General features: G+C 36.2%; 117 protein-coding genes. 40 read left to right on the top strand and 77 right to left on the bottom strand.

The features are described from left to right. Positions 1 to 40: 40 nt before the first annotated feature. The 3 genes from CIK00_RS03290 to CIK00_RS03280 form a co-directional block, all read right to left on the bottom strand. Positions 41 to 1363, bottom strand: a complete 1323-nt coding sequence (locus CIK00_RS03290; RefSeq protein ID WP_101767509.1) for a type II toxin-antitoxin system HipA family toxin — start codon at positions 1361 to 1363, stop codon at positions 41 to 43. Next, positions 1357 to 1701, bottom strand: a complete 345-nt coding sequence (locus CIK00_RS03285; protein WP_101767508.1) for a helix-turn-helix transcriptional regulator — start codon at positions 1699 to 1701, stop codon at positions 1357 to 1359. The genes CIK00_RS03290 and CIK00_RS03285 overlap by 7 nt, the downstream gene beginning before the upstream one ends. 296 nt (positions 1702 to 1997) lie before the next feature. Continuing rightward, positions 1998 to 3953 carry a DUF6035 family protein gene (locus CIK00_RS03280; protein WP_101767507.1) on the bottom strand — a complete coding sequence of 652 codons (1956 nt, stop codon included), beginning with the start codon at positions 3951 to 3953 and terminating at the stop codon, positions 1998 to 2000. Positions 3954 to 4929: 976 nt separating this feature from the next. Between CIK00_RS03280 and CIK00_RS03270 the strand changes: the two genes are divergently transcribed. Next, the gene (locus CIK00_RS03270) at positions 4930 to 5307 is read left to right on the top strand and encodes a hypothetical protein (RefSeq protein ID WP_101767505.1); all 378 of its coding nucleotides are present in this window, start codon (positions 4930 to 4932) and stop codon (positions 5305 to 5307) included. Between the two features lie 766 nt (positions 5308 to 6073). On the opposite strand, the gene CIK00_RS03260 is transcribed toward CIK00_RS03270, so the two are convergent. The 14 genes from CIK00_RS03260 to CIK00_RS03195 all read right to left on the bottom strand — a co-directional run bounded on the left by CIK00_RS03260 (position 6074) and on the right by CIK00_RS03195 (position 21018). Continuing rightward, entirely contained in the window at positions 6074 to 6961 is an 888-nt protein-coding gene (locus CIK00_RS03260; RefSeq protein WP_144043141.1) for a hypothetical protein, read from the bottom strand. A 1027-nt stretch (positions 6962 to 7988) separates the two neighbouring features. After that, a complete protein-coding gene (locus tag CIK00_RS03255) occupies positions 7989 to 8183 on the bottom strand; it encodes a hypothetical protein (RefSeq protein ID WP_144043140.1) in 195 nt (64 codons plus the stop codon). Positions 8184 to 8761: 578 nt separating this feature from the next. Then, a complete protein-coding gene (locus CIK00_RS03250) occupies positions 8762 to 9448 on the bottom strand; it encodes a hypothetical protein (RefSeq protein ID WP_144043139.1) in 687 nt (228 codons plus the stop codon). Positions 9449 to 10539: 1091 nt separating this feature from the next. Continuing rightward, entirely contained in the window at positions 10540 to 11337 is a 798-nt protein-coding gene (locus tag CIK00_RS03245; RefSeq protein ID WP_101767500.1) for a hypothetical protein, read from the bottom strand. Positions 11338 to 11411: 74 nt separating this feature from the next. Beyond that, a complete protein-coding gene (locus CIK00_RS03240; RefSeq protein WP_232579197.1) occupies positions 11412 to 13994 on the bottom strand; it encodes a TraC family protein in 2583 nt (860 codons plus the stop codon). 34 nt (positions 13995 to 14028) lie between these two features. Further along, positions 14029 to 14694, bottom strand: coding sequence for a TraV family lipoprotein (locus CIK00_RS03235; protein ID WP_101767498.1), 666 nt, complete (start codon positions 14692 to 14694; stop codon positions 14029 to 14031). A gap of 1 nt (position 14695) precedes the next feature. After that, positions 14696 to 15541, bottom strand: a complete 846-nt coding sequence (locus CIK00_RS03230) for a thioredoxin domain-containing protein (protein ID WP_101767497.1) — start codon at positions 15539 to 15541, stop codon at positions 14696 to 14698. A 137-nt stretch (positions 15542 to 15678) separates the two neighbouring features. Beyond that, positions 15679 to 16122 (bottom strand): hypothetical protein, encoded by a 444-nt coding sequence (locus CIK00_RS03225; protein ID WP_101767496.1) that lies wholly within the window; start codon positions 16120 to 16122, stop codon positions 15679 to 15681. Positions 16123 to 16200: 78 nt separating this feature from the next. Further along, positions 16201 to 16626: a hypothetical protein gene (locus tag CIK00_RS03220; protein ID WP_101767495.1), complete on the bottom strand. Its 426-nt coding sequence runs from the start codon at positions 16624 to 16626 to the stop codon at positions 16201 to 16203. A gap of 1 nt (position 16627) precedes the next feature. Then, a complete protein-coding gene (locus tag CIK00_RS03215; protein ID WP_101767494.1) occupies positions 16628 to 18043 on the bottom strand; it encodes a TraB/VirB10 family protein in 1416 nt (471 codons plus the stop codon). A 1-nt stretch (position 18044) separates the two neighbouring features. Next, complete coding sequence (locus CIK00_RS03210; protein WP_101767493.1) at positions 18045 to 19508, bottom strand: type-F conjugative transfer system secretin TraK; 1464 nt, start codon at positions 19506 to 19508, stop codon at positions 18045 to 18047. Beyond that, entirely contained in the window at positions 19508 to 20200 is a 693-nt protein-coding gene (locus CIK00_RS03205) for a TraE/TraK family type IV conjugative transfer system protein (protein ID WP_101767492.1), read from the bottom strand. Before CIK00_RS03205 ends, CIK00_RS03210 begins: the two co-directional genes overlap by 1 nt. Before the next feature lie 4 nt (positions 20201 to 20204). Further along, positions 20205 to 20501 carry a type IV conjugative transfer system protein TraL gene (traL, locus tag CIK00_RS03200; protein WP_101767491.1) on the bottom strand — a complete coding sequence of 99 codons (297 nt, stop codon included), beginning with the start codon at positions 20499 to 20501 and terminating at the stop codon, positions 20205 to 20207. 106 nt (positions 20502 to 20607) lie between these two features. Continuing rightward, entirely contained in the window at positions 20608 to 21018 is a 411-nt protein-coding gene (locus CIK00_RS03195) for a hypothetical protein (RefSeq protein ID WP_101767490.1), read from the bottom strand. A gap of 279 nt (positions 21019 to 21297) precedes the next feature. On the opposite strand from CIK00_RS03195, the gene CIK00_RS03190 reads away from it, so the two are divergent. From CIK00_RS03190 to tnpA, 3 genes are read left to right on the top strand one after another with little or no spacing between them, the layout of a single operon-like run. Then, on the top strand, positions 21298 to 21660 hold the full coding sequence (locus tag CIK00_RS03190; protein WP_101767489.1) for a hypothetical protein: 363 nt from the start codon (positions 21298 to 21300) through the stop codon (positions 21658 to 21660). A 17-nt stretch (positions 21661 to 21677) separates the two neighbouring features. After that, positions 21678 to 21857, top strand: coding sequence for a hypothetical protein (locus CIK00_RS03185; RefSeq protein ID WP_101767488.1), 180 nt, complete (start codon positions 21678 to 21680; stop codon positions 21855 to 21857). Beyond that, on the top strand, positions 21854 to 22282 hold the full coding sequence (tnpA, locus tag CIK00_RS03180) for an IS200/IS605 family transposase (RefSeq protein WP_101767487.1): 429 nt from the start codon (positions 21854 to 21856) through the stop codon (positions 22280 to 22282). The genes CIK00_RS03185 and tnpA overlap by 4 nt, the downstream gene beginning before the upstream one ends. Positions 22283 to 22377: 95 nt before the next feature. Here the strand turns inward: tnpA and CIK00_RS03175 are convergent, their stop codons facing one another. Genes CIK00_RS03175 through mobI form a run of 5 tightly spaced genes read right to left on the bottom strand, consistent with a single transcriptional unit; the run spans position 22378 to position 29013 of the window. Beyond that, positions 22378 to 23013, bottom strand: coding sequence for a DUF4400 domain-containing protein (locus tag CIK00_RS03175; RefSeq protein ID WP_101767486.1), 636 nt, complete (start codon positions 23011 to 23013; stop codon positions 22378 to 22380). A gap of 5 nt (positions 23014 to 23018) precedes the next feature. Then, positions 23019 to 24893 (bottom strand): conjugative transfer system coupling protein TraD, encoded by a 1875-nt coding sequence (traD, locus tag CIK00_RS03170; protein WP_101767485.1) that lies wholly within the window; start codon positions 24891 to 24893, stop codon positions 23019 to 23021. Next, the gene (mobH, locus tag CIK00_RS03165) at positions 24886 to 27789 is read right to left on the bottom strand and encodes a MobH family relaxase (protein ID WP_101767484.1); all 2904 of its coding nucleotides are present in this window, start codon (positions 27787 to 27789) and stop codon (positions 24886 to 24888) included. The genes traD and mobH overlap by 8 nt, the downstream gene beginning before the upstream one ends. Positions 27790 to 27793: 4 nt before the next feature. Continuing rightward, on the bottom strand, positions 27794 to 28489 hold the full coding sequence (locus CIK00_RS03160; protein ID WP_101767483.1) for a hypothetical protein: 696 nt from the start codon (positions 28487 to 28489) through the stop codon (positions 27794 to 27796). Continuing rightward, the gene (gene mobI / locus CIK00_RS03155; RefSeq protein WP_101767482.1) at positions 28486 to 29013 is read right to left on the bottom strand and encodes a conjugative transfer protein MobI(A/C); all 528 of its coding nucleotides are present in this window, start codon (positions 29011 to 29013) and stop codon (positions 28486 to 28488) included. Before mobI ends, CIK00_RS03160 begins: the two co-directional genes overlap by 4 nt. A gap of 346 nt (positions 29014 to 29359) precedes the next feature. Here mobI and CIK00_RS03150 point away from each other — a divergent pair, with 346 nt between their 5' ends. The 6 genes from CIK00_RS03150 to CIK00_RS03125 all read left to right on the top strand — a co-directional run bounded on the left by CIK00_RS03150 (position 29360) and on the right by CIK00_RS03125 (position 38717). Next, complete coding sequence (locus tag CIK00_RS03150) at positions 29360 to 29629, top strand: hypothetical protein (protein WP_144043138.1); 270 nt, start codon at positions 29360 to 29362, stop codon at positions 29627 to 29629. Beyond that, positions 29629 to 30159, top strand: coding sequence for a hypothetical protein (locus CIK00_RS03145; RefSeq protein WP_101767480.1), 531 nt, complete (start codon positions 29629 to 29631; stop codon positions 30157 to 30159). The genes CIK00_RS03150 and CIK00_RS03145 overlap by 1 nt, the downstream gene beginning before the upstream one ends. An 89-nt stretch (positions 30160 to 30248) precedes the next feature. After that, complete coding sequence (traF, locus tag CIK00_RS03140; protein WP_101767479.1) at positions 30249 to 31280, top strand: conjugal transfer protein TraF; 1032 nt, start codon at positions 30249 to 30251, stop codon at positions 31278 to 31280. After that, entirely contained in the window at positions 31277 to 32716 is a 1440-nt protein-coding gene (locus CIK00_RS03135; RefSeq protein WP_101767478.1) for a conjugal transfer protein TraH, read from the top strand. The genes traF and CIK00_RS03135 overlap by 4 nt, the downstream gene beginning before the upstream one ends. Before the next feature lie 2 nt (positions 32717 to 32718). Continuing rightward, positions 32719 to 37269, top strand: a complete 4551-nt coding sequence (locus CIK00_RS03130; RefSeq protein WP_101767477.1) for a conjugal transfer protein TraG N-terminal domain-containing protein — start codon at positions 32719 to 32721, stop codon at positions 37267 to 37269. Between the two features lie 161 nt (positions 37270 to 37430). Beyond that, entirely contained in the window at positions 37431 to 38717 is a 1287-nt protein-coding gene (locus CIK00_RS03125) for a hypothetical protein (protein ID WP_101767476.1), read from the top strand. Positions 38718 to 39067: 350 nt separating this feature from the next. Here CIK00_RS03125 and CIK00_RS03120 read toward each other — a convergent pair whose 3' ends face one another. Both CIK00_RS03120 and CIK00_RS03115 read right to left on the bottom strand, forming a co-directional pair. Further along, on the bottom strand, positions 39068 to 39694 hold the full coding sequence (locus tag CIK00_RS03120; protein WP_101767475.1) for a hypothetical protein: 627 nt from the start codon (positions 39692 to 39694) through the stop codon (positions 39068 to 39070). 29 nt (positions 39695 to 39723) lie between these two features. Further along, entirely contained in the window at positions 39724 to 40644 is a 921-nt protein-coding gene (locus CIK00_RS03115; RefSeq protein ID WP_167388499.1) for a DNA replication terminus site-binding protein, read from the bottom strand. 341 nt (positions 40645 to 40985) lie between these two features. Here CIK00_RS03115 and CIK00_RS03110 point away from each other — a divergent pair, with 341 nt between their 5' ends. Further along, positions 40986 to 41579, top strand: coding sequence for an OmpA family protein (locus CIK00_RS03110; RefSeq protein WP_101767473.1), 594 nt, complete (start codon positions 40986 to 40988; stop codon positions 41577 to 41579). 67 nt (positions 41580 to 41646) lie between these two features. Here CIK00_RS03110 and CIK00_RS03105 read toward each other — a convergent pair whose 3' ends face one another. Continuing rightward, complete coding sequence (locus CIK00_RS03105; RefSeq protein WP_101767472.1) at positions 41647 to 41994, bottom strand: hypothetical protein; 348 nt, start codon at positions 41992 to 41994, stop codon at positions 41647 to 41649. Between the two features lie 652 nt (positions 41995 to 42646). Here CIK00_RS03105 and CIK00_RS03095 point away from each other — a divergent pair. The 3 genes from CIK00_RS03095 (at position 42647) to CIK00_RS03085 (ending at position 43904) form a co-directional block, all read left to right on the top strand. After that, the gene (locus CIK00_RS03095) at positions 42647 to 43048 is read left to right on the top strand and encodes a hypothetical protein (protein ID WP_144043137.1); all 402 of its coding nucleotides are present in this window, start codon (positions 42647 to 42649) and stop codon (positions 43046 to 43048) included. A gap of 211 nt (positions 43049 to 43259) precedes the next feature. Beyond that, entirely contained in the window at positions 43260 to 43466 is a 207-nt protein-coding gene (locus CIK00_RS03090) for a hypothetical protein (RefSeq protein ID WP_101767469.1), read from the top strand. Between the two features lie 12 nt (positions 43467 to 43478). Further along, complete coding sequence (locus tag CIK00_RS03085; RefSeq protein ID WP_101767468.1) at positions 43479 to 43904, top strand: hypothetical protein; 426 nt, start codon at positions 43479 to 43481, stop codon at positions 43902 to 43904. On the opposite strand, the gene CIK00_RS03080 is transcribed toward CIK00_RS03085, so the two are convergent. Beyond that, positions 43872 to 44192: a hypothetical protein gene (locus tag CIK00_RS03080; RefSeq protein ID WP_101767467.1), complete on the bottom strand. Its 321-nt coding sequence runs from the start codon at positions 44190 to 44192 to the stop codon at positions 43872 to 43874. The genes CIK00_RS03085 and CIK00_RS03080 overlap by 33 nt on opposite strands. A 216-nt stretch (positions 44193 to 44408) precedes the next feature. Between CIK00_RS03080 and CIK00_RS03075 the strand changes: the two genes are divergently transcribed. Together CIK00_RS03075 and CIK00_RS03070 are read left to right on the top strand one after the other, a co-directional pair. After that, positions 44409 to 44897, top strand: a complete 489-nt coding sequence (locus CIK00_RS03075) for a hypothetical protein (protein WP_101767466.1) — start codon at positions 44409 to 44411, stop codon at positions 44895 to 44897. Positions 44898 to 44908: 11 nt separating this feature from the next. Continuing rightward, on the top strand, positions 44909 to 45460 hold the full coding sequence (locus tag CIK00_RS03070) for a hypothetical protein (protein WP_101767465.1): 552 nt from the start codon (positions 44909 to 44911) through the stop codon (positions 45458 to 45460). A 6-nt stretch (positions 45461 to 45466) separates the two neighbouring features. Here CIK00_RS03070 and CIK00_RS03065 read toward each other — a convergent pair whose 3' ends face one another. Then, a complete protein-coding gene (locus CIK00_RS03065; protein ID WP_101767464.1) occupies positions 45467 to 45835 on the bottom strand; it encodes a hypothetical protein in 369 nt (122 codons plus the stop codon). Positions 45836 to 46005: 170 nt separating this feature from the next. Here CIK00_RS03065 and CIK00_RS03060 point away from each other — a divergent pair, with 170 nt between their 5' ends. Continuing rightward, the gene (locus CIK00_RS03060; protein ID WP_101767463.1) at positions 46006 to 47313 is read left to right on the top strand and encodes an EAL domain-containing protein; all 1308 of its coding nucleotides are present in this window, start codon (positions 46006 to 46008) and stop codon (positions 47311 to 47313) included. Between the two features lie 139 nt (positions 47314 to 47452). Here the strand turns inward: CIK00_RS03060 and CIK00_RS03055 are convergent, their stop codons facing one another. The 6 genes from CIK00_RS03055 to CIK00_RS03030 form a co-directional block, all read right to left on the bottom strand. Further along, positions 47453 to 48601, bottom strand: coding sequence for a hypothetical protein (locus tag CIK00_RS03055; RefSeq protein ID WP_101767462.1), 1149 nt, complete (start codon positions 48599 to 48601; stop codon positions 47453 to 47455). Beyond that, complete coding sequence (locus CIK00_RS03050; protein ID WP_101767461.1) at positions 48601 to 49731, bottom strand: hypothetical protein; 1131 nt, start codon at positions 49729 to 49731, stop codon at positions 48601 to 48603. Before CIK00_RS03050 ends, CIK00_RS03055 begins: the two co-directional genes overlap by 1 nt. 151 nt (positions 49732 to 49882) lie before the next feature. Next, complete coding sequence (locus tag CIK00_RS03045) at positions 49883 to 50764, bottom strand: hypothetical protein (protein WP_101767460.1); 882 nt, start codon at positions 50762 to 50764, stop codon at positions 49883 to 49885. A 126-nt stretch (positions 50765 to 50890) separates the two neighbouring features. Continuing rightward, a complete protein-coding gene (locus CIK00_RS03040; RefSeq protein WP_101767459.1) occupies positions 50891 to 51643 on the bottom strand; it encodes a hypothetical protein in 753 nt (250 codons plus the stop codon). Between the two features lie 552 nt (positions 51644 to 52195). Then, entirely contained in the window at positions 52196 to 52588 is a 393-nt protein-coding gene (locus CIK00_RS03035) for a hypothetical protein (RefSeq protein ID WP_101767458.1), read from the bottom strand. A 143-nt stretch (positions 52589 to 52731) separates the two neighbouring features. Beyond that, entirely contained in the window at positions 52732 to 53262 is a 531-nt protein-coding gene (locus CIK00_RS03030; RefSeq protein WP_167388498.1) for a hypothetical protein, read from the bottom strand. A 1830-nt stretch (positions 53263 to 55092) separates the two neighbouring features. Here CIK00_RS03030 and CIK00_RS03025 point away from each other — a divergent pair. Continuing rightward, entirely contained in the window at positions 55093 to 56673 is a 1581-nt protein-coding gene (locus CIK00_RS03025) for a hypothetical protein (RefSeq protein ID WP_101767456.1), read from the top strand. A 298-nt stretch (positions 56674 to 56971) separates the two neighbouring features. On the opposite strand, the gene CIK00_RS03020 is transcribed toward CIK00_RS03025, so the two are convergent. The 6 genes from CIK00_RS03020 to CIK00_RS02995 all read right to left on the bottom strand — a co-directional run bounded on the left by CIK00_RS03020 (position 56972) and on the right by CIK00_RS02995 (position 62322). Then, positions 56972 to 57226 (bottom strand): hypothetical protein, encoded by a 255-nt coding sequence (locus tag CIK00_RS03020; RefSeq protein WP_101767455.1) that lies wholly within the window; start codon positions 57224 to 57226, stop codon positions 56972 to 56974. 233 nt (positions 57227 to 57459) lie between these two features. Continuing rightward, entirely contained in the window at positions 57460 to 57705 is a 246-nt protein-coding gene (locus CIK00_RS03015) for a hypothetical protein (protein ID WP_101767454.1), read from the bottom strand. 105 nt (positions 57706 to 57810) lie between these two features. Next, a complete protein-coding gene (locus tag CIK00_RS03010; protein WP_101767453.1) occupies positions 57811 to 58269 on the bottom strand; it encodes a hypothetical protein in 459 nt (152 codons plus the stop codon). A 181-nt stretch (positions 58270 to 58450) separates the two neighbouring features. Further along, positions 58451 to 58969, bottom strand: coding sequence for a hypothetical protein (locus CIK00_RS03005; protein ID WP_101767452.1), 519 nt, complete (start codon positions 58967 to 58969; stop codon positions 58451 to 58453). 44 nt (positions 58970 to 59013) lie between these two features. Next, positions 59014 to 59448, bottom strand: coding sequence for a hypothetical protein (locus CIK00_RS03000; RefSeq protein ID WP_101767451.1), 435 nt, complete (start codon positions 59446 to 59448; stop codon positions 59014 to 59016). Positions 59449 to 59796: 348 nt separating this feature from the next. Continuing rightward, a complete protein-coding gene (locus CIK00_RS02995) occupies positions 59797 to 62322 on the bottom strand; it encodes a competence protein CoiA family protein (RefSeq protein ID WP_101767450.1) in 2526 nt (841 codons plus the stop codon). A 473-nt stretch (positions 62323 to 62795) separates the two neighbouring features. On the opposite strand from CIK00_RS02995, the gene CIK00_RS02990 reads away from it, so the two are divergent. The 3 genes from CIK00_RS02990 to CIK00_RS02975 all read left to right on the top strand — a co-directional run bounded on the left by CIK00_RS02990 (position 62796) and on the right by CIK00_RS02975 (position 65494). Then, positions 62796 to 63233, top strand: a complete 438-nt coding sequence (locus CIK00_RS02990) for a hypothetical protein (protein ID WP_144043135.1) — start codon at positions 62796 to 62798, stop codon at positions 63231 to 63233. 96 nt (positions 63234 to 63329) lie between these two features. After that, a complete protein-coding gene (locus CIK00_RS02985; RefSeq protein ID WP_101767448.1) occupies positions 63330 to 63809 on the top strand; it encodes a hypothetical protein in 480 nt (159 codons plus the stop codon). Positions 63810 to 64315: 506 nt separating this feature from the next. After that, complete coding sequence (locus CIK00_RS02975; protein WP_101767446.1) at positions 64316 to 65494, top strand: tyrosine-type recombinase/integrase; 1179 nt, start codon at positions 64316 to 64318, stop codon at positions 65492 to 65494. 79 nt (positions 65495 to 65573) lie between these two features. On the opposite strand, the gene CIK00_RS02970 is transcribed toward CIK00_RS02975, so the two are convergent. Beyond that, entirely contained in the window at positions 65574 to 65768 is a 195-nt protein-coding gene (locus CIK00_RS02970; RefSeq protein ID WP_101767445.1) for a hypothetical protein, read from the bottom strand. A gap of 291 nt (positions 65769 to 66059) precedes the next feature. Here CIK00_RS02970 and CIK00_RS02965 point away from each other — a divergent pair, with 291 nt between their 5' ends. Continuing rightward, positions 66060 to 66884, top strand: a complete 825-nt coding sequence (locus CIK00_RS02965; protein WP_101767444.1) for a hypothetical protein — start codon at positions 66060 to 66062, stop codon at positions 66882 to 66884. Between the two features lie 79 nt (positions 66885 to 66963). Here the strand turns inward: CIK00_RS02965 and CIK00_RS02960 are convergent, their stop codons facing one another. Together CIK00_RS02960 and CIK00_RS02955 are read right to left on the bottom strand one after the other, a co-directional pair. Then, a complete protein-coding gene (locus CIK00_RS02960) occupies positions 66964 to 67389 on the bottom strand; it encodes a hypothetical protein (protein ID WP_101767443.1) in 426 nt (141 codons plus the stop codon). Between the two features lie 106 nt (positions 67390 to 67495). Further along, positions 67496 to 68416, bottom strand: coding sequence for a hypothetical protein (locus tag CIK00_RS02955; protein ID WP_101767442.1), 921 nt, complete (start codon positions 68414 to 68416; stop codon positions 67496 to 67498). A gap of 331 nt (positions 68417 to 68747) precedes the next feature. On the opposite strand from CIK00_RS02955, the gene CIK00_RS02950 reads away from it, so the two are divergent. Beyond that, on the top strand, positions 68748 to 69215 hold the full coding sequence (locus tag CIK00_RS02950; RefSeq protein ID WP_101767441.1) for a hypothetical protein: 468 nt from the start codon (positions 68748 to 68750) through the stop codon (positions 69213 to 69215). Here the strand turns inward: CIK00_RS02950 and CIK00_RS02945 are convergent. From CIK00_RS02945 to CIK00_RS02930, 4 genes are all read right to left on the bottom strand, one after another. Continuing rightward, positions 69212 to 70492 (bottom strand): tyrosine-type recombinase/integrase, encoded by a 1281-nt coding sequence (locus CIK00_RS02945; protein WP_101767628.1) that lies wholly within the window; start codon positions 70490 to 70492, stop codon positions 69212 to 69214. The genes CIK00_RS02950 and CIK00_RS02945 overlap by 4 nt on opposite strands. Positions 70493 to 70527: 35 nt before the next feature. Then, positions 70528 to 71364 carry a DNA adenine methylase gene (locus CIK00_RS02940; protein ID WP_101767440.1) on the bottom strand — a complete coding sequence of 279 codons (837 nt, stop codon included), beginning with the start codon at positions 71362 to 71364 and terminating at the stop codon, positions 70528 to 70530. A gap of 112 nt (positions 71365 to 71476) precedes the next feature. Continuing rightward, complete coding sequence (locus tag CIK00_RS02935) at positions 71477 to 72466, bottom strand: LytTR family DNA-binding domain-containing protein (RefSeq protein ID WP_101767439.1); 990 nt, start codon at positions 72464 to 72466, stop codon at positions 71477 to 71479. After that, a complete protein-coding gene (locus CIK00_RS02930) occupies positions 72456 to 73577 on the bottom strand; it encodes a hypothetical protein (protein WP_101767438.1) in 1122 nt (373 codons plus the stop codon). The genes CIK00_RS02935 and CIK00_RS02930 overlap by 11 nt, the downstream gene beginning before the upstream one ends. 327 nt (positions 73578 to 73904) lie before the next feature. On the opposite strand from CIK00_RS02930, the gene CIK00_RS02925 reads away from it, so the two are divergent. Next, the gene (locus tag CIK00_RS02925; RefSeq protein ID WP_144043134.1) at positions 73905 to 74384 is read left to right on the top strand and encodes a hypothetical protein; all 480 of its coding nucleotides are present in this window, start codon (positions 73905 to 73907) and stop codon (positions 74382 to 74384) included. 107 nt (positions 74385 to 74491) lie between these two features. Beyond that, a complete protein-coding gene (locus CIK00_RS02920; RefSeq protein WP_101767436.1) occupies positions 74492 to 75499 on the top strand; it encodes a RecA family protein in 1008 nt (335 codons plus the stop codon). A 107-nt stretch (positions 75500 to 75606) separates the two neighbouring features. Here CIK00_RS02920 and CIK00_RS02915 read toward each other — a convergent pair whose 3' ends face one another. Then, entirely contained in the window at positions 75607 to 76119 is a 513-nt protein-coding gene (locus CIK00_RS02915) for a hypothetical protein (RefSeq protein ID WP_144043133.1), read from the bottom strand. Between the two features lie 301 nt (positions 76120 to 76420). Here CIK00_RS02915 and CIK00_RS02910 point away from each other — a divergent pair, with 301 nt between their 5' ends. Continuing rightward, on the top strand, positions 76421 to 76930 hold the full coding sequence (locus CIK00_RS02910) for a hypothetical protein (RefSeq protein WP_101767434.1): 510 nt from the start codon (positions 76421 to 76423) through the stop codon (positions 76928 to 76930). A 454-nt stretch (positions 76931 to 77384) separates the two neighbouring features. On the opposite strand, the gene CIK00_RS02900 is transcribed toward CIK00_RS02910, so the two are convergent. Together CIK00_RS02900 and CIK00_RS02895 are read right to left on the bottom strand one after the other, a co-directional pair. Then, positions 77385 to 77822 carry a hypothetical protein gene (locus tag CIK00_RS02900; protein ID WP_101767432.1) on the bottom strand — a complete coding sequence of 146 codons (438 nt, stop codon included), beginning with the start codon at positions 77820 to 77822 and terminating at the stop codon, positions 77385 to 77387. A 78-nt stretch (positions 77823 to 77900) separates the two neighbouring features. Further along, a complete protein-coding gene (locus CIK00_RS02895) occupies positions 77901 to 78299 on the bottom strand; it encodes a Ter macrodomain-binding protein MatP (protein ID WP_101767431.1) in 399 nt (132 codons plus the stop codon). A 138-nt stretch (positions 78300 to 78437) separates the two neighbouring features. On the opposite strand from CIK00_RS02895, the gene CIK00_RS02890 reads away from it, so the two are divergent. Further along, a complete protein-coding gene (locus CIK00_RS02890; RefSeq protein ID WP_101767430.1) occupies positions 78438 to 79400 on the top strand; it encodes a hypothetical protein in 963 nt (320 codons plus the stop codon). A gap of 114 nt (positions 79401 to 79514) precedes the next feature. Here CIK00_RS02890 and CIK00_RS02885 read toward each other — a convergent pair whose 3' ends face one another. From CIK00_RS02885 to CIK00_RS02870, 4 genes are all read right to left on the bottom strand, one after another. Further along, positions 79515 to 81119 carry a hypothetical protein gene (locus CIK00_RS02885; RefSeq protein WP_101767429.1) on the bottom strand — a complete coding sequence of 535 codons (1605 nt, stop codon included), beginning with the start codon at positions 81117 to 81119 and terminating at the stop codon, positions 79515 to 79517. After that, positions 81116 to 81652, bottom strand: coding sequence for a hypothetical protein (locus CIK00_RS02880; protein ID WP_101767428.1), 537 nt, complete (start codon positions 81650 to 81652; stop codon positions 81116 to 81118). The genes CIK00_RS02885 and CIK00_RS02880 overlap by 4 nt, the downstream gene beginning before the upstream one ends. 128 nt (positions 81653 to 81780) lie before the next feature. After that, on the bottom strand, positions 81781 to 83817 hold the full coding sequence (gene dinG, locus CIK00_RS02875; protein ID WP_101767427.1) for an ATP-dependent DNA helicase DinG: 2037 nt from the start codon (positions 83815 to 83817) through the stop codon (positions 81781 to 81783). 378 nt (positions 83818 to 84195) lie between these two features. Further along, a complete protein-coding gene (locus CIK00_RS02870; protein ID WP_101767426.1) occupies positions 84196 to 84588 on the bottom strand; it encodes a hypothetical protein in 393 nt (130 codons plus the stop codon). Between the two features lie 129 nt (positions 84589 to 84717). Here CIK00_RS02870 and CIK00_RS02865 point away from each other — a divergent pair, with 129 nt between their 5' ends. Then, positions 84718 to 85092, top strand: coding sequence for a hypothetical protein (locus CIK00_RS02865; protein WP_101767425.1), 375 nt, complete (start codon positions 84718 to 84720; stop codon positions 85090 to 85092). Positions 85093 to 85156: 64 nt separating this feature from the next. Here the strand turns inward: CIK00_RS02865 and CIK00_RS02860 are convergent, their stop codons facing one another. The 4 genes from CIK00_RS02860 to CIK00_RS02840 form a co-directional block, all read right to left on the bottom strand. After that, on the bottom strand, positions 85157 to 85588 hold the full coding sequence (locus tag CIK00_RS02860; RefSeq protein WP_144043132.1) for a hypothetical protein: 432 nt from the start codon (positions 85586 to 85588) through the stop codon (positions 85157 to 85159). 718 nt (positions 85589 to 86306) lie between these two features. Next, complete coding sequence (locus tag CIK00_RS02850) at positions 86307 to 87725, bottom strand: hypothetical protein (protein ID WP_101767422.1); 1419 nt, start codon at positions 87723 to 87725, stop codon at positions 86307 to 86309. Continuing rightward, complete coding sequence (locus CIK00_RS02845) at positions 87712 to 88023, bottom strand: hypothetical protein (RefSeq protein ID WP_101767421.1); 312 nt, start codon at positions 88021 to 88023, stop codon at positions 87712 to 87714. Before CIK00_RS02845 ends, CIK00_RS02850 begins: the two co-directional genes overlap by 14 nt. A 63-nt stretch (positions 88024 to 88086) precedes the next feature. Continuing rightward, positions 88087 to 88617, bottom strand: coding sequence for a hypothetical protein (locus tag CIK00_RS02840; RefSeq protein WP_101767420.1), 531 nt, complete (start codon positions 88615 to 88617; stop codon positions 88087 to 88089). A 128-nt stretch (positions 88618 to 88745) separates the two neighbouring features. Here CIK00_RS02840 and CIK00_RS02835 point away from each other — a divergent pair, with 128 nt between their 5' ends. Continuing rightward, positions 88746 to 90221 (top strand): DUF945 family protein, encoded by a 1476-nt coding sequence (locus tag CIK00_RS02835; RefSeq protein WP_101767419.1) that lies wholly within the window; start codon positions 88746 to 88748, stop codon positions 90219 to 90221. 52 nt (positions 90222 to 90273) lie between these two features. Here the strand turns inward: CIK00_RS02835 and CIK00_RS02830 are convergent, their stop codons facing one another. Further along, positions 90274 to 90996, bottom strand: coding sequence for a hypothetical protein (locus CIK00_RS02830; protein ID WP_101767418.1), 723 nt, complete (start codon positions 90994 to 90996; stop codon positions 90274 to 90276). A gap of 63 nt (positions 90997 to 91059) precedes the next feature. Here CIK00_RS02830 and CIK00_RS02825 point away from each other — a divergent pair, with 63 nt between their 5' ends. From CIK00_RS02825 to CIK00_RS02805, 5 genes are all read left to right on the top strand, one after another. Further along, positions 91060 to 91455, top strand: a complete 396-nt coding sequence (locus CIK00_RS02825) for a hypothetical protein (RefSeq protein WP_101767417.1) — start codon at positions 91060 to 91062, stop codon at positions 91453 to 91455. Beyond that, positions 91455 to 91937: a lytic transglycosylase domain-containing protein gene (locus tag CIK00_RS02820; protein ID WP_101767416.1), complete on the top strand. Its 483-nt coding sequence runs from the start codon at positions 91455 to 91457 to the stop codon at positions 91935 to 91937. The genes CIK00_RS02825 and CIK00_RS02820 overlap by 1 nt, the downstream gene beginning before the upstream one ends. Beyond that, positions 91934 to 92266, top strand: a complete 333-nt coding sequence (locus CIK00_RS02815; protein WP_101767415.1) for a hypothetical protein — start codon at positions 91934 to 91936, stop codon at positions 92264 to 92266. The genes CIK00_RS02820 and CIK00_RS02815 overlap by 4 nt, the downstream gene beginning before the upstream one ends. A 118-nt stretch (positions 92267 to 92384) precedes the next feature. Then, the gene (locus CIK00_RS02810; RefSeq protein ID WP_101767414.1) at positions 92385 to 92684 is read left to right on the top strand and encodes an H-NS family histone-like protein; all 300 of its coding nucleotides are present in this window, start codon (positions 92385 to 92387) and stop codon (positions 92682 to 92684) included. Between the two features lie 77 nt (positions 92685 to 92761). Further along, a complete protein-coding gene (locus CIK00_RS02805; protein ID WP_101767413.1) occupies positions 92762 to 93559 on the top strand; it encodes a hypothetical protein in 798 nt (265 codons plus the stop codon). 95 nt (positions 93560 to 93654) lie between these two features. Here CIK00_RS02805 and CIK00_RS02800 read toward each other — a convergent pair whose 3' ends face one another. From CIK00_RS02800 to CIK00_RS02775, 6 genes are all read right to left on the bottom strand, one after another. Then, entirely contained in the window at positions 93655 to 94269 is a 615-nt protein-coding gene (locus CIK00_RS02800; RefSeq protein ID WP_167388497.1) for an Lcl C-terminal domain-containing protein, read from the bottom strand. After that, complete coding sequence (locus CIK00_RS02795) at positions 94262 to 96157, bottom strand: Lcl domain-containing protein (RefSeq protein WP_101767411.1); 1896 nt, start codon at positions 96155 to 96157, stop codon at positions 94262 to 94264. Before CIK00_RS02795 ends, CIK00_RS02800 begins: the two co-directional genes overlap by 8 nt. Positions 96158 to 96464: 307 nt before the next feature. Further along, positions 96465 to 96743: an HU family DNA-binding protein gene (locus tag CIK00_RS02790; RefSeq protein WP_101767410.1), complete on the bottom strand. Its 279-nt coding sequence runs from the start codon at positions 96741 to 96743 to the stop codon at positions 96465 to 96467. Continuing rightward, positions 96740 to 97297, bottom strand: coding sequence for a hypothetical protein (locus CIK00_RS02785; RefSeq protein ID WP_101767409.1), 558 nt, complete (start codon positions 97295 to 97297; stop codon positions 96740 to 96742). Before CIK00_RS02785 ends, CIK00_RS02790 begins: the two co-directional genes overlap by 4 nt. Further along, on the bottom strand, positions 97297 to 97830 hold the full coding sequence (locus tag CIK00_RS02780; protein WP_101767408.1) for a metal-dependent hydrolase: 534 nt from the start codon (positions 97828 to 97830) through the stop codon (positions 97297 to 97299). Before CIK00_RS02780 ends, CIK00_RS02785 begins: the two co-directional genes overlap by 1 nt. A 51-nt stretch (positions 97831 to 97881) precedes the next feature. Next, positions 97882 to 98535, bottom strand: a complete 654-nt coding sequence (locus CIK00_RS02775) for a hypothetical protein (protein WP_101767407.1) — start codon at positions 98533 to 98535, stop codon at positions 97882 to 97884. Positions 98536 to 99047: 512 nt separating this feature from the next. On the opposite strand from CIK00_RS02775, the gene CIK00_RS02770 reads away from it, so the two are divergent. The 6 genes from CIK00_RS02770 (at position 99048) to CIK00_RS02745 (ending at position 103775) form a co-directional block, all read left to right on the top strand. After that, positions 99048 to 99827 (top strand): recombinase RecT, encoded by a 780-nt coding sequence (locus CIK00_RS02770; protein ID WP_101767406.1) that lies wholly within the window; start codon positions 99048 to 99050, stop codon positions 99825 to 99827. 21 nt (positions 99828 to 99848) lie between these two features. Continuing rightward, positions 99849 to 100937, top strand: coding sequence for a recombinase RecT (locus CIK00_RS02765; protein WP_101767405.1), 1089 nt, complete (start codon positions 99849 to 99851; stop codon positions 100935 to 100937). An 87-nt stretch (positions 100938 to 101024) separates the two neighbouring features. Continuing rightward, positions 101025 to 102005, top strand: coding sequence for a recombinase RecT (locus CIK00_RS02760; RefSeq protein WP_101767404.1), 981 nt, complete (start codon positions 101025 to 101027; stop codon positions 102003 to 102005). A 77-nt stretch (positions 102006 to 102082) separates the two neighbouring features. After that, positions 102083 to 102379 carry a hypothetical protein gene (locus tag CIK00_RS02755; RefSeq protein WP_101767403.1) on the top strand — a complete coding sequence of 99 codons (297 nt, stop codon included), beginning with the start codon at positions 102083 to 102085 and terminating at the stop codon, positions 102377 to 102379. A 72-nt stretch (positions 102380 to 102451) separates the two neighbouring features. Next, positions 102452 to 103021, top strand: coding sequence for a hypothetical protein (locus tag CIK00_RS02750; RefSeq protein ID WP_101767402.1), 570 nt, complete (start codon positions 102452 to 102454; stop codon positions 103019 to 103021). A gap of 70 nt (positions 103022 to 103091) precedes the next feature. Beyond that, entirely contained in the window at positions 103092 to 103775 is a 684-nt protein-coding gene (locus CIK00_RS02745) for a DUF2913 family protein (protein ID WP_101767401.1), read from the top strand. Between the two features lie 113 nt (positions 103776 to 103888). On the opposite strand, the gene CIK00_RS02740 is transcribed toward CIK00_RS02745, so the two are convergent. From CIK00_RS02740 to CIK00_RS02680, 13 genes are all read right to left on the bottom strand, one after another. Continuing rightward, positions 103889 to 104764: a hypothetical protein gene (locus CIK00_RS02740; RefSeq protein ID WP_101767400.1), complete on the bottom strand. Its 876-nt coding sequence runs from the start codon at positions 104762 to 104764 to the stop codon at positions 103889 to 103891. Positions 104765 to 104858: 94 nt separating this feature from the next. Continuing rightward, on the bottom strand, positions 104859 to 105728 hold the full coding sequence (locus CIK00_RS02735; RefSeq protein ID WP_101767399.1) for a hypothetical protein: 870 nt from the start codon (positions 105726 to 105728) through the stop codon (positions 104859 to 104861). Positions 105729 to 105938: 210 nt separating this feature from the next. Then, complete coding sequence (locus CIK00_RS02730; RefSeq protein ID WP_101767398.1) at positions 105939 to 106448, bottom strand: hypothetical protein; 510 nt, start codon at positions 106446 to 106448, stop codon at positions 105939 to 105941. Positions 106449 to 106553: 105 nt separating this feature from the next. Beyond that, positions 106554 to 107450: a hypothetical protein gene (locus tag CIK00_RS02725; RefSeq protein WP_101767397.1), complete on the bottom strand. Its 897-nt coding sequence runs from the start codon at positions 107448 to 107450 to the stop codon at positions 106554 to 106556. Between the two features lie 92 nt (positions 107451 to 107542). Continuing rightward, on the bottom strand, positions 107543 to 108505 hold the full coding sequence (locus CIK00_RS02720) for a hypothetical protein (RefSeq protein WP_101767396.1): 963 nt from the start codon (positions 108503 to 108505) through the stop codon (positions 107543 to 107545). 90 nt (positions 108506 to 108595) lie between these two features. Beyond that, the gene (locus CIK00_RS02715; protein WP_101767395.1) at positions 108596 to 109555 is read right to left on the bottom strand and encodes a hypothetical protein; all 960 of its coding nucleotides are present in this window, start codon (positions 109553 to 109555) and stop codon (positions 108596 to 108598) included. 101 nt (positions 109556 to 109656) lie between these two features. Next, entirely contained in the window at positions 109657 to 110208 is a 552-nt protein-coding gene (locus CIK00_RS02710) for a hypothetical protein (protein WP_101767394.1), read from the bottom strand. Between the two features lie 104 nt (positions 110209 to 110312). Then, positions 110313 to 110921 (bottom strand): hypothetical protein, encoded by a 609-nt coding sequence (locus CIK00_RS02705; protein ID WP_144043130.1) that lies wholly within the window; start codon positions 110919 to 110921, stop codon positions 110313 to 110315. An 82-nt stretch (positions 110922 to 111003) separates the two neighbouring features. Next, positions 111004 to 111447, bottom strand: a complete 444-nt coding sequence (locus CIK00_RS02700) for a hypothetical protein (RefSeq protein ID WP_101767392.1) — start codon at positions 111445 to 111447, stop codon at positions 111004 to 111006. Between the two features lie 90 nt (positions 111448 to 111537). Continuing rightward, positions 111538 to 111804, bottom strand: a complete 267-nt coding sequence (locus CIK00_RS02695; RefSeq protein WP_101767391.1) for a hypothetical protein — start codon at positions 111802 to 111804, stop codon at positions 111538 to 111540. 478 nt (positions 111805 to 112282) lie between these two features. After that, a complete protein-coding gene (locus CIK00_RS02690; RefSeq protein WP_101767390.1) occupies positions 112283 to 113446 on the bottom strand; it encodes a DUF7146 domain-containing protein in 1164 nt (387 codons plus the stop codon). Between the two features lie 155 nt (positions 113447 to 113601). Then, entirely contained in the window at positions 113602 to 113865 is a 264-nt protein-coding gene (locus tag CIK00_RS02685) for a hypothetical protein (protein WP_101767389.1), read from the bottom strand. Positions 113866 to 113985: 120 nt separating this feature from the next. Continuing rightward, positions 113986 to 115343 (bottom strand): vWA domain-containing protein (locus CIK00_RS02680; protein ID WP_144043129.1); only part of this gene is annotated, 1358 nt, incomplete at its 5' end.

Here is a 115343-nt window from a genome sequence, read left to right as displayed (position 1 = left end):
GGGAAAGGTAGGGGAGTAAACCCCTACCATTTTGATGTCTTTATATTTTCAGTCTGAGGTTTTTCTCTACCTCATTAATAAGGCTTAATGGTACTGCTTGATCTAACGCTAACTCTCTCCATCGAGAAACATGTTCAATTGTCTCATCAATCGTATTATCAATCATTTGCGTTGTAAATCTTGGACTAAGGCGAGACAAATGATGAAAGTCATTTCGAGTAAAATTGTCCCGTTTATTATTCAAGCTCATCCAGTGATTAGCTATCCAACGACTATCTGGTTTGTAAGAATATGCGATGTCATATGCTGGAGCTAATGACCAACGACCATCATCATTCATCATAAAAGAAAAATTTTTCGAGTGATCATCGTGATTTCGAGCAATAACATTAAATACCATTCGCTTAAATAATTGTTCGGCATCTACCGCTGTGAGTTTTAATTGACGGGCAACACTAAATAATTCCTCGTAAGAATATTCCCCTGCCTTTTTGTAGCTAACATGCGCAATAGCATTGAGAGTCTGTGTATGTATGCGTTTATTGGCATTTCGATCAAAACGCTTTGTCAAGAAATGACGGCGGTTACCTTCATTTAGTAATCGCGTTGGCATCATATCGATCCCACAAAGCTCATGAGCAAGTAAGTAATATGTATATTCCATTGCTCCATAACCCAGGGGATCACCAAACGTCTCTTTATTTGTATTATGCTCGCTGACCCCGTCAAATTTCATCAGATAATGAGAAAATCCTGCTGGGGCCTCAACTTGTCCCGAGCGCACTTGTCGAAAGTCTTCGCTAAAAGCGAGTACGGCTTTTGGTCTAGCCCCACCAGCACTCATCCCAACCGACATTAGCGCGAGCATTCCATCTTTATCTTCAGCACCACTTTGATTTAACGCTAAATCAAAATCTTCACGTTCACTTAAAATATCCTGAGCAACAGCGACGAGTGAACTAATCTGAATCTCTTTTGACTGATCAAATCCGTTTGTGTGGCTTGGTGGTGAGTAAGTCAAGGCACCCATTCCACGCAGCCCCGTATACTGGAGTCTTTCTAATGGTGTTATGCTCGTCGGGGCTCTACCGTTACGCGCTACCCAAGCATTAAGCACACTATTACCGAAATCATCTGGCAATGAGTCAGCAAGAAGCCCTGAAAGTCCTTTAAACGTCGCAGGATCTATATTGGGGAATGTGTAAATCTTTTTCGACAAGGGCATCATCAAGGGCGCTAGTTCGATGCCTGAATCAATAAAACGTTTATCATATTCAAATGCACTTTGTTTTGAGTCAGTATCATAGCTCGCCGCCCCAATCATCTTGCTATTATAGCTTACGTCAATATATTGTTTTACCATCCCAAATCATCCTCTTGTTGAGTAGCGTTATCGCCAATTGTTCTTGAACTTGATGCCCTAACTCGTTCTTTCCCTTTCAACTTTGATAGTTGAATTGGAGATATTGGGGTAGGTGGCAGAAAAGAATCTATATAATCAGTCGCATCAAGAGCTAACATCAGGGCCATAAATGTTTCCATAGTGGCTTTACCTGCTTCAGCTCTCGCTATCCTTTGACGTGTAACTCCAGCGATCATGGCTATATCGTCTTGAGATTTATTGCAATTCAATCGGTATTGCTTAATGCGGTCACCCATTAATTCGGCTAATGCCGATGGTGTCATATGAGAGTAATTCATGCTACGCCTTAATGTTCTATTACCTTAACATTATAATCAATATTTGATGGTAATGTTATATTTTTAAAACATTAATTATAATTAGTCACATGAGGCGGGTTGGGATGCTTAACGTTTCATTATTATAACCGTATCAATACTATATGCTAACTAAGTTGTAATTCTGTAACATTAATTATGAATATTAACGTAATGCACTCAAGACATGGTTGAGTCATGGCTTATAGTAAAATTGCTGTGTGTTGTATTGGTAAATCGTAACGTACTTACAATTTTATGGTTTTTAATAATCACGCCTACAGCAACTTGCAGATGTTTTTTAAGCGAATCAACTTATTACTAACATCGTCTCTGATTTCATCGTTAAACAGATCATGAGCAACCATAAAGTTAAACGTGTCACTTAATCTACGCAATTCAACTCGATAACGCTTTTGATTCTCTTTTGATTGAGTCGATAGTTCCGTTACTCGCCGTGATAGACACTCACTGAATTGTTGAAGTAATGCACTTACAGCAAGTTCAACTTCCCCTGTACATTCCGACGTGGTTCTGTATTGAATAACTGACTCTAATTCGCAGATATATTTTTCGTGGAATATGGTTCCCCACACACACATGCTCAAAGTTGGGTACCAAGCACGTATCTCACTGTCTTTTTTTAGTAAGTTTGAGCTAAAACCTTGTTTCCGAGTAGTTCGTTTTATCTGCCGTGACTGACGCGTAAGTTCTTCGACTCGTCTCTTTTGTTCGATAGGGTAGTTAACGTATTTTAATATTTCAGCATTCACTCTCTTTACTGAGCCATCTAATGATTTACGAGTACGATGACTCAGCTTCACATCCAATAAATCTGCCTTTATTTGCTTATTGAGCTGGCGAACATTTCTTCGTAACTCCTTAACAGCAATAGATTGGTCAGATGACCAATTATCAGTAGTTGATATACACCATAAACCCCGTAGCTTTATATGGATATCTGTAAGTGCATTACGATAACTTCGTAACAGGGATGATATGGCATGACGTCGTTCTCTATTTACAACTTTTGGTTCGTACCGATTAACGTAATTAGTGATTTGTTTATAACAGTCGTCACCACGCTTAGATGCTATGCCATTTAGACTCGGCATTAATTCGTATTCCGCAATAACACCTTTCATTACGGATAGTAGTTGTAACGAAGTAAACCTTACGTCGGTATATTTATGTGTGAGTTGGGCGCCATAATGGACAGCCCGTAGACGCTTGGCTAACCACGAACGGTAACCTGCAATGTTAGTACCGGTATTAACTCCAATAGGGAGACGTTCCCTGGGGCATAGTGATAAGTTATTTATTCGCATTTGTCGTTCGTGCATTACAACACCAACATTGCTATTGACTTGCTTTGTGATCACAGGGTAATTCACTGTAAGCCATACGGTATTCTTCAATTCACTTTTGAGTAGGTCCGACTCTCCAAAACTAAAAAAATTATTAGATGGTCGCTGGTGGTTTGTTTGTAACTCATAAGCTCCACTATTTGAACCATAAAGGATATATGACGCAATATTTTGGGAGCCTTTTATACTGTCATCACAATCAGGGAATAGCCAAATTAAATTGATACCGCATTCACGAAAAAATTGCTCCCTTTGCATTACAGCTACCGGTGTTAACCACGACCGATATAATTCAATAACAAATTCATGGCCATCATGATCAGCAAAATATAAATCAGGTTTCCGCTTGGCATTATCATTGTCATCAGAATACATAAAGCGGCTCATTGATATAGACTCTCTTTGGATATTTGCATCCAAATGCAAAACATCATAGATCCCATATTTCGTATCGACACGCCATTGACGCTCTGTAATTGAGCCGTATCTATCACTATCGTCATTACTGCTTGTATAGTAAGGGCATTGGCTCATCACTAAGGCGTTATCAGCAGAGACAGCATCATGCACAAATACGAATTTATATAGGGACAATGGAGAGGATTCTTTCTGACTAAATGCTGTAGATAGCCGCTTCATAAATAATGGCGTATTACAATACGCGCAACGAGCATAATGTTTATGCTTCAGTCTTGCGTCTGCTATCTTTCGTCTTATCTGCTCAAAATTAATATCAATATCTAAATTATTAGCAGTAAGTAATCTTTTAACTGTTGTAACCGTTTTCTGTCGTTCGTTACTAACAATTATTTCCCAGTTTTCACGACTGATGTGATTATGTTTTTTACATTCCTGAGTCAGCGACATGAATAGCGTCTTACACTTAATTAATGATTAGCGTTATTCTAACTTATCATGGGCGCATAAATTATTTTGAAAACGTTCCGTACTGATAGTTCGGTTATCTTATTTAATATTTTTTATCAGTTTTCGTGTTTATTAGATAACTGGTAAATGATGCAGGATAACTGGTAAATGATGCAGGATAACTGGTAAATGATGCAGGATAACTGGTAAATAATGCGGGATAACTGGTAAATGATGTCATTACATCGAAAGTTACAAACGAAAAAAAGCCCCTAAGAAATGGTCAGTTCCATATCATTAGAGGCTTCATCACTCACGCTAAGATGTACGACACCCATCGATTATCAGGAACCATTACCTATCACCCGACAATACATCTTGTTCGTTGTCCACCCTTGGCGGATAGAACAATATAATGATATTAGCTTACATATTTTACGTCAATTATTTTTGCTATCATGTAAGAAATGTAATAACTCTTTAAGTTGGTTTTTTTGCAAAAAAAAGCTCGTAACTAATGGTAGTTACGAGCAGAGCACCTTACGAAAGTTGATCCAAACAAACATAAGGAAGCTTGGAGGAAGACAAAAAACCAAGCTATTTTAACACCTTAAATATATGAAAAACCAAAAAGGTTAAATTGGGTTTACATGAATATATTTGCTTACGATAACGTTGTCAATATGTGCTGTGGTTTTTATCTGTCATCCTACTACATAATTAAAATATTGCGTTGGTGTGGTTGGCATACGATAATACTTGATATTTGTTGCGAGATTCAAATTGATGAGAAAGATTAAACATAACCCAAACCAAATTTCAATCATTGACACCTTACAACTACCTTTGGGTCATGGGGGAAAGCGCGATGGGGCAGGACGAAAAAAAAGTGAACCAACGACAACCATTAGAGTTCCAGTCTCTCTAATTCCAACTATTAACAAATTGGTAATGGAACATAAAGGAAAAGCTTAACATGGTCAATGTGACAGCAAAATATCTCATCGATGGTGACCAATTATCACCGATCCAATTACAACGCTTATTAGGTGATATAGGTTACAAAGACGGGGTAGGGATCACCATTTTCCATAATGGAACGTTCGGGAAATATAATATTGAATTTTGTCGTCAGTGCAAAACGACAGGGGTGACCACGATAGAAGCACCAAACATTAAAAACGGTGCCGATTTTTTGTTGATTTCGGAATTGACACTCATCTTATGTAATGCGCGTACCGCAAATATATTCGTCTACACTAATGATAAATCATTGGCCATGGCTGCCAAGTTCATTGGATCGCGGTATTTCACTGAAATCAATATCAAACCAATCTGTATTGTCGCAGTCTAAATACTACGACGTTAAATGGCTATTTTTTAGCATATCTTTTCCAAAACTATACTTTCTAAAGTTCACGGTGTGATTCTCTTTTTTAAACGCTTTCTTATTGATTCTTGGGTGACGGGGCTAATTCGTCGCAAACCGGTTCTGACGCACTGCTCATTATGCTTTACCAACTTGTCCAATACTTCGGATTGGTGTCGGCTGCGCAACACCTATCCTTATTTGTTATATCGTTATATAGACCGCAGCAATAGCACTAAATAGACCTAAAACCACAACAACAAAAAGTAGATCTCTAATTTAACGGTTGTAGATGGTGCTCGCAGTCAATAGGACCGATGATATTAAGAGGTATTGGATCCCTTACGTCTCCAATCAAGCAAATACCTCCCTTATTATGACTGTATATTATATAACTGCAGCCTAATGAGCCACAATCCGCTAAACTCGATATCAATATCTCATCATGACCATCATGATTCAGATCCCTATGTGTTACCGATATAGAATCATTATACTCATCACCGAAATCAAGACTTACTCTCTTTTGATAATGAGATACCGCAATACTATCCCAACTATCCGATGTTATAACCGCTGGTGGTAGTGCACCCATTGCGAGGGTTGTTGCTACTAATAAATAAGAGAACATCTCTAATTCCATTTTAAGGCGCTTTGAAACCTTTTTATCGTTTTACTGTATGTGCATTACCGGAATAAACTATTAAAGATTGAATCAATAAATTCGTAAATATCTTGGAATATGGCCACATCACACCTCCAGTACCGGTTGGCTAAGTTTGTCATACAATACAAAATTGTTATGGCCACCTTGACGGAAATCGTAAATTAAAATTTGGTGGTCATTGATGATGTCTATCAAATGTGTCTCTCCAATCCTTAAATCACTAATCGATTGAAGATCAAGTCCATAATGACCTTTGTAAAAGGTATTATTTACTATAGCTTTATCTCGTAAATGCCAACCACTCAACCTTCCTGCTAACATCGTACTCCCTATAGCAACATCCGTTGTGACTTCCTTACCATCATCACCTTCACTTAACGACCTCACCGTAAGTAAGTCATTATCCTTCATAGCCAAGCGACACTCGTAAAAAAAACTTTGACGCTTTTTAGCTAAATCCATCGTTATCGACTTACGATTATGCGATGTTTTTTCATTACGGGCGTGAGAACGCATCTTGTCGCTATAACTATCCCAATGCGCAAAATCACCAACAGTCATATCAAAAGCAGACCAGCGATTATCACAAGATAGGTCCAATAGAGAATCCAAACTCTTTATCTTGTGTCGATACAACTCCCACTGGTGCCTGTCTCTAATTAAACTTTTACGAAAACCTTTAACGTCGCCTTCTTGGGCTAAAGTGATCTTTAATACTTCAGGTTCATCACCGCGCTGGCGTGATGAGTATCTCCAATGCCATTCACCAATCATTAACTTCATACCATTAGTTCTTGATGATACCTGGAGACCATTATTACGCTCAAAAGGGATAACATCTGATGGCAGTGTGTTCCCAATTAATGTGTCCGTTGTTAATACGCCAAATGAAAATGGAACATCAATATCTTCAGCACCAACTGCAGTATTCGATGCCATCATCATTACTATCGCTACTCCAAACCGTTTCATACTCTTCTCGGGGGTGTTTAATCGTTATCGCAATACGATATTGTCAGTGACAAACGATAATTATTCTTTGGATATGAAATAACCGATCATTTGACCGGTTCCCAATATTAAATCGTTTACAACTCGGCCGTCTCTTATCTGTAGATCAACTTTTAAATTATCGCCATCTTCAGTAACAAGACCTTCTCTACATTTCCACCCTAAGTTGTTAGTTGTTATTTTCTGCTTGATGTTACTACAAAATCAACAACCATTGTATAAGACAACTTGTAAAAAATAAATTATGTCGATTATGTCTGTGACGTTCGACTGTAATTAGAAAACGATACGAATTGATAACCAATAAAGTTAAGTGAGGAACTAACAAGTAGTGGTTACTTAACAGAAAATGGGTGGGGGAATTAACAGAAAATAAAAAAATGGGTGACATACTTGCAGAGCAATAACCATATCTATTACTTAAATCGTAATGCAATAACAATAAGTCCAGATACGACGATAATGACTATATCTGGACTTACAGTGATTTTAATACCAGCTAATAATCTCTCTATCCACAGCAACATCATCAATTACATCTCCATGCCTCGCTGTACACTGCCTATTACTACTAATTATTCAATAAATAACGTTAACGATACGAATACGTTAAATTTGTTTGATAACTACATCAGCCAAGCACTAAAAATAATCCTTAATATCCCGCCCCTGACGCCTCAATCGACGATAACCTACCCAATGGTATCAATACCAATGATAACGGCGCACCAGACCGCTCTGAGCGAGTTATATGGCAAGGATTGAGTTTAAGTGAAGATACCATTACAAATGCGACTATCGAATCGTAAGTGAAGGCGGGATAGTTTGTCGCTACAATCAACGGGTAACCCTATCTTGGTCTAAAGGCGTACCTGACTGCAATCGTTGAAGTAAACTAAAAACAATAAAGGCATCGATACTAAACCTTGTTATAGATATCGATGCCTTTATCTTTTTTAATTCTATCCATTATCCTTAGAAAATATTTTTATTTTTTCCTACCTGTCGCTGACACTAACTTACAAAAATAATTAAACTCGTTATCTATCTTTGCTACCCATTCACTCATCATCGCGTAACTAACACACGATTCTTTTGATGCATCTAATGTGGTCAACCGTTTCATGTAGATCCCCGTTAAACTACTTCTGATATGCTCTGGAGTGTTTAGGTGCTCCATCATGATTGCTATCCTTTCTTTTTTCTTATTCATTTAGAATTCATTCTTTAGGCTAATATAAAAACATACCATCTAGACAATCATCCCCTAACAACTCAAGTTTGTCATTTTTAATATTTAAATTAATTTCGTAACTTACTTACAACTTTAACAGGTGTGTTTTAAATATTGTTCAGTGCTTACGAATATTTAATTGTATCGTTCATACAAATATTAAATGATGATCAATATTTACTCTCACCATTAAAGTGAGGTGCTAGTTAATTATATTAGCTAGGGAATAATTGTAATGCAACTACGATAATAATCCTCGGTGATAATCAGTAGCGATATGAAAATGAAATAATTTAAAATTAAAATAGGAGTTTTGATTAATAATTAAAAGCAAAGGGGGCGATATATAATAATAGTTTGATTGAATTAACGATTAATGGGTTTAGTTTTGATTATTTTTATTAGGAATGGAATTAGAATTCGGAGTGATGTTCGAATTGCATCCATGTTCTCTGGTGTTGGGTGTGTAATGGTAAAATAGATAACTGGCGATATAAAACGGGTCACCAGCTATCACTCATTGAAACTTATGGCTTTTGATAAAAAGCGATAAATTCACTCGCATTATATTTCCAGCACTTATGATTAGCCATGTCGATATCAATTAAGAATTTATAACGAATTAAAGGCTTCTGTAATTCTTGTTTTTTTGAATCGTCGATGGTGACATCACCAAGACTTTTTATTTGATTAATTAAACTTGATTCCGTTTGAAATAACTGTTCACACTTAATCGACTCAGGATCCTTTACGTGATCCAATTTAACCCAATCAATGTACTCATCATAATCACGGATGAAATCTTTTAAGCTAAATGTTGCTCTGGGGGATTCGGTAACATCTGAAGTACACATCGAATTATATTTAGTAAGTAGATTACGATACGTCAATATCTCATCAGGGAGATTACTATCAATGTCACCCACTAAGTAGTTATAGGTTTCTGCAGCAAGTATTTCAGTATTTTTTACTTTATCAAATTCAGGCTCTAAATACGCACGAAGCCGAGATTCAATGTCGCTCAACCTAAAAATCATTAATGGGCACTTGTTCATATTGTTAGCACTAGAAATACCGCTATCAAGATTAGTATCTGCGATCGTGTAGTTGCAACTTAAGAGGAGCGGTAAAGCCATTAAAATATTTTTATTGAACATCATCACTAACCAACCTAACACCGAGAATGCAAAGAACATTACCACTTGCTTACGCAAGGTTCAACGTTAAGCGTTGTAATTTTAATGGGAATATCTTTTTTTAGAACCATCATCAACATTGCATCATGGGACGCTCGTTATTGGCCCTGTAGATGACTGTCGCTTACCGCTATGGCTTCTTCCTTAGTTTTTTAGCATTGCTTTGGTATATATTCTATTCGTCTCCCAAGGCATTGCCTTGGGAGAGATCTCCCAAGGCGCTGCGAATTTTACAGTCTCCCAAGGCACTGCGAATTTTACAGTCTCCCAAGGCACTGCCGTTTCCTATTCGTCTCCCAAGGCGCTGCGAATTTTACAGTCTCCCAAGGCGCTGCGAATTTTACAGTCTCCCAAGGCGCTGCGATGATAATCGAGAAATAATGGCTATATCCCAAGGCGCTGCGAATTTTACAGTCTCCCAAGGCACTGCGAATTTTACAGTCTCCCAAGGCACTGCCGTTTCCTATTCGTCTCCCAAGGCGCTGCGAATTTTACAGTCTCCCAAGGCACTGCGAGACAGGTTTAAATAATTAGCTATAAAACACGATTAATAACAAGTTATCGAGTGAGGTATAAGAGTGTATCTTTGTGTGTAAAATTAGGGGGTATAGATAACTAGGCGGAGGGGGGGGGAGATTGGATATAGGGATCATTGGTTATCAAAAAAATCGTTATTTAGAAGTGAGTAAAAAAAGAAAACCATCCAAGTTATTTGGTCGGGGTGACGCTCTAAATTATATTATTATGCATATGAATTTATTATTGATTTCACAGTATTGATTGTCTAAATCTATCGGTAAAACGTTAAAATTTCGCGGTTAATATCTAACTGCGATGTGATTAATTGAGGGAAAAGAGTAAGAATAGACGTTGGTTTTAATGTGGTTATAAGGCAGTATTGGAGTGGTTTTAAGGTGGTTTTAAGGTGGTTATAAGGCAGTATTGGAGTGGTTTTAAGGTGGTTATAAGGTTGAAATAAGGCAGTATTGAAGTGGTTTATAAGGCAGTTATAAGGTTGAAATAAGCCATTTATCAGAGGTAAATGATGAATGACTTATACGTTTTAGATGAGTAGATTATGATTCGAATAATCTAAATAATAGTTAAAATTAGACGAACTCAAGGAATCTAAAAGCGATATCACGCATTTCAGTTGAAGATGCTTCAAGGTTAGTTTTAAACCTTTTTTTAAAGCTTTCACCTTCAGCTATATTGATGCAATTGAACGTTATAACATTAAATATAATATACTCACCGAGAAGGAAAGTAGTAAATGATTTAACTAAGCTACTAATCTCTATATCGATGTTTTCACAGTAATGGTTAATTATTTCGTCTTTCTTATCGGGAAAATCAAGTGCTCTCATGTGATGCTTTATCTTATTTTCATCGTATAAAACAGCACAATTAACAATGCCATTTGAGAGTCCAAAGCAAAACCTAATATTAGATAAAACATATTCTACAAAAGATAGTTGGTATTTATTTTCAGCATAATATTGGGAAAGTTTATTAATTAATGCATCATTAACCTCTAAATTAAAATCAATTATAGGCATTCGATACTCAGTCAAAAGATTAAAAATCGAGCTATCTTTGGGGCAATTGTTAATTAAGTCGCGTGATAGAGACTTACTGCATGACTCAATAAGAATTGATTCTATCACTCCATGTTTATTTGTGCCTATAAACGCCATAAAAGTATTATCAATCGTTTTTAAATGTTGGGTGATTACTTGTTCGAGCTTTTCTTTATCATCGTTATTGAGGTGTTTTGGTACATTATTTATGGTTTTAATTATATGTTCCCAACAGGCGGTTATAATTGAATTTTTAATAGTTTCTTTTTCATTATACTTTTCAAATTCATCTTGTGAGTTAATGTTTAATTCTTGATTATCTGTCATTGCATTACCTGTTTGTATGAAAATGGAGTATTAAAAATACTCCATTTAATTAAAGTTTAAATTAAAAATAATGACTAATCAGAAAATAATTCACATATTTCTTCTTCAGAATAGCTATGGGTGTCATTGTTTTTATTTTTTTCTTTCGCTGATTCTTCATCTTTCAAGACGAGTTTTATAGACTGAGCGATCGAATAACCTTGTTTTTTATATTGGTCAATTGCTGCCAATTCTACACCATCAGTTGTAAACATTAACTGTTGATATCGAGGTACGAATAAACGTACTACTTCCCGAGAACTACCTGTACGGATGTATAATTCAGAATACATTCCCTTAACTGTATGAATACTTTTAAGCAATGCGAAGTCTGTTTCATTACCATCGAATTGTTTATTAACGCGTACTTTTTCAATCACTTCAGGCTCTTGTCGTAGAAACACTTTAAACTGAGAATTATCGGCCATAGCCATCCCAACTTCTGTTTCATACGCATCCGAAATTGATTGCGTGATACACACTCCCGACGCGTTATATTTTCTGAATCTGCGCCATCCAGCCTCTAAAAATTCCGCAATAGCAATGCCAGCACCACCTTTTATTTTTATATACTCCCACGCTTCGTCGAGTACAAAGCATTTAAATTTATCCTTCCCAGTCATAAACATTTCATTTTGAATTGCGCTTATACATTGAAGTAATACTGCGATTTGTAGTTGTTTACGACTCTTCAATTCTTCTAATTCAATAACAACAAAGCTGCCAGAAAAATCCACAGGCTCGTAGTAATCATTAAAAAATTCGCCATAAGGCCCAGTTTTACACCAAGGCTCAAGTTGCATACCAACATCTCTAACACTTTGTTCCTCATTTGAAAGGCAAAGATTAGCAAAATCATCGATAGAAGAATCCCTTCCTTTCTCTTCCCATAATTGTGAAAGAAGTACGTTCATACGTGCACTTTGGAAGTCGGTTAATGTACCGCTAGGCGATGCCATGAACTTTAATAATGAAAGCACCATGTCACCCTGACCATCCTTACCACTAAATTCATGAATCGATTTAAATGGATTCATTGAGTATTTGAAATTATCACCAAACTCTAAAAATTTACCGTTATATAGTGCGCATAATTTTTCATAGCTGCGGCCGACGTCTATAACGAAGACTCTCGCGGAATCTAACGGCATTTGTTCTAATTCAAGTGGGGTTTCACGATACAAATCACCACCTTTTACACTGCCAGAACTTAAACAATTTGATATTAAGTAGTTAATCCAAAATGACTTCCCCGAACCTGAGGCTGCCGCACAGAACATGTTGAAATTGCCGTCAGAGGTAAATGGATCAAAACAAAACAACTGACCATCACGAGTAACAAGAGGGATAGTTGGCCGAGACTGACCGTTACCTTTCCAACTCGCAATCATTGGTGTGATAAATTTTAAAGTGTCGCTAGTAAAGCGGTTGAAACGGTGAAAGTTAGATACAGCTGCTTGGTCAATACCCATAGGTAACGATGATAATAAAAGTGGTAAGCAAATATATCTATCTTCGACTAATTTCCATTTCTTCTTTGATGCGAAAGATTGCATCTCCATAACCGTCTGTTCAGAAGAATGCTTATCCTTACAAAAGATCATAAACTGTAAATAAGAATCAGCGATTTGAGCCCCTTTATTCTCTAGTGATACGAAAAATTCATCGTAATCACGTTTTTGGTATCGAATACGGTCAACCCATTTACTTAATGGACCTGATGCTTGGTGTGTAAGCCAACTACGACGTTTTGTAAATTCAGATTTTGCTTTTTCTTGATTAACGAAGTTTATATTTAACGTCATTAAAAAAGGCTCTCTCAAACCATCTCGACCATTTCGCCAATCACAAACAAGATCGTATATTTCACCAAAAGAAAGAACTTCAGGGAAACGTTGAACCGAAAGAAGCTTTACAAATGCACTGTTATCACTGCCTTCTTCACCGATTTGAACCCCGTCTTGATGTACAAATACAGGATTATTACGCTCCATAACTTGATAACGCAAAGGTAGGGCAGCGTCATGACCTTTAACTCCACTGCGCCAGTCAGCATCCTTATTATGATTGTGAAGGATTTGCATACGGTGCAGATATAAAGCTCCATCCATATCATATGGACTACAACCGATACCTTCCAGAGTTGAGCGTAATTGAAGATACATGCGACGAAATACTTTCACTTCGTCTTTTGATGGTTCTTGTTTTTTTAATGGCATCTTAAATGACACCCATACTTCAAAATCTCTCACTTTGAGATTCATGTTAGGGTTTAAAGGTTTTGTTGTAGATTCAGTGAAATATTCATATGTAGAACGACCAATGGAATCATATAACTCTCCCATTTCACCTTCAGCGCGACCTTCTCGAATAGAGCCAAATCGATCTAAAGTGTCCTTAATATATGGCGAACCAAATAGACTAATTTGCATAAAAGAATCATCAGGAAAATTTCGTTGATATAAATCATCCATCGCATTCATTAAGTCATCATTTACGCCTGTTAATGGCTGGCAAATAAATGTAAAACCAATAAAACCACCATCTAAAACAAAACCTTTCATTTCAGGTAAATATTCTAGAACAGGGAGGGAGTCCCCATACTGGGAAAACCTCATAATAGAATTATGATAGTCAATAATGCCGGTCATTTTAAAATTCCTTTACGTAGTCTGATACTTTATCTTTAGCTGGTGCTTGCGGGTAACGCTGAATAACCTGCATTCCACTCGGATCACCTGTTGGACTCATTTTTTCCCGTTCTTTTAATGACGAGCTACGGGCATTGAGTGATGTAACCATGGCAGGTGTGGCTGTTGCATCACGACCGACTTCCCAACGACGAGGTGTTATCTCTACATATGTATATCCTGGCATGTGTAAGTTATGTTCTTTATCTTGCCAAGAATTTACAAGGACGCGTAAAACCTTAGCTTCGTGTAAAATAGCCATAGGATCTGCCGCTGGATATTTTTTGTAATTAATCTGATATTGAGAATATATTTTGCTACGTTCTGCAGCTGTACCGCCCGGATACTGAGGTATGTATTTATCTTTTTCGCTATTGTCGTCGTCATCATCATTGTCGTGATTGTAACCAGCTTTATTCTTAGCAATAAGTTCACGTTTAATAACGGCAATATCTTTTGATTTGTTAGTTAGTTCCCACACTGTTCTTGCGCTTGTGCAAGGCAATCCTTCCTGCAGAGCATAAGGGCATTCCGTTGGTGGTTCGCCAATCTCTAAAAAAGATGAACATCCAGTTAAACCAGTCATGATAGAAAATGCAGTAAGGGTTTTGATTAATTTATTTTGCATGTTATTTAATTATAACCTCTCCAATTTTTGAAATGTCTTGATGCATAAACGCTTCTAAATTACTCGGTGTACCTGAGTTGTTTAATCCATCAACTCGGACTAAGTGAGGTAATGATTTGATGTGTAGTAAACTAGCTAGGGCGACATTCATCATTAATGGTTTTTTATTACACGTAGGGATTAATGTTAGATCGCTCTTTATCTTGGCTCCTTCCATGAGGTACTCAAGAGAAGTGGATTGATCTTTATTGCACCAAAGGCTTATTGAATCCATGATGGAGTTTTTGCCTGTTAACGGTACAAGCAAAATATCAAAGGCATACTTATCTGCTAATAGTTCCATTTCTGAAAATAACTTTGCGTTGAATTTTCCATTTGGGTCGATTAGTACAGTTAAATCCGCTTTATCTTTCTTTTTTCCGTAGTGATAAATGGCTAAATCATCATCATTAACACTGAATATTGATAAAGGTGTTAGCCACATCTTTTGAACTGATGCCTTATCTGTAACTACTCGTTTATTCCAAAGATCATATAGTTGAAAATTTCCACGGATAACCATACGAGCATTAGAGTCTATTAATAGACGTTCACCATCTTGATTCTCGATAATTGATAAATCTGTAATTGGTAAACGAACTCCCCAATGAAGTGATTTATACATCTTCATTGCATTTATAAATCCATTCTTATCAAAGACTTGTTCAACTGGGGTTTTATTGATGGAATTATGTAGTTCTGAGTTTTTAGCTGATGCATTTTTAACTAATGGATCAATACCAGTAGAAAAAGCAGAAGAACTAAAAATTACGGATGAAAGGATAATTGTTAGTAATGAAAGTTTCATTGTGCACCACAAGTTTAATGATTGGCGTACATGATACTTGCTTACACTTCAAAGATCATTGTTAAGTGTGGTTGCATTACAATAAAAGCCGAGAGGTTTAAGGTTTTCTCGGCTTTTTTATGAGGATAGGTGGCAGGTTACATTGATGCTACGGTGTTAATGGCAGTTAATAATTTAGCATTTTGAATTTCTAATTGAGAACGATTATCTCTTGTTACTGATACTGTCACTGTTGCGCACATAACTGATTTTTTCGCACAGTGGCCATAATTAGTTGCAAGAACTCTTGAACTAATGATTTTCTTGTTTAACGAAACATCAGAGTTAGTTACGTTTCCTTCAGTATCAATTGTATTTACACTGATACTGTTAACGTCCAACGCTTGCAACTTAGCCATTTCTTCCGCCTGTGCAATGGCATATGCTTTTGATTCGCCTTTTTGCGCGACATAAGTGGACGTATAAGTTGCGGTTGAAAGAATTGGTTGTCCAATTGCTAGGGTGTTTGCTGTAGCTACATTACAGAAACCGCTTGCAATAAGAGCGACTATATATAGAATTTTTTTTCTTGTATTTAACATTTAGTTACACCTAAAAAAACGGCCTTCAATATTGTTATTTAACAACAATGAAGAGCCGCTTCAAGTATTTTTTGTGATTTATTTTATTTTGTGTGGTTTAGGCGTGCGCACTAATAAAGGCTTAATATTACCAACGATACTGTCAGATTTAATTAATACGTAACCTTTATTGTTATATGATTTAATTACTGCATCCATTGCATTCATTGCACTAGCCTGATTAGTGTTAGCCCAGTCTTGCGCCATTAAAGAAAAATCAATCACCTTAATCTTAGGGATGTCTTTTTGTAATTGAGTGACATATTCCATTGTCATTACAAGTTTTTGTTGTGAATCATTAAGCTGGACTTCAAGGGCTTGTATTGATTTATACACATAGACACCCCCACATGCACTTAAAGCGAAAATTACACCTAGAGCGATCCATAATTTATGAATAACTGAAATTGTACTTACTGGCTTTGGTGTGTTAGATTTTTTTGTTAACGCTTCATTTTGACTCATATTATGCTTTCCCTAATTTCAATGTAGCACCACGTTGAATGATGAAATCAATTTCGATACCAGGATTAATTTCAATATATGGACGCATTTCTTCGACTATCTCTATGTAGTATTTAGCTAGACGATCCATGGCCGAACTCGCGCCTTTTAATGCAGCTCCACCAGCGACAGTACCCATGGCAGATGCGTCAGTAAATGTCGCAAAAGCACCCGTCTTATTATCGCCCATTTTTATATCAGTTTGACCTGCTAAGCCACTCATACCTGAAAGGAAACCCGCCCACATGGATTTCAATGCAGCTTCACCATTCTTACTTACTAACCGACCTTTGATCCCATTACGTCCATCAGGACCAACACTAAATGCGTTTAATGATGTCTCTACCGCTACACCATCGCTTGTTACACAACTAAGCGCCTCTGCACGCAAGTAGGCTCGGGAACTAGATAGGTCTCCGATTGCTGATGTTACTAACACACAATCGTTAATATCTGCTCTAAAGTTATTTGGAAGCAATGCGTCTTTATTTATACGTAAAATCGATGGTAAAGGATCATGCTTTGTTGAACTGCCGGTTGGAACGTCCATACCTGTAGTTAAGATGCCTGAGATCATTGTTCCTGCAGGCAAGATAATCTGAGTAGGTTCAACTTTTTCTGATTCTTGTTGATATATCGGCTGGCTAGTCTTCTTTTCCGGTTTTTTACCATCAATAGTACGAGTCGTAGCGCCATCTTTGGATGTTGCTGCTGCGGTAAGATTGGTAGTTTTACCATTATAATCAACAAATTCATCTGAACTTGATGTGATAGTACGAATCCCCACACGACGATGATCAACAACTGGTTTACGAGGTTGTAATTGTTGCTGCGCCACTTGTTGCATTGGTCGTAGTTGTTGAGATGGTTGAGATTGCTGTTTACCATTTACAACAGGTTGAGGCTGAACCTGAGTTTGTGGCTGATTTTGAAGTAAACCTCCACCGTAAGTTGTATGATTATTAGTAGCGTCAGATTTTTTTTGAATAGCCATATCACGTTTTAATGCAGTCTGACTAAATCGTAGATCCTCAATCTGTTTAGATAACCGGTCTTCGAGTTGATGCATTTCATTTTCTCTATGATCAATTGCCGTTTCACGATCTTTAATCTGATTTTCCATTAATCCGTAAATTTCGTCCATATGTCCTTTTTCAATCGTATTAGCACCAGATTGAGAAAAAAAGTTAGCCTGCACTTTCTTACCTTTTTCAAGGTTATGGTATTCTTGTGCGCTTTTTTGCGTACTGGAATCATCTGTGGCCATTACACCAAAGATCACTGAACCCATTATGACTACTGCGATAATACCTTTACGTTTTTTTGGTTCTTTCCAAGCTTCGACTAGGTTGTATTTAAGTTTCGAAAAATCAGCCATTTTATGCCTCCTTACTATCTAAAAGGCTAGGGCGCACACGTTGTCGCTTAATTTTATCTAGGTATGCTTTATCACGAAGAATATACACTTCCGTTGATTGACCAGGTGCTAAAGTAGCTTTATCAAAAACGCCAACGGCAATAACATCATCACGAAGACAGTATTCTTCCCTCATTTGTCGGAAATTATTAATGTCATTTGTAACTTTTACGATATCAACAATTTCTTGGCTACTTTCTAATCGTTGCATTACACGGTGATACATACCCAATTTGTTAATATCACATGGGAACATCTGATCTCGTGGAATATCTGTACTAAAGGCATAACCATTAGGGATATCGCCTTTGGCAACAGCTGCAAGTAATGACGTTGCTCGTTTTACGTAACTAGAATTAACCCTTGGATCAAACTGGTTAGCGGGAGCCTCTTTCATTTCTCGTATATGCTTTGCAATAGCTTCTTTTTCCTCTCGCTCATTGACGAAATTCTTATATTTAACTTGTAACGCACGAGACATTGGTACTTTTACTTCAATCATTGTTGGTGGAACATCCAACGGCATTAGAGTTAAAGAAACATTTGTTTCAGGTAACCCTTTTTCTCCAACAAACAAACCTATTGGAGATTGGTCCATTGGAGTAATAAAAATGTATCCGTCTTTTACTTCAATAGGTACATCCATAGATGATGTTTTAATTGATACATTTTTAAACGGTGTTGAAATCTGGTTTTGCAAACCAACAGCAACAGGTGCCAACTCACCATCACCAGGTTTAATGCGAATAGTTTGATGTGAGTCATACTTACGTTTTAACTCGTCTTTAATTGGATCTCGGCCATGCACTTGCGGTACTGGCACACCAAGACCATAATCTGCAGGATTAATACCTGAAGGTGTACCATTAACCTTTGTTACGCCCGATGCTGGTGGCATTTGTAATTGTGGTTCTTGTTGCGTGGCAAATTGACTCATATCTACCGGTTTTAAAATATCGCTACCAGTTTTTGAAACAATATTCCCCGTACGTACCGATTTAGCATCAATATTCTGTCTAGCACGTTCAGTTAGGGCATTATCAATTGCAGCATTCTGATCACTGAATGGTTTCGGCGTGTTATTACTCGTATAAATGTCAGGAGTATTAATAGGGGACACTGGGGATACAGATGGTACTGGCATTCCGATAGTCCCTGTGGGCTCTATCGCTTTATCTTCGGATTCTGTTGCTTTGTCTATTGAATTATAAATACTACTGTTAATTAGTGATGAAATTTTACCTCCACCCTGTGATTTTAATAGTTCGTCTTGTGTCGGTTGAGCGTTTTGAGACAGAGCTATACGACCACTATTTATTGGTTCGATTGGAATATCGGAAGTATTGATTGCGGCTATAACGGTATGAGAAGCCAACGCAGCCGACACAAGTAATACGAGTTTTTTGGTTCGGGTATTTATTAACATTATTTATTATCCTTGATGCTGTCGTCTGGTAAAGGCACATCTAAATCGTCAGGTTTTAATTGTTCACCTTCTTGTCTTTCTGCTTTATCAGCATTAGCTTCCTTGATCGCTTTTACTCGAGAGCGTGTTTCAGGAGCACCTGAATATTGACTGAAATGGTCAATTTTAGGCATACCATTACTAGCTGTAATGCGGATTTCATAAGTCCATTTTTGAGTCGTCGAGGCTCCAGTTCGTGTTGACACTGTTTTTTTATCGCCATATACCCAAACTAAATCAACATCAGAATTATAGATAAGGTCAAGAGACGTAAAACTTTCACGAACACCACGAACCTTTAGCGCATCAACTTGTGCTTGTAATTGATGTTCGAAATTATCAGCGTCCTTAGCACGAAACATTTTTCGTAAGGTATCCACAACAAAAGCTTGGTTACGCTCGCTGATGTTACCGGCTAAGTTCGCTGTAAATAATCCCCAACCAGTTTTATATGCCTCAGATGCCTGATTACCAACAAAAGTAATTTCTTCATTAAACGTTGGAGGGACGACAATGACCGTTTCTTTCTTACTCATCACCATGAAAATTAAAACAATCACAGCAACAGTTAAAGCTAGTGCGATTTGGTTCATTATTCCCGCGTGTGAAACGCTTTGGCTCCACGATTTAATTGATTTTGATTTCGAAAACATTTGATTACCTAAAAAGCTCTCTGATTAATGGATCTGGCATCGAAGGGGTTTCTTTTAGGGGTAATATTCCATGCCACCATAAAAGATGATTAATAATGCCTTTAGCATATCGTTGTTTTAATCGTCGAGATAAAACGAAAACAAGAATACCTAAAGGCATTGAATAGTTAAGTAAGTCAAAAGGCACACCTAGCGCCATACTGATTATTATCGGTCTTACTTCATCAACGTCCCAAAAAATTACCATTTGTGGATCGTTAACACGTAAAGCTAGATATTGTTGATCTTTTCTTAGTTCCATAAATTACACACACAAAATTGGCGTTGTTAAATAACAACGCCAATTTTCAATAGTGTAAGAGGTTTAGTCAATACATATAGTTGTAATGTACTGACAAAAGTTTTATTTACATACCAATTACAGGTAAAACAGTAGTTGCAGTGTGTAATGCTTGAGGTACAGCATCGAATACTGAAGCTGTTAGAGAACCGTTGATGATTTTACTTGCGTTAGCTAATACAAGAACTGCGATCACACAACCAGCAAAACCAACAAGGTTAGGCTTAACTGTTGAGAAAAACACAACACCCATAACCATGATAAGCATTAGGATCTTACCAGGTGCGCCAGTTGCGATAGCTTGTACGTCTTCCCACATTTCCTCAAACTGAGATGCAACACCCTCAGTAGCAGTTGCAGCCCAAGCATCAAAGCCAACGATTAAAGCAATTGTAGCAACAACTACAGCAAGCATAATTAAAACTTGTGTAGTAGACACATGGAAAGTGTTAGCGTTTTTCATTGTTAATGTGTTCATCTTCATAAAACCTTATTTTTAAAATGGTTGTGTTCGTATGCCGAACCTACGAAGCAATGATGCACTATTTAATTAAATAATAATTAAGGAATTGGGGGGTTTTTTGGTAGCAATAACGCAATTATTCTTGCGAGGTTAATGTTTACTGTTAGCTATTTATTGTCTCAATCTAGGTTAAAACCATCTCATTTATGCGATTAGATTTATCTCAAATATTCTTTAAAAGCTCATGAGCTTTTGATGTTATAGCTACATCGAAACGAATTAGGAATCGCAATTATGAACATCGAATTACTGAACGAAACATTAGAAAATGCTGGGTTTAACAAATATGCAATCCGCGTGATGACTAATGGAGTTATCGTTAGTATTGGTGATGATATTGATGCTTCTTACGTCTGGGTTGATGGCGAAACAACAGACGAGCAGTTAGAGGGGACGTCTGGGGTTGATTTAGAGTGGGATGGATGGGAGATCGGTTGCTTTGAAAAAGCAATGGCAACAGCAAAGGATTACGATACAGAGTCAAATCAAGTAGTAATCATCGGTGGCTTTGATGGTTATGAGGGTAATGATGTTGGTGAGATTGTTATCTATGATGCGCAAGTTGTTTATGTATTTGATACTCACGCTTTAAGCTAATTTGGGATTTTTTTAACATGGCTACAGATTACAGAAAAGATAAGGTTCAAGTTTTTGGGTGTTTTTTGTCAAGCGAGGACGCTGCAATAGTCCTCGCTGCAATTGAAAAAGCCTCTCAAAAAACAGGTGTTACAAACAATCGTAAAAACAGATTAGCACTGCTCGAAATAGCGCGACACTACAACGAAACTGCATGAGTTATCGTTATGGTAGTCACAGTGTCTACAGCGTCCATTACCATTTTGTGTTTGTGACAAAATACAGATACCAGATATTAACGGGAGATGTAGCATTAAAAGTTAGAGAGCTAATTCGGCAAACGTGCGCCGCTTTTGACATTGAAATCATCAGTGGCGTGGTGAGCAAAGATCATGTGCATCTATTGCTATCCTCTCCGCCAAACATGGCTCCAAGTGAGATAATGAGGAGAATCAAAGGGCGGACGTCTTCGAAGCTGTTCGAGTCGTTCCCTCACATCAAAAAGCGGTACTGGGGTCGTCATTTTTGGGCTAGAGGGTATTTTTGCGCATCGTCGGGAAACATTACCGATGAAATGATCGAGCAATATCTTGAGCATCATTTTGAGCCAAAAATTGACGATAAGTTAAAAATTGAACAATGACGGGGCTTTCGCCCCGTTTCCGCACTTTAGTACATTACACTAACCCACCGACTATTAATCGGTGGTTGTTCAGTATAGCTAACAGTAAGTAGTGGTTAGAATACTTTGCTAACGTTACTTAGCGCATATCGTATTGCGAACCCTAGTATAAGGAACATTGCTGGTGGCAAAATTACGCCAAAAATACCAGCGGCGGGGAATATGAAGTAAATATCAATAATAAAGAATGTGAAGAAACCAGTACGTACCCATATACGGAATAAGTTGGCACTTGCAACCCCAAATTCATACTGCTTCATTTTTCGCTTATAGAAACCATCAGCACCTAACGCAAACATTACGGGTACACCCAAGATGAACCATGAGATAAAAACAGATATTCGGTAGCAAGATTGATAAAACAGTAGCTTTATATTTTCCACAATACGAATAACGGGTTCTTGCCAATAATTTTGGCCAACATAACTCGTTGGGGTAACTATTTTTTCCATTTCAGGGATGATATTTGTTTGAATAAAAGCCCACTTGTACATGTTGTAAGCGCGAGAAAGTACAGTTTTGCTTTCTAATGAGCCTGCAACGGTTCTGAATGAGTTAATCTCACTCTGAAGTGTTTCTCTATATTCTTGCGGTTGCATTATAAAGACCAAATACGCGATGGATGCTGCAGAAATCATTAAAATAAATTTCTGTAGGAACGTATATTCTTTTTTTGGAATTTTCTCAGCCATTGTGATTACGCTGCTTTATCAATAATAAATGGAATACGACCCTTCATTTTGCGGCCATCAGCTAGACGTGCGATATATTGCAAATTAGGTAGATCACCAAGTAATGTTGCAGGGAAAAGTTTTTCTCTCGACTCTGATAACTGTTCCTTTAATCCCCCGCTAAACTCACCAAGGGCACCTGTCGTTGACGTACCACTATTAAGCGAATATCCAACGCTTTTAATATTACCTTCACCGAAGTTTTCCGTAGCGTATTCTTGTGTAATATTGTCATTAACTCTCAAACAAAATAGGTTTGAAGCTAAGCCGAGGATACGTCGAGCCTGAGCTTCAGATGTTTTGGCTATATAATCGGGCAATGTTTGAGAACTCACATAAAGCTCAAATTTTGCGCCCCTAGCTACTGCTAACATATTGAGTATCGGTTCATTTATGACCGCGTGCGCTTCATCTATAAATATACTTACGCGTTTACCTTCACCTTTTTCAAAATTATACCGTCGAGCTGATGCCGCACACACATCAGCACAGATAAGCTTGCCGATCGAACTTGCTACCATTTGGTCTGATAAACTATCTAGTGCAACATAAAGTACACCACCGGTATGTACTAAGCGGTCAATATCTACAATAGGGCTCAATTCATCCCGTTCATCCATGTGCAAAGTCGGTGATAGCAAATCATCAAGTGGTTTAGATGTTAATTGGGCAAATAACGGGGCAGTTGAAGACAACATCTTGCTCATGTGAGCAGCATCGTGCATAACCATATTCAACATATCGCTAAGAGCTTTTACATGTAGCGATGAGTCGCTTACGTTGAAGTAGTAAGCGATCATGCCATTAAACAAATCACCATTTGCCAATCCCGCCATTTCTTTGCCTTTTTGCTGCAGCCAGTTTTCACCAATAGTTGACTTGAAATACTTATGTAGGCATTTCTCTGCAAGACGGTTTTTACCGATCATTAAATAATGACCAATTGACGTAAGTTGAGGTTTTTCTTCAATATAAAGCATCGCCTCTATAATTTCGTATATACAGTTCCAAGCGAATTGGACGAAGGGATCGCTATCTGATTCCCCTGGCAATAATGACGCGATACGTGATGCTAATTCAGTGGATCGTGAATATGAATTTAAGGGGTCAATTCGGCAACTCTGTGATGGATGTGATGGGTGAAAGAAATGAAAAGGTACACCCATAACTTCAGCTTCAGCTTGCACTCGACTACGCCAGTCATTATCATTTTTAGGGTCAACGATAATGATTACATTATCTCGATGCATAGCACCGCGACTTAACATTGACAACAGTGTTGTTTTACCTGTGCCCGGGTTACCAAATATAACGGTATGGGCATGAAATATTGACTCACTAGCATCAATTTCTTCTTCATCACCAAGGCCATGGATCCACGGTTTTCCGCCTAATTTTCTGGTAGTCTCTTTAAATTGCATCGCCAGTGGCTTCAAAATAAATGGTAATTTAACGTCAGTGTATTTGGTTGACATATTCATTACTTGGTAAGCCCGTTGAGCGATTTCAGGGCCCCATTCGTACCCTCGTCCCAAAAAGGCTGTATCCTTGTGAGCGATATTCTTTTTGCGAAATTTAGCACCTTTAATTTTATAAAAGTAATTAACAAACAAGGCGTATTGGCGCTTCATTAATGGAACGCCCTGTTTTATACGGATTATTCCAACGATAATCATACTGAAGCCAACCAACATAGGTAAACGTGCATCAGCTTCCATGGTTGAAGTTACTCCAGCTAAAAGAGTAAATATCCCGCCACTAATCCATATCACCGCAAGGTTTAATTCGAATACTGGGCGAAAAAGATTTTCCATCCAAAAATTATGGTGCCGTTTATTCATGAGTTATCACACCTTGTTTTAATACCCAAAATTCTTTCTTTATTGTTGGGGTTGTTTTACTAATTAGTTGCACGCTTTCGTGTCGTAAACAGTCGATATCTTTGACTCTAATACCTATTTTTAATTGAGAGCGAAACTCTTTACGTGCCATGTCGAAATCGAGTGAAATAGAACCATTGGTATATTGCATAAACGGGCAATCAGGTGACCAACTTTCATTAAGCCATTTAATAAATGCAGCAAGATTAGAATCAGGCTTAATATTGTTTAACTTGCTTATATTACTTACAGGACTGAAATCAGTATTATCAGGTAGTTGTCGTTTTTCTCCTTTAGATTTAATAGGTAGTTCTGGGGTGACGTCATCAATAATTAACGCTGCGGGTGGTGTCTCTGGAGAACTCGAAACCACTTTTTCAACGTTTTCAACGTTTTCAACTTGATCATTTTGTTTTTGCTTACTTGTTAATTTTTTAATATCCATACCATAAGGTTTACGAAGAGGGGCAGGGAGAATGGTTATTGGGTATTTGATATGCTCGATATGCTGATTAACATCCATCATAATACAGCGCGTAATATGGCAACTAAGAACTATACATTTTTGCTGTTTGTCACATACAGTAAAGTTATGAACGGCAATATTCGGCTTATCAATATCACTTAAAAGCATTGTTTTTTTTCGTAAAACACTAGAAATATCACGAATGCTTATCCCTAATTCTTCAATGCATTTAGTCGTAACTATCAAGTACCCTTTAAAGAGATAAATATTATCGTTGTTTTCTATTAACAATTGTTTATCGGTAATTTTATTAACTAAAGCTGTTAAAAAGACGGCTGATAAATCATTTGGATCTGGTTGCTTGTTAAGCCAATTAGTTTCAACTGTATCTTTGGGCTCTTTATCTATATTGGTGTTTCGTTTTCGACTAATGAGACCGTTACTCAGAACACAAACATCAACTTTTGCTGCTTGATTATTAGAAGCTTTACTTTGTTTTTCATTGTTAGTTATCGCCGGATTTATCTTGGCTTTAGGCTTTGTATTATGAGATTTATTTCCTGCATCTTGATTTACAGATGGCACAGGAGATTGTTTTGTCTTCGGTGGCTCAGGGGCTTGCTTCGCCTTGGATGGCACAGGAGATTGTTTTGTCTTCGGTGGCTCAGGGGCTTGCTTCGCCTTGGATGGCACAGGAGATTGTTTTGTCTTCGGTGGCTCAGGGGCTTGCTTCGCCTCAGATTCTTGATTGTGGAATTTAATTCCATGGTTACCAGTTGGACGAGGTGGCATTTTTTGTAACCCCGGAATGATATCACTCAATTGATTCATAAGCGGATCAACTGCCGTTATTACTTTCCCCGTATTTATATCAACGAACTCACTAGGTGATTGAGTCTCACTAACATCAGGTTTAGGTTTATCATTGCTAGTTTGCTGTTTTTCGCTTACCGCATTCTGATCATTGCTAGTTTGCTGTTTTTCGCTTACTGCATTCTGATCATTGGAATCAACTGATTGTATTTGTTCGTCTTGTTCTAAATGTTCAACTACAGCACCTTCTAACGTGAATTCAATAGATTTCCCTCTATTATTTAGGCGTAATAAACCAGGGATACTATTGGGGATAGGTAATCCCTCAAACAATAAACTTGGCCAAGCTAATTTAACTACACGTTCGGGTTGAGAAAAACCTTCGATATGAATCGATGGCGTAAAGTAAGATACTGATGTCTCAGGTTCTAATCGTTTAACTAAATTTCGGTTTTCAAGGATTTCCAGAACACGACTAACCTCTGCGGGTACATCCGTATTTTCTTGCTGTAACTTACTTATAATTGCTTGTATAGAACGAGGGTAGGTAAGGTAAACTTCGCCCCCTATGATCCAAATATTGCCGTTAACTTCATTTAGTCGCCATGAGTCTCGGAGGCGGCGCATAGCACTTACAATAACGCCTTCAAGTGGATAACGACGCTTACCAATTAAATCATGCCATTGAGTTTTTATATCTTTATCTGTACTAGCGGAATCTGCCTTACGTAAGCAAATTTGAAGATATCCATCTTGTGTATGATAGTCAGTAAGAGCATGGTTCATTTCAATGGCTAACTCATCTGAATTGTCCATTAAAAACGATTTAGCCTCAGGCGTTAAAACCCAGTCAATAATCTGAATACTTAAATTTTCATGCTTTTTATGACGATGCTCAGCTCTCCATGTAACACGGTATCGCTCAACATTATGTTCATTACCCCATTGATAAATATCAGAAAGGTATGGGTTCCATTCAACACCTGTTGCTATGTCATAAACATGCATATCAAACAATATTTTACCTGCATCATGCAATAGCCCAACAATCCATGCAGCATATTGCCATCGAGGTTTTCGGTATTGTTCTTCATCCACTTGCCCAACAGCCGGTAATATTTGTTGGTATGACTGCCGTAGGCTATTAAGAGCCACCTCTAAGCTATGACGAACTAAACCACCAACGTCAGAATGATGATGAGCTTCCGAGGCGGGCAATAAATGTATGTAACTAATGTAATTTAGAAATACTTGACGATATAAAGTATCGAAGTTCAGGTCCAAAGCAGCACCAATTTTATGCTGACTTTTTCCTTGGTTGTAAGCTATTACGGCGTCGTGGTCATTACCATGGAACGGATCGTTTAATCCCGAGTCACGTAGCGTTAATGATATTAATTCAGATTGCGATGCTGCAATTTTATTCAGTGATAAAAGTGGTACGCCTTTTGTTGTGGGCGGGTATTTAATGAGGTCATCAATATACTGATCGACCTCAATATCTTTATCTTGTCGCTTTGGGGCTAACCAACCAGCAGCCCCAACCAATAGATGATGAATGATCTGCTTTAGCCCCATTTTATTACTTATCCATAACTGATTTAGCAGAAAGAGCCGTCATGATCGCTTTGTAATCATTCGTATCATATAAACCACCTTCTCGATCACGAGAGGCATTAGTTATTTGATAAATGCTAGCCACTAAATCAGTAATAATTGTCAAACTATCATTGCGAGACTGTATCATTGACTCATCATCGATAAGGCCAGCGATCCACATGTTTTCAAATTCCGCGATGTTACGGTCAACAGCCTCAAAAATGCCGATAAAACGCCAAAAAATTGGGTGAGTTACATCAATTCGATAAGTGAACGTCTCAGGCACAACAACACTAATAGGCTCGATAACAACATCAGCTTTAAACGAGATGGCTTTAGCTTCAAATGCAGCAACTTCTTCTTGAGACAATGTTAATCGGCAATTCAACCATTCAGTTAAACGAGTGCGAATATCATTGTTACGTTGTGTTAGCTGATTCAGTGCAGCAATACGCTGAAATGCTCCGACGGCACGACCACCATTGCGGTTTAGATAATCGAGAACAGTATTCGATTTAGCTAATATATCGTATGGTAAAGCCTTACGAGTTTGTTCAAAGATGAATGGTTTACGGACGGGTTCACTATTACCTTTACCTTTTTCTTGTTTAGGTTCGCTATTTTTATTACGCGTACGAGGTTTACGTGTTTTAGATTCACTACCTACTTGAGTGGTCATTTATTATCCCCTTTTCTTACTATAGATTTTAATAATTGTTGTATGTCACTTCTTGCCTTGTAGATGTACTCTGCGCTATATCTCAAGGGCGATAATTGGGATTCTGCCTTTAAAATCAGTTCAAACTCCCAATCTTTAGCTATATTCTGAAATTGCTCATCTCGATAAAAGACTGTTTTAGTTACCTTATTGCGTTTAGGGTTAATACGCTTTCCCCAACGCCGACTCTTCTTACCTGTTCGACCTGGATTAAAAATCTGCCACTCGGCGTAGGCTTTCCCATGGCGCATTACAATATGTGGGGCAATTGAGCCCTCAACATAAACACTTGTTGTCGAACGCATACGCATTGCTTTTAATTCATTATTTTTTTGCCGCCAAGCGATCCAGTAATGATCAACAATGCCTTCCATTTCAAAGATAATATTTTCGTACTCATTACTAAGAGTGTTTAATGCATCCACTATCACTGAGGGGGTGCCATAATATTCTTCATTTGAGCCCAAGGTTACATCTTGACCCATTTAACATCTCCAATAATCGGTTTGTTTTACTGCTTATTCGTCGCTAACGTTGGTTTTTGATAGCGTAAGTAAACTATAACTATAAAAAATAGGTTTGTAATGATTTTTTCGTAGTTGCATTACTAAAGAGAGGATTTTAATGTCATTGCCTTACAATTAAAATCATTGAATCAAGATGTAAATCTAGTAACATTGAATAACTCTTACGTTTTTAATATTTATTGTTCAAACTATGGAAATTGAGTTTATAAATTATGAAAGTTACAGGGCTCTACAGATAGCGCAAACGACCTACGTGTTAGCCTTGAGGGAAATGGCGTTAATAGACCATATATCAGTAGCTTGCATGTGCAGACTGAGTAAGGAAGAAGCATTACGGCTAAGCTCTACTCCTATCCATGTAATAGAGGCAATATTTGTTCAATTACCACCAATGCTGAATTTTAATGGGGTCAAAGGTAATAATGGGAAGACTACTCATTCAATTATCGATTTGTTTAATGCAATTGATGAGAATGATAGTAATGGTAGCCGAGTGAGTAATGTTGCTATTACTGCTCAGCATTTATTAGCTTTGAATACGAAAGTGGTGCGGAATAAAAATGCTGGTAATTAATGAACAGGAAAGTGTTGATCTACGGTAAACGTACTCGTCATATAAAACGTATTTGTCAGATTTACGAAATGGCCGATCTCGGTGCGACAAAAAAATTACTGACAATGCTGTTTAGAATTGACTGTGCAATGGAAGCATCTCTTCAACTAAAAAAGGCTAAGTTTAGGAGTGGAGCTTCGTGGGTGTCGGCTGGTCGCAACCGAAGATTACACGCCAATATAATTTATTATTATTACTGCAATTGTTCGCCAGAAAATATTGATTTCCACCGAGCAGTAAATCTAGATGAATTAATTGCCGTAGCTCGTCTTTACAAGATCAATTTCAACAATGAATTAGCAGACATTAACCGTATTCATTCGATGTTTGTTGCCTTATTTAACGGTGAAATTATTACGGCCCGATGCGATAAGTGTGGATTGAACCATATATATAATGATGCCTATACATACAACTATAAAACGTGTCCATTTTGTATGGGTGGTAGTAAGGCAAACTATAAAGAAAAGAAATTTCTACCTTTCGATTAATTCCGAATAACGGTGCATTAAATTCATGGTAATGGTGCCAAATTAAAGGTGCTTATTCGAATTATTCACGATTACAGTATGCGAAAATAATGAAGATTAAACCTGTTTTATTAGCCGTCATTGCTTGTATGGCTACTTGTAATGCAATAACGGCAACAGCTAACACCTACGGTCATGGTGACTCGTTTTATAACAAAAAGGATCAGGGGTGGTTTTGGTATGAACCCGAACAAAAACCAGCACCAAAGCCAAAACCTAAAAAGCCAAAACCCAAAAAAGATGTCGTTATCGAAAATAATAGTAAGCCAACTACGAAAAACGTTCAGATCACCGTTAAGTGGCTACGAGATAACATCCCTCGATTAAGAGATGAAGCTATTGACTATCCAACGTATGAGAACGTTCAGCGATATATGTACGCTCAGCGATTAATGCTTGATAAGGCATCTAAGTTTTCATCCGTTTCAATGGAGGTATCAAAACTAGATCCGACTCTAAATGAGGAATTACGTAGACCGGGGCATCAGAACGCATTGATTCAATATGGTGATCAGCGTCGTACGGCAAGTTACCAAGCACTAAAAGAAATATCAAAAAAGGTGGGTATTTTCTTTTTCTTCAAATCAACTTGTCAATATTGCCACCAGCAAGCTCCAATTCTGTACAAACTACAGCAGCAAACAGGATTGCAGGTTTTGCCTATTTCGGTTGATGGAAAGATGATCCCTGGGAATCCGTGGAAAGATTATTTCGTTACTGATACCTACGGAAAATTAACCCAAAAGCTTCACGTTATGGTTTATCCGACCATGTACTTAGTCACCAAAGATGGCAGTAAGATGATAAATGTTGCTGCGGGTCTGACTTCTTTTGATGAGTTAGCTAATCGCATCATAGTTATAGGAAAACAACAAAAATGGATATCGCAAGTAGATTATCAAAAGGCACAGCATGTTCGTGAGATTGAATTAGTTAAAGATCCGAATAAACCAATCACTTTAGATGAGAATAAAATTTACAACGACCCTAAATATTTATCTAAACAACTGAAAAAACAATTTGAAGAACGTTACTCAGGGAAGGAACGTGGAGAGTTGGCTTTTGGTGGAGATGCTAAATGAAAAGACTAAAAATAAAAAATTCTGCCATAAGTATTGGGTTGGCTTGTTGTATTACAATTACAACAACATCAACAGCTTACGCGGATAATTTCCTTGAGGACGTATTCTCTCAAATGACGACAGTAAGCGCACCGGGACACTCATTCGAAACGCAAAAACGTAATGGATATGCGTTTGGTATGACGAGCCTTCGCTTTCATTTGCATGAACCTGAGTTAATTCAATTTACCCCGCCAAGCATGAACGTCGGTTGTGGTGGACTTGATATGTTTGGTGGAAGTTTTTCGTTAATTAAGCGAGAAGAGTTAGTGCAAGTTGCCAGAAATGTTGCAAGTGGAGCAGCCGTTTATGCATTCAATTTAGCTATACAATCAATTTGTCCTTCGTGCGCACAAATCATGCAAGGGGTCAGTAAACTTGTAAGTGATATGAACAGATTGGCAAAAGCATCATGTCAAGACGTCTCAAAAGTTCTAATGGAACAACCATTTTCACAAAATATTTCAAAGAACATTCGTGACGCTGCAGGTATCGAAGGATGGGCATCAAATCACACGTCTTGGGCTGATCAGTTACTCCCTCAAGAGGGCTCTTTCTTAGACATGTTAAGTGATAACTCGGTAAGACAACCAGACGGATCTTCAAAACCAAATGATAGAGGTATGACTGGTAATCTTATTTTTAACTTATTCGATGCCGCAAAAATAAAAAACTGGCGGTTTGTTGGATTTAAAAACGATTCAGAAGTTAAAGAGTTAATTATGTCACTTGTAGGAGTTCGTATCGTTGATGCCAAAAATATCGCAGCCAATGCTAAATCCCCAAATGTTGTGACTATACCCCCAACGATTAAAAATATAAATGAGTTGGTTTATGCCGATGGTAGTACACCATTAAAATTATTAGAGTGCGTCCCTAGTTCAACCGATTGTCTAAAGTTTAAAAATAATGAAGGAACCATAAAAGCAAATTGGGTTGGCACTTATCCTCTGGCTAAAAAATTATTGCTTGGTTCAGGTCCGGGGGATTTAGGTATTGCAGATAAAATTAGTCATAAGCTCAAACTTAACAGTACCCAACAAACGTTCATCGAAAGCGTTCCTGTCCCAGTTATGACAACGCTATTTAAACTATCACATAACCCAACAGCTCAAGCACAGTACGCTGATATTGTTGCTAGAACTACGGCGCAAGATGGGATCAACGTCATCATTGAGGGTATAGACCAAATGTTGGTTGACATTAAAGCCGCGTCAATGGGTACGCCTCAAGCCTCAGAAGATGCAATTAAATTGCTTGAGGATGGGCAACGTCGGCTTAAAGAGCAGTATAAAATTTTCAGGGATAAGAATATTGCCGATTTAGACAAAATGAACGTAATGACCAGCTTGACCTCCTTTTTGGAAGAAAAAGCGATGACTATGCCGCAGGTATAACTATGTTATTTAATATATATTCGGTCGGTGATCCGGCTTACATAAAGGTCGTTATGCTCGGCCTGTCGCACATGTATGAAACATCCATGCCTTACACGTTAGGGAAAATTGGGTTACTTATAAGTTTGTTGTTTATATTCGCTAAAAGCGTCTGGAATCCCGGAAAGATAGAATTCAAAGAGTTCTTCACGAGTTTGCTCTTCGTTTATTTTATGTTCTGTAATACAACTACGATAACGTTGTTTAGCAACAATCAAACAGATGTAACCCCAATACCTAATATTCCGCTTGGCATTGCTCTGTCTGCATCGATAACGACTAGACTTGGCTATGAATTAGCTACCTCATTGCGTGACTTTTACCAAACTGCAGTTTTACCAGGGGAGTACACATCATCCACTATCTCATCAATGCTCGATGATGATCCATCAACACGTAATTATTCTATTGTTGGTAACGGATTAGAACCTTTACGTGCATTAATGAATATGAGGATCACTGGTGACCCAACAGCAACTACGCATTACCGAGCAAGTCATGGTTTAGTTAACGCTCAAAGCGAACCAGATCTTCGACAATCACTTTTGAACTACATGCAAGATTGCGTATTAAAGGATGAGTACAACGGTTCTCGCGTTCAAGAAGTTAATATGGCTCAAGCTCGTATATCTAATGACGCGTGGAAATATATGGGCATGAACTATAACGGATGGACAACATCAGTAAATCTAGTTTTTGGTCATGGCTTTGAAGTTATGGGATGTGGTGATGCCTATAAAAAACTAAACGGCGCAATGGAGGATGCTTTTAACGATACATCTAAAGACTATATAGAAACTCGAAATCTCAGAATGGATCCAAACATCAAGAATGCCGAAAGAGGCTTAGCTATGATTACGGATCAGGGTGTAAAAGCATGGCAAATGAAATCTAATCAGATGCTTAAATACATGTATTACCAAGCTAAGATCAAAAATCAATATAGTGATCTATCTGGTCGCCTTGCTTCTCAAGCCGAATTTGAGGCTATGGACTCTCGACACTTTTCCTCAGCAACTCAATTTACTCTATGGTCTGAAATGGCTGTACCGTTAATGACTTATCTTGAGGCGTTAATCTACTTGTTAGGTCCAATCATGCCGTTTGTTGCTGCTTTTGGTAGTAAAGGTATTGGTATGATTGCAAAGTACATCTTGTTGTTAGTATGGGTGAATACATGGCCAGTGTTACAAGTTGGCGTTAACCTGTATTTACAAACATACCTTAACGAAATGACTAATAAGGATACGCACATTGGGGTTATGTCATGGGCTGGCGTTAATACCACATTTACGGACCTTCAATCATTCATTGCTATGGGTTCTACATTGCAAACAATGGTGCCAGCATTATCACTAATGATTATGTATGGTTCAGTGCATACTGCAATCAACCTTGCTAACAGTGCGTCTAGTGGTGGTGGTGGTGAAGCAGCAGCCGTTGGTTCTCCTAAAGTAGCGAGTCCTGCTAATTATGGTAAATCATCTTCGGCTGGACTAACTTCGAGTTTTAATGGTGTCACTAACAGTACGTCATTAACTCATGACGACCTCAATCAACCAGCACAGTTAGGTGTCAAATCCTATAACATGAGTAATGCAGCTACAAATGCCAGTTCAGATGCCGTTGCGGGTGCGACTCAAAGGCTATCTACAGCAACTCGTCAAATGTCCACTGCCAATCAAAAAATGCATAGTGACGTTTTATCTGCTATGGATACCGAGGCAAAAGGACGAGACATAACATCATCAATGGCTGCAAGTACCGCATCTCGCGCTACGGTTGGTAAAGCTATTTCAAATGAATTCGGTTTAACACGTCAACAATCATCCTTAATGGCCATGGCGCTTCATGGTGACTTTGGTGCAGAGGCTAAAAGTGAAGTGGCGGCAGCTCTTGGTGGTGGATTTGACTTTAGTAATTCTCAACAACCAGAATTGGATAAAGACGGCAAGCCAATCAAAGATACAGGCTTAAAAGCCAAAGGGGGGGGTAAACTTAGTGGTGCTTTCGGTGGTGCTGTAGGCTTGAAACTTACGGGTGGGATACGTGCAGCTCTTGACTCAGGATTAAGCAAAGTAGCAGCAGCTCGTCAATCTACATCAAGTAATTGGCAAGCAAGCCACGATAAGATTATGAATAGTATGAGCTCCGATCTTTCAAAAATAAGCCATAACCAGCAGATAGGAAAAACTAAGGCTTGGGGTTCTTCAGAAAGCAACACCAAAATGGCATCCAATGCGTATTCTGAAGCTCAAAGCTTGGTTCAGACAACACAATCAATGAATAATGTTGCGAAAGGAATTGGTAGCTCGTTAGCCTTTAACTTTGCTAGTGCATTAAATGATCGGTCTGATTTTGGTTCTAAAGTTGCAAATGGCACTATGGAAAGTAATGCACTTAATAATGCTGCTGCAGCAACGCTTCATCAGACTGGGCATGATAAAGAATTGGCTCAAGCGGTTAGTGCCGCTGGTGGTCAATACGACGTGAATACGCAAGCGATCACTGGCTTATCTGATGACAATAAAACGAAGGCTCTTCAAACGGCTCTTACAAACTCAGGAGCATCACCTGAGACAGTTCAATCGTTGAAAACAGCTCAACAGGCTGCAACTGATTTATCTCAATCGGGTATTAGTGGTGTAAATAGTAAAAACATGAATGAGCGTAAGAATGCTGAAGTTCGTTATGCTCAACGTGTATTTGATGGTCTAGATAGAAATATGCTCAATGGATCATTAGGGGCTGTATTCGCAAACTATGCCAAAGGAAATATGCTATCAGAACTAAACGCTGCAACTGGCGGTGGTCTGAAGAATCTTGATGAAGCTGCAAATCAATTCAGAGACATGGGTAACGGAGCGGCTCAGGGATTGATGGGGGACGTTGGTTCGCGTAGCGGTATTACTAATGAATCGCTTAATGAGAAAAAACAAGCGATTGGTACACCATCATCATCACCTACTGATTTTGCTAAACCAAAAGATATGGGTACCGGTGTTAATATTACGGCTAATAATACTGGTGGCATTAGAAGCCAAGCCATCGCCAACGATAAAGCCGTTGATCAAGACCACCAGCATCAGGCAAATGATACGGCTCAAGGAAAAGCTGCTAATAAACTGAGTGGAAATGGCGATGCGGTTGTAAAGACCGTAAATGATGGGATGGGTGACAATGACGTTAAAATGAGAAAAGCACAAAAAGATATAGGTAAAGTTTATGACTTTATGGGGGATATGGGGATGAAGGCTGGTAATTTTGTTGCTGATGACCCAAAACAATCCCAAGGTGATCAGAAAATATTATCACAGCTAAACGATCCTGAAGCATTAGCTGCGATGAAAGACCCAAACCGTCAAACCGAGGTTAACGATAAAATTGCTAGAGGGTATGGGGCTAATGCGACTAAAGAAGATAAAGCCGAAGCTGCTCGATATGTAGCGATGGCTAAGGTTATTAGTGAAAACCCAACCGCGTATACAGATAGCGGCAATTCTAGCGAGGTAAAAACTGGTGCCGCTCTCAACAATGTTGCTGATTCAGCAAGCAATGTAATAAATGCCAACAAGGGACAACCAAACGCGGAAGAAATTAACTCTGCGGCAAGCGAACGTAAAGAAAATGGGGTAAGTAGTAGATCTTCATCAACTACACCTGGATTTAAAGGCCAAGCACCATCGTATTCAAATGGGTTCAAAGATTACCGTCCTAAGGATGATGCTAAATTGCAACAAATTGCTGTTACGAATACAGCGGCAGCAGATTCAGGATTAGATGTAACCACTCGTGAGCGGTTCAGTGATGTTGTTAATAAAGGGGGGAGCTTTGGCTTTTCCACCAACACGTACGGCGCTGAGAACAGGTCAAAAGAAGACAGTAACGCTTTGGACAATATAATAGACAGCGTTTCGAGTAGTGCCGAAAGGATGTTTAATACCACAGGGAAAGGCGAACAACATAACGTTGAAAATATAGGGAAATATAAAGAGGCATTACAGTCGGTAATTGACAACCCAATGGCAAGCTCTGAACAAAAAAATAATGCCCAAAAGGGTATGGCTGAATTGGTTGGTGCGGAAAGTGAATTAGTCAAGCCAACAAGCACCACTTTAGGCGATGAGACAGTGGCTCGGGATCAAAATACTGCATGGAAGAGTATGCCTCTTGATAATGCAATAGGTCGTCCAGAGTCACAAGTTGACAATTATAGAGCTGGTGGAGTTGAGCGAGAAGCAACCAAAGACACACCTATGAAGGTTGCGTCATTTACTGACAACAATGGAAATTTGAGCGTACCAACAGGCTCGTTTGACGCGATTATGAAAAGTGATGGTAATAAAGTTCAAATTGGTGACGATACGTTTTCAATCGAAGGTAGACATCAAGGAGAGTCAAGCGCGGCTATCGCATTAAAAAGTGAGAGCGGCCATATGCACACGTTGATTCAAAAAGATGGAAGACCTGATGCTGTATCAACAATTAATCAGGATACAAAAGGTCATTTCTAAAGCAGTAATTGTTCTTTCGTAACTAAAAGCCAGTCTTCGGACTGGTTTTTTATTAATTAAATATTATTGATGTTTGTTACTTACGATAAAATGCCACTAGCGCATATCAATAATACCGATATCATTAATGGGTATCGTAAATAATTAAAACGAGATGACATATGATAAATTTCAAAAAGACGGTTTTAGTTGCCCTTATGCTTGGTAGTACAAATGCATTTGCTTTGTCTGCATCCTTAACGGGAAGTTATCCACTAACTGAAAATGATTCCCCAGTAAATGGCTATGAGTTAGCTACAAAAGTTGCGATAAACACATTGGGAGACAGCATCAAAGAGAATGCAGGGATCTTTACATCCAATATCACTGAGAATGAAAAACAGTTACTCATATCTGCCACACCATTTGTTATTCATAAAGAGGTCACAAATAAACGCATTAAAAGTTGCCCAGAAAGTACGTATGGTTGTGCTTTAGTCGATGTAACTGCAGTTTATGATTTATCTGAAATTAAAAAATACGTAGAACAAGTAACGCTAAATGCAGCTTTAAAAGAGCAAGTTCAGCGGTTGGCGGATCATGAAATTAAGAATATGAAAGGTGATCTTTCTGAAACAAAGAAAGCAACTGCTTATATGAAGTTAGCAGCACTTATTGATGCTGGTGGTGATGACCAAACTCAAACATTCATGATTAACGATAATTATAATGAAACGAAACAATTAGTGAGCCATAAACCTCTATGGCAGATCCGAGAAGAGTATGACGATTACACAAGAGCTAAACTGCTGTATTCAGGGATGCAAGAACCTTTAACTAATGAGCAGAAGAAAGAATTCAAAAAATTGAACATGCTAGCAATGGAAGCTGCCAAATCTGGATATAAAATCCGATCAATTGGTATTAATCGTATGACAGATACGGCAATTGTTTTAAAAATAACCTCAAAGGGTAATGGTTTAAATGATACGAGTTATAATCTGATGGATAAATCCATGGGAGTATACGCATCTGCATTAGATAGCCTCATTTACAAGCCTGCTGATAATTGTGTTCTTACCAACTTACCTAGTGAGTTAAGTCCAACGGAGTATTATGCTAATGGTTACGAGGCGGGGACGCTTATCGGTGGTATTAATCTTAAGTTCACAAACGAAGACGATCCGCGTATTACACCACTCAGAGGCATAGTATTGGTGCAAGAGTTGTATTATGGAGCTCAAAAGAAACCATTTGTAACGTATGCGCTAGCGGGTGATATAAAAGGGTATAATGAAAAAATGCATCCACAGAGTGTTCATAGCCCTGAGAATCATAACTGGGATATTCTTTATTATAACCTCTACTACCCTAATGGTTCTTACAGCATTAGAGCGGAAAAGCCAAAGGGGTTTAACCCCAAGAAAAATATACCAATAAAAGCAAAACAAAGGGTTATCACTTTTTAAATAGTCATTTTGCAATGGGATAAATCTAAGATAGAGCTATATATTCATATGCATTATTATGAATGAATAACTTTTAATATGAAAAAGGGAATATTGATATATTTAATTCATTTATAGTACATATACATGAATTAAATATATCGAATTAAAAAGTAGACATTATTCAACAGAGAAGTAATGTTTAATACTCCCTATTGAATAATGCATCTCATACCCCTCAAAAAGGGAATTGATTTAGCCTGACATTACCTATAATCAACATTAAGCATAACTATTAATTATGCAACATCTTTTATTTATTCATTAAATTTTTTTTAATATATACACTTACTTTTCTTATATATAATTGATTACTTACCCAAGAAATCAGCCCAATTAACCCATGAGTCTGAATAGATATTATCTGGATTACATGGTACATCATGCAATATATCCATATTATCTCGACGTCCTTGACGAAACTCTAAGTAATTTTTAAAACCCATTGGTGCTATTTTTTCTTTGGATTTTTCAAAAGATAGGTATCGTTCTTTCTTTGGGGCTAATAATTCTGAAAATTTAACACCATAAACCTTGTCTGGAGCTGCAGGAATAGATGATGGACGTTGTTTAACTTTACAGAACGTCCTAAACATTAAGACACTAGAAATCTTGTTAGCTAAAAACCACTCTTTACATGATTCTAAGTCAACAAATTCAGCCGTGAGAGTTTTTGTTGGTTTTTGTTCAGTACCTAAAAACTCTGGCCAACCTTGCCATTCACCAGTCTTACCGTAGAATTTAGATGGATCTCCAGGGATATTTTGTGGACGAAAGCTACCACCGTTACGGAGGTTATGAAAGGCGAACCAAGCTCTCATACTTTTAATATTATTATCTGATGCATATTGCATAGCTTCAGCTTTTGGGACCATATTGTTAGTAGTTTTAATTTCTACTGCTTCTTTGATATCGCTTTTGATTGATGAAATTGTCATTTTTTATTTTCCAAGTTAGATTAGAGTATTTACTTTAAGTTAGTTACTCGTTTGATATGTTTCTTATATAAATGCAATCTTTTAATGACAGGTATCCCATAGATTGTAGTATCTTCGCGGAAACTTCGCCTTTGTGCACTTAGATAGTCTTGAAGATTACTAACAACGGGCTTTTCTGTTTGAAAAAGAATTAATGGTATATTTGATATAATTTGTTTGTTTTTCTTATATGGGACTACATCAACTCTAGTAATAGGCTTACTTACTCGTTTAAATCTTAACGTCGTATCCTTTGGTAATTCATTAATAATAGAAATTTCGTTGTCAATAATTCGATTCCAATCTTCAGAATTACTTCTCTTTGGTGTTTTTTTTCTGTGTCTATCTAACAAGTTTAAAATTTCTTGTATAGATGTTTTATATGTAATGTGCTTATTTGTCCAACTAAAATTTATATATTCGACATTTTCCGTAACCAATGGAATATGCCTGTATACTTGCACAGTCATCAGATTATTAAACAGACTATGAACTAGATTGTATTTCTTATTAGAATTTTTACTATAGCCCTGAACCTGTTTTTTAAAATCATCTTTTAACTTGTTTATCCTAGTTATGTTTTCGTATAGGTTTTCTTTTTGAATAGCACTTCCATTTACAACCAAATACCCCGGTAACCTAAAAGCTCTTTTACCTGAATCCCCGAGACCTTTTTCAAAAGTTGAAAAAGACTGTAGAGCCAAATTAAAAGCTTTATAATCAGACACTAATGACACGCTAATCTTTTTAATATCTTTATGAGTATCGGCATCTTTTATTTCTGGAAGTAGATAAACCTTACTGTCTATAACATCCAATGTTCTTAGTAGGGAGGTTAAATTATTTATCTCTCTGTCTAGTTGGTATTTTAGATGTTTTAAGTTTTGCTCAATTTTAGATTGCTTAGACATAATGTATGCATTCCATTTCTTATTAGATGGATTATATACGCAATAAATCTCTACACCAATGGATCTATACCGCATTATAGGAAACACATTTCTCATTTCTTGCAATATTAAAATTTCGCGCATTAATTCGTCTATCTAAAAAATGTTACAATTATTGTCATTAACAATTTTAATTAAACAGTGAGAGTATTTGAATTTTCGCGCATTATATGGACTATAAAAAAAACATGCAAACATACAATGCTGTATGTTTTTCAAAAAATATCGTGCCATATAATCCCTATTAAGATGCATTTTAAATAATTCTTAATTATAACTAATTGATTTAAGGTTAATTGTACATGAAAAATAAACTATTACTTGGAGCAGTTCTAGTATCAGTTATTACTGGGTGTAGTTCTCAACAATCAAATTTGATGGTCACTCCTTATGTAAGCATCAAACATGAATCTGTAAACGTTCTTACTTCAAATAAGGCAGAACAACTACGTAACTCATGGAAAGAGGATGTAAATGAGAAATCCCACTCTATAACAAGGGAAACTCAGGTAGCTATGGCTATTGTGGATGCTGTTGACGATGATATCGAACCTATTCTTGCCCACCAGCCAATCAATAAGACTGTATATTTCCAGTTTAGTCGAGATAAGGTAAGAACGTCATTTAATGACATGCTTAAAAAAAATGCGACTTATTTAAAGCAAAATTTAGCAAGTCGTCTATTGGTAGTGGGTTTTACTGACGAAAAAGGGAGCGTTGATTACAATTATGATTTGGGGCAGCGTCGAGCTGATAACGTGTGTAAAAAGTTAGTAAAGCTAGGCGTTAGAAAGGTGCAATTAACCTGTGAGAGCTATGGTGAAACGCATCCAGCCGATTCTGCGCATACTAACGAAGCCAGAACTAGAAACCGTAGAGCATTACTTGTTTATTGATTTTTAATTTTTGGTAGATGCCCGTTCACTATGAGCATCTACCGTATTTGGGCTACGATTTTTTAGTTTATTGTAATTCAGGGTCGAAAAGTCGCTTTGTTAGCTCCGATTGGGCTATTTGATAGATTTCGATAATAAACATCTCACCTGTGAATGCCAGTTGTAGGTCATCTCCTTCCCAAGCCAAAAAACCTTTATCGATAAGGTTACTCACGCTATCAATAAAGGCATCCCGATTATCATCTTCTGGTGATGATTCAAGGTTATTTTGAAACAAAATGGACATTGCTTCAGTGTGATGTACTGAACGTTTCATTTCCCAAATTGTAGCTGCCAAACGAAACTCATCCACTGTAATTCCATGAATATTCACTTTTTGTGTAATAGCTGTTAATAAACGCAACCATGGTGTCATTTTGTACCCTCTATTTATTGATTAAAACCCTGTCGCAACTTATCATACATCTTGCAAATTCAAAATGTACTGTTGGAAAGGGTTGGGGTAGATAGAAAATGTATATCAATACGATAAGTGCACCCCTGAAAATTTCTTGTTGTATTTCTATTGCATTTTTTTTTGCTGCGTTATTTATCTCTTACTCATCATGTAATCATGATGTTTTTGTATTAATACTTAAAGAAAGTTGTTGTAAATCATATCATTATATTGATAGTCCATTTAAAGACATGCCAATATTATCTTATATTTATAGCTTAATGAGACCAACTGTAGGCATATAGAGTGACAGTAAAAGGTGACAGCGCATGGGGAGGACGGATTTTAATTGCGATAGTTATAACAAGCATTGCATGTCTAAATGGGTGCGCTGAATTATTACTCGTAGCAATAATGCCTACATCTTCAATCCTTGATGTTAGGGTTGATCAAGCTATAGATATGATCTTGGGTGCATTAACCGTAGGGACTTCTACCTTAGGAATACTGGTTATGATTTACTTAATGTTTATTTTTTTTCGGCGCTATCGTGATTAACATAAAAAGTAATATAACGGCCTCATTTCCTATCTATGATGGAACGCACTTTGTTGGGAGTATGATTTGCTTCATGAGTGACGTCGAAGTTATGGAGTTAAAAAATACTGGTCATGCAAATTTAGATATAAAGATGCCAAACGGTGAAATTAGAACTTTTAATTGCGTCCTGTGTCGAATTGATAATTTTATCAATGTAATAGTAGTAAGCGTCAATAGTAATGATTTTAAATTTTCATTTATAGATGAAATTCAACCATTGCTGGCACAGCATCAATCAAATGTGTTTGAGGTTGACGAAGTAGCAGTATGGACAATTAACTTAGTGCCCGGCCTGCGGGTATCAAAAGCGGAAAAATCCTCTTTTTTTACTTTAGACCCATATGTTATTGGTCTTGTTAGCTTGGTGATATTGGTTAGTTCCGTTTGTATTGCGACTCACATAGTAAGGTTCGGTTTCAATTTTTATATGTAACTAAACAATAGGTAACACAAGTAATGCAGCAACTTATCATTGAAGAGGGGATCTCGCAATATGAATTAGATTTAATTGTTACATTATCATTACAAATTAAAACCGATCCAATAACTTTTATAAAAAACTTACGGAAAAGCTCTCAGCTCTCTGGATTGAGTGTATTGGAAGAGTTTTATCGACTAAAAAATTCATATAATTTGAGATAACCATGAAGAACATACTAATTGTAACTATTATATTATCAGTAAGTTTGACCTCAACCACACTGATAGCATCTCCATTAACAAATAAACATCATGTAGTGGAACGTAGTAATGGGCATACTAATTCTAGTAAGTTAACAACAGTCATCCATAAAAAAGTTATCAGCCCTAAGAAAAAATTAAAGCCTGAAGATCTTGATGATTTATTCTAGAGGTTTTTACAAATGGGGCTATTCAAAGTGTTTCAGTGTGTGTTTTTTGGGGCATTATTAGCTCTAGGGCTAACAAATGGAACTCGTAATTTCATTGATAACTTCAAAGTGGCAGTTATGACAAAGGACACGTCTTTCACTCCCATGTTTTTAATGCCATTACAGTACAACACATGGAAAATGGTAGATGCCACAACTTATTTAAAACCAAGAAAAGATAGAACCGGTCAATATAGCTGTATTCATGTCACACCTATATCACCAAAATATCAGACGATAACGACGTTAGATAATGGTGAAAGAGTTTGTTGTGACATTCACTCTGGGAACGTACTTATACCAACGGCAAAAGATACAAATAGCTACTACTTCTATTGTGGCAGCTATCCAGAACAACAAGTTGTTTCATTGCCTATTAGTTACGTTAATCAAATTTGACCTGTCACTCGGAGTAGTAACATTACGTTCAATTTTAATTGCTGGATGCAACCATTTAATCTCTGCCAAATCATTCTCTGTAATGCGGTAATCCTTATTTATACCGGGCCAAAAACCAATATCATATTTTTCTTTTTGGTCTGGACTTTCAGCGATAACGTCGATATAAAAATTAATGTCTTTATCTTGAGTAAATGCCATTCCTCGAACTGCAGCTACGACTTTCCAACCGCATTTTATTGCCCAGTGGATAGTTTTACTTACTGTTAATTTTTCATCATCCATCATTTCAATTAGTCTCGTTAAGAATTTTACATAGGGACATTATGACGAATATTAAATAGAAATAATTATGAAAATGCTACCTGATTAATGTTCGTTATCAGATATCGCATGTTTTTTTGTTTTTTCACCAAAGATAAGCACTACGTACCGTTATTGCAGAAGTGGAAGACAATGTTGTTTGTTAAACTCACTGACATAAAAATCGCATAGGGGGAAACGATGATTATTATTCCTGTAAATTCGGTCGATCCAAAAACGAAAGAGAGATTTATTGGTATTAGTTTATCTGTATGGCCAAAGTGTGGTGTTGCTGTATTTTTAGGAATATTACTAATCTTAACATCTTGCATTTATCATTCGATTCTCTATAGCTACACCATGCCGACATGGGCACCATGGGGCGTTATCGCAATACTTGCTTTATTATCAATGCGTTGGCGATTATCAATGTCAGAAGACGGGAAAACGTTATTAAGACAGTTAACAATTTTTAGTATTGCAATATCACAAACCCCTTTTAAATGTAATGGTGAAGTAAAGCGAATTCATCTAATGCCTTCAGGGTTACGCAAGAATCAATACTATATTTTATTTGTAGGACCTGAAACAAAAGTGTCATTACATTACTGCATCATTCCTGAAGAAAAAAAACGACTAATAACATATCAAATATCAAGTATGTTCAATCTTGAAATGCCAGAAAATTAGAGTAAACCGTCATGATCTATTTTGATAAAAATCGGTTTATGGCACAAAGTAGACCGAACCTTATTCGGTCTATTGCCATCTCTTTCTTATACCCAATACAGTTATTTTACTTATTCGGATATGTTCCTTTAGCTAACGCTATTGATCCGTCATTTGTACCAATTATTATTGGTAACAATACAGAATCGTTGCTCTTTTATATCAACTCAATCATGTGCCCATTTACCACAATTCTTTTTCTGAAGAATGGGGTAGTTAACTTTGTAAGCCACCACAAAGAAGATCCAAGGCGTTGGGTTAATTTTGTTGTTATTGGAACACGACAAGAATATTTAGTTTTGGATGATGCGGTTATAAAGATGATCGTTTACTTAGTGTCAGATTACTTTAATGGTGGAGAAGAACAAGAATTCAGAACTAAGTTAAAAAATTTACTTACAAGTAACCGCCTCAAATTGAGCAGCCAAGTTCATGAGGATTTGATAATAATGGAGATTCAAGGTCAGGGTAGTTATATGGCGAGTAACCCATTACACCCATTAGTTAAGATTGCCGTCAAATAGCGTCCATTACGCGTCATGGGCAACCAAAACGCAAAGATTATTGTCATTAATATACTGCTTGATAATTTTAGTGCTTTTTTGCAATCCTACTTTAGCCGTCAAAATATCTTGATGGTAGCTTGATGAGTGAATTCCTTCAGCACCCTCGACGTAATGGCCAAGTTCATGATTATTTAGCATGTTACTTGCAAATGTCTTTGCTACCAGAATTCCTTTTTCCTTACCCATATAGAGTATATCAGTACAATATGAAGCAGTCCCTTGTGGTGGGTTAATAGCCCACTCTGGGACTTCATTCTCTGCTAAAGCGGTTGTAGCATTAAAACTTGCCCACATTAATAGTAAGCCACTTACAATTTTATATTTATTACGCATGATAATTAACCATTTGAAAGTGAGTATAAAGATAGTATATGGCTCAAAAATCCGACTTCAAGCGTTTTCCTCTTACAATTTTAAAAAAATGTAGTCTCTTTTAAGACATACTTTATTAAGTATATATACTGCATAAAACCCCATTAACACTTTTAAGGAGCTTTATTATAGTGGTTCTTCAAAAATTCAAGCTTTACGAAGAGTTAACGGCGCGAATAGATAAAGGAAAAGAGTTTTATTTGGTCATTGTAGACGTTATTGATGCTCATCTTCATAAAGATATATTAGGCGATCTTGTTTTTACATCAGTTATGAATGATGTGGCATTGTGGGTTTTACAGTTGGCTCATAAATCTATGAAAAATAAAAACATCATGGCATTTGAGTATGGTTATAGTCAAATTGCACTTATTTGTTCTGGTCAAACGAACCCACACATCAGAGCTAAATTTCAAACGTTATTAGAATATGGTTATTGTCATTCAACTACGACAATATCTCATTTATTTAATGTGTCATATAAAGTTGCTATTTTTAATGAACAGAGTGATATAAGCGCCCAGGAATTACTTGAAGATGTAGAGCCACCGAAGCCATGTAACTCAACGGATGAAGAATTTAATAGTGAGAAATATACCTTCTCAAAATTAGACTTACTTAATGCCATGAAAAATAATGAGTTAGAGCTTTGGTTTCAAACGAAAGTAGATCTAAAAACGAACAAAGAAATGGGGGTTGAATCATTACTCAGATGGCGGCATCCAGATTATGGGGTTCTCTCTCCTGTAGATTTTTTATATTGGTTTAAATTTTACACACTTCAATGCGATTTAGATAAGTGGGTTATAACTACGGCTTTTAATCATTCGCAGACATGGGTAGCAAAGGGGGAAATGACACAGATTGCTGTAAATATTGATGGATCATCGTTAAACCAACGTCACTGTAATTTAGTTGATTTTATACGTGAGAGCGCCGCAATTTTCAAGATAAGACCTGAACTCATTGAATTCGAGATTGTTGAAACTCAGGTTATAGAGAAAAATTCTAAAATTCATCATGCGTTGATGGATATATCATCACAAGGTTTTAGTATTGCTATCGATGATTTTGGTACTGGGACATCCAATATTAATTATTTGATGTATCTACCCATTAACACCATCAAATTAGACCGATTTTTCTGCACTAATCTTAATTATCAAGATTTAGATATACGATCAATTTTAAAATTAGAATCTAGAAAAAGCATTCCTAGAGTCATAATAAAAAAAGCACTTGCCGCCCATAAATCCATGAATCAAACGTCATTATCAACGTTAACCCGCTCGACTGTGGATTTATTGCTTTGTACGGACCATAAAATCGTAGCTGAGGGGATAGAAACTCATGAACAAGCAGTGATCATGCATTCTCTTGGCTGTGATATTGGGCAAGGGTATTACTTTGGTTATCCGGAGCCAAGAATAAAAGGATAGCCATTATATATTAATGGTCTAATGCTATTGCCATTCGTGGATGGGGTAGCTGCCAATTAACTTACAATAAACATATATTAATTATGTTTATTGTAAGCGAATGACTACATTGTTATTCAGATACACCAAAAATAGACATCTAATCAAGCAAAGATTGCTTCTTACCTGAGTTATCAATTAGACCATCAGAATTATTGTTCTTACCTTCTCGATAACTCCATTGGTTATTGCATTCATTAGCCAAGTAAGGGAACGTGCGAGCTATCCGTCTCATTACTAGATCAAAATAATCATCATGCAGACGTTTAGCTAATGCTCTGTCATTTAACTGATATGCCTGACTATAACCTGGGATATTGTGCCTAATAAAGTTTGTGAGTAGCCTTTTTTGTCGAGACACGGACATCGCTGACCAATCTTCACCGTTATCCATATAAAATTGTTTTGCCAATATTTTCCAAAAGCTTAGGTCTTCAATGGGCAACGGTTTATCTAACATATTAAGAATTTCACATAAGTCTGACTCTACAAGCTGGTGATCACTGCTCTCATGATTAATATATTCCAGCATGAACTCATCAACGAGTTTTGTTGGTATATCCCAAAACACTTTTATAACATCACCCGTATTATCGTATGTTACTGGTAATTCTCTATTTTTGTGTTTCGTATTTTTAGGTAAGTAGAGTGGTGTGGACTGATTATATATCGCTAAATTTTCGTAAAATGCTTTGGCGTCCTTTTCGGGATAATTGTAATATTTAATTAAATTTTTTACGTTAAATCGAACGACTTCACACGCTTGGAATAAAAATACAGAACTTTCTTTCACCACGTTTTTAGCTTTAAATGCTGGCAGTTCTAATTCGAGGATGAGTTTACTAATAACGCAAGGTAACTCTAACCGCTTATTAACCCCTCTAAAAATGCGCAAGGTAAAATCATCAACGATCCAATCGCTTGTTTCTTTACAACATCTAAGTTCGTTTATATGCTGTGATATATTTAGCACTCGGTGTTGATTGTCAATATTGGCGACTGGCTGAGTTAAAAATAGACCATACATACATTCCGATATAGATGTTGCAACAGAATGACGTTGTGAATAATCTATAATTTCTGGAGAGCTTTCCGCTTGGTGTTTTTCCATCATGAACAAAACACTCTTAGCGGTTACAGGTAAACCCATATCTTCTAACAATTCTCTCTCTCTATCAGTACACAGTTTATCTTGTACTGATTGCAATATTTTATCTTGATACTTTTGTCTTTGTCTTATTTTAGCCATTAATAATAGACCTCATCAAAGCGGTGGTTCAACTGACGTACACACTCACCAGAGAGGTATGGGAAGGTGCGGCCGATCCTTCTTAGTAACGCGTCAAATGCGATGTCATGTAACTCAGCGGCTAATTCACGGTCTTGAAGGGTGTAGATCTGAGTGTAACCACAGTAACTATGTCGGATAAAATTAACTATATGCCGTTTTTGAGTGTCAGCGTTTAACTCATGCCATTTGAAATTATTATTTTGACGGTTGTACCACTCTCCGCACATTGCACGCCATAATGATAATTTACTAACTGGTAATGGGCGGCTAATGACATTTTGGATTAATTCAATCAAATCATTTTTATCTAACAAATCATGATTAATCATCTTCAATTCGTCGGGTACATCCCAACAGACACTTTTTATACGTCCATTTTCTTTGTTTTGAAGATAAGTGATCGGTGTGACCTCATGAGGGGGCATACCAGTATAATTAGTATCATCGACAGGCATATATAATTTGATATTTGGGAGGCATAAATTTCGATATAAATTAACCGCATCTTTTTTAGGGTAGTGATAGTATCGAATTATATTTTTGGGGGTGAATGGTATTACATCATCTTGGTCATAAAGATTAACGAAAAGGTGTACGTTCTGACCACATTCACTACGTACCAGCTTGAATTCTGACTCGCTTATTAACTTACCAGTTAGAGGTGTTAGAAGCGTGGGTAGCGGTAAGCATTTATTGACGCCATGGAACATTTTTTTAACTGTCTTTTTTGCGGTACGTTGACAGCTAATGTCGTTATGTTCTCTGTAATGATTTTCGGAAACCTCGATAAAATCTTTGATCGTTAACATAGGAGCGATTCCATCATCGTCTCTTTGTTCCGAGGATAACACCCAAAATCTGGAGTACATTCGTTTTATAATGGAGGCGTCTAAACTATTTTTATCATTATAATCATCAAAAAATTCCTGTGAGTATTTACTTCTATCCTGTAATTCCATGATCTTTCGATTTATATGGGATTGTTGGCACATATTCCATACATCACCCCCAGGTTGATGTAAGTGGATCTCATCTTTAAAAATTTTTTTTTCTAGTAAGGTTATTTTAACTATCGTTTGAGTAAGCATTATTATGGTCTCTGTTATTAAGTCACGAGACAATTATACTTACAAAGATAAATAACGCTAGACGTTGAAAGCGTAGTAAGTGTTGGTTTTATTGTTAGGGATCAAGGGTTCACGCGAATTGATGACGCCTTGATCACTAAATAATCGTCAGTTAAATACGTAAAGTAAACGATGCTTTATTCATGACTTCTTCAATATGGATTATATTATTAGGATTAAAGGTGATCATTCTACCGTTTGTTTCATCGACAATGGGTATACTTTCAGTAGATTCATCCATGTTGAACTTAATCGAGAGTCCTAACTCTGGTAAGAAAAAGTCAGTATTGGGGAATGGATTGCGAGAATTAATAATATGTGTGATGCCGTGGAACAGCAGCCAGTTATCAATGATGCAATGGTAAATAGAATTTACAATGTGACCATCTACCGCCATTGTTTGAACACACTCGACAGTTCCGGTATATAACCCAATATTATTTAATTCTAAATGCTTAAATATCTCGACGCAGTTATTAAATTTGTCATAAGTTAGGATGTTATGGGGAAACAGCAAATAAGCCATATTATATTTGGACGAATAACCATGGCTTATGCCTTCTTTTAAACCAAGATTAGTCGAGAGGTAACCGTTCACCTTGCTCGCTTTGCTCGCCCAACCAAGAACGCAAGCAATATCATTAAGGTAATTAGCATCAAGATTAAGCCGCTTTGCTAAAGTTCTACTTGAAATGTTTTTTGTATTTGCATTACGATTGTTGGAGGTTTGCGGTACCGATTTAGTGTTTTGAGTAGGGGTTTTAAGTTCAACATCTACATTTAAGCCTTCTGGCCATTGGATAAAAGGACCGTATTTATCCGAAGACCCCATTTTAGCCCCTGCAGCAATACCTTCATCTGTAAGCACAAGCTTTCGATCTGCACCTCTCATAACATATTGTGATAAAAGTAAGGCACGAACTAAATCTGAATATTCCACACCTAGTCTCTTTGCTAATGATGAAGCCGAATAGAACTTTTTATCTTCAGACATGATTTTTACTTAATTATTAAAATTATTGAAAATCATACCCTGATATTTAAATCTATTGTCTTATGAAAACGACTAAAATTGACTTTAATAGAAAGAATATTGGTTCACGCCCATTCCCGATAAGGCTCAACTAAGCATGTTATCGATATAGGATCGAATATCATCCTTATATTCAATAGCGTAGTCATCCAAAACAAATCCAGCTTCATGGCTACGAAGATTGAAATCTTTTACCATATCAGGCGAAATGTATGTTACGACCTTCCAATCGGCTTCGGAGTAATCCAGTACACTCGGATCAGGGATAATAATAATTGCAATACCATCGTTAATAGTCTTGATATTACGCTCTGTATGCCCAGTAGGACATAGACCTGTTTGAGCGCAGTGAGAGGCAAGTTCTTGGGCGCAATCGACTAAAGCCATTCCTAGCTCAACAATAGCAGCCTTAACATCTAGTGTATTGTTACGTTCAAGATAGCGCACAACCGCATGGGTACTAATAGTTTGTGGAGTAACAAGAAAAGTTAGCTGAGTTTCAGGAGGGGCACAATTAAACCTTAAAAATAACGATTGATTGAAAAGTGTAAATTCATTATTTACAACTCCGATCGACATATAATTAACATTTGAAACTTTAATTTGTTGCTCATGATTATAAAGTATTGAAACAATATCGCTGTAACGCTCTATACGCTGCTTTAGCCGTTCAATGGTACTATTAATTTCGATTATTTCGCGTTTACGACTCCGGCTTGTACAGACTTGAAAGCGATTCTTAGTCGTTTGAAAGTAACGTTCAAATTTCTCACCCTGACTATAACGATAATCCATTACTGCTTTGATAATATCAGGCTTAACTTTATTATTATTGTTCATTTGCTTTAAAAACCTTATTTTTCTACTTATTAAAGGATAGATTTTTCTAACATTTGTGACCAGTATTATTTCATCTGGATCAGGAGCCAGCCATCAACCGCGCCTGTTGCCTTGCGTTCGAAAGCTAATTGTCATGCTCTATATGTAAAAATAAACAAAGAACTTACTGTAGACCAAAGACATAGAATGGTTAAGTTTAGTGAAAAGCTTATTGAGTAAGTATGTGATGAGAACATGATATCGAGAGATGAAGCCACATTATTAATCGCAAAAAACGCGCTAGATAAGGCTGTTGTGAGTAGCACTGGTAGACAAGAATGTTATAACCGACCGTTCAAGGCTTAGCATGAAATCGCACTTCGTGATGCATCCTTGCACCCGATCGATAGCTTCTTCCAAATTGTTAGACGTAGGTTGTCCATGCTAGAAAGACCGATAAGTACCACATCTAATCATGGAAGAGTTCAAAAGATGGTAAGACTCCTGCTGAACGACTTGGGTTGGCGAAAGGAAGCGTTGAAATTAGAAAGATCTTATACCCAATTTAATTCACTATGAGATTTTTAATCCCCAGTGAGCCTCTGCTAGATCTCTCAAGTTACCTGAATTGCCACGCGTCTCCTCAAGCCTCTTGATGTTCTGAGATAGAGTTTTCAGTTTTGAAAAACCTTCAACTTTCGGTATGAGCGTATACCCCGTTATGTAGCCACTATTATTGATTTTATCGATATAATCAAGGTTGCACCCAAGCTCCACAAAGGTAATAAAGTCGCTTAAAGGCACTTGCCGCCCTTCCACGGTTGATAACCAACCAGATGGCATAGGGTTGCCAATTACCTCATCGTCAAAAAATACAGCTATTTGAGCGTTGGTGAATGCACCTCTTGCGGTTCTGGCTTTGTTTAACCTTGTCTTTGTTAGTGTAACGAGTGACTGTGGCTGCATCGTAATTATCTCTTCGTATCAAGACCATTTGAGGACAAAATAGCACATAAAAACAAGGAGAGCATAGCTCCCCTTGTTAGCACCACGAAGCGCAATGGCTTGGACCGATGCCCACCTTTTTAAATTTTATCTGGTTACGATGATCAACTATCACCATAAATAGCCGTTAAATTTTCAGATAATAGCAAGTTATTCATAAAGATGCGGTGATTATTGAAGTTAATTGTGCCATTGATATAAATGGCATATTGCCAAACGTATTGTTTTATCGCATCGTTGATTGTGTAGTTTAAATTCAAACGTAACAGATCATAAAAAAAATGAATTGTTTTAAATTGTTTCCAAGATTCAAGGTCTTCCAGTTGATAATTATCAAAATCACTCATTGAGTTACTTTGAGCTAATTTAAATATATATGCCTTATGTGCAGCAATACTATCTAAATATTCTGTCTTATTGATACGAAGATGCTCCATAACTTCCGTAATTGATAAGTTACGGTGGCAATCGATGTATTCACCATACTCAACAAGTTCAACCTCACATAATTCGTCTTTAAATTCTGCTTTGACGATGTTCGTTAGGCGCCGATAAACAGTATGGAAAGGGGAGTGCTTCTTGATAAAATCTTGAGCTGTCTCTAATGATGTTAAAATATCATCGACAGGAATCATCAAATTTAAATCATTATAAATACGCATCGCGTATATTTTTTGCTTGTATGTAGGGGGATGGTTATTGTAGTACAAAATTTTAATCTCACAATTATCTGCAATAGTTAACACACCGACATAACTTAAAAGTGAATATAAAATCGCACTTTATTCACTTATATTTGGTATATTCCCGAAGATACGTTAACTAACAGTGAATTAATATTCATTGCCTGAATTATATTTTTACTGGTAGTTATGAGTAATTTTTAAATTAATCCCTATTTATAATTGATCTTGTACTCATTATTACATCACAGATAGAACGTGCCACTGCGAGCGATTTCACCTTGCTTCGGTAATGGTACTACGGCTATTTTAAAAAGTATCAAAACTAAGCAAAAAGTACCTGTACGAATTAATCCAATCAACGATACCCACATCTCCATTTTAAACAGTAGCTACAGATAAAGCATGAACACTATATGCTATCTTGGCATACTAGCGATATATTGTTATCACTTTTAAAAAAGATTTAGCGGCGTTATTTTGCGTGTACTAAATTTAAAATCTATCCAATAACCGCAGCCGAAATTACATTTCATTAAAGTGTTACCGTGTCACTGAATTGAAACGGTGACACTTAACGTTACAGTGTCACGATGTAATAAAATATTTAACAGAGTAACTTTGCTGGATGGACTAATAAATATCCCATACAAGAGAATTAATCCTCTTTATGGTTGTTAGCATTGAAAATTACACGAGAACTCAACGTGCATTGAAAATTAGCAACCCAAAGTAACCGGTACTAAAGTGGCGCCACCAAAACTACACGAGGCTAGTATTCTTCATTATACTGGTGACACCGTAACTTGTACTATATATGACCTGTTTTAGTACATTATTTAATCATGGTGGTTCGATGAACTCTAATTCATTGAACCACCATGATTAAATATTGAGCGATACTTTTAATTTGAGTGTTTTTACTTAATAAAGCTTGTTTAGCAACCATAGTTATGGGTGATTTCATTGATTACGTGACGCTGTAACTATAGGGAGGGAGGCGTTATATTGTGACACTGTAACTAGGTGGGCGATAGGGAATAAGGGTGACACCGTAACGCTTTAATGGTAATAATTATTACGCATAACTTTAGCTAGATTTTAAATTTAATAGCAGCTTTTTATTGCTCTGAATATTATTGAAAAGTACATGCAATAAATGGTTATTACGCAATGAAGCAGCAATAACCATTCATTACCATTACAAGTTAAAACGGTTCAACTCAAACATTAAAGAACAGTTGATGAGCTGAAAAGTTGGTAATTTTTATTTTTTATGAATTTATTTTATGTTTTTTTTGAATATAGGGCAGACCAAAAAGCGATTATTAATATAAATCAAACGGTTAACTTTTTAATTTGTTACCTAATAATCAGCACCGTAAGTATAGAGGTAACAGAATTAGTAAAAAAATAGGACACCTTGTGCGTTGTTGGTTATGGGCTTTCACCATTTCTTATAGGATGTAAATAAGAACTCAACAACATGATAATTAGTAAGCCATAATCCATTTATTTAATTTCCACTCAACGAATATGGCGAACAATATCAAATTGTCACTTAACCTTTGACCACCAGCATAATTACATATTTATTCAATGAAGATCGATGTTTACCCCGATAATTTACCAAACAAGTGAATGGTTAATTACATTTTATTCATTTATTCCGTTCGATGCCAATTCAGTAATTGCGGCTATACTTTATAGTAATGCGTTTGTAAATTACGTTGTATGGCAATGCTATACCAATATTTATATTAATCATCGAGGAATTTAATTTTGACCATTGTGGATTTAAAGAAACAACGCCGGTTAGATATCCTTGCCGCAATTAATACTTTTGATAAACCTCAATTATCAACATTATTGTCCAGTTATGCTAAATATGTCTGTCTATTGATGGATAAGCATCCAAAATTAGTGATGGGGCTATCTTCAGGTTTTGTTTTAACTAAGAAGAATAAGAATAACCTACATTCAATAGTCTCGGAATATGCTGGACTTGTTCTTACCAAGATCCTAATTGGGTGGGAGATAGTTGACGCTGAAAAATTTGCTACCAAACAGATAGCGAGAGCTAAAGCTAAAGAAGAAAAACGTTCCGCTAAAAGATTGGCAAAAAAAAACTTTTATGCTGTTAATGGTAACTTTTTTGACGGAATGGAATACAGCTTAATAAACAATTTATTCAACACACTTACTCACCAGAATCTCGCTCACAGAAAAGATATACCTCAACTTGTTTTCAATGATATAGCTGAAGATTTTAATTACCTAATATCTATTGATTTTCACATTCAGTTAGCAGCTATTTTTGGACGCAGACTTGATGATATTAATCTAAGTTCTAATAAGGGTATGATGTTATACGTTAACTCAACCCCCAAAGCTCAACACCTACAATTATCACTTGATCCCAGTATATCTTTAAAGGCTAATTTAGAAGCTGCTGATAACGCCCGTATCCCCGCTTTTTTTGATTTTATGCGTAGAAATTGTATAAGTGGTAATGTGGAGACAGTAATATCTCACTCTCAAATTGTTGACCAACAATCTTATAATGATACTGTCGCAACAAATCTGGCACTTGTAAAAATAACAGAAGATCATCAACTCCGAAAAAATAACAATGGCTTTTTGCCTGAGAAATTGGAGTCTGATATTTTTAATGTTAATTATCCGTATTATTTATCATTATTTAATCGACATATAAAAGAAGGTCTAACATATAAAGATAAAGAAGTGCTGTACAAGATAAAGCATCACATAATTAAAGAGGCTATAAAGTTAAAACTGGCTAAAGTGATATCAAAGGAACAGTTTGATAATCCATTTTTTTGTGATTTTACCCTCGATGATGATTGTATTACTGAACTAGAATATATTTTTAATACGATTGCATGTTTAGTTTCCGATGAGGATAATCAGTGTGACGCACCGATTATCGACCGATTTAGCCAGTTTTTCAGCCAATATGAAATTGAAAATCAAGTGTTTGATAACATCGATAAAGTGATAAATTTTTTCACAGACGAACTGAAATTATACAAAACAGATTTAACGCCTTATTACCATTTCCCTAATGATTTTTTCATACGCGTTATTGCTGCCGATTATTATGATGTCTACTTGATTGATTTTCAGGGATATAAATTTCACATTCCAACTAACAAACTAGATTTTTTTGACGTACCTATATCTAAAGCCATTAGTTTAGATGATCGCAATTACGGACGACCATTAACTGATCACGAGAGAGAAAAATACAATCTACCCGACATTTTGAATTTATTAGGTGTTATTCCACGATTTCCCAACAATTTAAAAACTAAAACAGAGTGCAGCAAGTTATATTTTTAGTTTAGTTGGATGCTGTTCACCAGCATCCATATTTAGATTAAGCCTAAATTCTTTCGCTTGTATGTTTTATTCTGACGCGACAAACATAATCGTAAGCTACATACAATAATTACGTGCGCCTGTTAACCATCAGTCAATATATTGAATAACGTCACACAAGTTCTTGCATAACAACACCTGTCCAGCCCGTAGAGGCACCTTGGAATGAACTTGCACACCATCGTCGCACTAACCAATAAAAATGCCACCAGTATCTTTGCAGCATCGTCTCAATGAGTGCTAAACAAGATGTTATCGCTTAATTAAATGACCGTCTAACAATCTTAGCTTTTGTCTGCACTAAACATTCAAGCACTCTATCCGAAATTTTAATATTTGAGAGTGTTTCATTATTATAACTCACCTGCAGGTAGCCGTTGAGTTCTCCAGCTTTATCCTCACCGACGATCAGCTTCAGATCGGCCTGAGAAGTCATCAAGCCATCCTTCATCGTTACGTATTTCACAGATGCCATCAAGTCTTCGATATTAGAGATTACACTTTCATTCTTCATTTTTTGTTTCAATACCTTATGTGTAGGTTTTGGCTGAACCTACATGTTCTTTGCCGCACTGTATTGTTTTTTTTTAATAATTAGAGAAAAAATTTAACGGGGGGTGGTTGACGTGATTAATGTACTAAGTTGATCACTAATCATAAGGTGTTGTAAGGCTATTACGACAAAATTAGATATCGACAGGAGGAAATGGTAAGCCTATTAGGTAAACAGGCTTACCATAAATATAATTAGTGGGATTTTCTTTTTTCAGCCTTACCTTTGATCATATCCTTAAGCTCGTCACTCAATAAAATATTTCCGAATGATTGATCGCCATAACTTATGCGCACAAACCACCCTGAAAGACCACATTTCAATTCTCCACGAATCAATTGTAATTCTGCTTGAGAGGGGAGAAAGCCCGCATTCATTGCGATATGACCAATTAAATCATGCAGTTCTTTTGCGTCTGAAATTGCAGCGATATTTCCCATTTATTGATAATCCTTATATGTAACTTGTACAATTATTTATATATTGTTTAATCAAGGCTCATTTAAAAGCGGTATAAATCTTTCAAATGAGCTAATGGAGTTGGCTTAATGGCTATCAATAATAATAGTTGATACCTTTTTCATAAAAATACTTGATGCCTGACATACAGCTTCATACTCACCAAGCATTGCACTTTGAATACCGAGGTTATCTATACTTACTATATAAAGAGAGGCATGAGCCAAACCGATTGAATCTAGTTTTTTCTTCAAATTATCAACAAGTAATGCTTGTTCTTTATCTAGGTTATCATGCCCGTTTTCAAAATCATTTTTGGCGAAATCTAAAAACGCATCAACATCGATCATGGCTAGATTGATCACTAAATCAGCCACCCCTGAAACGTTTTTAATATGAGTAATAAATTCATCAGTAAAATCTAAAACTGCGCTCACATCCCCAAGGGCAGGGACTAAGTGATGATTTAATAGCTCTTTCAGTATTGAGATTGTTAAAGCATCTTTTTCAAAAATATGAATAAGAAATTCAGGTTTGCTTCCCATTTTAGTGTCCAATTTAATTTAAATGTATTCGTGTGCAAATATTTTCGCATGGGAATTAATACGCGCAAGCCGCTATGATTGATAAATATTATTGTTGTTAACTTACTAAAAAAACCGATTCACCCCCCTGTAAAGGATAAACTAAATTTTATCCTTTACAGGGGATGATTGGCGTTACCACTTAATGTATCGTGTGTTTTTCATCTTGGCCTAGCATCGAATGTAGATTTTGATAAGCATCATATTCACAGACAAAAGCGCCGATCACTATTGGCGGAATTTGTTTGTTATTTTCGATAGGTACAAGTGCAATTAAATATGGCTTAGAAAACTCAAGAGTTTTGAATAAAGTCTTGTATTCTTCAATTCTTCCTAATGCACAATTAAGTTTAACTTGGTCGTCGTTTAAGAACTTAATGGCATCTTTACGCGCATCACTCATACAAAGTGAGAGATCAATAGGAGCGATTGAAAAAGAGGTGCCTGGATTATAGTATTGAACCATTTCTGCCGAAGCCGTTCTAAGTAGGTTTTCTAACTCAGAAGTTTCAGTAGATTGGTCAACACATAAAATAAATTCCTCTTGAGCTGATACAAGTAGATGATTTAGCACATCTAGCGGGTGCGGATAAGGGGACTCTTTATCTGTAAACATTAGAACCGCTTTTTGTGACATCCCGATATTTTCATTTCTAAACATGATGTTACAAATCTCCATAAATCAATCGTAGTTGCGTTACTATTTTATTGGTCTTTTAAACCTAACTTCAAATCAGCGAACCGAACTAAACCAGCATGACCAGATATGAGCTTCGCGTTAATAGGTAGTTTGTAGTTAACAGTGGCCAAGTAATCTTGCATCTGCTTAACATTAAGCATCATTGTGAGACGGGGATAACATGAAGAAAAGCCAAGCATAAACATAATATCGTGTTTATCTTCTTTAAACGTTATTAACGTTAGAAACAACTCATCATCTATATTTTTCTCTTGATAATTATCAAAATGGGTATCGAGAACAGTCCACAAATCATACTCAGAATTAAATGTATATTTAGGACTGAGGTTTTGAACTATAAAGTGAATACCTTTTTGAGAAATAATATCGTTTAATGATTCTCTATACGTAATAGTTAAAGCACTAAGCAAGTCGTCATCATCACTGTTGTTATTCATCATAAATATCACCATGCCTGTAATTGTAGTTGTAAATATACTACGATTTCAACGTATAACGTTATTCTATACGTATATTGGTTTTAATTGGCTGAGAATTGATCGGTATTTATGTTTTATCGCTGAAATGAGGTTTTTTTGTTATGTTATTTTTGTAATCAACTTACGATATAAAATATTACTGTTTGAATGTAATTTTTATTGGTAGGATAGTGATGTTAACAGAACTCATATCTCTATTGAGCGCTATAACACTAACGGCATAGGCTTTCCAATCTTCGACCTATGCCGTTTTTATATCACTTTTTATGAAGAATTCTCGTCTTGAGTTTTTTCTTACATGATGGTGAATTAAACAGGTTGGTTATGGTTCTCAATTCTGTCATTACAAGATTGTCTCGCATTTAGACATTTAGTTGTAGTCTCGTTTACAACCTTATCGATAACCCTCTTACTCGTGGTGTTTAAATGTTCCTTATTAAGAGATTTAACACTGATCTTAAACTGACCAAATATACCATTTAAATTTAATCTGATTCCTTTTAGCTTGCTTGCAGTTGTCTTGCTATCATCAATAGCGTTACACAGTGCTCTGATTTTATTTTGCTCAACACGAATCATCTTGAGGACTGTAGCGTTATGGCTCCGTGTCACTCTGTGCGTACGTTTAAATGTATTGATACTAACGCCACGATTAGTCTCGATTGATTCACTAGAAGCCCATATAGGGTTAAGTAGCCTGTATGCCTCGGTGTAAGCAGTGTCCCACTTAAAACGATTCTGTTTAAATAGCGATGATAGATATTCATCATTTTTTAGATAGCCTTCGATAATGCTGTATTTATCATGAAGATTAGTTAAATCGGATCTGTCACAATCTCCTGAACGGATTTTAACAATTAACGTATCAAGGTTATTGTTAAGATCATTAAAATCAGTTAACAGTATCTTTTCAGCATCACTTCTTATAACGCTAAATGCGTTCCACCAGTCACGTATTAATTCCTCACAACCAGTTTTAGTTTCATTAAAATCAGTTAAATCACGCGATGAAATAATTGCAGCATCATCATTAGTCACTACGTATTTAGAAATATAGATTTCGAGGTCAGTTACTTCTTTGGTATATAGGCGAGCTAATCCATATTCTTTTAATAACGGGTGGTTTTGTTTGAGAATCTTGTCAAGATCATTCAAAAGGGCATCTACTTGTAACTTTGCGGTGACCATTCCTTTTTTATGTTCGTAAAAATCAGATATTCGTAACTTTTTCGCTGCATCATGACGCTTGGTTTTTAAAATAATACTATCAATTTCACTATTTTTTGTTGCAATAATTCTTCCCGTTTGTGGGGAGACCAAGAAAAAGTCAAAGCCACGTCTTATCTCATAAACTTTAGGTAAATGTTCCATTGGGAACAAGTCATATGATCGCATTCGATTATATAACTTCCTAAATTTAACTAACGACAAGGCTTCTTTTTTTCGATGTGATTGTTGTTGTTGGTACAACTCAAATCTTACGGCCAGGTCACGTTGAAAATTGCTAATGTTATTGTAGGTTACTGACGATATACCTCTGGTACTCGTTAAATAGCAAAACTTATCGAGGGCGTGAACTTCTTCTTTATCAACTTTTCGGAGAGGTTTATTTTTTAAGGTCCGATACGACACATAAGCTGATTTTAATAATTTTGCAGTAACGTTACGATATTCATGATTTGATGATCCCGAACGCTGGATGTAACTAAGCAAACGAAGAATATAACGGTTAATTGTTTTTTCCATTCCAGTTGCTAAATCAACACCGTTTACATTGCTCACAACCTGTTCTAACGAGCTTAAAACACTAGGTGATACGTCACTATAAGTAAGATGGGTTTTGCAGTAGTGATAAGCCTTACGTAACTGAATTAAACGCTTAACGATATCATTCCTGTATTGAGTGTAATTTGATGTTGTATCAACAGCCCATGGCAACCGATGTTCTGGGGCGAGAGACATTGTTGATATTAAAACTTCTTTAGTGAAGAATTCTACTTCAGCCTGATTATTATCAACAATTGAAATCTTAGGGTATCGAGCAGATACCGTTAGTTCATTATTCTGAATTGTTGACCGCAGTTCTTTCTCGCCAAAATAAAACACGTTATTGGCAGGTCTATTATTATTACGAATTGATAAATAGGCATTATTAGAACCAAACATGACATAATCGGCAATTGATTCACTATTAAAATTATTTTCAACAGGGAATAACCACAGTAGATTAATGGATTGATCCCTAAAAAATAACTCACGACTGTAAACAACTTCCGTTGTAATCCAACTACGATAAAATTCAATAGCCCATTTATTACCACTTAAATCTTCAAAATAGATATCTGGCTTCCGTCTTGTATTGCGATCATTATCTTTTGAAAAGATGAAGTGGCTATTAACAATACTTTCCAATGAAATTAATGGACTACGTTCTAACACTTCAATGACATTATATTTATTACTTGTTCGCCATTCATTCTCAACATCAGAGCAGTAATCTTTGTAAAGGTCATTAGCAACACCCGTATAATATGGACAGGATAAGACCTTTTCTAGTTGATCCTCTGTAGGAGTATGGTGACAAAAGTAGTATGTAAACATGTTGGGCTGTTGTGGGTTTCTACGTCCGTACAAGCTAGAATTACAATAGCAACAACGAAGATAATGGGTGTCATTATCGTGCTTTGCTTTATGAATTTTAGCTTTCGTTTCTTGATACAAAACGTCAACCGGCTTAAATGGGTTAGTTAGCAATCGACCGACGGTAGTTACTTTATTTTGTTCACCAACGAAAACCTCCCATAAGGGACGACTGATAATATAATTATTCTTCATTTCTCAATTTCTCGATTGTGACCTTGCCTTAACAACACAATACCATTGACCCAAAAAGCTAACAGCATTGTATAAAACTGAGGTTTTTAACGATTATTTCACGCGTTTTGATACGCGCAATTGCTCACGCGGCAGTTGAGTTAACACTTTCAGCCGTAAGAGGCAATCATCAGCTCTTGGTAAGTGTTGAACCATTTCCCATCAAAATTTTCATTAATGCCCGCACTCAACGTTAATTATCGTAAGTAACCAACACGATAGTAACGGATATTGTTTGTTACTTACGATAATTAACGGATTTTTATAGTTATTTACGTGTTTTTTTTAACTGTCGTATTCCAATAACAGCAAGATTTCTTCTAATATAGTCCTGAAATGTAAATCTGACATTAATGAGTACCATGGTTATGCCACAACAATGCCTCGAAGATAAATTCATATACGACACTGTTCCCAATAAGTTAAGTATTCGAATGCCAAAACCAAATGGTAAAGTTTACTCCGCAACTATTGGAAAAAAGAAGATAGGGCACGACGCAGCTATGGAAATAGCCATTACTAAAGTACGTGAGGTGGGTAGTGAAATGTGGGCCGAGTTTTGGAGTGACATTTTAAATAATCCTACTCTACTTAAAGAATTACCTCATTCCGTTGAGCCAACATTAACACAAGAAAAAGACAGGCATGGAAAAACGGTAATTATCTATAGAGCTATATGGACGGTCGAAAGCAACGGCAAAAGAAAGCGTGTATGTAAGAAGACCAGAGTTAACACGCATGGCTATGAGGAAAGTTATAGAATTAGTAAGCAGCAAATTCTAACAGCTTACGACCAATGGTTGCCGCTTATTCGATTTCTCAAAGAGAATGACAATCCTAGATTTGTAAATAGTCAACTCGAACTACGTTAACCGGTAGTGGCCGTAGCCTAATTGATAAATATATATATCAATATTTCTTTATGTGGCGTTTAATATTCGCACTGTTAAAATTTAAAGGAACAAACAGTGCATCATTTACAGAATACGTCACCGGACACTATTGATTGTGTAATATCGTTCGCACGACAACCGAACAGGCTTATTGATTATCTGAGCGACTTTGACGCTTGCACTAAAACTGCAGCAACCGACGATGGGGCGAAATTCATAGAGAAGATGATGGAACACGAAATCGAGGATGATGTTGTATTACAACCAGAAATTCATCTTTTCGATGTGACTGTTGCTGTTGATTCGGCTCCTAACCCGATAATTCGAGGGTTACTTGAAACCACACCAACACTAACGTTGTGCCTAATCAAGCTCAACTGTGGGGTTCTTCCTGTGTTTGTTGATGCCTTTTTCTGTAGTCGAAATACCGCGTTTGTCATGATTAAAAATCTCAAACACAATCTTGATCAACAACATCGTTCTTATCACATCGAATATCACGGTATTCCACACAACGAAATGCTGCATTCACTTCACGATGAAGTTACCCGTTAAGTCGCATCAACTTCTCCAACCATATTGTGCACTCGGTTGGAGAAGTTAATGGTAATCAGGTTTCTTCGTCAATTTTGGGAGTGCCATTAATCAACTCTACTCGATTAAGTCCTAACGAGATCCCCTTTTTGCTATATATCGGTATTGATCTAAAAAGACCATGATCCTTAGCTAAATCATAACGCAACACTTCGCCATCACGTTTTCTAATCTTTATAGCCTCACTTAAACTAGACTTACGATTTATCAATAACAAATAGAAAGATAATGAGAGATCGTTTCGCTTTGCCTTCCCAATAAGGAATGTCACTTTTTTCTTATATTTACGGCTGTAATAGCGCATTTTTTTAGTTTTCTCACGATTTTTTGTAATGTAACAACAATATTAATCGGACTAGCGCACTTCAAAAACTACGATACCTTATCTGTTTCCGTGGTGAACAATAATAACATTGACACGCCAACGAAATATCGCATGATAATGGGAACTTGGAGCATTATTAACCATGAATATCAGTATACATAATCAGCCAGATAAGTTTGAGACTGAAAAAAAATTAAGAGAGAATTATGGTTTATCACCATTCCAACTTAAAGATTTAAGGTTAGACCCTGATGCCCTCGAAGTAGAGAATATCACTAAAGCGGTAGAACGAGCCAACGAGATTGGTATTCCGTTGTACGACATACCTTACATGATTGAAGCTGTATCTGTATTACTCAATGATTTTTTGAATAATGGTATCAATCACCGTCAACGATCTTTAGAACGCCTTAATAGGGCTTGGCGCTCATTTGAAAAGTACGTAATTAGTAAGCACCCGTCTGAAACTTATATACCATCCAAACCTAAATTGGTATGTGATTTTATTAATGACAGACACAAGCAAGGTATCCATAGAAACACTCTAAAACTTGAGTTGTGGGCTATTCGTTCTGTTCATAGAGCAACGGGAATGCCAGATCCAACGGTGGCAAAATCAGTGGAAAAGGCTATCGGGAGAGTCATTAACGATCAAGTTAACAATGAAATATTCATTAAGCAAGCAACGCCTCTTGGTTACGACGCCATCACTGTGCTGTTAAAGCAATGGCGGCTATCAGGAGATCTTTCAACTAGCAGAGATTTAGCGTATATAGTTGCTGGTTATGAAGGGTTACTTCGTCATTCAGAGATTGCAAACATTAGAATGCGTCATATTACACCTCTTGAAAATGGTACTTTGCGTATTGTTTTGCCCATAACCAAAACAAACCATAGTGGTGATGCAGATGTAATTATCATTTCAAAAAACTCTCGAGCAATCATTGAGGAATATATGACCCTCGCGGGGATTGTATTCGATTTTAAAAAGACAACACAAGATTATCTATTTAAACCTACTTTAGCTTGGGGAGAGGGTATTAAAGAGACAGGGAAACCACTTAGTCATAACGCTGTAATGAAAATATTGGGTAAAGCATTTAATGTGGTATATAACGGCATTGAAGACGAAGAACGCCCTAAAAAATATACGGCTCACTCTATGAGAGTCGGAGCTGCACAGGATATGTTTAAGCGGGGCGTTGAATTATCGCGGATCATGAAAGCGGGGCGATGGTCATCTTCAGATATGCCAATGCGCTATGGTCGTGGACATGTAGATGATGGTGCCGCTAGTGAAATCCTAAATGATGCATTCTAGTTGTAGATACCTTATTTAGTGAATTTCAAATAATTAACTTGTTGTTATGTTCGATTAAAACGTAACAACAAGTTCAGGTTTAAGCAGCGATCACACAATGTTCGAAAGGTTGCAATGTAAATAATACCGTTTTGTGGTCGGCTGATAGTTTGGCCTTAGTAACTCGCACCTTTCTACCATTATACGTTGTCGAATGACGACGCTGATATTTTTCAGCTAAATGCTCAGTAAATTCTTCTTTAATACCAAGTCTAATATTAATTTCAGTCTTCATTTTTATTATTTCCTGCCCGTACTAAAGTTAAATAATTATATATAATCCACATAACGCTTTCAATTAAACTTGAAGTAGCACTGTAGTTAACAACCATTAAAACATTCTTTTTAATATGCGCAACACATAGGATGTTGTCATTAAACTACGATTAAATTATCAGGATCACACCATACAATACGAGAGCGGAATCGAGAGCGGTATAATTATTTGAAGTTTTAACCGAAATTGATTCAAACATCTTGAATCAAACCTATACTCATTTATACGCGGAGTTCCAAAGGGGAAGGTATGGAAATCGAAGTTTGCATTCTTAAAATTGGTAAAAAAAGAATGGTGAAACGTGATCTTAATTCATTGCCGTTATTGACTTACGATGACAAAAATATAAATAACGCAATAGCACGATTTAGTCTCTCTACATTTTTATCTGTGGTGATATATCATGAAAAAATATATGGTTCATATCATATATATCATAACCTTAATTTCCCAAAAAGCTGGTATTCAACTATACCCACACAAATTTCAGGTGATCTAGTATCTGAATTTTTGGTAAATAACACCGCTTTTGGCATCATTGTGGATTTAAATGGCACACCATCAATTTCTTTCGCTGAAAAGCTAAGCTACGACGATACCAAAATCAAAAATCTAATAAAGACAATCACTGACTTGGTGAACAATCCTAGTGACGACAGTTATAGCTCATTATTGGCCGTTCTTATAGATAACAGGCAAGTGTTGTATGCTGCGGTTATTTCACTATTGAAAAAACAGAGTGATGATAGTGATTATCATCGAATTATATTCGAATTCATATCAACATTATTAATAGATGACAGCGAAATTTTTAGGGATGATATTGACAATTATCCCAAGAAAAAACGATCGATAGGGTACGTTAAAAAATCATTACAGGACTGTTTCTCATTTGTTTTCGCCTTGTCTGGTTTAGACGTTGAGAAGTTAACAATAAAACAAGAACATACCGTAATCATAAAAGATATTGCTGTAATTGCATTACAGCAACTATCTGAGGAAATGGATCAAACAAAAAGACAAATAGAAGAAACAAATAAAGCTATCGATAACCTTCCATTCATATGTATATAATTTCTGATATCAATTCACTATTCCAATGCGAGCATGACAGAAGTTGAATACACTCCCCAGGGGGGGTATTCAACAATTATCAAGAGCTAATCCAACTAATAACTTCTTTGGCTGCTTGCTCTTTATCTATTCCACCAGCAACCAATGCCTCGATAGTCTGACGTTGATTTCGTTTAGTGATCTCTAGCCGAGGGCTAACATCCCAAAAAGGTCCACCCTCAGAACTCGAATTTATATAAAAGAGGGTGTAGTCACCTGACTCATAGACATCCATCGCATGATTGAAGTCGTCGAAGATAAGTAACTCATTATCCCATGTGAATTTAATTGATGTATCAGGTCTATACGATTTAATCTCTTTACGCTCTATCGGTTTAATTTCTAATTCAACCTCTTTTTTTTGATTGAACATTCCAAGAAATCGGCGTTTAAACTTATGCGCCATGATAACTAAAGAGATCTTTTTTATGCTTGTCTTTTTACTTTCTGCGTTACTACTATTCATCACCAGTACCAATTAAAGTTAATTAAAGTTCTATTGCATGAAAAATAATTCAAAAATAACCATCTTTCCTCTAAACGTAGTTATTAGGTATTCAGTAAAAACCACATTAAGACTCACCTATACTAAAAATTTCATCTTCGGTTAATTTGTACGTCTTTAATGGATTACATGGACACTGAAACATTAATTCATTATCAAGCTTAGGACGCACCCTCTGATACTCTCCAAAACTCGTAATACGATTACGTCTAATCCATGCCAAAAATTCTAACTTGCTAAACTGTTGTGGCAGATCAGCATCAATAATACATTTCCACAATAAACCATAAGCGATAGTCGGACGATGATATAAAAAACACCTTTCTGATTTTTTTGTGCTTTTCATATAATCATAATAGTCAGATAGGCGATATATCCCTTGTGCTTTTAACCACTCACGGAATTCGGCTATATTGTAATGTGTAATTACTGGCCATATCATATGGTAGAAACTTGAAGGGTGCGATGGTAGGTAATTTTTATACGGACTTTCCTTGCGACATTTTCGATAAGATTTTAAAGAAAGATCTTTGTTCATTTCATCCAAACCATAAGTTTTTAACCATACGTTAAATTCATCAAACGAAAACCAACCCTCATCGCGCAAATCGTGCCAGCTTGCCCCCATCAATGAGCTAACGTGATATCCTATTGGTAAAAATGGCCGAGCGGGTGAACTGACGTAATGCCGGCAATACTGAATACTTAGTTGAACATCATTCTCACAAATGTACCGTACAAAAACCTCACGACTAAACGAAGGTGTTCGATATTGGTATCGCATCGCTTGAATATTAAGATGATTTCTATCATCTAAAAGCCCAAGTTCTTCAAGTGTTGCACCATAAGTAGCTGTTGGATTTAAAGGTAAGTAAATGGTGTCTCCATGACTAGCGAAATATTTAAAATAGTTCGTTATCGTCTTTATCTTATTGCTATGTAGCCAATCTATAAATTTATCTTGGCTTATGAACCTTATATTTAACATGATAATAGTCAATTACTGTAACTTACTTACAATATTAACATTCGTTGTTTGATAGCTAAAATGTTTTTAGAAAACATTTTTTTGCTTGCTTAAGTAATCACTAATAAGTAATATCTAATCAAGTTGATAAACGAATTAAATAAGATTATCAACTGGCTAATTGAAACAGCTCGGTATCAATAGCAATTCTCTGTACTGTGATATTAAAGTCTAAAAAGCACGATAATGAAGTTGCCATCTTACATTATCAAAATAAATGTTCTACTGATTTTAGGTCCTGTCATACCTTTCCAGCAGTAGAACCTTTACCTCGCCACTTGTACTATTGACCATGAAAAAACCTCGAATTTTATCGTTAGCACTTTCTCTTATTACTACATTCTCTGTACTGTCTAGTCCGTATATCCAAATCCAAGAAAATACACACATATCATCCGTAGAGGACGTTAATCAGGATGGGATCAAGGATTCGATCAATACTTTTATCACCTCAATTTCAAATAAGAGAAACAAAGCGGCATTAACGCTATATGCTATTGCTCTACAACATTCATTATCAGTTGTAACTAAAGATGAAGCTGCAATTGTAAATAATCAGCTTATCACCGCTTCTCGTTGTATATTGCTTACAACAAAATCAAAGGGTGACATGAATTATCAACCTTATGAAATGGGTGAAATAAAAGTGATGACGATCAATACAGGTCATAAACAGCATGATTATGCGAGATTTATGTCGTTATGCTACGAGATGGAACAGTCAGTAAACTTTACTGACTGTAATAAAATGAAGATCTAACAATCTAGCGGGTTTAATTTTCTTTCAGCAGACGACTCATGCCTTTCTGCTCTTGACGTATGGACATACAACGAAGTGACATCTAATGATTCATGGCCAGCATCAGCTTGAACGTGCTGTAACGGTCTTCCTCGGGCAATATCGTTTGATATTCCTGTATGACGAATTGAATGCACCGTCATTAACCTAACTTCCGCTGCATCCAGACCAAAGCTATCCTTAACCAATAGCTCTGCAGCTCTATCAAACACCTCCTGAACGATTTCTCGCACATAACGAGTGCCAATGCTACTTCTAATCATCTTTGCGTCTCTACCATGCTGCGCAGCTCGATGGCGGATAAAAATCGGTTCACTTTCGTTGGGTAGAGGGAGATCACTTAACCCTCTAAATTTTCGATAGCGGGTCAGGGCTGCGAGCAGCTCATTTGGTACTGATACGGTTCTACGTTTACCGCCCTTGGATTGAGGTACTAAAAACCCCCAATAACCCGTTTTCTTATCTCGACGAAATTGGCTCATGATCGGTTCATAGCCAGGTCTCGCACTAATCTCTGATATTCGGCAGTAAGTTCCATAGAGTAGTTTAATAATAAACAATGTTCGCTCATGAGTTTCTGGAGCCTCTTTAGCCATTAGCTCGGCAGCATCAATTACGTACGACCATTGTAACGGTGAGAAAAACTTTAATTCATCATCATCGTCACCACTCTGGCTGCGGATTGGTTTGAATTTGGACATCTTTAAAAGGATAGCTGCGGGATTACACTCACAGTGCTCTATGCAATTTAGATATTGATAGAAGCTCGATAAAATAGATAATTTTGTTTGAATGGCTGTATCCGATAAACGATAAACTAACTCATTATTCATTAATGGGTCAGATCCTTTTACTCTACGTTTAGTAAAAGGACGCCATTTTTCATTCGGAATCTTACACTCATAATCTACATGCTTTACAAACTGAGCGTAATTACAAGTACCTTGCAAATTCAGAGGCGGATTGCGACACCACTCAATAAATTCTCTTAGTGTTTTTCTATCTAAATCAGCAACAGACAAGCCAGCGACGTTCCAACACCAATACAAAAACGAGGTTAGTTCACTACGATACGACTTGAAGTTATTAACGTTTTCTGTTTGCTCAGATAGCCAATCCAGTGAATGTTCATAAACCACCCCCGCATCATCAACCTTGTGAATAGTAATTTCAGCAATATATTGATTGATAAACAAGTTGGATTCATTCAACTCATTAATTGACGGGTAGAGGGGCATTGCTGGTGGAAGGACTACGTTTTTATTAATCATTATCAAATTCGCCATACTTTAATACTGGGGACTAATTGTAAGAATCGACGACCATGCCCAAATCCACGAAATGCGATCATTTCTGGCACTTTTTTTCTACCGTCGCCATTACGTGATATTGATCGTTGAACTTCTGTAATATAAACGGCATAGCCTCTATTTTTATATTCTTTTGCCAGAGTACGATTGGCCGTATTGCAAATGATTTGAGGTATATCAAAATTGGCGAACCAATCAGCTACCTCTTGTTGCAACGGCAGGCTACTGAAGCCGCTCCCACCTTTAGAGTAGTTGGAGAAAGTATCAATATACGGTGGATCGCCAAGCAACAGCTCAACACCTCGCATATCTAAATCAACATATGAGCCATTAACGAATTTCCACCGTCGGCATCCATGATAAAAATCATTAACACCATCAGGGGGCGCTATCGTTTTATAGTATCCAAATGGAACATTAAATTGCCCTTTTTTATTCACTCGCATTAAACCATTGTAACAAGCGTGATTTAACCACCATAAATCTTGAGCTGCCTCTTGATCATAAACGCCATTCGTTAATTTACTATTTAAGCGTTCACGAATGGCGTAATAATTAATATCGTCATTTAAATGGATATTTGCACTTGGTACAAAACCAGATTGTACATGTCTATAAAAATTAATAGAAAACGGGTTTAAATCATTTGCTATTACTCGATCAAACTTATGCCCACAACTAAAGTTTAGTCCACCAGCAAAAGGTTCAGCCACTAACTTTGGATTAACTTCTTTAACGATTCTTTCCGTCATTGGTACTAGCCAAGATTTTCCACCAGCCCATTTTAGTATAGCCTTCACATCTAACGCCTACTGCAAGTTTAATAGATAACGTTATTGTACAGCTATAGTGTAATCGCGCTACATACAAAAAATTGTCAGCGACAAACGATTAGACTTGTCTGGTCTGGTGTTAAATAACATAGTTAGTTTTTCGTAACTGAATATGGTCTGATAATTCAATACGACCTTTTTCATTCGTGATATCAAACTCTTTTTTTCTATTTTTAAGAGACACAATTAACTTAACTTTATTTCCACATGATGATTCAATTTTACCGCACTTACTTATTTGATATTTATTTACCAATACATTCCGTTTTATCCTAACAAAATAGTTGTAAATACAACCTTCAATTTCAGAAAGTGACACACGGAGCATTATCGTTTTTCCGTTAACGTAATGGATCGTAGAATATGCATTTTTGTATTCCACATACACAACATCATCATTTAAAGGAAAATATTTTTTATTACCACCACTAGCACTATTATTAATCATATATAAGGTTTGAGATACTCGGCAAACAATATCTTCGTAATCCTTTTTACACCGTCTTTCATTGAGCCTAATATTTTTATTAACAATAACATAAGGACTAAGATAGAAGTAAATCAGCAAGGCGCATATAAAACTAGAAAAAACAAATAGCACATAAATTATAATGTAATTAATAGATAAAAAATCACAGTCGTCAACTATCCGCCAAGTTAGGTGTCCAAATATTTTATCACCCAATTTAATTGGGTAGCTGTATGTTCGTGGCTGTTTATTTAAAATAATTTCGTAATCATCATCACCGGAACAACGAATGTAATTATATGGTTCGACATCCATTTTTGTTAGTGAGATCTCTCCACATATCGATTCCAGGTGGTTATCGTACTTAATTGATTCGATGATATAAGCCAATTCATCATTCAAACCAGCAGTATCATTCAGATATAAATCTTCTTTAACAATTACAGAATTGTTAAAGAGATATGCCATTTTATCTAAAAAATCCTTTTCTAAGGAATGCCCTTGTTCAAACAGATAGATGGTAAACCCTACACACGAAAAAATCACAATAGAATATAGTAATACAATTAAACCCAATGACACCTTGCTCTTAAATCGCATAAATATTCTCTGTTAAGCCATTGTTTTTCATACAGTTACAGTCTTCGTGGTCACATTCACAATCACCATCATGGCTAATGAAGTGTTTTTCGCCACAAGCACACTTTAAGATCATGTTACGAATAATGGTTTTATTAATACGGATACCTCCTTCATTAAATGTCAAAGGTTCTCGTGAAAATCCCGTTGGATACTTAATAAAGTTTACAGCATCGATGAAAGGCATCTGTATAAGTAGTTCGTTTTTTAAAATTTCGTATGAAATATCAAGCATTTCGAATAGCATCATTCCATAATTGCTTTTTCTCTCATTAGCACAATATGTATTCATAAAATCTAAATATGGCTGACTAAAAATAGCGGCACCATTAGATACTAAGAACAAATTCACATTAGACGGATTCCCAAGCAACAACTGCCCAAAGGAACTGTCAGTGATCCCTAAATCAGAATGAATTAATGTGACATGCTTTTTTGTTTTAACCAAATTACGGTAAAAAACTGCGGACATAGGTTCAGAGAGAAGGCTAATAAAATAATCACCATCCTTAACTTCATAATATGGCAGCTCGTTAGCATAACGTATTCGTAAGATGCTGATGTCATTATTATATTCTGATTGGAATGTATGCTGAATTTCAGCGCCTAAGCGTTTAGCGTATTCATAAGACTCATTTAGCATTAATATTACGGTTGTTTTTTTCTTATTCTGTTTTTTTAAATCTTGCTTAATAAATGAATATATAGACTTCGCTTGATTAGCATATAAATTTGTTATCGAAAGAGTTGAAGCGTTCCCATTTCGGAGCTGAATCGGAGCTATCCCATCACGAGAAATCACAGGAATGTGACTATGATAAAGTAAATTTAGTGTCTGATGTCTTTTACGATAGACGTCTGGGAAAATTATCATGTCTGGTTTTTCGTGCACAACCTTTGGCATCGAATGGAATAATTTTGACGAAGAATTAACAAAGTTAATGTCAATATTAACTAATCCTTTTGTATAATCATTAAAGCCATTAATGATACATGAGCCATTTTTTGAACGCTTTATTACTTCAACATGATATGTTGGTGCGGCATGTGAAATAGAAGCAAAAAATAACATGAAAAAACAAACTGAATAGTAATAAAACACAACCAGATAGCCCACAAGAATAAAAAAACCTAAAAAACCATAATTAAATAGACATATTCAATTACAAATACAATAGTTGGTGAAACAAATGCATAGTATTAAACGATTGAATTAAAAGGTTAATATCATACTTTTATATAGTATTATCAATCATTCGACGACAAAAATTTGCATTATTAACAAAAAATGCAAATTATATGGCAAACTATATGTCATGGCTAGGGTGAACAATTAGCCATTAGGACAATACCGCTAAAGATTTTATTATACTAATTAGTGCCAAAGGATATTGATACTGTGACGACTATGACCAGAACGATTGTAAACTCTGAATCCGATGCTTTTAATTCAACACATAAGCTACGAAAACAAGTTTTAGTTGATAGTACAGAAGGATTATTTGCTGAATTAACGAGTAGTTATGATGCCCAATTCTCTAGCACATTGTTTGCAGATGGAATTATTATAAATATAATCGCCCCAACTTTTGAGCAACGTTATGACGTTACATATAATGAAAAAGATCATTTATTAATTAACGCAGTAGTTACTGAGGCTAAGGACTCATCTAGTAGTCGAATTAACGCACTATCAGAAAGTATTTCATTTATTGGTAACTCTTATGTGGATTTTTCAACTAATAATAAAAATGACATAGTGGCCACCATCAAATCGCCCCTTGATTTAGATATCCCAATGGGGACCGACCATAACATTGATAGCCTTGATGCAATATATAGTTTAATTAAATTCGTTATCGACGAACGATTCTTTTAATAATTGTAATTAGCATACAATTTTACCTTATTCATAAATCGCACTAGCGCATATCAAAATACATGAGAACCTATTTGTATCTTCTACAAATCATATAAGTAGGTTTCATGTCCACTTCATTAAATACAGCAAAACAATCTGAAGTATTAAATACAGCAAAACAATCTGAAGTATTAAATACAGTAAAACTATATGGAACATCAACAGGGAATACATCCCTTGATCTTGCTCTTTGTGGTAAATGTAGCCTTGAATTTTCGTCACTATCTGAAATAAGCGGTGAGAATGGCGTAGGCAAGACGACACTCGCTTTACACTCCATCGTTAACTGTCAGCGTACTAATGGCGTAGCTGCCTTTATAGAAACGGAACAATCCATTGATCCCGCCTATATGAAAAAAATAGGTGTTGATATGGATAACGTTATTTTTTCACAACCAACGACGATGGATGATGCTTTTAAGATCGCATTTGAACTTATTAAAAGTGGCACTGTAAATCTTATCGTTTTTGATTCAATTGCATCAATGCTACCTAAAAACGAAGTGGTTAACGGGTTGCTTACAGAAAATGCAGCATTAGAGTTTTCACGAGAGCTTGCTAAGAATTTAGAAAAAATAAAAGCGATGATCGCTGATTCCCTTTGTTCTGTTATCTTCATTAATCAATTACGACAAAATCCCAATACTAGCGAATGGTACTCAGTTGGTGGAAAACCACTTGAGAGATATATTGATACTCGTATTCGCTTAAAAAAAGGAAAGGTTATTCTTTCTAAAAAAGATAGTACGGTAAAAATGGGGCATCACGTAATTGCCACCGTATTAAAAAATACCTACGGGAAAAGTGGGAGTATTGCGACCTTTAGTGTGCATTATCAAAAAGGGATCAATAGTGTTCTCGATACATTAAAGAATGCGGTAGAACACAATATCATCACAACTGATGATAGCGGTTATACAATAAATCACGCCTGCGCTAAGAATCAATCAATGGGCAATGATCGTGCTGAGGCATTAAATATCTTAGCTCAATATCCTAAATTTAGAACGCAAATTGATATCTTTACAATTTATGAGCACTTACGAAGAGCGAAAAATCAGCTTAATCACTAAGAAAAATCTAATTTATGCGCACCCATTGCGTCGGGCGGTATTAATCTTCACCATTAAGATAATACCGCCACACTTCACATATTATAACTAGAATCACCAAAGCTAATTTACAAGAAACCAAACAGGGAAAATACTGCGGCAAATATTGGATAGTACATCAACATCGAGAGGCGATCACCACTGGTGGTTTGCAGGCTTGTAACTGTACGCGCATTTCCTCCATCATTGTTCAGTGATGTAACCCCATTACTATAAATTAACGTCTCGACCTGATCATGATGCTGTAATCCAAATGATTCTAACTTAGCTTTGCTGTTATTAAGCAACATCAAGCTATCTTCCTCTGAAATAATCCATCGACGCTTATCATCATTAATATCTCGCACAACCGAACTGATAATAGGGTTCAATGCTTTATATCCAATTATTACTCGATAAAATTCAACTTGTAGCTGTCCAACTTGAGACGACGCCTTAACATCTGCAGCAGCATCTCTTGTGTTAGTTGGCCTTATAAAATGACCACCATCATTATAGTCAATGAGATACCACGTTGATGGTAGGTCAATAACCGTACCGTTAATTGGGAAAATATACGAGTTATCCTCAAATGACCACATCCGTATACCAAACAATAAGCTGATCAGTACCAACCAAAAAAAACACCATCTAGATTTATTTTTTATTGTTATAAATACAATTACACCTAAAAAGGGTATAGCAAAAAAGTATCTAGTACATCCAACGTTGAGTAAACCACCTAAAATGAACAATATAGACACGAAAAACGTAGCCAAGTAAAATTTCTTACCTTGTTCTACTATCCAATCTTTTAGGTCGGAAAGGTCTAAACCTAACATTATTAACACTCATTAATATAATTTGTATATTATAAGCTATCACAGTTCAACGAGTAGCGTTATGTTTGGTAAATACGACAAATTAATCATTGGTGGTATTCTTGTTATCACAGGGGGGAATGCATCAGCTCAGCAACTAGAATTACCTAGAGAGCCTGAATACAAAACAACACTTGGTGTATGTTCGCCCAAAAATATTGAGGATAAAACATTATGTACATTTATTAACAACATCACTACTAACCCAGTAGAAACAGCTGCACTCATGAATTACGCTAACGAAGTAAATTCAATAAGTGGACTGAAATTATTAAATGTTCAAAATGTATTGCTTTATGAAACAGATATTCAAATATCAGCAGATTGCTACCATAAAGTTTATAGAGGTGACGATATTAAGTATGGGAAAATTATTGACTTCGTAAGGCGTAATGCACTTACAACGGCTATTGATAAAATCACATATGCCAAATATACGTCAATTTTATCACCATTAACCATTACATATATGGAACCAACAGCGAAAGAATGCGCCATTCGTATCAAAAACAGCAGAAAAAATTACATCTAAAAACTTAATAAGTAATTTCGGATACTAGATGAATTGCAAACCATCTAGTTCCTTTTTTAAATTATCGTTATCCAACTACTCACTGATTTTTCTACGGAAGAAGCCAAATTTACGACCTTTTTTATAAATTAAGCGCATAAACAAAAAGGCGACGAGGGCACACGAACTCAATCCTATGTAGTCCACATACAATGAGTAGTGATTATAATCACCATGGTCAAATGAGTACGCACACACAAAAACACAGCATAACGAAGCTGGAATTGCGGCCAATATATTTTCTTTGGCAATTGTAAAATTTACACCTATGGGAATAACTGCCAAGATTATAAATAAATATGAGCTTCCATATTTAAAGAAAAGCAGGTCCGTTAATCGTCCTGTAAGAAAAACAGATAGCAGATAGGCAGCTAAATAAATATAGTAGGCTTTAATTTTCTCTAAAAAGTTCACGTTAAACACCTGGTGGGATCATATGGAACAACCGGTAAAGACCTGTCCCAGAAAGAAAACATAGGCAATACAAATTAACAATCATGAAGTAGAGCAAAGTTAACTTGCTCACAACCATGTTAAACATATCTAAACCGCCATCATGAGCACCACAAGCTCTCATTATGCTGTATATCCCAAATGATATGCCCATCATTAACAAAATCAAAGCCTGATACGACAATGCCTTAATTAGTAAGCGGGTTACATTAAATAAATGCAGACTCCCAATATCATACTCATTACGTCGTTTTGCACATACGACGATTAAAAGAAGTGCCATTACAAAATTTAAAACAAATACAACTAACGTTAAATTCTGGTTGCCAATATTCATCAAACCTAAAATAAAGCTCGACACATAAGCAGCAATGATGCTGTTCCTTAAATAACTTGTCACAGTTAATCTCGTTCAATAACCTGATAACGTAATATGTTAACATTGTAAGCGAATTAAAATAAATATCAGGAATTAAAACTATAGCGAACCGGTATCTTTATCTTCTATAAGTAATTCTATGGTTTCTGATAGGGTAGCACCAAGGCTTTGCGATCTTTCGCTCAGTTTTTGCCAAACAGCATAATCCAAATCAACTGATTTTTTCTTTGTGTGCCGTTGTTCAGCATTGAAATGTCGTTTTCTCTTGGCTCGTATGGCTTGATTTAGCTTTCGTTCATGCTCTTGATTTAGATTACCTATAATCCAATCTAGAACATTGACAGGCTCGCTCTCCATTGCCTTTAATTTTGCTACTGAAGATTCAATCTCACTGCTATCAATCCATTTAGTAACATTACACCCAGTAAGTATCTTATTGGTCAAATAATTCCATTTCCAACCACATTCTAAATTTTCTAATTGTTGATATTTACTCATACCATTCTCGATAAACTTTTATAAAAACACAAAAAAGCACAAAAAAGCATCAAACAGTCATGTACATACAATAACTATAATTGAGCTACTACAATATTAATATATATTGTTTAGTTCAACATGGACTTTGAGTTAATTATGCATCGATATATAAACATCCTTAAAAAAACTAAGACGATCATGATCACGGCCCCGATGCCGAACGTTAAAAATTATCGTGATAACAGAATTTCTTGTGTTGATATCAAAACATCACTTAAATCAGCAATCGAAGATGCTCGTATTCGCTTTAATGAGATAGGGCTAGAACGATGGACTAAAGACGAATGGGAGATGGTCTCGACCAATCGTGTAGAACATGCTCAACAATTAAAAACCCATCGATGTATAACGGAAATACAAACAATAAACAAAACTAACGAATATCTTTGCTATATTCAACATCCAGACACTCATCACACATCACGCGTCGTTTCTACTTATGAAGCTGCAGAGACGTTTTGTAATAAGGTTCTTGAAAGTGAATGGGGCGCATTTCTCGCGCAACATTATAGATGTTATACGTTAAGTTTCAAAAATCACGAGGCAATTAAACCATATATACCGAGTGAATTAGATCTAAGCGACGAATATCGCATAGTAAACTCTAAACCAACAGGTAGTGTGCGAGTCACTATCCCTTTGCCCGGTGGTCATCATCTTTCTCGACAATTCAACTCAAATAAATATGGTGAACATACACTTGATGAAGCAAAATATTGGCAATTTATTAATGCCATCGATTCCTGGGGAATTAAACGATGGGACTTAGTAAAGAGAGGGAAAATAAACGCATTTCGTCGAAGCGATAAGTTTGGGGTATATTGTCATGCGCAAAATCATACTTATATAACTAAAAATCAGCAAAAAAAAACGTACCCGACTTACGCTGTTTTTTGGACCGACGATACTGGTGGCCATTCGAAATGTTTTTCACTGAGTAATTACCACGATCTACAAAAAACCAAAACGGCTGCTGAGATTTTTGCTGCGATTAAACGGGCGGATCTTACTGGAGGGGAGCTAAATTTACCGCCAGAAATCCTTCGTCATCTTACTTAGGCAGGGCGGGTTAGAGGGGGTTTTAGATTGGTAGTGTGTAAATTCGATATAAATCAACAACTTAATACCCGATAACCCCAATTATCGGGTATTCCATCGTAAGGTAAAAACAACCTATTTAATCGATAATTGCTTAGTCCTTTCCATTTCATTAGTAAGAAGATCTTCTAAAGCATTGGTTACAAAATCTTGCTTTTTGTTATTGGTAACTTTGAAAAAATCAGCTTTATCGATTATGTACACTACTAAGCAAGACGTAATGGCTATCAACGCGCCAATTATTATTGTCGATATTAATTCAGAACCATACGGTAACACCGCCTTAAAATACGTCTCTAACATGTTTTGAACTAAAATACCTGATGCTGCAATCATTCCTGCTGCAAATATTTTTGTCGCCTCATGAGTAGCCTCAATAAGCGTCATACCTTCAGGTGGAGAAAGGATCAACTTTAGTGCACGTAATAGAGAAAATCCGCCCTCTCGAATTAACGTTACCGTTCGTTTTGTTGTGGTTGCAAAGGTATTAATGAAAATAGTCGCTAATTCAGAAAAGAAGCCGGAGGCTGCGGCTCCTAAGCCTACACCTATAATTGATTTCCATTCCAAAGTACATTGATTAACAATGCGTCCAATACGAACCCTAAGTTCTTTGATATTTGAGTCAGTTTCTTTACCATTTTTCCAACAGTCGATAACTTCATCAATAAGGCCACTCATAAACAAAGTTAAAACTCGGCCTAAAGCTGCAGTCACACCCGCTCTTTTTGCTGTGTTTGTAGCAGCGGCTATACTGTTTTTACGAAACTTATCTGATTTATAGTATGTTTCATCAACCTTGTTATCAATAGCTTCCTGAGCTTCCTTTTCGGCTTCTAACATACGTTGTTTATTAATTTTTCCATTATCTTCTACGTAAACTTTAGCATTGGCCAATTCACGTTGTTCTTGATCTGATAAGGTATCTTTTGCTTCTAACCGACTTATACGCACCTCTTTTTCTTTTATTTTCTTATCGATGTTAGCAACATATTCTGCATTAGATTGAGCATTTTTTGTCGAGTTGACCTTTGGGTTTATGAACTGAAGATTCTCATCAGTATTTGCAAGATCCACGGTATCCATTTCAGCTAAATTAGCGGCACGATCATCATGTATTGTTGACGCTGGTATAGTATGATCAAGTGATTTATGGATTTTCCCATCTTTCCCTCGTTCAAATAACTGCCCCGTCGATTCATCAATTAATGTACAATTATCGGCTTCAGCATTACCAACTCTTTGTTTTTTATTGTATTTTTTACTGCGATTATGATAGTCATCAGAATCATATTTCTCTCTCTGGTCATACGCTTTTTCTGCGTCTTCAGTAGCGTAAATCTTTTTCCTGACATTATATGTTGTATCTACATTACCACCGAGCTGATCATGTTTAGCCAACTTAGACCCCATGCCTAGCGGTACAATTGAAGCAATTACATCACGCTTAACGTCTATAAATAATTGTTCTAATCGTTGACCATTAAACTGATCTGATAACATTGTAATTAGTAATTTTGAATCGTTGACGCCATGAGTGATCTCAATTGGCTTAATCAATTCTATCTGCGAATTATCACGCAATGAATCTTCATGCAAAGAATCAATACTTGCTTGAGAAACAACAGAACGTTTATCAGCCCATTGTTTACGACACTGTTTTCTCTCTAAATAATTCATGCAACCTTGCTCCATTCATTACGAAACGCATATTGCTTATCATTTGGCTTACCATCAATTGACATTGCAACTTCAATCATTTCAATGCACTGACTTTTTGATAGCCCTGCACGATTCGCCACTGATATTGCGCTACGTATTGATACTGGACGCTTCATTAATGACTCAGCCTTTTTTCTTGTCTCTTGTGATGCATTAGAGACAGAAAGCCCACCAGCTGCCTGAGATATATCAGTGAATATATTTGTAGGGATTGGAATTTGTTTACAACCAGCTACAGCCGTTCCAATAGTGATCAATGCTATAATTTGGTTTTGATGATAAACGTACTCTTCGTTTGCCTTTATTGCCTTATCTGCATTATCGTTAGCTGTTTTTACACTATTTATGTTTTCGGCTTTTCCGTTGTTATAACCTGATTTATAATCTGATCGTTCTTCTTCTTTTTTAAACTTTTCGCCACCAAAACAATAACCAATTCCCGTCGCAGCTAATAATGCGACCGCTCCTGCTGCTAACTTCCCATAAGACATAACATAACCCTATTAATAATATTATAGATATGTGTTGTAGCATTTACTTATAAGTGACCTACAACCTCACTAAATTAGACGACTGATTGCATAAAAAGTCTATAGCATATGGGCAAAAAAATCCTTGCCTAACCGCGCTTAAACGGAGGTAACGATTTAATAATTTGCTTACCATAGGCTTTAGTATTCAATCTGGAATCAAGAATTGTGACTGTCCCACTGTCCATTTCTGTTCTAATTAACCGTCCGACAGCCTGAACAAGAGCCCTGCTAGCTTGTGGTAGCGTAAGTTCAAAGAACGGATTTCTCCCCTGAGATTTCAGAATTTCAGAATGCCTAATTGCAACGATATCGGTAGGAGAAGAAAATGGAATTTTTGTGATGATTAAGTTCGTTAATAGGTCACCAGCCAAATCTAGACCGAACGAGAAACTGCTTGTACCAAATAAGACGCTCTTCTTACCTTCCTTTAATAACTTCGAGTGCTTATCTAGCATTGTTTGCTTAGGAGAATTACCTTGTTGCTGCAGGATAAAGCCTTTCTTCTTAGCTTTACGCTTAACCCCATCAAAGACTTTATTCATCTGCCAATACGATGAGAATAGGACGAGGTTTGCGGCTTGATCTGTTATGTACTTTTCGAATAAATTATCAATGAGATATTGGGTATATTCTTCTTGGTCACCTGGTTCAACCTCTATTACAGGAATGCATAAAGTGCTTTTCGAATAATCAAATGGCGAATCTACTCTGAATACTTTTGCGTGATCAGGATAGCCTGACTCTGATTTAAATAACTGGAAAGATCCGACGCTACTTAATGTAGCCGAGCACAGAAGCACATCCGAGGTATAATCCCACAATAGATTTTGTAATATTCCTCTTGCCTCTATCGGTACGACAGATAGCGTATAGGTATCACCGCGACCTTTGCTATCAATCCACTTAGCCATTTCATCAAAATTATCTTTACCTAACATAGTAAACAACACATATTCAGCAGTTTTTATCCAATTAATATGGAATGTATAATCGCCATAGATAGTTTCTTGATTTGGGGTCAACGGATCACCATCATCAATTATTTTTTTATAGACATTGATTATTTCATTAACCAATTTTTTTAATCGTCTAAAATCCTTTAGGGCGTTGTCTATAAACGAGGCTAGATTTTCACAGAATGCACGAAGAACATAAATGTTATCTTTAAAAAAAGTATCGTGATTGGCTTGAAGATATGCTTTTAAGGACGTTACGCTATCGACGCAACTACTGGTAAGGTCGAAAATTTTATTGAATTTATCGTTTAGCCGAAGTTGCGATTCATTTATTGAATGCCTTTTAGCTGCTTTAACTAACGATTCAGCAAGACTTGTAAAGGACGCAATGGAAAACACCCCTTCTGATGCTGAACGAGCAATATCAGGAAGGTCGTGAGCCTCATCGATAACTAATACGCACTCACTAATTGACGGCAAAATAACGCCCCCACCGCAACTTAGATTTAGGTCACTCAGCAGTAGGTTATGATTCACAAGGATTACAGTCTTATCCTTCATTCCACGTCTCGCCTTATGAAACGGGCATTCACGATGACTTTCAAACCTTGATTGACATTTATGCTTATCGCTAACTATTGTGGCCCATACTTCACTAGGTATCGTATTTGAATATGATTCTTTTTCACCGTTCCAAAGACCGCTATTGTAGTCCCTATGCATTTTTTCTAACATTTGCGATTCTTCGCTATCATTTGAAAATAAGAAGCTTTGGGTACCACCCTTACCTATCGCGTCAGAAAGTTTATCAAGACAAACGTATTGGGCTCGACCTTGTGCTAACGCATAGCTAAATTTTTTGTTGTAAAGGCGAGAAAGTAGCGGAATATCTTTCTTTAATAATTGTTTTTGGAGGGCGATAGTACCGGTACTGATAATAACCGTCTTTTTATTATTTACGGCATAGGTTATTGCTGCTGCTAGATATGCTAATGACTTCCCTGTTCCAGTTCCAGCTTCACAAATAGTTACAGTCTCATGTGGTTCATTCAACTGCTTTACAAACTCAAAGCACATACGTTTTTGCCCAGCACGAGGTCGATAGTTATCGAAGATATCTTCACACTTATTGAACACTTGCTTTAAGTCTTTCAATTGTTCTTGCATAAAAAATTATCCTATAAATTAAATATTACAAGTAACTCTAAGTGATACCTGAATGTAGTTAGAGTTACTTCACGTTTCAATTAGAGTAACTCAACGATTTTGCTGCGCGACTATCATCTTTGGTCTCGTTAGCATTAGCGGTATTAATTATTGAATTTAGATGGGTATATTAATAATAACATCTATCAAATCAACAATCTGCATATTAAGCTAAATGTCATTTATCCCATTTAATCAAATTGGTTGATGTCTAATTTTTGTCGTATTTTACTTACAATGTAGTCATTTCCTTACGATATTTATCGTTGTTAGGCGTATGTGAAAACTTGTTGTGGCCATCACCTAAAATATGAATTCATAATCCACCAGCAAAAAAGATTAAATATTTTCTGTACAGGCTGAAGTCACGATATAACAAACGCTTGCCCCTTCTATTACTTCGATAGTAATAGGCTCATCGAGCATTGGTGCACACATGATTTTTTTTAGGTAATCAGGATGGTATTTGCTAATTTTTTTGATTTTTTCAAGTGCAGCTTTAAACGGCTCTGATGAACATGCGTATTTTTTGGCGTTATCAAGTAACAACGGTAATTCATCACGACAGATGATCCTTCGCATTAACTGGTATTCTCGATGATTTCCCTTAACCCCCATTCCTCGAATAATCGTTAATATGGCATAGCCCCAATCTTCAGCGACTTTACAAACAGGTGAATTTTTATAGCGTTCTAAATCGCCTTGTTGTTCTAACCATAACCCATAGTTCATTATTTCAAACATCCAATAGTATTTAACCTACCAGCAATATTACCACACTATCAATGCTTAACGTTTATTGCGCAGGTAAATACCCATAGTACGATGGATGCATCATATAACCTCCATTATGGGCTTCTAATGCTAATACCAATTAATGCTGGAGATCAGTTCGTTACTCTCAGCAAATCAATTACATCACCATTTCCAAAGCTATCTAAACGAATAACTAAACGTGAAAAGGCAAAGCTTAATGACTGGCTACAAACCAATGCCATACTAGAGGCTGTTCGACAGGGTAATGATTTTGCTAAGGGTATGTTTGAGTGTTTAGATGTTCGTAATTGGAGTACAGCAGACGGTGAAAGTGTTCATCAATTTTTATTTGGTGCTAAATATGTAAATGGGCATATTGGGGATTTAAAGTACATGGGAAGTGTCGTAAGTGAGCTACAATTAAATGCTAACTCTAACACCACAGAACTAGATCCGCTTATAGCATGGGCTTTTACTTAAGGTTGGTAGCTATACCATCAAAGAAGCGACGCTATATAACTTCAATATATCGTCGCTAACCCAACTATTGAAACGAGGGATCACAGTGGCCATGTTGACAAAGTTGAGTGAGAATGTGTGACGATAATCTTAATTTTGAAATATCAATCATCGACACCTGAATGATATTATCAATCAGGTGTTCAATATCATCATCACTGAAATTAATGTGTGAATATCGCTTTGCGACGTACACTTCAACTAACTTCGAAAGCGCACTTTCTTTATTGTTAAATTTATCAAAATAAACAACTCTTGCTCCCACCTGAAACAGACTGTTAGCAACCTCAACAAAGCCAATAAGTGTGCGTTCTACATCTAATAGAGCCTGTTTACGCTCAAGCGATTCAGGGTTAAGTGTGGTGCTACAAGGAGACACTACATCTGGATCCTTCCCCTCTTTAATGGGCGCATCCAACATATCCAACTTTCTGTTAACAACAATTAAATCGTCCACTAAAACACCAAACGTTAAACATTTATTACGTAAGATACCATTAATATTGTTTGTTAATAACAATTAAAACTATGATTTCAAAATCAGTTATTAAACATAAAAACTGTAAGGTAACATTACGAAGCTCACATGTAAGCACAGGCTTTATCATTTCCCGCTTACAATAAAAATATTCCATTCAGATATTGCTAATAATTTTTATTTTGACGTTAAGCAACAGCTTTCTGCATGGCTTTTAGTTCTCCTTGCTTACTCTTTAACGCATCACTTCCTAATGAACGCACATCCCAAACGAACCTTGCACATTTATCGGTGTCCACATAACCACAGCACTCATGCTTATAAATACGGTTAATATGGCTATTCAAATTAAAGAATGTAACTCTAGATGCAGTAGTTAGGCACCACTCAATAGCATCTATGATTAAATAACGCTCGTCCGACCTATTGCATTGATAGTACGTGGATTTATACACTTTTTGATCTGTGCTTTTAGATACCCTTTCGTGTCTATTAGCTCTCTTACTTTTCATAGATTCAAAGATGGAAAATGTTAAATCATTCATAACATTAAGATAAACCCGCATTCAAATTAAAAAACACATATTAACCACTACTAACTTCACTTTCAACGATCAGCGTTATCTATATAAATAAAAAATCACGACACCAATTTGGCTATCGTGATTTCGTAGTCGCATTACAGCAAGGCACCTCGTTAAGATATATATTTGCTAATATTATAAATTGGTCTGCTTAAATCTGATTGATAATAAGGAACACTTAAACTTGCTGACCATGTAGGGGTCTTTGATAATTTTCCATTCTTATCTAACTTAAATAACCTTGCTTTCCATGGCGTGTTTGAGTTACCTGAAATTCCGACTATAACGACACCTTTACCATTAAGTGCATGATTAGGTACTACCACCGAGCCATCACTTTGAACTTTTGCAGGTCTAGCATCTGCAGCTGCCGCCATTGATAATTTATTATCAACCGCAACGATGATATTAGCCCGTTCAGCAAACGTTACTAACTGCTTATTAGAGACGCCCATCTTAGCCAAGTATGCTTGCCACTTATTTGAAATTAAATAGCTCGGCTTGAACTCTATTTGTTCAGTAGTAACATCGTAAACACCACCCGTATTATCTCGGATGGTTGCTTTGATGATTTTTAAGTCACTTTTCAATTCAACAGGATATTTACCATAACGAACTTTTGCCTCATCAAAAAACGAGGACATCTGTTCACGTTGCATCTGCAAATCTAATTCACTGGCCTTATAATTCACAATTTCTTTATTATGCTGTGCTAAAAAATCGGTGACTAAAGGTTTTGCAATAGATAATTCATTTTTATTGTCAGTAACGAACAACTTACCAGTATCATTAATCTTTAAATATGGCAGTTCAATTATTACCCCACGATGGTACTCTGACTTTATACTTAACGATAACTGGGTTAGAAAACTGGTAACGTTCAATATATTCCGTTGTTTAATACCGTTCGCGGATAAGCGATCATTGATCTTATCGTTGAGTGTATTAATCAGTTTATCAATCTTAATACCATCATGGTCATGCCTTGATGTAGCTTCAGCTAATAGCTTATGCTTGGCATCACGACGTGCCTTATAATCACTCAGTTGATTAGTGATTTTCTTATAGCGACGAATATCGTCAGCATTAGTTAATTCAATCTCGTGCTTTAAGGCCATTTGAAATTTAGGAAATTCTTGTTTTCTTAGCTCAAGAGCCTTAATTAGCCAATCGATATTTTTTACAACATCACTATCAGCGGATAAAACCCCACGCTTTATCACTGCTTGTTTTACCGCTTGGAAACGCTGAATTGAATTACTTTCAAGATAAATTTGGGCATTATCATTAAATGCTACTGACAGAGCACGATTAAACTGTTCAACCTCGTGAGTTTGAATAGCCCTCAATAAAGTTTGGTCAAAAATACTATACCCATGAACAGGGATCGTAAACGCTTTTGCTTCCAAGCCATTTGTCGGCAAAGAACCAAAAAAAGGTACTGCGTTCGGTTGATTTAAATATAAAACCATGCCACCAGCAAGTAACGTAACAGCAGCCACACCAGCCAAGTGTTTTTTATTTATTATCATTTTTTCTTAACTTTTTTTGATATTCAATTTCGGTTAGTGATACTTCATCCTTATCAAACAGTCCCTTAGTTCGAAAACCATCACACCCAGTTTTTCTGTAATCGACACATCCCCAAAACGGTTTACCTATATGTTTACCTTGCTTGGCTACTTTCGTAATCATTGGCTTTTTACATTTAGGACATTTAGGTAAGTGCTCGCCTTTTACCCGCACCATCAATTCATCATACAGTAATTTGATAACGGCAAGAGCACAGATAGAAAAGGTGATTGGGTGCCCCGTAATAATATCAAGCATTATTTTATCCCTAATGTAATAAATAAAAGCTTACCCACACAACATGGATAAGCTTTAGATGTATTACTTATTAGCAACTACCGTAGTTTTAGTATTTTCTTTTAATAGATTATCAGCAGTTACATCTTTCACAGGGTTAGCAATTACAGAGCCATCTTTAGCAATGATAATTTTACCTTGCGTCATTTCACCTAATGGTTTTAATGGAACCTTACCTTGGTCGATGATCATTTCATTTGCTAACTTATAAGTATTAGCAATCATTTCAATCGGTACAATTCGTGGTAAATTGTTGGTTTTTTTAATGCGAACAGGTAGGTACGCTTCAAAATAGGTACGACACGAACCGATATCAATTGAGTCGCCATTCATAGAGCCGGAACAACGTACATAGGCACCCACACCACGGGCATCCATATTTAGTTCTACTGATGGACGTTGCATGTATACGCCAAATGCTGAGATAGCGATCAAAAGACCGAGCATATATTTACCTTTGCTAACATTCCACTTGTACCAAGGTTGCACTGCATTATTTTCAGGTAATTCTAATACTGTTTTCTTTTGAGTTTCTTGTTCTTTATTGTTTGACACTTCGTCTATTCCTATATGATTAATATCGTAATTGCATTACAGAAAACCATACTATAACGCTATACGTTAATATTGTAGTATGATTATTTATATAATTTGTAATGCATGAACAAAAAATGGATTAAATCATGGAAAATAAGCAGCAAAAAGATAACAGTAATAAAAAAAAAATGTCTACAGCACAAATTTTTATGCGCACAGCTGTTAGCTGTTTTATCTCAGGCGCTATCGTTGTCGGTGGAACATCACTTTTTATCAGTCACCAAGTAAACAAATGGATGGATGAGAACCTAACAAACATTAATGGCGTTAACATTGAAAAGGTTTCTAGCGCTTACGGTTTAGCTTCAGTTGAAATCAAATCCAAAATAGTGATCGCAACAAATAAGTTCCCAGAAATTAGTGCTAATATTCCAAACGTCCCACCTTATATCACAGCTATTGCTACCACTAAATTCGGCACTTCATCTGCGGATACGCACTTACAATTACTGGGGGATAGTGCAAAACTGCTAAGTGATTACATTCAACGTAATCAGCTTAAATTCAAAAATGGCGCACCATCAAATTACGAACGTAACGCTACTGATGGCAGTTTAGACTTACCCATTGCCATTCATACAACTTATTCAGATTCGGACCATTCAAGTAACGCTGTTCAAATAAAGTATGATACTAAGATCGTATTCAGCGATACCATTTCTAATACAGGGGCGATCATCAATGGGTTGACGTATGATTTTGGTGGCTATGATGGGAAAATAACACACACCCTCACTCAACTAAAACAAATTCGGGTACCCACACCTCATAATAAAGATGGATCTTTACTAAACATTGAAAATGTAAAATTTAGTCGTATTTATGTTCCTGATGGATTAATACAAACGACGACACCCATTGAATCTATTGATAGTGGACGTCTTGATGTTGATACTATTACCCTAGCCACAGAGACTAATGATTACCGCATACTTCCTGTTATTGATTTGCAGAAATTATTAGTAACATACAACTTAGGTAATGAGCCCAAAACAGTAAGTGACATTGATGATGTCAAGAAAGATAAGCAGGTAAATTATCCTCTATCATTAACCGGTTCACTTACTGCTGAAAAATTCTTAATGGTAGATACGAATAATAAAAACATTAATGCTGAAATATCATTATCTGGAATTTCAGGGCTAAAATTAAAAGAATTGTTATCCGCTTACGATCAGTCTATCAATACTACTGCTGCAGACCAGGCGCGTTTAAAACAATCTGCGACTGAATTAGTTAAAGCGGGAATGAATGTTGATAATCTTTCATTACATTTAGATAATGATGACGGTGAAATTAGCAGTAAACTAACAATGCAGATAAATCCATCAGCAGCCCAGTTAATCACCAAAGATCCATTAGCGGCTATTGCGGGAGTTGATATTCATTTTACAGCATCACTTCCTGCGAATTTTGTGCAAAAAACAGCAATCATCCCGCAACCAGTAATAAGTAAACTTATCCAGATGGACTTTATTAAAGTAGTTAATAATCGTCTTGATACGGATATTCACTTAGATAACAATCAACTGATCGTTAACGGTGAACACCGAACCTTGTAAATAACACAAAAACGCCAGTTATTAGAATTTCAATTCTCTGGCGTTTTTGTTATCACTGTTTGTAATACAGATAGTAATCAGCAGGTGTTAGTATTTGATTGATATCTGGAGGGAGAGCAATCAATTTAGCTCCTATCAACACCTTAGGATCTCGACCATCACAGGTCAGAACTAAAATATAATTATCATCAACAACCCCGCCAGTAGATCTTAACAACCCCCCTTCAGTGCTCAATCGACAATAGTTATCCGCATACGACGTCCCTTCTTCAAACCCAAACGCCGCAGTAAAGCGTAGAGCATCAAGTTTGTAACGAGTAATAGAATCAAAGACCAAAGGGGTCAAATCCTCTTTGGGTAAATCTTTATATTTACTACTGTATGCTATGTACGTTCGGTCAAAAACTCCAATAGGGTCGGTTGACATGGTTGGCTGTCCACCAGCCATTAACTCGTATGATTGTACTTTGATCCATCGATAAACATGAACTACATCATCCATACGAATTATAGTCACAAGACCAAACAGTAATGTAACCCATATACCCACATGAACTCGCTTTAATTTATTCTTTAGCTCACCTACAAAAGTTCTCTTCTCTAGGTTTTTATTCGCAGTTGGTTTTAAGTTAACTTCCTTATGAGTACGCAGGCTTATTCGTACTCTCTTATTTTCGTTTTTACGCCCTCGTGGGTTTAAAAGCTCTATTACTGCTGATACTTGAGCTATGAATAACTTAGCGAGGGTTTTTCTCTCGTTTTTATCATTCATCATTTTCACGCTAAATGTTAATATTGTAAGACTTGAACAATAATACATTAATGCCGGAGAAAAGTTATGGAAATAAAAGAAACTAACACTGGAATAAAAAAAAGAAATGTCATTTTTGGCATTGAAACCAGTATAGCACTGGCAATTTCTTATATTATCGCTGCCATAACACATACACCATTTGCTTTTCTATATATTTCCATAGCAGGACTACATTGCATCCTACTCTCTGGAATTCTACGTAGTCGTAGTTTTTCGACTGGTCAAACGGCCGTTGTTTGCATATTGGTTTATATAGTCAGCTTTATCGCATCGAATCTCAACGGCTTTGATAATGAAACAATCCTTTCTAGTATTCAAACAAACCTTCTTGCATGGATAGCTCTATGTCCAATGCCATTCTTTATTTATTCTATCGTTATCCGAGTACACGGCGTTAAATACGTAGAGATAGATCGCTAATGGCATACTACGTCGATATACCTCAACAATATGAAACTGCAGGGCACCCAATATCTCAAGTTCAAATAGAAAAGTACGTTGATGCAGCTGCTTTAAAACATCATATCGACAAGTATTTATTACTTGCGATTCTTGATGTTGAACATGGCAATGAGGGTATGGTTAAAAAAAATAACGGCCAAAGTTGGGATCTTGGTGTTGCACAGATTAATACTATTCAATTTAATGAAGTCTTCTTTAAGCAAGAGTACCAAGACGTTAATTGGATGAAACTCGCCAACAATACCAGTCTAAATATTGATGTAGCAGCTAGAATTCTTGAGCTAAGAATTTCAGAACTAAAAACAGGCGAATCGATAATTAACGCTGTTGGCCATTACCATTCAAAAACACCCTCACATAAAATGAAGTATTTACAAACGTTAATGCATAAATACTATCAGAGGGCAAAAAAATCAGGCACAGGATTCAATTTAAAATGAGCCAACCGCCAAAAAATAAGAACATACATCATACCCTTACTGCAATTGAACAGTTTGAACGTGATAGAATAGCTTTTGCAATTGTCGCAAAAGAAACTGGAATGTTTGATTTTATAGTTAAACTTGCAAACACGTTTGGCAGAATACCGTCGGCATCAATCACAACAAATGATGGGGTAACAACATCATATAAAACACCGCAAAATATCACTATGCCGAAACTTCACAGTACAAAACAACCTGATATCATTCCAAAAGAAAAACCCGCGCCAACAAAAAAAATAATCTCAAATAATTACTCTCGCTCTAAGATGACAAGATTTAAATGATCATTTATTTGAGATTGCTTGATAAACGGTTACCATTTAATATACCAAATTAAACCAAAATGATAATTGTGTTTTTGGTTGTTAAATCTGTTCAAATACAAATAAAGGCAAATAATTCATGACAAATAAGAAAGATGATTTACCTATTAAAATCACCGCTGAAACCCTAACAAAAATGCGCGCATTACGTCTGTTTTTTGCTGGTTCTTCCGCTGATGAATTAGCCAAGATAATAAAAGGCCTATCAACAATTCTTGAAGAACAAAAAAAAGCTGAAGCGATACTTGAAAAAGAGAAGAATGCTAAAGATCAAAAACTTAAAGATATTTTAGAATTAATTAAAAGTGAAGGTGTTTCTGTTAACGATCTTACTAATTTCATTGATGAAGTTCAGCCATTACGTAAAAAAAACAAATAATCTATAATTATCTTCATTAATGTTAATGATAAAAAGGAATTGTACAATTTCGTGCAATTCCTTTCAGGATATAAAAATTGAAATCATTACATCTACTATTACTGACCATTACAGCCTTACCAATCCCCTCTTACGCCTCATTTAATAACGAACAAATAGCTGCATGGCAAAATGAATTTTCATCACCAATTCAAACTTCTGATGCAGATATTGCCACACTAAAGCAACGTCAACTCGCTCAAAAACAATTGCAGAAGTTAAATCAAGGACATCCTCTTACTCCTGAAAATCTCATTTTCGACCAAAATCGAATAGCGGTCATTAAGTCAAATGCTATGCGAAAAATTAATGATCCTACATACTACGAATCAACACACGTATACCAACACTGCGCAACTGATATTAGACTATACTGTGCTCTACATAATCAAGATTTCCCTACAGTAAAGCTCTGTTTAGAAAAAAATACTCACAAAATTAGCACCGAGTGTCACCAATCGCTAACACATCCACACTCAGGTAATAAAACTATTGGTACGTTGTTATTTCATGATATTCAAATACCAGAAGGAAGTGTTTTCTATCGGGTTAATCAAAAAATTGGAGTGTCATTATCAAGACCAACACAAGCTATGGGGATTACAATTAAAAGAGATTTAGTCTTTTGGCCTAACGGGGCTATTGCTTCTTTTACGCCAGCATCGATTATCACTCTAAATGGCTTTACTCTTTCTTCAAATTTGCCCGTGTCATTGTTTAATGACGGAAAAATACAATCGTTCTACTCTCCTACTACTATGGTCCTTAATAAAAACGCAATTCCACCTGAAACGCGCATTTATCGTAAGTCCATTACGGATGAGTGGCGATTCTAATTAATACAATACTTATCCACAGAAAATGTGCATAAAAAAAGCATTACCATTGTAAGTGGTAATGCTTTTTGTTTTATTGGCTGCAACCAATTCTTTTAATCGGGGATCTTTTTAACCATACGAAGCGCAATTTGCTCCATATTGATATTAGTTAATACTTCAGATCCATCCGTAAAATTAATAATTCTTAACCGACCTTCGCTATTGCCATCTTTGTCAGTAAAAAAAGCGATATCATTAACAAAGCTCTGGTCATAGGCTGACACGTCAGGGGTATTAGTCATAAATGGTAGCGATGGAGTGTCTTTAAACACTTCACCAACTGCAGGGCTGTAACACTTACGCTCGATAAGCGTTGATAATTCCTTGATATTAGGAATTCGCCAACACACATCACCAATATTACTGCAATCATCTTGGGGGTAAGTAATACCAAATTTAATAGCTGCCGACGTAGCTTGTTTTAGCGTATGGAATGCCTCAGACACACCAGAACATGAATTTGATTCTTTGTTATACTTTTGCCCAACGGCACACTTTGCCCAACGCAACTTATTCGTCACATCGTCTACTGTACCATCATAGTTATCGATGAATTGGCTCTCACCATACGATGCCACTAAATTAGGATTACATTCTAATGCAAACGCATTGCCTGATAACGCAACCATTCCCATAATCATTGCAAGTTTTAACTGATCACTAATCATTTGTAATATCATCCGAAACTAAAATAACACTATGAGCTTCTTTCTTCTTGCACATCTTAACTTCGCCAGTTAATGCGCCCATGCACCACACTGAACCTGGAGCATTCGCTACCGTTGACGAACTTAAATAAAGAGCCTCTCGTTGCTTGTTACTTACTGACGGATCTAAATTAATAACATCCTGATTTTCAATATTTCCATCTTTAATAACAGGATTAACTAAAAGCACATTATTGCCAAAATGATCGACAACGCCATTATTACTCTCATTCTTATTAATCGGATAATTAGGAATGGATGTTGGTACTACTGCGCTGTAATTGTGATGATTTATCAGTTCACTGATCGTTGGTAGTCGCCAACTCTTTGCACCACAGAGGTTGTAATGGGTGGCATACTCGGCCTTAGCCTGTGCTGTACACGCAGTTACATTGGCTGTTGGGATAGTAAGTTTATTTTCATGTATATTTGATGGGAACGTACACATATTATTGGCTTTAAAACCGTTTACTTTTTTAAGAGTTGCGACACTTAGTAATTCTCCCGGTTCTCCACCATTAGTTTTAGCATTCCCATCATGCCATAAATATTGGTAACTCTTTGATTGCCAATTTAAGCCATCATTAAATAACTTTTCATCTGCAGCATTAACTTTTTGACTCGCTTGTTCTTTGTCTTCAGGAGTTTTTCCGTATCGCTGTTCATTCAGTGCTTCGTCTATACCTGCAACATGACTAGATAGTAATGTTGTTTCACCAAGCCGCTCCCACAAAAGTCCCGTTACATTGTCTCGAACACAACGAGGCACTTCATCCATGCCTGCAATGTTACCGCTACTATCAATAGCGTCGAGTTGATACCCTGCCCATCCATCCTGATTGTTAGGTTGTTCTGCATCTCGCCCAAAATCAGCGTCGTTATAGCCATACGATGATTGCCCATACGATTCTTGATAATTAGAATTTGGCAGTTCATCAACTCCGCGCTCAACAAAAAAAGTTGTCACGCCGGTATCATTAAGTGCTTTATCTGAAGCTATAGTTATATTCTTCGTATTAGCCTTACGATTAATGGTTGCTTCAGTTGCGCTGATCAGTTCGAGTTTTAATGATTCTTTATCTTCTAATGTAAAATCCTTTAGCACATGGATTTTAATAAGGGCAGATGTATCACCATTATCACCGAAGATTATTGGACTCGATGTTAAGATCTCATAGTCCTTATGGATTGCCGCATCACCAGTCAAAGAAAAATACAGTTTAACCCCACGAGCACTTGGAGAAGACATAGATACCGGGATGTTAATTGTATTACCTTCAGCTATTAAGGTGTCCTTTGTATCACCAATAGAAATTACCGGTTCTTTATCGACATCAGCGATCACAACTTCGCCCTGATCATGACCCTTATAGAATTTAGCATTAGAAAGTTCAGTGATTTTTAAGGCAAATGATTCAGGGCGTTCGTGAACGGTATCAGCCATTACAACAAATGGGATACTAAAAAACTGCTCGCCTTTTTTGATCGTGCCAGAACCCACAACTCGAACATAATCAAGATTTTCTTCATTGCGATTAATATCAGAAATGTGTTTATTTATATATTGATTTTCCAGTAAACGGTGACTAGCTGATACATCAAACGATTCATATTTAAACGTTACGTCTTTAATTGCGGGTTTAGTCAGAGAGATTTTAAAATTAAAAGTTGATGTCCCTTCTTTTGGTTCTGATACCTTTAAATTCGCCATTTTCAACAACGGCAATTCAATCTGAGGCTTTGGTTTTACGATATTACTGCCACTAGATGATTTACCCTCATCACCACCACCACCACAGCCCGTTAATAGTGCTGCGATAACGGCAAGTGATAAAACTTTCATTTTCATAATTCACTGCCTAAAAATCAATGATAATTCAATAAAAGGCATTATATACAGCATCCGTTGAAAGCGCAGTAGTAAGATCAAAAGATAATAAATAAAACATCAAATCAGCAAATAACACTTATAAAAAAACCTCATTATTTACCGAACTGGTAATTAACAAGGGCTTCGTGATATTTCGTCATAACCTAACCGCAAAAATTATAGGCTAATTTATTAAGCGCAAAAAAAATAGCCGAGACTGGCTCGACTATTTTCGTGGCTTTGGTAGCATCAAATATTAACTAAAATTAATCAGTTACATTCAAAACTAAACTGACTTTACGCGATCTTTTAATGTTTTACCAGCAGAAAATGCAGGAATGTTCGCTTCAGAAATTTGAAGCGGCTCACCTGTTTTGGGGTTACGGCCTACACGTGCAGCGCGATGATTAACCTTAAACGTACCAAAACCAATAAGCGCAACCGAATCACCATTCTTTAAGGTTTCGGTTACCGTTTCAATAAAACAATCCAAAACTCGTGATGCCGCAGTCTTTGATACATCTGCATCATGTGCGATTTTTTCTACCAATTCCAATTTGTTCATTTTTTTATACTCTTAGACTGTTCTGAATTAAGTGTTTTTACTACATTTATATAATAAACAATAACATCCATGACATTTAATGCCATAACACCATGTGTAATGTATAAATCGCATTCAATGGCAAGATAATCACCACTGACATAAAATCTACAACCCTCAAAGGTTCTATTAAGCTCATTAGCTAAATAATATGGTATACAATCACAAGGTAATGAACTATCAACAATTATCATTGATTTTGCAATTACTTTATTTAATTTAACCCTAGACTTTATAATAAATGATGTTGACGGGTCGGCTCTAGTCCACTTTTCATTTTCAATACTAACCACCAAAAATGTAACTCCAACGCCTCCAATATCTATCATTAAATGCGAATCGGTAGTATTAAAAAAAAACTTCACGCCATCATCTGAAAACTCGTTGCTTACTGAGCTAAATAGGTGAACGATATCAACTGGTAGGCAACTAACCAACATACTGTCAGTATCGTATTCAAACGACGACATAAGACAAGGTATTACGCCCGTAAAATTGTTAGAGTCTAGTTCCACTAAATAAATCCCAAATAATATAATACACCGAGCAATGACAGCGAATACGTCATTAGATACTCAGATATTGTTCCAGTGTTAAAATAAAATGGTGTTCTTATCCTTAACGGAATGGGCCAAAAAAGCCTAACACCACTTGTTGTAAACGCATCACCTAGTAAATGTGAACATGCTCCAAATGTTACGGCAAGCACCATTATTGACACGCTCACTATTGAACAATTCAAATTTAAAAACAACATATAAGCCACCAGCCACACCCATACAGTATGTGTGATCCCTCGACTATGCCTAAACGCCTGACCGTGTGATAAATCGCCTTGCATTGATGCTAATAATTTCGATACCCTTGGCAACTTACGTCCTATTATTGAATTAGGGCAGTCAACATCAGGAAGTAAAGAACCGATAGCAACGAACGCAAACGAAAAAGCACCTGTTGTTGTCTGAATATCAGGGACATAGTTAGGAATCAACTTGGATGCAACAAGCCACCCTGTACATCCAAAAATTATATGGTTTCTACCTAGCATAACTCGCTGCCTTTATCCGTATTGTTTAGCTCATTACGCTTCTGTAACCTGTTACTCTTGCATCGCCAAATTCTGGCGTAACGTTGCCTGTTTAGATTTCGCCTCTTCAATTTTAGCCTCTTTACGTTGTGCAGCTTCTTTCTTCACATCTTGATAAGCATGAGAAGCACTAATTGCTGTTAAGTCCACGCCTTTTGATTTAAGCATTTGACGCTGCTGATTTACGTCAAGATTCAATAACGTATATACAATGTATTTACCGTCGGAGTATTGAACTTTATTTTTTACGGTATGCACACCTACAATATCTGTCGGATCAACAAATTTTGTAATTACGTTATCACCGTCCATTTGTACATTACCATCCGTACCTTGGTGCATGTATTGACGTTCACGACCTGTAATTTCTTGGTTTAAAGCCTTTGCTAAACCAAATTCAGCATTCAACTTTGCTTGGTTTAGTGAGTATTGCAAATTATTAGTATTTGCAGTGCCGACCGCATAAATACTATCAGTTGTATTAGCTGGCACATTTAGAAACCAATCAGGGATATCGTCAAAACGTTGTTGCTCAACTTCGACAGCACGCTCATGTTGTTGTTTTTGAGCTTTAACGTAATCATCAACACCATTAGAAGCGCAACCTACAAGTAGAAGGCTAATCATTGTTGCCGCAATAACATTTTTAGAAGTATGTAATTTCATTATTATATCTCCAATTATTATGGTCATTGTTAATTTGATTAATTAACAAACATTAACAACTATCTTAGTTTAAATCACAAAGCGTTGTTGTTGAGACTATTATTTCATATTTTCTTATATGCGCTACCCCATTTTTTACATAAATACCGAACTTATTTTTATTGTCATTACATTACGATAACTGATAACAATGTTTTTTATATACGTAAGTTGTATTTATTGTTAACAAAAAACACAATGATGGTTAAAAATAAATAATCACACCAAAAAGGAACATAGATAAATAGTAAATTCGGCCAACAATAGCTATAAATGGAATGATTTAATCGTGGGAAATTGATCCTATATAAAAGGCCGATTGGTAATATTTACCAATCGGCCTTGTCGTTACTTAACTACGATAAAAAAATTGTCACTTACACACAGTGATCATTTGAGCTTTAATTTTTAAGGGGTAGCGCATACAAAAAACCATGTAAAACTGGATACAGATATTTACAGGGCATATAAAAATGGCACATACAGAAATACAATCTCTGATTAACGGGTTCATTGAACCGTTACGTAAAGAGCAATGCTACACCAATGAAAAAACATTGGCTCACGAACTCTTTGAATTAGAAAAGGCTTTAACCAAAAGCGTAGCTAAAGGCTCGTTACTTCATAAGGCTACAGAAAATAGCTTATTCAAATGCGTAGTTAATACCGCAAAACTCAAACTAAGCCTACGGGCATCACTTAACGAAGTTAAGATCGTTGGTATTAATGATCGCATCACTAATAGCGTTGAAGCTAAGTTGATGGTTTCAGCGACAGGCATGGCTCGGGCATTAAACCGTTCTAATGCAGGATTTACGATTGAAGCATTAAAAATCGTTTTTAGTGATGAAGAAGTTAGCTGGAATGGCTGTACTGAGGAATCTATTTTAGCCGAACGTTATACATTGCCAACCTCGCAACTCAAAGGAAGCGTTATGGGCAGCGTGGCTGTTATTGCTAGTGAAAACACAAAAATGGTTATCACTGTCACAGCGGAAGAAATTTTAGAACTGGCTCGATTAAACGGTATGACCGGGAATCAGATTAATACTGAGTTTTTCCTTGTTCACACATTAAAACGAGTGCTTAAAAACTTAGTTACTAATAATGAATCAGTACAACTTCTTGCTGAAATAGCGGGAGAGCTTGATGAATTTTTATTCCAGAATAAGAATTCTTCTAAGTATTCTTCTAAGTATTTCAAAACAGAAAGTATTGACCAATCACGTCAACACATCATTGATAATCAATAATATTACAACGAGATAGCAAAAATGACCTCACAGCTAATTTTTAATCAGTCAGCAGAAAAAGTTAAAGCAGATTTTAATGAAATCGTAGCAAATCATCATCATAACTTAGACTTTGACCGCGAATGCGAACACCTAAAGCGTATCATCATTAGTTCAGCACAAGATCATGAACAAGTATCACTTTATGAGGTTGATACAGACCAACTTTGTACTATTTTGTTAGAGACAGCGGCACTTGGCTTAACTCTTTCCCCTGCACTTGGCCATGTACTTGTAAAAGGTGAGCTTAACGACTTTATCCCAACGGCAAAAATATATGTTACTTATAAGGGGATGCAACAACTCTCATTTAGCACAGGGAACCTATTAGCTATTAATGCTTGGGTTGTACACGAAAATGATCGGGTAAAGGTTACAAATACATCCGAAGAACCAATTATTGAAATCGATAACCTATTCATGGGGAGAGGTGACGTTGTAGGAGCATTTTGTACTCTAAAATTAATAGATGGCACTTGTTTAACTTCTAATATGACAATAGCCGAGCTAGATGCTATTGCTGAAATGAGTGGTAATGAGGGTTGGTTTGGTCCATTTAAAAATGAGTACCGTCGTAAACAAGTGATCAAGCGGGCTCTATCGACATTCTATTCACAATATTGTGACTATATCATTGATGCAGATAAATATTTTTCAGAATACGAAGACAAAATAAATATTGATAAAGCAGATAATGCCGATCATAGGACGCCAGCAGAAATAGCAATGAATTGGAATAGTTCTAAGCGTACAGAATCTAATAACGAGGCTTTGCCAACAGTCGTCATCGAAGATGCTGTAGTAACCGAAGATGCTGTAGTAACCGAAGATGCTGTAGTCATCGAAGATGCTGTAGTAACCGAAGATGCTGTAGTAACCGAAGATGCTGTAGTCATCGAAGATGCTGTAGTAACCGAAGATGCTGTAGTAACCGAAGATGCTGTAGAACGATTAGCTCAAGAACAACAAGAAGCTATGCGACCACTTACTGAAAATGAACCTGACGATTTCAAAGTTATTAAACCTGAATCTATTCAAGTTGTTGATTCATTCTATGATTTTGATGAGTAGTAGTAAGCCAATAACGACAAGTGTGCGGTTGCGCGACTCAAGACTCATGTAACAATAAACCTATAGTTAATTAGCGAGATATTACTTATGAATCCGTTTGAACGTGAAGTTAGTTACATGAGAGTCAAAACCCCATTATGGTCAGCCTCTAATACACAACCAAAACAATCTGATCTAGAAAAAGAAAAGGCAGCTAAATACACAAATAAAAGCAGCTCAGTACAAAGTCCTATTCAGCAGCAGCGCCCTATTCAGCAACAGCAACAGCAACGCCCTATTCAGCAACAGCAACGCCCTATTCAGCAACAGCAGCGCCCTAAGCAGCAACAAGTACCATTAGTATCCCCATTCTTGGCTCCGTTTGACGCGATAGAACAATCACAGGAAATATTTACTGCTCATAATCAGCAATATAAGAGTATTAATGGATCAGCTTTAACATTCAAAGAAGAAGCTCTATATGCCAGAAACATCATTCTTGATAATTACAATAGCGCATCCGACAAAAAATATGCCCTTGCGTCAGCCACAGTCGATAGTGTTCAACGGGCACTGTATATGGCGGCTACCGTTGGATTATCACTTAATCCAATAAAAAAACATGCGTATCTTGTACCTCGATTCAATAAAAACAGTGGACGATTAGAGTGCCACCTTGAGCCTTCATATCGCGGGTTAGAATACATTGCTTTTCGAGCCGGCATTCTCAAAAAAGTACATTGTGTGCTTGTTTACGCAAAAGATAAATTCGAATGGATTAATGAATGTGAACGTCCTCGTCACGAATTTAATCCCTTCCATGGGCAAAAGGAACGCGGTCAATTTGTTGGTGGTTATTGTATTGCCGACTTTAACGATCAGACGCAACACATATCATTTGCTACAGCAGGAACAATATCTCTTTGCCAAAGCGTTAGTCTATACGATGGTATATGGAACAAATGGCAAGATAAAATGAGAGAAAAAACAATTATTAAGCAAGCTTTTGGTGAATGGCCTTTGTTTGATCCTTGCGTCACAGCATTAAGTTCATATTTTAATGCGTGTGATGAAGAAGTTTTAAATTAACAATTTTATTTTTACGCTGGCAGTTTATCGGGTATAAATTGTCAGCCACTTACGATTTATTTAGGGACACATGAAAAATGGTTACACCAGAAAATGCGAGTAAAATCATTGCAGAACATCTACGTGATATATTAGTAAAATGCAATTATAAATCCAACAACGATGCTGAACTTATATTGGCACTCGTAATAAAAGAAACAAGTCGTGCATTAAGAGTAGCGGTCGGTGATGATAGTGCCGACAAAGCCATCTCAATAGCGATTGATGCTTCCAAGAGGTCATCAGAGAAAGATAACCCCTACTCTCTTACAAATTTAAAGAGAAGAGGATTCACTGAAGCTCAAATTTTAAATGCACCAGAAATAATTCAATAAATCGTCATTGCATTACAAATAATATAATATGCTTCAATTATTTTAGTTAATGTACAGGCTTATCATCTAATTATGATTCATGATTTATTTACGTCATTATTTCTAATTCTAGTCGTGTTGTTTGTTATTGATATAGGTATTCGTATTAGCCATATTATCGTAGCTAAACAACAACAAAAGCTACTCATTAAAGAAGACATTAAGGTAGCCACAAATAAAACATTTGAAAAAGATTACCTAAAAAAACCAGTTTATGACTGTGAGGCTACCTGGCACCTTTTCAACGGAATAATTGCGCAGATGGGTGCTACATACAACATCCAGTTTGGTACAGCTCTATCATCGATGGTAAAACGTACAGATAATAAGGACATTGAAGATAGTGTGCTGGACATTTGTATTATCGACCCACGAACACTAAAAGTAGTTGCTGTTATTGTTATATCACAATCAGGGATTTATTCGACCACCAGCAAGAAAGAACGTCGAATCATTGAATTACTTAACTTCGTTAACATCCCTGCGCTAACGATCAAAAAGCAAGATTTCTATTCTATAAATGAAATATGCGCAGAAGTTATGGACGCCATTGATATTATGTCGTCATTAAACAACGATAAAAATGACCAATCATTCTACTAGCCTCTTGCGCGTTCGATAATTACTGTACAATAGGATCTATCATGTTTATTTACGTACTATCAGGTTTAATATGACCACCATCAATTACAGTGATGCTATCAGCCATTGTGCATTTTGCGGCTTAGTCGCCTTATCTACAGCTCGCCAAGATAATAAAATTAAAAATCGTATTGCCGCTAATAAATTTTTATCAAACTGGGCGCACAGAGCCATCAAGGAACGTCGATTTCCCAGTATTATTACACCAGAACTCACCTCGATTGCGGCAACAGGACACAGAAATGCAGTAGTGGCTAATGTTGAGCGTGTATTACAAAACATCTGGAATGGTTTTAACTCTGAAGAAAAACGGATAGATAACCTTCCCCAGAAGATGAACGACCGAATATCTAATGCCTTCAATGAATTAAAAATATCAGATTGGTCTGCGACTTATGCCTACGAACAAGATTGGTCTAAAGGTGGTTTTAAGCCCAACGGATTAAAAAATGTTTTTATCATTAAAGATCATGCAGAACTCTTTGATAAAAACGGTCAGCTTTCAGATAACTTTATTCACGTTTTTATCGTCCTACCACCGACGTCAAATAAAGAAGCAACCAAGCTGAAGATGGAGGTTGTAGACGCGCTTTATAAACATGGTATTTTAGTTTACTCACCACAAACATGCATTCATGAGCGGTGTCATCAGTATTTATTCGAGATCTGGCCTTTTAATAAAAAACCCAACGAATTACCAGTCCGACCATCGTAAGTTAACCACTCCAAAAAATGGGCAAAAAAAAAGTCGAGTTACCTTCTCCCCATGCGGGAAGTATAGTAACTCGACTTATTCAAACCAGACTTAAAACAGTGAAGTTTGATAATTTATGCCAATGTGACCGCACGCCAAAAACTAACACTTTCTTCCTCTCTTTGTTGTTTAGCTTCGATTTCTATCTTTGCTATATAACGAGATTGGAAAAAAATATCGCGTTCAGGTCGTTCAATTCCCATGATCCGTCTCCCTTCGGAAATTAGATCAGCGAATAATTCGACATATTCTTTATATATGAAATGAAACAACTTTTCATCAGATAATGACTTATCACAGATCACCGAAGATATAGTGGTCTGACAAACAATTGAATATTCTTCACATTCAGGTTTGCGTTTTAATAGAGTCACCTCAGAATCAAGGTACATTTCTTTTCCATCGATAAAACTACGTATTTGGCTCATGTTAAATACTTCATTCTCAGGATCATGGAATAGATATAAATCCTCACAATTTTCCTTTGTAACTTGTATTTTGTAATCACCGAATGTTCTATCGTAAATAATTTCTGTATCACTTACATTTGCATCATACAAAAAGGCATAACCATCACGCTTAAATGATGATTTAAGGCCCTCAAGTTCGTCAGCAATGCATTCACACAGTGTTTCACAGGCAGTTTCTTGCAATGCCGTTAAGGAATTCGAGCTATATTCAACGCGCTTTCCTCTAACCTTCATTTCAATATATTTACCTGAAGTAATTATTCGTTCAATCGCCTTCACATAGTTGCTATGAGTTTTGGTTAAAAGGCGCTTGGCCGTAGCTATTATTGAATCATTACATAGATAAGTAGAATCCCACCCAACATAATCTGACTGACAATAAGCAATCGACCAATTGATTAAAGTTTCATCTTTATATTCTGCGTAACCAAGAGCCACTAATGAATTAGAGATATAATTTGTGAACATTTTTGCTGTCATTTCATTATTTTCCATAAAAAAGGCAGCATTAAACACCCAAGGGGTAATCAATACTGCCCTTAGGGTTAAGTTAATGTTCTATTTGTTGTTACGCTTAGTCAATACCAAGTGATCGCCACGCACGTAATTCATCAATCGATAATACGCACTTACAATCTAAATTTTCCTTTACTAGACCTTGTACGTCTCGTTCTTCCATGACCATTTCATGCAAACAATCACGAATAATTGGCATATTTAATTTAACAATATCTTCGTAACTTGAACCGCACTGAGATTTAATAATACGAGACTGAAAATCTGCAATACCAGTTATATTAAGACCATAAAATTCAATATCAATATCCATGCACACTAAACGAGAACCTCCGTTTTGGCATAGTTGTTTCATTGTTTTTTTAGATAGCCCAAATATTTCATCACAAGCATCACAATAGACATCGACACGACAGCCTGTGAGTATGTGCTGTTTGACCAAATAGCGTTCATGTTTAAGTGTTGTATTATTAATAAAATTATTAATCAACTTAATACTTGATTTGACAATTTTATCAATATCAGTATCCATAAACATACAGGCATTTTTACAGACGACCCAATCAGGACTACCGACAGGAACCTCACTATTAATGCCGGCATTAAAATCGACAAACTCCAGCTTACTATTAAATACAAATTCAACAATTTCCTTTAACTTCATGACATGATGAAAAGTCTTAATATTTTTAGTCTGTTCAAACCATTTAGCCATAAGTCGCACGAATCCCATTTCAGACATCTTTATCTCAGGAAAATGAATATCGGTGACGTAGCCATGTGAATCAACAGTAAAACTCAATTTGTCATCATTAGCGATATCAAAATAGCCTTGGTCACGGAACATATCCAAAACAAGATTGATTACGGGTTGGTTGCGTTTATAGTTAAAAGAATTTGTTTCGAATTTAGCGTTAGTAGTTAACATTTTTATCTTTCCTAGTAGTTGTTCAATCAGGAATCATGAATAAGACACACGAGAACGCTTCATAAATCATAAAGAGATATAAAGAGTTATAATGTGGTTATTCATGACTAATATTGAATACCTAATAAAAATCAATGCTGACTTAATAAAGACAACAAGGTTAAAAGGTACTTATTAGTAATTCCTTTGATAGTTAATGTAGTATGTGGATTACAGTTCAAGAGAAATGGAGTTACCTATAAACATTGCCTTACGCTCTTGTTGAGACATATATAGATGTTTATATATTGGGCTATGTACCATGCGATTGAACATTGGAGGGCAATAATCACCATCAGAACGTTCCAGTACACTTTCCATAGCCGTGATAGCTTCATCCAAGTCAAACTCCATCACTGAGTAATAAGTATTGGCAATAATATCTCCAACTACAATTTCTAGTGTTGGATCATAATATTTAGCACCCACTTTTATCCACGCGTGTTCAATTGGTAAAATTGATGAGCAGACGCACATACCAAGAACGTATTTAACATCCTCGGTTGTGGTCTGAATCAATCGTTGTAAAAGCTTAAATGAGTTGTCATAGCATTGCTTTGGTTTAACAATACATTCAGCCACATCACGGACAAAATTCGTCATGGGACTAATTGAAACCTCAGCCAACATCTCACTTTTAATACCGGTTGACATTAATATGAACTTTTCTAGATTAGACATGTTTCTATACTCCAATTAGCAAAATTATTACTTAAATAGGCGTACAGAAACACCATTAGGCGTTTTATACACCTAATAGGTAATGTTATTTTTATAGTTAACGAATTAGAATGTTAATGATCCCCAAAACAGATCATTACCATTCAATTCTGATTTTTCATCAGTTACCTGGACTTGTTGCCGAGGTAAGACTAAACGTGCTTTTTTAATGGCTGTAATTAACAAACGACGAAATATAACCGTTGAACAGCGTACTTCATCGCTTATTGACTCAAAGCCATTTCGAGCAGCTTCTCCAATTAGTTCATTATTATGAAAAATTTGGCAACTGTATCGACACGGAGCAATATTCATTTCTAAAATATTTTTTACACGAGCACTCGTTAATGAGTTTATATCCGTATAATCCACATCTGTAAGATCAAAATAACGCCCCTCTACTTCTAGTCGCACTGTTACGTTAGCCGTCTTGATAAGACGCTTAGCCAGTATTTGTTGGTTCATAGCATTTAAATTACAAACCGAAATGACAAAATCCTTAACATAATTATTTATGTTTCTAGCTATACTGCACATGAGATAACGCATCAAACTAAATGCACGTTCTAACTGTGTAATATTGCATTTGCCATATCTCTGTTTATTTACCCACTCGCCATCAGTACAAAAAGTAAATTGTTCATTCATGAAACAAGATGCCTTAATACCAACTCTGACCATTTCATCAACTAATTCTTGAGTGCTATCGCTCATAGATAAGACCATTGCACATAAAAAACGCACGTAATCTTCGTCTAGTAGAACGGGGGTTGATGGGTAAATTTCAACATATTTTAAAACATAAAAAGACGTGTCATCGTACATATTGACCTTTATGCCAAAGTCAGCCACATCGAATAGTTGTTTTAAAGACGCATATTCATTCATAACAAATTGAGACACATGAGCACGAATGATAAGACCTAATTCATCTAAATATTCTTCTTTATTCTCAATAAACATATTTGTATTCCTCTAGTTCCAATTTTTAAATGTAAAAACAGGAATACAGATACCGATAGGTAAGAGTATTACCTGTCGGTATGTTTTATTTATTAGTTATAATCATTGTTACAATTATCTCTATAACATCCATCGCCAAGAAGGTAATGGGTTAAAGAGCTAATAGTACGAAGATACAGGACCAAGCAAACTACGAACTGAATTGGATCGAGAACATTAACGAAAGTTCCTCCCAAAAATGTTCTTTCAAACACTGCAGCTGTTATTTGCATAAATACCAATGTAAACATATAAAAGAAAAATATTATTACCGGGTTACATTTGCACATGATAAAAATACGCTTATGAAAACGTTGTTCCATCGAAGCAAAATCGCCACTGTATTTATCATTTTCTTCAATATAACGGGTATTATTGGTCATGTATGGCATAGCCACTAGGTTCTTAATCGCTTTTTTACGAGCTATAAAACTAAGAATAGTGGCGTTAAAATCTGCCTTTAGGTCGCGTTCAAAATATTGCTGATAGTTTGCAATAATATTTTTTGCTTCCGTAATTATCTTCGGGTCTATTAACGAGTTACTTTTTGTAGATGAAATCTTATTAAGGATACCCTCAAAAACATCATCTAAAAGCTCATTGCGTTTATCAGCAGACATATCTCTATGCGAAGCTGAGTAAATAACGCTATAAATCACTCGCATTTGCCACATGTAAGAAGATTCGAAGTATTGGTCTAACGTTTCTTTATATTTATCTCGATACAAATTTAATTCTGTCATTAAAACAGGATTAACATAATTATGAGATGTTCTAAGAATTACGTCACACATGTCAGTAAAATTAGCTACGATCGTCATTTCTTCATCATATGAATAAACTGAATCACCATTGCTCTGTTGAATAGAATCACAGCAGTCTAAACAAATAAACTCACATTCTTGTGAAGGTGTGTGTATTGTATTTGCACTACCACAAACAGGACAACAATATGGCTTTTCAATTGTATGGTCATCGTTGAAAATTTTATTATCAATAGTGTTAAAGTTGGTCATTGTATTTCTCCAAAGTTTTAATATGGGTAAATACATGACCCATAAGGGAAGTATTTACCCTTAGGTTATGTTGTTTGTTACTTACGAGGATTAAAAAGAAAGAGTGCTCCAATAACCGTCATTAAATGGTTCGGCCTTTGGCTCAATCTCTTCTAATTCCTTCTCAATTACGACTGTTTTTTGCGTTTTTGGATTGATTAATCTAGCACCAGAAAATACTTTTTTTCTTAAATATTTAACATCAGTATTATTTGGTAAATCGCCTATTAAATTAGATTCAATAGTCACTCCACCAAGTACGCTATCTGTCACAATCTCATCATCAATAAACAGTGCAGCATGGACATCAAGATTCATTATCAATGGATTTAATAACATTTTTTCCGCAAAACATTCTAAATTAGCATCAGAATAAAGTGATATGCTATTAAACTCACAAGGTATTGCTGTTAATGTATATCTATAATTTCCTATCACTCGATCCTTCAACAATATAGACCCATCTTGGTTTTCTACATCAACAAAATGCAGACATAACTCCAAAATAAAACGAGTTAAATCATCATAAAAAGCACATGTCATCGTTGCATAGATTTGCGTGATTCGTGATGCCAATTTATTGATAAAAGCACGTTCAGCTATAGGGTTATTAATATATAAAGATGCGGGAGCAATAATAGGAGGCGTTATCGTCGTTGTTAACTGTTTAGCGACACTACCATCTTTTCCACGATGCAACATTACACAAAGATTTGAAAACCACCTTTTATATGCTGCATCCACTGGAACATCCATTATTGATAGAATCTTCTTTAACTCTTTCTGGTCTAGCTGTTTATCAGTTGCTATATCATTAAACGGACAAGCATTTAATAATATTGCGGCGTTAGATTTAGGATCAAATTTAACACTTATCGCTTTTGCATCTAATCGAGTAGCCAATAAAGAGTATCTTTTCTGGTCCAAAAGAACTTTAGCAGCAAAAGGAACGAATACTTCTATTACATCGATTGAGTGTTGAGTGATTGAAGGTAAGTTACAAAGGTTCATTTTTATTTCCTCTAAGGTAAAAATACAGCGAGGAAACGATACCAACAAGGTAAGGTTTACCAAGCGGTATGTAAGTAAATATATAGGTTGTGCTATGCGTGTTACCGTATGTTATTTATAAAAGAGTTCTCATATTGGAGCAATTTAACAAATGAAATAAGATAACTAACAGCAAATAATACGACCATGAATAAATCAAAATTTGTTAATGATGTATCCCCAAAAAAATATTCCTGAATTGTTCCTGTAATTAATTGGCTAGCAATAAAAATAACAAAATGAACAATAAATAAATTTATCGGATTAAATTTAGACATAATAAATAACTCACGAAAATATGGATTACCTATTTTTGCATCTAATTCATCAAAAAATAACTTTAGGTCTACTCTCTTATCATCTGTTGTAAGTGCATTACGAATATTACGAGCTTTACGAGCTTTACGAGCTATAACATAACGTTCTAAGGACTCTTTAAAAAGTATCTTAGGATCCGTTTGCTGGCGTAACACTTTAGTATTTTTCATAATGAATAATTTAATATCAGTTAATACGATAGGATCGAGATAACTGTTATTAACCCAGACGATAGATTCGCATTTATCTTCAAGCAATTGATTAATTTCTTGTGTTTTGCATAGATTGGCTGTCATTGCTTTTATTCCTAATAAAAATCACAAGGGATAGCAATGATCACCACCTATAAAAAGGGATAATTATTAACCCTTGTTAGGTATGGTTGTATGTGCGTTACGATTTAATGGTTTGTGAGGGTGTTTAGCTTGTTGATGGAGTTAAACATTAGCGTATGCATAATATCATTTTCACCTTCAAACCATTTTACCCACTCTTGCCAAAAAATCGGTGTTGTTCCCATATCTGCCTTCATAAATGTTTTACTTGTTACGTTAACATCAGATAAGACTCGTTCAATAGCATTGATAAGGCTAATAGCTGTATCGTAAGAATGAACGTTAATAGGCGCTTTATTTATAAGTGGGGTTACTTCATTAGGTGTTATTTCGACTAAATCATCTTTCGAAGTATCAACTAAAAAGTAACGGGCCGTCTTATCTCCTTTCATGTACATATCAATGAAATGAGTATTCGCACCGATTTCTAACGGAAACAATAAACAACCAGACTCACGTAATAACCATACATACTTCTTACCTAAACCATATTTCTTCAATATTTTAAAATCGAGAGCAATATCGTCTTTGTAATATTTAGGTAGAGCTATTGAGTCAGATAATTGTTGCATTTTAATCACTAAATCATCAAATGTTGTGTTTGTGCCATGTATACCTAAATCACTAAAATTAGAGGTATTAATTGCATTCACAGTTGAGTTGTTAATCATCATGTTTCTCCAAGTGTTATGTTATGCACATACAGAAAAACACGATCCATAGGGATTGGTTTTTCCGTATGGCAGTGGTTATGGTTTATTTTTTAGGGAATTGCAGTTTTTTATCGAGTTCTTCAAGATTAGCAATTTTTATCTTCAGTTTTGCTGGAGTATTGTTAATTGATAAAACCTTATTTTCAGCGTTTCGTACATTATCTCTTGCTGTATTTTTCATTGATTTATTAATGTACAGCTTATGTAATTCTACGTGCTCTTTTTCTAAGGCATAAAAAAATTCAAGATCCCTATAAGTAGTCAATAATTCCTTTACTAACTTTTTCTTGTCTAAAAATTTTAGTGCCAATTTATAAGTAACATAAACGGGAACCACAGGGACAAGAATCGGTTTTAGATACTCCATAATTCCAACAAAATAAGGCTTAATTACTGGTAAGTAATGAATAGCGATTACTGTATAGTCGTATAGAGTTTGTAAAATTACTGATACTTCATTTGTAATTGTCGTAGCGTTAATAATCATAATTTTTTCCTTTGGTATATGACGCATCAAAAAGGAAAAGACTTATGATCCCATAGGATATAAATGCTATATCCGATGGATGCTAGTTAATTAATTTTTTACCTCTACGTTAACAATATTCAATAATTTAAGACGACGAGAAATAGATTCAAGTGAATGTCTTAACTCTTGTAGGTTGTCATTGTATAGGTATGTTGGGTGTTTTAGATTTGCGTTTAGTAAAGCAGTATCAAGATCATTGGTAACGTTACTAATGTTATCAATTTCAATACCATCTCCACATAACAAATCTGAGTTATGTAAATCATCACTATCTAAATCGAACATGGTTGATTGAGATAAGTTTTGATTATTCATATTTATAGTCCAATTAATCACTAAAAAAGATCACTAAAAACATCAATATGAAGCTAAAAGTAAGACTTTATTACGTGATAGTTAGTTATATTTATTAAAAGCATTGTGCGATTAATAAACAGGTTAGTTATAAACATTTTTATAGTAGTTGTTTATATGGCTACTCAAACGAACATATTAAGATGAAAAGATATCATATAAATATGGACGCGAACTCTTTCTTAAAACACCATCAATGACCCAAAAAGAAATTGGTTTGATGAAAGTAGTTAAACTTTTAGTGATGATAAGATTGAGGATTGATTTCAATAAAGCCGGTATGTGGCTTACTCAAAAATACACTTAATAAAGTGCCCTTTTGAGTAAACCACTGATTAAGTAAGACCGAAAAATCGGATCACTTAATCAATGGGGCATTTGTTGTGGCTGAATAACAACAAAATGACTGACTACGTTAAATACGTATTTACTTTTCACACTACATGCAATCTACGGCAAATTCCTCATCTAAAAAGATAGGGAATGCATCAGCCCCGTAATCTCGATATACATCTAGCCAATCTACAGATTTTTCACCTTGCGGAATACTTTGCTCTGGTAACATCACTTGAACTGAATATCCCTCCCCTGCCAATTTTTCAGCTAACGTGTTAGCTGTATTTTGACCAGTATTAGAGACATCTTTATCAGCCCATATAATGATAATTGTATTTTCACGATTAACACCTTGTACGTTTATGCCCTCGGCCATCCCTAATAAGGTGGCAGAGAAATAAGGACGCATAGGCATACCAGTTGCTTCACGTATAGCTAAGGCTGTTTCAATTCCCTCGCAGTATCCAAGGACCGAACATTGAACCCCGCCTTCGCCAGTAAACGTTGCAGGTTGGTCTAATTTAATATACCCACCTCTAATGTCCCATGGTGGAGACATCATTAGTTTACAATTACTCTCTTGGGCTTTCGCACCATTATTGAGGAATATACGATGGAGCGTACAATTATTACCTTTCACATCCACAAACGTTCCAATTAATGCTGAGTACCAAGGACTGCGATTATCACCCTCTTCTCTTAGACTAACTGGGTACCGAATGTGGTTCGTATAGCGCAAGTCATGCGGAAGTTTAGAGAAATCCCCTTTTAGACCTCGGCTACGTAAATAGGCGTGGACTTCAGGAGCGTGTGCTGCAGGTATAGATGATTGGGCAACCACTCGAACTCTATTCATTCGATATGCCCGTTCTTCTTCTGAACAGTGTTCTTCCCTTACTTTTTGCATTTCTTGTTGTTTCCACCGAACCTGATTATCTGAAACTTGGCCTATATTTCCACCAAGAATATCGATAATGTGATTCATAGCTTCCCCTTTGCTAGATCCCTCTAACCAACTAATAACATCAATACCATCCGGCATAGCGCCTTCATCGTTATGATACGCACCTCCTGTTTGAATCCAGTCTTTAAAAAAACGGAATTTAGTGGAAGTACGCTTACTATTAGTTGTGACGGGGCAAGGTACAGCGCGTGGAGCTTTGCACATTGCATCAGCTAACTGTGGATAAGATTGAAACACAACGTCCCACTTACCATCTGCTAACGCTCTAACTTTTTCGATTTTTGAACTTTGTTGACCATACATAATTATTCAACTCCAAAATAAATTAACAAATCACCGGGATTCGTTAAACCTGCTCATAAGGAACCGAAGGCTTAACGAATCCCAGTGAAGCGGTAGATTGCCAAATTTGCGGTAAACAAAATGGCAATCCTCATTTTTTATATTAATAATTGGTATTAGCCAGCAAACGCCTTATCCCATAGAATTAATTTATTAATCTTTTGTTGCTGCTTTTGAGATAATGATGAAATATCTACTGTTCTACGAGTACACATTTCCCATCCGTCCTCTAATCCAGCGATCAATTCCTCTGTAATGCCATTACAACAAATGTATTCAGCATCAATGACTCTTTCTTGACCATTTACTTCACATAAATCGCCAATAAGGAAAGCTCCGTTGCTATACTTCTCAAAATGAAAAATATCTACAGTTCTCATATTTAAATTCCTCCAAGGAGATCGATAAATACGAAAAGGAAAATATGGCCCTAAAGGGAAATATTTACCCTTTAGGTATAATCGATAATAGTTAGTTAGTTAGTTTGGTTGGTTGGTTGGTTATTTTTGATAAACATTACGAATATAACTAAATAGCTGCGGAGCAAGTTCCGAAGCATCATTAATTGAAACGTAAGGTCTATTTTCGAATCCAGCAAGATTATTTAATCCAATACCGACACCAATAACGTCAACATTTGCAGCGTCACAATCATTAAGGACGTCATAAATATTTGCATCACAGGCATCACCATCAGTAATTAAAAAAATCACTTTTTTCGGTTCTTTTCGAACACCAATTCGACTCAAAGCTGTTAATAGCGCTTCGGCTGTTGGTGTTCCGTAATTAGCCATCACATTGAAACTTTTGTTTCTACATGAGCTTATTTTTTCTTTGAATGACTTAGCTACATGAACCTTCAAGCCAGAAGATCCACCTACAGGATAATAAAGAACTTCACATTCAGCACCGCGAATAAACTCAATTGCACTTGCAATCGAAAACGCAGCGATATTTGCCAGTTGCATCGCATATCCATCCATCGATCCGCTTTTATCCACAAGGATCTGAAAAGCGGCGTTAGGAGCTCGATGTGTAGTCTCAACCTGAAAGATTCGACTATTACCACAACTTGCACCCCAGAGTTCACCTGTTGCTATAGTATTACCTGTACGTTCGTAAGAGCGTTCCGTCTTATTACGAGAATACACGATGCTATTAAGCACCTGACGCATACGTTGAGTAACAGGATCAGCGTCTTTTATCCATGATGGTACACCTATAAAACATCTCTCTTTACATACGCCTAATGCAAATGATGGTGTTGTATACTTGCCATTTTTGTCTTTAAATTCATCTTCTACTTCTATTGCTTTCTCTTTTAAAAGTTCTTCTATTTCCTCATGTAAGTCACCAATTAAATCGCCGTCACCAGCATTTAAGGCATCAATGATGTCTTGTGCTGTAGCTTGATTCGATGGTTCTTGTGAGTCATTGTCAGAAGATTGAGAAGAGTCAGTATCAGAAGATTGAGAAGATTTACCGTCAGAATTATCATCAGAGCTATCGCTATCAGAATTATCATCAGAGCTATTGCTATCAGAATTATCGTCAGAGCTATTGCTATCAGAATTATCGTCAGAGCTATTGCTATCAGAATTATCGTCAGAGCTATCGCTATCAGAATTATCATCAGAGCTATCGCTATCAGAATTATCATCAGAGCTATCGCTATCAGAATTATCATCAGAGCTATCGCTATCAGAATTATCATCAGAGCTATCGCTATCAGAATTATCATCAGAGCTATCGCTATCAGAATTATCATCAGAGCTATCGCTATCAGAATTATCATCAGAGCTATCGCTATCAGAATTATCATCAGAGCTATCGCTATCAGAATTATCATCAGAGCTAT

The sequence above is a fragment of the Photobacterium carnosum genome, assembly GCF_002849605.1.
GTDB classification, from domain to species: Bacteria; Pseudomonadota; Gammaproteobacteria; order Enterobacterales; family Vibrionaceae; genus Photobacterium; species Photobacterium carnosum.
The sequence above is the reverse complement of the archived record's forward strand: the minus strand, read 5'-3'. Positions and strand labels throughout refer to the sequence as shown.

Excerpts from the sequence above, each read along its gene's own strand:
- CIK00_RS03290 (WP_101767509.1), bottom strand. The coding sequence starts at position 1,363 with ATGGTAAAACAATATATTGACGTAAGCTATAATAGCAAGATGATTGGG.
- CIK00_RS03225 (WP_101767496.1), bottom strand. The coding sequence starts at position 16,122 with ATGTTAAATACAAGAAAAAAAATTCTATATATAGTCGCTCTTATTGCA.
- CIK00_RS03085 (WP_101767468.1), top strand. The coding sequence starts at position 43,479 with ATGGGGCTATTCAAAGTGTTTCAGTGTGTGTTTTTTGGGGCATTATTA.
- CIK00_RS03080 (WP_101767467.1), bottom strand. The coding sequence starts at position 44,192 with ATGATGGATGATGAAAAATTAACAGTAAGTAAAACTATCCACTGGGCA.
- CIK00_RS02750 (WP_101767402.1), top strand. The coding sequence starts at position 102,452 with ATGATTCATGATTTATTTACGTCATTATTTCTAATTCTAGTCGTGTTG.
- CIK00_RS03040 (WP_101767459.1), bottom strand. The coding sequence starts at position 51,643 with ATGAACAATAATAATAAAGTTAAGCCTGATATTATCAAAGCAGTAATG.
- CIK00_RS03235 (WP_101767498.1), bottom strand. The coding sequence starts at position 14,694 with ATGCAAAATAAATTAATCAAAACCCTTACTGCATTTTCTATCATGACT.
- CIK00_RS02740 (WP_101767400.1), bottom strand. The coding sequence starts at position 104,764 with ATGACAGCAAAAATGTTCACAAATTATATCTCTAATTCATTAGTGGCT.
- CIK00_RS02870 (WP_101767426.1), bottom strand. The coding sequence starts at position 84,588 with ATGAACTATGGGTTATGGTTAGAACAACAAGGCGATTTAGAACGCTAT.
- CIK00_RS02970 (WP_101767445.1), bottom strand. The coding sequence starts at position 65,768 with ATGAAGACTGAAATTAATATTAGACTTGGTATTAAAGAAGAATTTACT.
- CIK00_RS02995 (WP_101767450.1), bottom strand. The coding sequence starts at position 62,322 with ATGAAGAATAATTATATTATCAGTCGTCCCTTATGGGAGGTTTTCGTT.
- CIK00_RS02735 (WP_101767399.1), bottom strand. The coding sequence starts at position 105,728 with ATGTTAACTACTAACGCTAAATTCGAAACAAATTCTTTTAACTATAAA.
- CIK00_RS03105 (WP_101767472.1), bottom strand. The coding sequence starts at position 41,994 with ATGACACCATGGTTGCGTTTATTAACAGCTATTACACAAAAAGTGAAT.
- CIK00_RS03240 (WP_232579197.1), bottom strand. The coding sequence starts at position 13,994 with ATGAGGTTTTCCCAGTATGGGGACTCCCTCCCTGTTCTAGAATATTTA.
- CIK00_RS03130 (WP_101767477.1), top strand. The coding sequence starts at position 32,719 with ATGTTATTTAATATATATTCGGTCGGTGATCCGGCTTACATAAAGGTC.
- CIK00_RS03285 (WP_101767508.1), bottom strand. The coding sequence starts at position 1,701 with ATGAATTACTCTCATATGACACCATCGGCATTAGCCGAATTAATGGGT.
- CIK00_RS02810 (WP_101767414.1), top strand. The coding sequence starts at position 92,385 with ATGACAAATAAGAAAGATGATTTACCTATTAAAATCACCGCTGAAACC.
- CIK00_RS02755 (WP_101767403.1), top strand. The coding sequence starts at position 102,083 with ATGGTTACACCAGAAAATGCGAGTAAAATCATTGCAGAACATCTACGT.
- mobI (WP_101767482.1), bottom strand. The coding sequence starts at position 29,013 with ATGGGTCAAGATGTAACCTTGGGCTCAAATGAAGAATATTATGGCACC.
- CIK00_RS03280 (WP_101767507.1), bottom strand. The coding sequence starts at position 3,953 with ATGTCGCTGACTCAGGAATGTAAAAAACATAATCACATCAGTCGTGAA.
- CIK00_RS03110 (WP_101767473.1), top strand. The coding sequence starts at position 40,986 with ATGAAAAATAAACTATTACTTGGAGCAGTTCTAGTATCAGTTATTACT.
- CIK00_RS02825 (WP_101767417.1), top strand. The coding sequence starts at position 91,060 with ATGGAAATAAAAGAAACTAACACTGGAATAAAAAAAAGAAATGTCATT.
- CIK00_RS03215 (WP_101767494.1), bottom strand. The coding sequence starts at position 18,043 with ATGGCTGATTTTTCGAAACTTAAATACAACCTAGTCGAAGCTTGGAAA.
- CIK00_RS02685 (WP_101767389.1), bottom strand. The coding sequence starts at position 113,865 with ATGAGAACTGTAGATATTTTTCATTTTGAGAAGTATAGCAACGGAGCT.
- CIK00_RS02845 (WP_101767421.1), bottom strand. The coding sequence starts at position 88,023 with ATGCTTGATATTATTACGGGGCACCCAATCACCTTTTCTATCTGTGCT.
- CIK00_RS03070 (WP_101767465.1), top strand. The coding sequence starts at position 44,909 with ATGATCTATTTTGATAAAAATCGGTTTATGGCACAAAGTAGACCGAAC.
- CIK00_RS03010 (WP_101767453.1), bottom strand. The coding sequence starts at position 58,269 with ATGGGAAGCAAACCTGAATTTCTTATTCATATTTTTGAAAAAGATGCT.
- CIK00_RS02710 (WP_101767394.1), bottom strand. The coding sequence starts at position 110,208 with ATGACAGCCAATCTATGCAAAACACAAGAAATTAATCAATTGCTTGAA.
- traF (WP_101767479.1), top strand. The coding sequence starts at position 30,249 with ATGAAGATTAAACCTGTTTTATTAGCCGTCATTGCTTGTATGGCTACT.
- CIK00_RS03210 (WP_101767493.1), bottom strand. The coding sequence starts at position 19,508 with ATGTTAATAAATACCCGAACCAAAAAACTCGTATTACTTGTGTCGGCT.
- traL (WP_101767491.1), bottom strand. The coding sequence starts at position 20,501 with ATGGAACTAAGAAAAGATCAACAATATCTAGCTTTACGTGTTAACGAT.
- CIK00_RS03030 (WP_167388498.1), bottom strand. The coding sequence starts at position 53,262 with ATGATTCCTGTCGATGATATTTTAACATCATTAGAGACAGCTCAAGAT.
- CIK00_RS03115 (WP_167388499.1), bottom strand. The coding sequence starts at position 40,644 with ATGTCTAAGCAATCTAAAATTGAGCAAAACTTAAAACATCTAAAATAC.
- CIK00_RS03190 (WP_101767489.1), top strand. The coding sequence starts at position 21,298 with ATGAACATCGAATTACTGAACGAAACATTAGAAAATGCTGGGTTTAAC.
- tnpA (WP_101767487.1), top strand. The coding sequence starts at position 21,854 with ATGAGTTATCGTTATGGTAGTCACAGTGTCTACAGCGTCCATTACCAT.
- CIK00_RS03125 (WP_101767476.1), top strand. The coding sequence starts at position 37,431 with ATGATAAATTTCAAAAAGACGGTTTTAGTTGCCCTTATGCTTGGTAGT.
- CIK00_RS02895 (WP_101767431.1), bottom strand. The coding sequence starts at position 78,299 with ATGAGTAAATATCAACAATTAGAAAATTTAGAATGTGGTTGGAAATGG.
- CIK00_RS03175 (WP_101767486.1), bottom strand. The coding sequence starts at position 23,013 with ATGGCTGAGAAAATTCCAAAAAAAGAATATACGTTCCTACAGAAATTT.
- CIK00_RS03145 (WP_101767480.1), top strand. The coding sequence starts at position 29,629 with ATGAACAGGAAAGTGTTGATCTACGGTAAACGTACTCGTCATATAAAA.
- CIK00_RS03260 (WP_144043141.1), bottom strand. The coding sequence starts at position 6,961 with ATGAAACGGTTTGGAGTAGCGATAGTAATGATGATGGCATCGAATACT.
- CIK00_RS03075 (WP_101767466.1), top strand. The coding sequence starts at position 44,409 with ATGATTATTATTCCTGTAAATTCGGTCGATCCAAAAACGAAAGAGAGA.
- CIK00_RS03205 (WP_101767492.1), bottom strand. The coding sequence starts at position 20,200 with ATGTTTTCGAAATCAAAATCAATTAAATCGTGGAGCCAAAGCGTTTCA.
- CIK00_RS02790 (WP_101767410.1), bottom strand. The coding sequence starts at position 96,743 with ATGAACAAATTGGAATTGGTAGAAAAAATCGCACATGATGCAGATGTA.
- CIK00_RS02960 (WP_101767443.1), bottom strand. The coding sequence starts at position 67,389 with ATGAATAGTAGTAACGCAGAAAGTAAAAAGACAAGCATAAAAAAGATC.
- CIK00_RS03045 (WP_101767460.1), bottom strand. The coding sequence starts at position 50,764 with ATGTCTGAAGATAAAAAGTTCTATTCGGCTTCATCATTAGCAAAGAGA.
- CIK00_RS03150 (WP_144043138.1), top strand. The coding sequence starts at position 29,360 with ATGTGCAGACTGAGTAAGGAAGAAGCATTACGGCTAAGCTCTACTCCT.
- CIK00_RS03230 (WP_101767497.1), bottom strand. The coding sequence starts at position 15,541 with ATGAAACTTTCATTACTAACAATTATCCTTTCATCCGTAATTTTTAGT.
- CIK00_RS02690 (WP_101767390.1), bottom strand. The coding sequence starts at position 113,446 with ATGTATGGTCAACAAAGTTCAAAAATCGAAAAAGTTAGAGCGTTAGCA.
- CIK00_RS03270 (WP_101767505.1), top strand. The coding sequence starts at position 4,930 with ATGGTCAATGTGACAGCAAAATATCTCATCGATGGTGACCAATTATCA.
- CIK00_RS02965 (WP_101767444.1), top strand. The coding sequence starts at position 66,060 with ATGGAAATCGAAGTTTGCATTCTTAAAATTGGTAAAAAAAGAATGGTG.
- CIK00_RS03245 (WP_101767500.1), bottom strand. The coding sequence starts at position 11,337 with ATGACAGATAATCAAGAATTAAACATTAACTCACAAGATGAATTTGAA.
- CIK00_RS02885 (WP_101767429.1), bottom strand. The coding sequence starts at position 81,119 with ATGAATTATTTAGAGAGAAAACAGTGTCGTAAACAATGGGCTGATAAA.
- CIK00_RS03065 (WP_101767464.1), bottom strand. The coding sequence starts at position 45,835 with ATGCGTAATAAATATAAAATTGTAAGTGGCTTACTATTAATGTGGGCA.
- CIK00_RS03000 (WP_101767451.1), bottom strand. The coding sequence starts at position 59,448 with ATGATGAATAACAACAGTGATGATGACGACTTGCTTAGTGCTTTAACT.
- dinG (WP_101767427.1), bottom strand. The coding sequence starts at position 83,817 with ATGCAAGAACAATTGAAAGACTTAAAGCAAGTGTTCAATAAGTGTGAA.
- CIK00_RS02700 (WP_101767392.1), bottom strand. The coding sequence starts at position 111,447 with ATGATTATTAACGCTACGACAATTACAAATGAAGTATCAGTAATTTTA.
- CIK00_RS02765 (WP_101767405.1), top strand. The coding sequence starts at position 99,849 with ATGACCTCACAGCTAATTTTTAATCAGTCAGCAGAAAAAGTTAAAGCA.
- CIK00_RS02880 (WP_101767428.1), bottom strand. The coding sequence starts at position 81,652 with ATGTCTTATGGGAAGTTAGCAGCAGGAGCGGTCGCATTATTAGCTGCG.
- CIK00_RS03185 (WP_101767488.1), top strand. The coding sequence starts at position 21,678 with ATGGCTACAGATTACAGAAAAGATAAGGTTCAAGTTTTTGGGTGTTTT.
- CIK00_RS02850 (WP_101767422.1), bottom strand. The coding sequence starts at position 87,725 with ATGATAATAAATAAAAAACACTTGGCTGGTGTGGCTGCTGTTACGTTA.
- CIK00_RS02745 (WP_101767401.1), top strand. The coding sequence starts at position 103,092 with ATGACCACCATCAATTACAGTGATGCTATCAGCCATTGTGCATTTTGC.
- CIK00_RS03055 (WP_101767462.1), bottom strand. The coding sequence starts at position 48,601 with ATGGCTAAAATAAGACAAAGACAAAAGTATCAAGATAAAATATTGCAA.
- CIK00_RS02890 (WP_101767430.1), top strand. The coding sequence starts at position 78,438 with ATGCATCGATATATAAACATCCTTAAAAAAACTAAGACGATCATGATC.
- CIK00_RS02775 (WP_101767407.1), bottom strand. The coding sequence starts at position 98,535 with ATGAAATTACATACTTCTAAAAATGTTATTGCGGCAACAATGATTAGC.
- CIK00_RS03120 (WP_101767475.1), bottom strand. The coding sequence starts at position 39,694 with ATGACAATTTCATCAATCAAAAGCGATATCAAAGAAGCAGTAGAAATT.
- CIK00_RS03195 (WP_101767490.1), bottom strand. The coding sequence starts at position 21,018 with ATGAACACATTAACAATGAAAAACGCTAACACTTTCCATGTGTCTACT.
- CIK00_RS02695 (WP_101767391.1), bottom strand. The coding sequence starts at position 111,804 with ATGAATAATCAAAACTTATCTCAATCAACCATGTTCGATTTAGATAGT.
- CIK00_RS02780 (WP_101767408.1), bottom strand. The coding sequence starts at position 97,830 with ATGCTAGGTAGAAACCATATAATTTTTGGATGTACAGGGTGGCTTGTT.
- CIK00_RS02725 (WP_101767397.1), bottom strand. The coding sequence starts at position 107,450 with ATGTTTATTGAGAATAAAGAAGAATATTTAGATGAATTAGGTCTTATC.
- CIK00_RS03005 (WP_101767452.1), bottom strand. The coding sequence starts at position 58,969 with ATGTTTAGAAATGAAAATATCGGGATGTCACAAAAAGCGGTTCTAATG.
- CIK00_RS02770 (WP_101767406.1), top strand. The coding sequence starts at position 99,048 with ATGGCACATACAGAAATACAATCTCTGATTAACGGGTTCATTGAACCG.
- CIK00_RS03050 (WP_101767461.1), bottom strand. The coding sequence starts at position 49,731 with ATGCTTACTCAAACGATAGTTAAAATAACCTTACTAGAAAAAAAAATT.
- CIK00_RS03220 (WP_101767495.1), bottom strand. The coding sequence starts at position 16,626 with ATGAGTCAAAATGAAGCGTTAACAAAAAAATCTAACACACCAAAGCCA.
- CIK00_RS02730 (WP_101767398.1), bottom strand. The coding sequence starts at position 106,448 with ATGTCTAATCTAGAAAAGTTCATATTAATGTCAACCGGTATTAAAAGT.
- CIK00_RS02820 (WP_101767416.1), top strand. The coding sequence starts at position 91,455 with ATGGCATACTACGTCGATATACCTCAACAATATGAAACTGCAGGGCAC.
- CIK00_RS03160 (WP_101767483.1), bottom strand. The coding sequence starts at position 28,489 with ATGACCACTCAAGTAGGTAGTGAATCTAAAACACGTAAACCTCGTACG.
- CIK00_RS03095 (WP_144043137.1), top strand. The coding sequence starts at position 42,647 with ATGAGTGACGTCGAAGTTATGGAGTTAAAAAATACTGGTCATGCAAAT.
- CIK00_RS02990 (WP_144043135.1), top strand. The coding sequence starts at position 62,796 with ATGCCAAAACCAAATGGTAAAGTTTACTCCGCAACTATTGGAAAAAAG.
- CIK00_RS02795 (WP_101767411.1), bottom strand. The coding sequence starts at position 96,157 with ATGAAAATGAAAGTTTTATCACTTGCCGTTATCGCAGCACTATTAACG.
- CIK00_RS02800 (WP_167388497.1), bottom strand. The coding sequence starts at position 94,269 with ATGATTAGTGATCAGTTAAAACTTGCAATGATTATGGGAATGGTTGCG.
- CIK00_RS03135 (WP_101767478.1), top strand. The coding sequence starts at position 31,277 with ATGAAAAGACTAAAAATAAAAAATTCTGCCATAAGTATTGGGTTGGCT.
- CIK00_RS02920 (WP_101767436.1), top strand. The coding sequence starts at position 74,492 with ATGTCCACTTCATTAAATACAGCAAAACAATCTGAAGTATTAAATACA.
- CIK00_RS02975 (WP_101767446.1), top strand. The coding sequence starts at position 64,316 with ATGAATATCAGTATACATAATCAGCCAGATAAGTTTGAGACTGAAAAA.
- CIK00_RS02835 (WP_101767419.1), top strand. The coding sequence starts at position 88,746 with ATGGAAAATAAGCAGCAAAAAGATAACAGTAATAAAAAAAAAATGTCT.
- CIK00_RS02935 (WP_101767439.1), bottom strand. The coding sequence starts at position 72,466 with ATGCGATTTAAGAGCAAGGTGTCATTGGGTTTAATTGTATTACTATAT.
- CIK00_RS02915 (WP_144043133.1), bottom strand. The coding sequence starts at position 76,119 with ATGTGGTCATTTGAGGATAACTCGTATATTTTCCCAATTAACGGTACG.
- CIK00_RS03020 (WP_101767455.1), bottom strand. The coding sequence starts at position 57,226 with ATGAAGAATGAAAGTGTAATCTCTAATATCGAAGACTTGATGGCATCT.
- CIK00_RS02760 (WP_101767404.1), top strand. The coding sequence starts at position 101,025 with ATGAATCCGTTTGAACGTGAAGTTAGTTACATGAGAGTCAAAACCCCA.
- CIK00_RS02705 (WP_144043130.1), bottom strand. The coding sequence starts at position 110,921 with ATGATGATTAACAACTCAACTGTGAATGCAATTAATACCTCTAATTTT.
- traD (WP_101767485.1), bottom strand. The coding sequence starts at position 24,893 with ATGAATAAACGGCACCATAATTTTTGGATGGAAAATCTTTTTCGCCCA.
- CIK00_RS02830 (WP_101767418.1), bottom strand. The coding sequence starts at position 90,996 with ATGATGAATGATAAAAACGAGAGAAAAACCCTCGCTAAGTTATTCATA.
- CIK00_RS02930 (WP_101767438.1), bottom strand. The coding sequence starts at position 73,577 with ATGTTATTTTTTGCTTCTATTTCACATGCCGCACCAACATATCATGTT.
- CIK00_RS02715 (WP_101767395.1), bottom strand. The coding sequence starts at position 109,555 with ATGAACCTTTGTAACTTACCTTCAATCACTCAACACTCAATCGATGTA.
- CIK00_RS02910 (WP_101767434.1), top strand. The coding sequence starts at position 76,421 with ATGTTTGGTAAATACGACAAATTAATCATTGGTGGTATTCTTGTTATC.
- CIK00_RS02950 (WP_101767441.1), top strand. The coding sequence starts at position 68,748 with ATGAAAAAACCTCGAATTTTATCGTTAGCACTTTCTCTTATTACTACA.
- mobH (WP_101767484.1), bottom strand. The coding sequence starts at position 27,789 with ATGGGGCTAAAGCAGATCATTCATCATCTATTGGTTGGGGCTGCTGGT.
- CIK00_RS03015 (WP_101767454.1), bottom strand. The coding sequence starts at position 57,705 with ATGGGAAATATCGCTGCAATTTCAGACGCAAAAGAACTGCATGATTTA.
- CIK00_RS02945 (WP_101767628.1), bottom strand. The coding sequence starts at position 70,492 with ATGCCCCTCTACCCGTCAATTAATGAGTTGAATGAATCCAACTTGTTT.
- CIK00_RS03255 (WP_144043140.1), bottom strand. The coding sequence starts at position 8,183 with ATGATGGAGCACCTAAACACTCCAGAGCATATCAGAAGTAGTTTAACG.
- CIK00_RS03090 (WP_101767469.1), top strand. The coding sequence starts at position 43,260 with ATGAAGAACATACTAATTGTAACTATTATATTATCAGTAAGTTTGACC.
- CIK00_RS02815 (WP_101767415.1), top strand. The coding sequence starts at position 91,934 with ATGAGCCAACCGCCAAAAAATAAGAACATACATCATACCCTTACTGCA.
- CIK00_RS02720 (WP_101767396.1), bottom strand. The coding sequence starts at position 108,505 with ATGACCAACTTTAACACTATTGATAATAAAATTTTCAACGATGACCAT.
- CIK00_RS02865 (WP_101767425.1), top strand. The coding sequence starts at position 84,718 with ATGCTAATACCAATTAATGCTGGAGATCAGTTCGTTACTCTCAGCAAA.
- CIK00_RS03035 (WP_101767458.1), bottom strand. The coding sequence starts at position 52,588 with ATGCAGCCACAGTCACTCGTTACACTAACAAAGACAAGGTTAAACAAA.
- CIK00_RS02955 (WP_101767442.1), bottom strand. The coding sequence starts at position 68,416 with ATGTTAAATATAAGGTTCATAAGCCAAGATAAATTTATAGATTGGCTA.